Source organism: Salinibacterium sp. NYA9b (assembly GCF_976973725.1).
Genome location: NZ_OZ333476.1, coordinates 1,143,371 through 1,257,480, shown reverse-complemented (window position 1 = coordinate 1,257,480; position 114,110 = coordinate 1,143,371). Strand labels below are relative to the sequence as shown.

The window sequence follows — 114,110 nt, the reverse complement described above, 5'->3', positions numbered from 1 at the left end:
AGAACCGTCGAGTTGAAAACGCTCGCGGTCTACGTTCCACACGTGGCCAGCGAACACCGTTTCGGCGCTCAGCAGCTCCGGTGTGACGCGGTCGTCGCTGAGTTCGTTATGCATCATCCTGCTCAGTCACCTCAAAGAGGCGGCTGGACTTTTGGCGCTCGATTGCAGCGGCGACCAGTCCACGGAACAGCGGGTGGGCACGGTTGGGGCGCGAGAGCAGCTCGGGGTGAGCCTGCGTTCCCACGTAGTAGGGGTGCACCTCGCGCGGCAACTCGACGAATTCGACGAGGGTGCGGTCGGGCGAAATTCCCGAGAACTTCAGTCCGGCATCCGCAATCTGCTGGCGGTATTCGTTGTTGACTTCGTAGCGGTGACGGTGACGCTCGGCGGCCGTCGGCGCTCCGTAGATTTCTTCAACGATGGAGCCGGGCTCAAGGTTGGCGTTGTAGAGACCGAGACGCATCGTGCCGCCCATGTCTCCACCCGCGATGATGTCGACTTGCTCGGCCATCGTCGCGATCACCGGGTACTTGCTGTCGGCATCGAATTCCGTTGAGGATGCGCCTTCGAGGCCCGCCATATCGCGAGCGTATTCGATAACCATGCACTGCAGGCCAAGGCAGATTCCGAGGGCGGGGATGCCGTTCTCACGAACGAACTTCAGGGCGCCCAGCTTGCCTTCGATGCCGCGCACGCCGAAGCCACCGGGAACGATAATTCCGTCGAGATCGGAAAGCTGTTTGGCCGCGCCTTCGGGAGTTTCGCACTCGTCAGAGGGAACCCAACGGATGTTGACCTTGGCGCTGTTGGCGAACCCACCGGCGCGCAGTGCTTCGGTGACCGAGAGGTACGCATCGGGCAGGTCGATGTACTTGCCCACGAGACCAATGGAGACCTCGTTCTTGGGGTTGTGCACGGCTTCGAGCAGTTCGCTCCAGCCATCCCAGTTCACTGACTTTGCTTCGAGCCCGAGCTGGTTGATGATGTAGGCGTCGAGGCCCTGGCTGTGCAGCATTTCAGGGATGTCGTAGATGCTGGAAGCGTCGGTCGCGTTGACCACGGCGTCTTCTTCAACGTCACACATGAGCGCGATCTTGCGCTTGTTGGACTCGGAGACGGGGCGGTCGCTGCGCAGCACGAGAGCATCAGGCTGGATGCCGATCGAGCGCAATGCAGCAACGGAGTGCTGGGTTGGCTTTGTCTTCTGCTCACCAGAGGCTGCCATGAAGGGCACGAGCGAGACGTGCACGAAGAACACGTTCTTGCGTCCTAGCTCGTGGCGAACCTGGCGAGCCGATTCGATGAACGGCAGGCTTTCGATGTCGCCGACGGTTCCACCGATTTCGGTGATGATCACGTCGGGCTGCGGGTCTTCATCGCTGAAGGGGCCGGCAGCTTGCAGGCGCATACGGCGCTTGATCTCGTCGGTGATGTGCGGGATGACCTGCACGGTGTCACCGAGGTACTCGCCGCGACGCTCTTTGGCGATCACTTCGGAGTAGATCTGGCCCGTCGTGACGTTGGCTGCCTGGTTGAGCTTGATGTCGAGGAAGCGCTCGTAGTGACCAATGTCAAGGTCAGTTTCGGCGCCATCATCGGTGACAAAAACTTCACCGTGCTGGAAGGGGTTCATAGTGCCGGGATCCACGTTCAGATAGGGATCCAGCTTCTGCATGACGACGCGGAGCCCGCGTGCTGTCAGCAGGTTTCCGAGACTCGCCGCCGTGAGGCCTTTACCGAGAGAAGAGACGACTCCTCCGGTGACGAAGATGTGCTTTGTTACGACCGCGTTTGTATTGTCCACCACGGGGTTCCATCCTATGCCTCGTTGAGCTGTTTTGTCGCCGCGCAGGGGTGTTTCGTTATCGGCTTAACAGCTAAGGCCGTCGGCGAGGCCGGAAATGTGGCTGAAAGTGTGCGCGAAAGTGAGTCCAAAACTGTGCACGAAACTGTGTCCGAACGTCAGCGACCGAGAGCAGCGTTTTCGAGGTCGTGCGCGGTCTGAATAAGCTCGCGGGCGTGGGCAAGGCCAGACTCCGAGTCGGGCAATCCCGAGAGCAGTCGCGCCATTTCTGCGATGCGCGCCTCCCCCTCAAGCTTGTGAACACTGGAGGCCGTGACCGATCCGTCGTCGCCCTTGATGACGCTGAGGTGGTTGTCGGCAAACGCGGCCACTTGGGCCAGGTGCGTGACAACAATCACTTGGGCGGTGCGGCTCAGCAGAGCAAGCCGTTTGCCGATTTCGATCGCTGCGGCACCGCCGACACCCGCATCCACTTCATCGAAAATAAAGGTCGGAACCGGATCGTTGCCCGCAATGACGACCTCGATCGCGAGCATGACCCGTGAGAGCTCTCCCCCTGAAGCACCCTTGCCAAGCGGACGCGGCGGTGCTCCCGGGTGCGGCTGCAACAGGATCGCCACTTCATCTTTGCCGCTCAGCGAATAGTCGCTGCGGTCTTCGACCGTGACCACGATCTCGGCGTTGGCCATCGCAAGGTGGGTGAGTTCGTCGGTGACCGCGGCAGCAAGCCGTGCAGCGCTACGAGATCGCACGTCGCTCACCTTGGCTGCGAGCTCGATCAGTTCTGACTGACCTGCTTCGACCTGAGCCCGCAGCTCGTCGATGCGGGTGGAGTCATTATCGAGTTCCAGCAAGCGTTGGCTGCCGGTGTCGAGCACATCGACGACATCGTCGAGGGTCACGCCATGCTTGCGCACGAGAGCGGCAAGTTGGCCGCGACGATCTTCGACCTGTTCCAGTTCGCGGCTACCATCGGAATCCAGCCCGGCGAGGTAGCCAGAAAGATCTGTCGAGATTTCTCCCAGTGTGATGGATGCTGCCGCTAAGGCCTCAGCGATGGCGGCAAGTTGCGCGTCGTGCTCGGCGACCCGCTCAAGCCCTCGTTGGGCGCTGGCAAGCAGGGCCACTACATCGGAGCCTTCCTCCGCGTCATCCGCCGACAGCACCGCGTGGGCGCCTTCAGCGGCCAGCCTCAGACCTTCGAGGTTCGCCAGACGATCGGCTCGTTCCGTCAGCTCGACGTCTTCGCCGCGACGCACGTCGGCGGCTTCAATCTCATCGATCGCGACGCGGAGTTCGTCAGCCTCGCGACTGCGAAGATCGCTTTCCGCAACGAGTACATCGAGTTCGCCCTGGGCCGCCTGCCAACGACGGAACACTGTTTGATACTGCCCGAGCACGGTCGCGAGTTCGGCTCCCGCATAACGGTCGAGCGCATTTCGCTGAGCCGTCGACGACTTGAGGCGGATCTGCTCAGACTGGCCGTGAACGACCACGAGCTGGTCGCCCAGCTCGGTGAGCACACCGACCGGAGCACTACGACCGCCAACCACAGCACGGCTGCGACCCTCACGCGCAACGGTGCGCACAAGAAGAAGCTCTCCGTCGTCGAGGTCACCGCCGGCGTCGCGCACGCGCTCAGCGACCGCAGACGTGGGGTCAATGACCCATCGTCCCTCCACGGATGCTTGATCGCTATCGGCCCGGATGGCGGCAGCATCGGCCCGCTCGCCGAGCAGGAGGCCCAGGGCGGTCACGACCATCGTCTTTCCCGCGCCCGTCTCGCCCGTGAGCGCGGTAAACCCGGGGCTCAGCGGAAGTCGTGCTGAAGCGATAACACCGAGGTCGCGAATGGAGATCTCTTCGATCACGAGTCGGTTCCCTCCTCCGATGCTGGCCCACGCCATCCGTTGACCGGCAAATTGAATTTCTTGACAAGACGATCGGTGAATGGTCCTTGCGACAGTCTGGCTAGTCTCACCGGCACCGGTGAACGTCGCACGATCACACGAGCACCACGCGGAAGATCGAAAGCGCGTCGGCCATCGCACCACAACACGCCAATGCCCATATTGCGATCGAGAACCTCGACGGCGAGGGCCGAGTCTGGCCCCACGACAATGGGGCGCGCAAATAGCGCGTGAGCGCTTAGAGGAACAAGCAAGAGAGCATCAAGGCTCGGCCACACCACCGGGCCACCAGCGGAGAACGCGTAAGCGGTAGAGCCGGTCGGTGTGGACATGACGACGCCGTCGCAGCCGAATGAGGAAAGCGGTCGGCCATCGACCTCAATGACCACTTCGAGCATGCGCTCGCGACTCGCTTTTTCGACGGTCGCTTCGTTCAGCGCCCAGGTTTCGTAGACAACCTCAGAATCGACCTTCACGCGCACCGACAGCGTCATGCGCTCTTCAACGAGGTAATCGCGAGCCAGCGCGCGCTCCACAGTGGACGTGAGTTCTTCGCGTTCGCTCTCGGCCAAGAAACCGACGTGACCCAGGTTCACGCCGAGAAGCGGTGCACTGCAGCCCCGCGTCAGTTCGGCTGCGCGAAGAATTGTGCCATCGCCGCCAAGCACGATCACGAGCTCGAGCTCTCCGGTTTCGACTTCGTTGCCGAGGCGTCGCACCGGCGAGAGGTCGGGTTCCGCCTGCAGAATCGTTTCGTAGCTATCCGGCGCAAGCACCGGCACGATGCCTGCGCTGATGAGTTGATGGCACACCGAGATGGCGGCCGTCAGCGACTCCGCACGACCGGTGTGAGCGATGACCAGAATGTGACGATCAGAAGCATGAGAGTTCTCGGACTGCACCGTGCACCTCTCATTCGTAGTGATTGTTCGATTTGCCGCCACCGGCTGGTGGGTCGCGGCGATAGCAGAAACCTGCGTTAACCATTCTGTCGGATTCCCACAGCCACGTGCGCCCTGCACACGATTTTGGGGATATTGCTCCTGTGCACACGGGCGAATCCCAGCGTGGAGCCGAATCAGTTCACGCCCAGCCGCCTGTATACCTCCGGGGGTATCGTGTGCTGTGCGGCACAATCCGATGCGAAAGGAACCAAATCTAATGATGTGGAACTACGGAAACATGGGATGGGCTTGGGGATACGGCGTGCTGGCAGTTGTCGGCGTCGCCCTGCTGGTCTATGTCATTGTTCGTTTGGCGTCGAGCACGTCAAAGAGCAACGAAAAACCAGCGGACCCGAGGCACGATGAAGCCTCCGGCGCCAAACGAATCCTCCAAGAACGCTTCGCTCGCGGGGAGCTCACTGAGGAACAATACCGAGAGCATCTTCGGGTACTCGACGAGTCCCCGTAATGCGCGACATCAGCCGGCGTAACGCTCTGATCCTCGGCGGAGTCGGAGTAGCCAGTGTCGCTGTAGGCGGCACCGGTTTCTTCATCAATCAGCGTCACCCCTCGTCATCGTCGTCGGGAACCGTATCCGGCAACGCCTTCACGGAGCCTGTAGAGCTGCGCAGCAGAGACGGCGTGCTCACGGTCGACCTCGAATCATCGCCCCAACGGGTAAGCATCGCTGGCCGGGACGTAAACGCACTGAGCTACAACGGTGGCCTGCCGGGCCCCACTCTGCGCGTTCGTGCGGGAGACACCCTCAACGTGAACCTCAACAATGGGTTGGCAGATCCCAGCAACTTGCACGTTCACGGGCTCCACGTCTCCCCTAACGACAACAGCGACAACATGTTCGTCACGGTCGCGGCAGGAGAGTCCTTCGACTACCAATACACAGTGCCGGCCGATCATCCACCTGGCGTGTACTGGTATCACCCGCACCTCCACGGTTTTGTCGCCGAACAGGTCTTTGGCGGGCTTTACGGAGCCATCATCGTCGAAGACGCAGAAGTGATCCCCGCTGACCGGGAGCGCCTCCTCGTCATCTCCGATATCACCATCACCTCAGGCGGAAACATCCCATCGGCGTCGCCAATGGACGAAATGTCCGGGCGTGAGGGAGACCTCGTGCTTGTCAACGGGCAGCTCACGCCACATCTGACCGCGCAACCTGGTGAACGCGAGCGATGGCGCATCGTCAACGCCAGCGTTTCCCGCTACTTGCGACTGCGTCTTGATGGACAGCAAATGACCCTGCTTGGAATCGACTCCGGGCGGTTTGAAGCCCCACAGGAAGTCGACGAAATCCTGCTCGCGCCCGGCAACCGGGCAGACCTTCTGGTCACCGGTAGTGCCGGAACAGCCACACTGCGCACCCTCCCCAATGACCGCGGCTCGGCTGACGGGATGATGATGGGCGGCGACACCTCTCGAAGCATCGAAGAAATCACACTGGCCACGTTTACCGTGGTCGGCGAGAACGTCGACGCGCGACCAACGATCCCGCGCCAACCTGCCCAACGCGACCTCCGCACAGAAACTGTGAACGCGAGACGCGAATTGGTCTTCGCCATGGGCATGGGCGGCGGCATGGGTGCAGGCATGATGACCCCCACGATCAACGACCGCCCATTCGATGCCAGCCGCATCGACACCACCGTGCAGTTCGACAGCGTCGAGGAGTGGCTGCTGACAAACACCAGCACCCTCGATCATCCGCTGCACCTGCACGTCTGGCCAATGCAAATCATTGAACAGGATGGGCAGCCCGTCGACACCCTCCTGTGGCAAGACGTCGTAAACATTCCCGCACGCAGCACCACCCGTGTGCGGATCGCGTTCGAGGACTTCAGCGGAAAAACCGTCTACCACTGTCACATTCTCGACCACGAAGACAACGGGATGATGGGAATCATCTCCGCCAACTAGCACCAAGGAGACAACAATGAACTACGCACTCACCGTCACAGTCCCGCTCCCTTACGAGGAAGCGATTTCCGTGACGAAGCACGAACTAGCGAACCAGGGTTTCGGCGTTCTCACCGAAATTGACATCCGAGCGACCTTCACCACAAAACTCGGCGCCGAAAGCGCGGATGCGGTCGGCGACTACCTGATTCTGGGCGCATGCAACCCGGCCCTCGCGGAGCAAGCACTCGCCGCCGATCCTGACATGGGTCTGCTACTCCCGTGCAACGTCGTCATCCGTCGAAGCCAGTCGGCAGAGTCGACTACGGTTCAGACGATCAATCCCCAGACCATGGTTCAACTGAGCGAAGTCGCAGCAGTTCAGGCTGTTGCCGATCAAGCGGATGAACGACTTCGCGCCGCGCTAGCAGCTATCGAGGGCGCCAGCGGCAAGTAGTCCGACCTCAAGGCCTTCATCGCTCAGGCGATGGTAGCAACCTGCGATATCCACTCCGTCGGGTTGCTGCCGGCTGGGGCACTCAGCCACACAAGATACTCACGGTTTCCCGCGTTTCCCGCGATCGGTGACGAGATGACGCCTGCCGTGCCGAGACCAAGATCCCACGCCGCCCAGAGCACACCCATGATCGCTTCGTCACGAAGTGCGGCCCCGTGCACGATGCCCTCTCGAATGTTGGTTCGCCCAACTTCGAACTGCGGCTTCACAAGCAAAACAAAGTCTGCGGTTTCGCCCACCGAAGCGTGAAGCGCCGGGAGCACGGTGCGAAGCGAGATGAAGGACAGATCAGAGACCACAAGCGTGGGGATTTCGGATGTCCCGCTCAACTCCGCCAGAGATTCAGCGGTGAGATAGCGGGCATTCTCTCGCTCGATAACGCGCACTCGGGCATCCGACCGGATCAGGTCGACGAGTTGCCCGTGGCCGACGTCGAGCGCGATAACTTCGCGAGCACCTCGTTCGAGCAAAACTTGAGTGAAGCCGCCGGTCGACGCGCCAACATCGAGCGCGAGCTTGTCAGTCGCGTCGATACCGAAGGCGTCGAGACCCGCCACAAGTTTGTGGGCGGCCCGGCTTACGTAATGATCGGTCTCAGCGACCTCGATGACGTGGTCGTCGCTCACCGGAGTGGACGCTTTCGGAATCGCGATTCCTGACACCGTGACGAGACCGTCGGCAATCAGTTTGGCGGCGTGCGTGCGAGAACGCGCAAGACCGCGAGCAGCGAGAGCTGCGTCGAGCCGCACGCTAACCATTGCGCGAGAACGCGTCCTTGCCCTCGAGCTGCTGCTGCAGTTCGTCGTGAACCTGAGTGAAGGCGGCAGCTCGAGTTTCGAGCGGTTGGTCTTCGATCAGGCTCAGTCGTGACATCAGTCCATCGACCGGTGATTCATCGCTCATGCTCATGAATATAGCTCCGCTGGCACTTCAAGGGCGTAGATGGCGCTCCCCGAGTTCCAAATTGCTGCTGCGCCGGCACGCAATCGGTCGATGGATGTTCCGGCCGACGTCACGGTCAACCGTTGCCCTTCAAGGCGCACCGTCGCCGTTCCCACCGTCGTCATCACTGCGGCGCCGCCCTGCGTGACGATCGTTTCTGGATAGGGCTCATGCAGCCCACGCAGATCATCAACGATCATCGTCGGTCGCTCATCCGGGATACACGCCAGCACTTGCTTTGCTTGGTCAATGCCGGTCAGAACGAGAAGCGACGGGATGCCGGCCCTGTTAGCCCCGAGAATGTCGGTGTCGAGGCGGTCGCCAATCATCAACGCTTCGCGTGACTCGTAACGAGCAAAGGCCTCCTCGAAGATGGCCACTTCTGGCTTGCCAGCGACGATCGGCAAACGCCCAACGGCGGAATGCACTGCTGACACGAGGGTGCCGTTGCCGGGCGCTGTTCCGCGAGCCTGGGGAATCGTCCAGTCGGTGTTGGTGGCAATCCAGGGGATGCCGGCGTCGCCACCCTTGAGGGCGAACGATGCTTCTGCGAGATCTTTCCACCCCACATGCGGAGCGAAGCCTTGCACGACGGCCGCCGGCGAATCATCAGCCGACCGGGTGACCACGAAGCCTGACTTTTCAAGCTCGTTCGTCAGGCCGTCGCCGCCAACAACCATGATGGTCGAACCGGCAGGAACGATAGCGCGCAGCAGGCCCATGGCCGCTTGAGGCGAGGTCACCACGTCCCGCGGTTCCACGGTCAGTCCGAGTTCGCTCAAGTGCTCAGCAACGGATGCGTCGGTGCGCGACGCATTGTTCGTAATGTAGGCAACTTGCGGGCCATCGATCGCGTTCATGCTCTCGACGGCATACGGAATCGCATCCGGACCGCGATAGATAACTCCATCAAGGTCCGCGAGTACGAGCGCGACGCCCGTGAGAGGTGTCCTAGCTGACACGCTCGTCGTTTCCGTCGTCGTTCCCGTCAGTTTCATTAGTGACTTCCAGAGGCCCATTTGCATCCTCAACTTCTACTGCGGTGTCGCCGGATGCCTCGAATTCGAGCTCTTCTTCAATGACTTCGATTGTGGCGTCTTCGTCGTCGCCGAGCGCCGCTTCTGCGACATCCGCGCGAGCAAACCAGATGGCCGCTTCATCGTCACGGCCGAGCTCTTCGAGCACGGTGCCATAGGCGCCGAACAAGGCAGGGCTGTAGGTGAAGGCCTTATCGGGGTCGAGCTGCGGAATCTGCAACTCAACGAGCGCTTCTTCTGCATGGCCGAGGTCGAGGCGTGCTCCCGACATGGCAATAGCAAGCTCAGCTTGGACGGCCGAAGACAGCGTGCTGCGCTTCACCGAGCGACCAAGCTCGAGGGCCCGTTCCGGGCGCTCGAGTCCGCGCTCGCTATCGACCATCATCGGCAACTGGTCGTCACGACCAGTAATGCGACGGTACGTACGCAATTCGCGTAACGCCAAAGCGTAGTCGCCAGTCGCATAGGCGGTGATGGCGAGAGTCTCGCGAACAACTCCGATGCGGCCTGCACGGCGCGCAGCAGAAATAGCGTGCTGATGAGCAAGTTCAGGGTCTTCTTCGATGAGGCGCGACACCATTACCAGGTGAAGGGCGACACCCTCGGCGTTCTCTTTACTGAGGGTCTTGAGTTCGTTCGAAGCAACCCGGTCAAGCATTTTGGGCGTAACGCCCTCGGGAATCTCGGGAGCCTGGTGGTAGGCCCGAACCGAGCGGATGCCGAAGGGATCGCGATCCTCTTCAGGCTCACGTTCGCTTGCATCGCGGTCTCCGCGTGCGGGCGCTCCGCCCTTGGTCCAGAGTCGTTTCTCGTCGGGGCCACCACGGCGATCGGATCCGCGGTCGGGACGTCCGCCGCGCTCTGGGCGCCCTGAGCCATCGGAACGGAACGGGCGTGCCGGCCGGTCTCCCCTATCGGGACGATCGCCGGAACGCTGCGGACGGCTATCGCGGTCCCCGGAACGTGGTGGACGCGAGTCGCGGTCACGGTCACCGGAACGTGGTGGACGCGAGTCGCTATCGCCGGAGCGCTGCGGGCGACCATCGCGGTCACCGGCGGCATCGCGGCGTGGACGGCGGTCGTCACCCTCAGGCTTGTTGCGCCAAGGGCGGTCGGAGCCGGATGCTGGCTTTCCGCGTGCGGGTCCACCAGCGGCGTTGTCGCGGCGTGGTCTTCCATCGCTTGGTCGTCCCTCACCCGGACGTCCACCTGTGGGGCGTCCTCCAGATCGGGGCGCGCCAGAGCGGTTCCCGTGGGGTCGGCTGTCTTGCCGGCCGTCATTTTCTGAGGAATCGGTCATTCGTTGCTCCTGATTTTAGGGTGGGGACTTAACGCAAAATAGCCACCAGCTGTGTCTATGAAACACAGTGGTGGCTATTTTACAATTGAAGTCCGGCGGTGTCCTACTCTCCCACAAGGTCCCCCTTGCAGTACCATCGGCGCAGAGAGTCTTAGCTTCCGGGTTCGGAATGTAACCGGGCGTTTCCCTCTCGCTATGGCCGCCGAAACACTATTGATTTATGTATCAGTCTGGGCCAGTTCACATTGAAGAGCATTCCACCGAGGTGGGTGCTCAGCAGTGTGTGCTGGGCGCAGTTCCCGACCGTAAATCGGGAACCACAAAGTGGACGCGAGAATTCTTCTCAGTCACCATTCGACAACCCTAAGGTCGCCCAGTGAGGTGGGGTGTTATCAATTTATCGACTTATTAGTACTGGTCAGCTCCACAGGTCGTTAGTCCCTGCTTCCACATCCAGCCTATCAACGCAGTAGTCTAGCTGCGAGTCTCTCGGCCTAAGCCATGGAAATCTCATCTCGAAGCTGGCTTCCCGCTTAGATGCTTTCAGCGGTTATCCATTCCGAACGTAGCTAATCAGCGGTGCTCCTGGCGGAACAACTGACACACCAGAGGTTCGTCCATCCCGGTCCTCTCGTACTAGGGATAGATCTTCTCAAATTTCCTGCGCGCGCAGAGGATAGGGACCGAACTGTCTCACGACGTTCTAAACCCAGCTCGCGTACCGCTTTAATGGGCGAACAGCCCAACCCTTGGGACCTACTCCAGCCCCAGGATGCGACGAGCCGACATCGAGGTGCCAAACCATGCCGTCGATATGGACTCTTGGGCAAGATCAGCCTGTTATCCCCGAGGTACCTTTTATCCGTTGAGCGACAGCGCTTCCACAAGCCACTGCCGGATCACTAGTCCCGACTTTCGTCCCTGCTCGACTTGTCAGTCTCACAGTCAAGCTCCCTTGTGCACTTACACTCGACACCTGATTACCAACCAGGTTGAGGGAACCTTTGGGCGCCTCCGTTACTTTTTGGGAGGCAACCGCCCCAGTTAAACTACCCACCATGCACTGTCCCTGAACCGGATTACGGTTCGAAGTTAGATATCCAATATGACCAGAGTGGTATTTCAACAATGACTCCACCTGAACTAGCGTCCAAGCTTCACAGTCTCCCACCTATCCTACACAGGCCACACCGAACACCAATACAAAGCTATAGTAAAGGTCACGGGGTCTTTCCGTCCTTCTGCGCGTAACGAGCATCTTTACTCGTAGTGCAATTTCGCCGAGTTCGCGGTTGAGACAGCTGGGAAGTCGTTACGCCATTCGTGCAGGTCGGAACTTACCCGACAAGGAATTTCGCTACCTTAGGATGGTTATAGTTACCACCGCCGTTTACTGGGGCTTAAATTCACAGCTTCGCCTTACGGCTAACCGTTCCTCTTAACCTTCCAGCACCGGGCAGGCGTCAGTCCGTATACATCGTCTTGCGACTTAGCACGGACCTGTGTTTTTAGTAAACAGTCGCTTCCCACTGGTCTCTGCGGCCCTGCAGCGCTCCCGGAGCAAGTCCGTTCACGCCTTAGGCCCCCCTTATCCCGAAGTTACGGGGGCATTTTGCCGAGTTCCTTAACCACGATTCTCTCGATCTCCTTAGTATTCTCTACCTGATCACCTGAGTCGGTTTGGGGTACGGGTAACTTGAACCTCGCGTCGATGCTTTTCTTGGCAGCATAGGATCACTGATTTCGTCCGTGAGGACTACCCATCGAGTCTCAGCCGTAATGAGAGACGGATTTGCCTATCTCTCGGCCTACATTCTTAGACCGGGACAACCATCGCCCGGCTCAGCTACCTTCCTGCGTCACACCTGTTAATACGCTAACCGCACCAGAATAGGGTCGTACGCTAGGCCCCACGCCTCACCCCGAAGGGATTGGTCTAGGGGATTCAGATACTTAGCATTACTGGATTGGTTTGGGCGGTTCTTCGTCAGTACGGGAATATCAACCCGTTGTCCATCGACTACGCCTGTCGGCCTCGCCTTAGGTCCCGACTTACCCAGGGCGGATTAGCCTGGCCCTGGAACCCTTGATCATTCGGAGGACGGGTTTCTCGCCCGTCTTTCGCTACTCATGCCTGCATTCTCACTCGTGTAGCGTCCACGGCTGGTTTACACCGCCGCTTCACTCGCCACACGACGCTCTCCTACCACTCCGTACGGCTGAACCACGAAGGCTTACCTAAAATACGAAATCTACAACTTCGGTGGTGTGCTTGAGCCCCGTTACATTGTCGGCGCGGAATCACTTGACCAGTGAGCTATTACGCACTCTTTCAAGGGTGGCTGCTTCTAAGCCAACCTCCTGGTTGTCTATGCAACTCCACATCCTTTCCCACTTAGCACACGCTTGGGGACCTTAGTTGGTAGTCTGGGCTGTTACCCTCTCGACGATGAAGCTTATCCCCCACCGTCTCACTGCTGCGCTCTCACTTACCGGCATTCGGAGTTTGGCTAACGTCAGTAACCTTTTAGGGCCCATCAGCTATCCAGTAGCTCTACCTCCGGCAAGAAACACGCAACGCTGCACCTAAATGCATTTCGGAGAGAACCAGCTATCACGAAGTTTGATTGGCCTTTCACCCCTATCCACAGCTCATCCCCTCAGTTTTCAACCTAAGTGGGTTCGGTCCTCCACGTGCTCTTACACACGCTTCAACCTGGCCATGGATAGATCACTTCGCTTCGGGTCTAGAACCAGCGACTAAAACGCCCTATTAAGACTCGCTTTCGCTACGGCTGCCCCACACGGGTTAACCTCGCCACTGATCACTAACTCGCAGGCTCATTCTTCAAAAGGCACGCTGTCACAGCTACTAAGGCTGCTCCAACGGTTTGTAAGCAAACGGTTTCAGGTACTATTTCACTCCCCTCCCGGGGTACTTTTCACCTTTCCCTCACGGTACTTGTCCGCTATCGGTCATCTGGAAGTATTTAGGCTTATCAGGTGGTCCTGACAGATTCACACGGGATTTCTCGGGCCCCGTGCTACTTGGGATACTCTTCGGACCATTGCAACATTTCGACTACCGGGCTGGCACCGTCTATGGCTGGGCTTTCAATCCCATTCGTCTATATCACTTTGTAATCCTTGCTGTACGGCAGTAACAGCTGAAAAGTCCCACTACCCCGACCATGCAACGCCTGCCGGCTATCACACATGATCGGTTTGGCCTCTTCCGGTTTCGCTCGCCACTACTAACGGAATCACGGTTGTTTTCTCTTCCTGTGGGTACTGAGATGTTTCACTTCCCCACGTTCCCTCTACCCGCCCTATATATTCAGGCGGGAGTCACTGAGTCGTCTTGCAACGCCCAGCGGGGTTTCCCCATTCGGAAATCCTCGGATCAAAGCTCTATTATCAGCTCCCCGAGGCTTATCGCAGATTTATACGTCCTTCTTCGGCTCCAGATGCCAAGGCATCCACCGTTTGCTCTTAGAAAATTGATATCACATGAGTATAAGAATCGATCGCGACACCTAAGTGCCGAGATTGACCAATGAATTATTCCCCACAACCAAAGCTGTGAGGGTCATCGTTTATTTCTTGTGATCCGACCTTTCGGTCAGATCTAAGATGCTCGCGTCCACTGTGTAGTTCTCAAAATACGGGCGGTATCCTCCACCACAACCCCAAAGGGAAGCAGTACCAGGATCCGTTAGACCCAAACACCCTTGACAGGTGTTCACGGCCCTAAGGTACGAACACGAACCATCACAGTCCGTGGCCGGTCCCTCAGGACCCAACAACGTGCAAAGACCAGCACCCCTGAAACCCCTCGTTCCAACCGGCAAGCCGGCGTACTAAAGAAATAACAGTTCCTCTGATCACAATGTCAATGTTCCACCCATGAGCGCCGTCCAACCCGAACAGGCTGGTACGACTCGGCAACATAAATTCGTTCCCCACTAACTCTGTGTATACCGCAGAGACGAGAAAACGAGTTGCACGTGCTCCTTAGAAAGGAGGTGATCCAGCCGCACCTTCCGGTACGGCTACCTTGTTACGACTTAGTCCTAATTACCAATCCCACCTTCGACAGCTCCTCCCCTTGCGGGTTAGGCCACTGGCTTCGGGTGTTACCGACTTTCATGACTTGACGGGCGGTGTGTACAAGGCCCGGGAACGTATTCACCGCAGCGTTGCTGATCTGCGATTACTAGCGACTCCGACTTCATGAGGTCGAGTTGCAGACCTCAATCCGAACTGAGACCGACTTTTTGGGATTCGCTCCACCTCGCGGTATTGCAGCCCTTTGTATCGGCCATTGTAGCATGCGTGAAGCCCAAGACATAAGGGGCATGATGATTTGACGTCATCCCCACCTTCCTCCGAGTTGACCCCGGCAGTCTCCTTTGAGTTCCCACCATTACGTGCTGGCAACAAAGAACGAGGGTTGCGCTCGTTGCGGGACTTAACCCAACATCTCACGACACGAGCTGACGACAACCATGCACCACCTGTTTACGAGTGTCCAAAGAGTGAACTATTTCTAGCCCGTTCTCGTATATGTCAAGTCTTGGTAAGGTTCTTCGCGTTGCATCGAATTAATCCGCATGCTCCGCCGCTTGTGCGGGCCCCCGTCAATTCCTTTGAGTTTTAGCCTTGCGGCCGTACTCCCCAGGCGGGGAACTTAATGCGTTAGCTGCGACACAGAAACCGTGGAATGGCCCCTACATCTAGTTCCCAACGTTTACGGCATGGACTACCAGGGTATCTAATCCTGTTCGCTCCCCATGCTTTCGCTCCTCAGCGTCAGTAACGGCCCAGAGATCTGCCTTCGCCATTGGTGTTCCTCCTGATATCTGCGCATTCCACCGCTACACCAGGAATTCCAATCTCCCCTACCGCACTCTAGTCTGCCCGTACCCACTGCAGGCTGGGGGTTGAGCCCCCAGTTTTCACAGCAGACGCGACAAACCGCCTACGAGCTCTTTACGCCCAATAATTCCGGATAACGCTTGCACCCTACGTATTACCGCGGCTGCTGGCACGTAGTTAGCCGGTGCTTTTTCTGCAGGTACCGTCACTTTCGCTTCTTCCCTACTAAAAGAGGTTTACAACCCGAAGGCCGTCGTCCCTCACGCGGCGTTGCTGCATCAGGCTTGCGCCCATTGTGCAATATTCCCCACTGCTGCCTCCCGTAGGAGTCTGGACCGTGTCTCAGTTCCAGTGTGGCCGGTCACCCTCTCAGGCCGGCTACCCGTCGTAGGCTTGGTGAGCTATTACCTCACCAACTACCTGATAGGCCGCGAGTCCATCCTTGACCGAAATTCTTTCCAGCTCCTAGCCATGCGGCTGAAGCTCGTATCCGGTATTAGACGTCGTTTCCAACGCTTATTCCAGAGTCAAGGGCAGGTTACTCACGTGTTACTCACCCGTTCGCCACTAATCCACCAGAGCAAGCTCCGGCTTCATCGTTCGACTTGCATGTGTTAAGCACGCCGCCAGCGTTCATCCTGAGCCAGGATCAAACTCTCCATAAATGTTTGATTGCACCAACAAGCCGAAGCCCATCAATGCACATCTTGCGTCACCCGCACCCGGAATAGGGTGTCGAGGCAACAAGTTTGAAACTGACAGAACAAATCAATACTGACTTGCTTTGTTGTTTATATCTTTTTCCAAAGGAATCCGCTGCATAAACGAAACCGTTCTGATTAGAACAATTCCAATAAACACAGTCGGGTTTTTGGCATTTGACATTGTGCACGCTGTTGAGTTCTCAAGGATCGGACGCTCCTGACCTCCACCGCAAAACGGCTTCACCCCAGGGCTTTCAAAACCTGTGTTGGCAACCTCCGCTGAAAGCGAAAGGCAACCTGTCTAACTTACCAGCTTCAGCGTTGCTGTCAAATCCAATGAAGCGAACCAGAACGGCACACAAACAACAGACCAACACACGCGTGAAGCGGGAAGACATCCAACGATCCGATGACGGAACCTACATGAGGAACTCCGCTACCTGACCGGACTAAAACTATAACAGATTTAGAGGATGGTGGCCCCCACTTGAGGCCGGAAACCTAGCAGCAGAACTGCCCGGGACTTCCGAACCTTTGGGGTGACAAGAGGAAACATTACGTGCATTCTCGACGCCCCACCAACACCGACTGCATCCCGGGCGTGTCACGAAGATGAGGGCCCGCAAACACTGCACTGTGGTCAGACCTTGCGGTGAAGGGTGATGGTTTTCGACGACCTTCGTCTGGGCACCAGAGTGAACTACTCCCGCGGCCGGACTTCGTAAACCAGGTGAGCGAACTGACCGACAGCAGCAGCTGACGTCAACCGCAGACGATCAGAACCCAGCATCCGAGGGAAAAGCGGCGCCCCACCGATGACCGTCGCGGGAGCGAACGAGATCGAGATCTCATCGAGAGCGCCGGCATCGAAGAACTGGGCGGCGAGCTCTCCCCCACCCACGATCCAGATGTCGCCATCACCAGCCGCTTCGCGAATGGCGGGCAGGGCATCCGCAACACTGCCGTGGACGAAACGCACGTCTGCACCTTCCGGCACAGGCAGATCACGCGTAGTGAACACGAAGGTCGGCTTGTTGCCGAAATACTCTGCCCACTTGTGTGGCTGCGCAATCAGGTCTTCTTGCTTGAGCACCCACTCGTAGGTGGTCGACCCCTCGACCTGGACTGTCGCGGTAGGCGCAACCGCCGGCGCCTCGTCACTAGGCACCGCTAACAGCCAGTCGAGAGAATCAGCCTCATCGGCAAGGTAGCCGTTGAGGGTGGACGCGGTTTCGAAAAGAATGCGTGACATGCGATCAGGGTACGGCCATCGGACGACACCGGCGGGCTGGGAACACTCAGCCGCGCCAGCCCTGGGTCTAGGAAGTGACGAAGATTCCCGCGAGAGTCTTCTTGCCGCGACGGAGAACCGCCACGTTTCCGGCGAGAAGATCGCCGCCAACCGTCGCTTGGTCATCCGCTACCGCAACGTTGTTGAGGTAAACGCCGCCCTGCGAAATTGCGCGACGTGCTTCACTCGCACTCGACACCAGCTTCGTGTCGATGAGCAACTGCACGATCGTCGCATCCGCTGCCGTCTCGACGTGGGCAAGTTCTCGCAATGCTGCGGCAAGAGTGTCGGCATCCAACGAGGCCAATTCGCCCTGGCCGAACAGAGCAGCAGAAGCAGCAATCGCCGCGTCCGTTGCCGCGCGACCGTGCACGAGAGACGTGACTTCGTACGCGAGAGTCTTCTGTGCTTCACGCCTAAACGGCGCCTCAGCGACAGCGGTCTTGAGGGCCGTAATCTGATCGCGCGACAAGAACGTGAAGATCTTCACGCGCTCAATGACATCCGCATCGTCGGTATTGAGCCAGAACTGGTAGAACGCGTACGGACTCGTCATATTCGAGTCGAGCCAAATGGCGTTGCCTTCGCTCTTGCCGAACTTGGTGCCATCTGAGTTGGTGATGAGCGGGGTACCGATGGCGTGAACGCTCGCGCCCTCAGCCTTGTGGATGAGGTCGCTACCGCTTGTGAGGTTGCCCCACTGGTCGCTGCCCCCGGTCTGCAATACGCAGTCGTAGTTGCGGTAGAGCTCCAAGAAGTCCATGCCCTGCATGACTTGGTAGCTGAACTCCGTGTAGCTGATACCGGCGTCGCTGTTGAGGCGCGCGCTGACGGCATCCTTCTTGATCATCGTGCCGACTCGGAAGTACTTGCCGACATCGCGCAGAAAATCGATCGCGCTCATCGGCGCCGTCCAGTCGAGGTTGTTGACCATCCGCACCGCGTTGTCGCCCTCGGTGCTCAAGAACTTGGAGACCTGGGCTTGCAAGTAACTGACCCACTCGGCGACCGTTTCGTTGTCGTTGAGGGTGCGCTCGGCCGTGGGGCGTGGGTCGCCGATAAGACCGGTCGCTCCCCCGACGAGCCCGAGGGGCTTGTGGCCGGCCAGCTGAAGGCGGCGCAGCAGAAGCAGTTGCACGAGATTGCCCAGGTGAAGACTGGGTGCCGTGGGATCGAATCCGCAGTAGTACGTGATGGGGTCGCCATCGAGAAGCTTCTCAAGGGCATCCGCGTCGGTGGAGACATGCACGAGGCCACGCCACGTGAGTTCTTGCCACAGACTCTCGAAGGAGCTGTCGTTGTTCTGAGTACTGAGGGATTCTGATGCTGTCGCTGACACGTCATTAACCGTAGTGCCTAATACCGCAGTGGTGAGAGCAGCGAAAATGGCGGCATCCACAATGCTGAGGCACTGATTGTGGGGAATCAGGCTTGTGGACCTGATGTTGAGAAATCAATGCTGTAGCCTTTAGTTATGTTCGTGATTACAGCAGACCAACGAAACAGCCGCAGGAGCGCGGATGCCGTGGCTCATACCCTGCAGCGCATCAATATCGAGCGCGCGGATGACCTCGCCCTGCCCGCCGAACGCACCGCCGGAGACGAAGCCCAGATGCTGCTGACCTCGGCACAGGCCGCCCTCGACATCACGCTCGAACTCACCCGCACGGAACAGTGGAGCGTGGGAATCGGAATCGGAGCAGTGCCGCTGCCCTACGGAACCACTGTGCGCGCGACCAGCGGACGCGCTTTTCTCGCCGCCCGCGAAGCCATCGACCGCGCCAAAAAGAGTCCAGCCAAATGCGCCGTCGAATCCGACCCCTCGAGCGAGTTGGCTCACGACATCGAACCGCTCCTCGAACTGTTGATTTTGCTGCGCAACCGGCGCACCGCCAACGGTTGGGAACTCTACGACCTGCTCAGCACCGGCATCACTCAAGCCGATGCTGCTGAACGACTCGGCATCTCGCCACAGTCAGCCAGCCAGCGCGCGCTTGTCGCCGGACTACGCACCGAAGAAGATGCCGTTCGAGCTCTTGCGAACCTGCTCGACAAAGCACACAGTGGAGTAGTAACCGACAACGCGCTCAGCGCAGAGGAAGGCACGTCATGATCGGCTGGTGGATCGCGGTACTCGTTCTCACAATCGGAGCGATTGGTGCATCCATGATTGCGGCCCGCACCGACAAGTATTGGCTCGCCACCGTCTCACTGCTGCCCGTCGGAATTGCCCTCATTCTGGGATCGACCGGAAACCCTTTACCGGGTGATGCCTCTGGACTCGTCATCTTGCTCAGCGCAGCCCTCGTCGCCCTCGCGACCATTGCGGGTAGCCCCCTCGTGGCACTCGTGCTCTCGCTTGCCTCGTATCCGGCGCCCCGTGGTGAGCACGGCGGCATTCTCGTGATCGACGCCGACTCGCCCCTGCCCGAACGCGAAATCTTGCGCGGCGGAACCACGATCGGTTACCTCGAACGCTTCGCCTTCATCGCCTCGTTCATGGTGTGGCAGCCCGGCGCGATCGCCGTCATTGTCGCCATCAAAGGACTCGGTCGTTTCGCCGAACTGGAAAATGCGGCCGCGCGCGAACGATTCATCATCGGCACCCTCGTGAGCCTGGTGTGGGCCGGCTTGTGCACCGCGGCGCTGCTCGTCGGACGCTAAACCCGCTCGAGGGTCTTCTGCCTACGGTTGCTGCTGAGCGATTTCGCTGAGCGACTCGGGAGGCCGCGGCTTCTCGACCCATGTCACGAGCACCACCGAGACGATCATCAACAGGAGCCACGAACCAAGCTTCGCGATCGATACGAGTTCCCAACCGTCCGACTGATTCGGGTACACCCACGCATTCGACCAGGTTGCCACGTTCTCCGCGATCCAGATGAAGATCGAGACCAACACGAAGGCGACCAGCACGGGCATCCGGAACCGCGCCCGCGACACCCTGACGTGCATGACGGTGCGCCACCAGACCACCACGATGGCCGCGAAAAGGAACCACCGAACGTCGACGATGAAATGGTGGCTGAAGAAGTTGATGTAGATCAACGTGGCCACGATCGCGGTGATCCAGCGCCGCGGATAGCGATCGAAGCGAAGCTCGAAGAGGCGGAACACACGCACCATATACGAGCCGACCGCCGCATACATGAAGCCGCTATAGAGCGGGACGCCGAAGATGTGCAGCACACCATCGCCCTCGTACGTCCAGGATCCAGCATCCGTCTTGAAAATTTCCATCACGGTGCCCACGATGTGGAACAGGATGATCACGCGCAGTTCGCGCAGCGTCTCCAGCTTGAACACAACCATGAGAACTTGGATGGTGAGAGCCGCGAGCACTAAAAAGTCGTTGCGGGCGAGGGACGCCGACTCGGGGTACCAGAGGCGCGTGAGCACGAGAACGGCGAGTAGTGCTCCCCCGAACACGCAGGCCCAGGCTTGCTTGAGCACGAACACCGTGAACTCGATAGCCCACGTGCGGAGGCGCTGTGGTTGGACCCGACCGCTACCGTGCGGATGCTGCGGACCGCCATCGCGAACGCGGTCAAGACGCCGGTGCGCCCACTCATCAATCCGCTGCTCTAGCGGTGTGAAGCGGGCCACTAGCTGCGCTTGCGCTTCACTGCGGGGCGATACGGGGAAACGCTCGGCTCCCCCGGAATCCAGAAGCGCCACGGATACTCGTCGGCGCCGCCAGCACCCGCAACGCCCGTGCGCGGACCAACGCTGAACGGAGACTGCGACCGAGGCAGTTCTAGGCGGACACGACCCGACTCCAGGTTGGTTCCCGCGTCATCCAGCCGAATGCCCAGAGCCACCGCGAGTCGCGCCGGCCCCATAGCGAGGTCAGCCGGTTTCTTGGATGTTGCGCGACGTTCGGCCGCGACATCCATCCCCTCGATCACTTCGCCAGCACGTAAAAGGATTCCTGAGGCGACGCCCTCAGGCATGCACACCACATTCGCGCACGTGTGCATCCCGTAGGTGAAGTAGGTGTAGAGATGGCCGGGCGGGCCGTACATGACGGCATTGCGCTTGCCCGGCCCTCGAAAAGCGTGAGAACCAGGATCGACTTCGCCCATGTACGCCTCGACCTCGGTGAGCCGCACCGCGACCTCACCGACGCGCACGACAGCACCCAGCAAGAGCGGAGCAACCTCAGTCGCCGGCCTGCTGAGCAGTTCGAACACGTCTAGCGGATGACCTGCGGATCGAGAGCAGACGCGAGCACGCGAACACGCTCGGTGAGCTCGGCACGCTGCTCCGCAACGCGCACGGGAGCAGTTCCGCCAACACCGGCACGGCTCGACACCGAGCCTTCGACCGTAAGAACCGCGCGCACATCACCCGTGAGGTGAGGTGAAATGGCGGCGTAGTCGTCATCGGTCGGTTCGTGGAGTTCGAGCGAGTTGTCTTCACAGAAACGCACGAGGGAACCGCTGATTTCGTGAGCCTCGCGGAACGGAACATGCTGGCGAACCAGCCAGTCAGCAACATCCGTCGCCAAGGAGAACCCCTGAGGCGCAAGCTCGGCCATGCGCTCAGTGTTGAAGCGCAGCGTTGCCACCATGCCAGTGAACGCCGGCAAGAGCACTTCGAGAGTCTCGACGGAGTCGAACACGGGCTCTTTGTCTTCCTGAAGATCGCGGTTATACGCGAGCGGCAACGCCTTGAGCGTGGCAAGCAGGCCCGTGAGGTTACCGATAAGACGACCAGACTTGCCCCGAGCAAGCTCAGCGATGTCAGGGTTCTTCTTCTGGGGCATGATCGACGACCCCGTGGAATACGCATCATCGAGCTGCACGAAATCGAACTCGCGCGTGTTCCAGAGAATGATCTCTTCACTGAGTCGCGAAATGTCAATGCCGAGCTGCGCGGTGATGAACGCGAACTCTGCCACGACATCCCGGCTCGCGGTGGCATCGATCGAGTTTTCGGTGGGGCGAGCAAGCCCCAGTTCCCGAGCAACCAACGCGGGATCGAGCCCCAACGTGCTGCCCGCAAGCGCACCAGAACCATACGGCGATGTGGATGCGCGAACCTTCCAGTCCCGTAAGCGCTCGAGCGTGCGCACCAGAGGCCACGCGTGCGCGAGCAAATGATGCGCGAGCAGCACTGGCTGAGCATGCTGGAGGTGCGTGCGACCCGGCATGATGGCCGCATCGTGCTTCTCAGCCTGCGCCACAATGGCGTCAATCAGGTCGACAACCATCGCGGCAATTGCGCCCGCATGGTCGAGCAGGTACATGCGCACCAGAGTGGCGATTTGGTCGTTGCGGCTGCGTCCGGCACGGAGCTTGCCTCCGACCTCAGCCCCCGCACGCTCGATGAGCCCACGCTCGAGCGCGGCGTGAACGTCTTCCTCGGATTCGAGGGCGGTAAAACTGCCATCGGCAACCGCTGCACTCAACGATGTCAGGGCATCCGTCATCGTTTCGAGCTCAACATCGTCGAGGTACCCCGCGGCCGCGAGCGCAACAGCGTGCGCTCGCGAACCGGCGAGGTCATACTGCGCAAGCTGCCAGTCGAAGTGAGTTGATTTGCTCAACCGGGCAAGCTCAGGTGAAGGGCCACTTGCGAAGCGGGCTCCCCAGAGTTGTCCCTCACCAGTTTCGGCAGATTGCGCCATGATTAGCCCTGCTTTGCGTCGCGACGAGCCGAGATCTTGCTCGGCAGTGACCAGAGTTCGATGAAGCCCTTAGCGAGCGACTGGTCAAACGTGTCACCGGTGTCGTAGGTGGCGAGGCTGAAGTCGTAGAGGCTCTGCTCTGACTTGCGGCCAGTCGGTACCGCACGGCCAGCGTGGAGTGTCATACGGATTTCTCCGCTGACATAGCGCTGGGTGTCGTCGATGAACGCGTCAAGTGAACGCTTGAGACCTGAATACCAGAGTCCGTCGTACACGAGGTTCGACCATTCGGCCTCAACTCCACGCTTGTAACGGGAAAGGTCACGCTCGATCGTGAGTGACTCAAGCTCTTCGTGGGCGGCGATAAGAGCCATCGCGCCGGGAGCTTCGTAAACCTCACGGCTCTTGATACCGATGAGGCGGTCTTCGACCACGTCGATGCGGCCGATGCCGTGCTTGCCCGCGAGCGCATTCATGTGCTCAACGATGGCGAGAGCCGACATCGCGACGCCGTCGATGGCGACAGGAATTCCGGCTTCGAAAGTGATGGTCACTTCGTCGGCGGGCAGACCAGCGGCAGGATCAGCGGTGTACTCGTAAAGCTCTTCAATCGGAGCGTTCCACGGGTCCTCAAGGAATCCAGTCTCGACAGCGCGACCCCAGACGTTCTTGTCGATCGAGTAGGGGCTCGCGGCGGACTGGCGAATCGGAAGGTTGTGCTTTTCGGCGTAGATGATCGCCTTGTCACGGGTGAGCGCGAGGTCGCGGACCGGCGCGATGCTCGTGAGGTCGGGGGCGAGAGCCGCAACAGCTGCCTCGAAGCGAACCTGGTCGTTGCCCTTACCGGTGCAACCGTGAGCGACGCTGTCAGCGCCGAGAGCCTTGGCGGTGAGTGCAAGGTGACGCGAGATCACCGGACGGCTAAGAGCCGAAACCAGTGGGTAACGCTTCTGGTACAACGCGTTTGCCTTGAGTGCTGGCATCAGGAAGTCATCAGCGAACTCATCTTTGGCATCGATAACGATCGACTCAACAGCACCACAGTCAAGTGCGCGCTGACGGATGTCATCCATGTTTTCGCCGCCCTGGCCGACGTCAATCGCGAGCGCGACGACCTCTTTGCCTGTGGCGTCCTTGAGCCAGCCGATACCTACTGAAGTGTCGAGTCCGCCCGAGTAGGCGAGAACTACGCGTTCTGACATATGTTTTTCTCCTTGACGTCGTGAATCAGTTTAGGGAACTACAACGGCGGCTTCATGCCGCCAAAAACTAGGCAGCCTGTTCGAGCAACCAAATCATCAGTGCCTTCTGGGCGTGCAGGCGGTTCTCTGCCTCATCCCAGATCACACTTTGCGGACCGTCGATCACGTCGGCCTCAACCTCATACCCGCGGTCAGCAGGCAAGCAGTGCAAGAAGATCGCGTCTGGCTTAGCGAGCGCCATCAGCGCAGTGTCGACCTTGTATGCACCAAGAGAAGCCACGCGAGCGGCCTTCTCATCTTCTTTACCCATCGACACCCACGTGTCGGTGACAACAACATCCGCACCCGTCACGGCTTCAGCCGCGTCGGTGAGAATTGAAATCGAACCACCCGTGGATGCCGCGATCTTCTCCGCGTCAGCGACGACATCCGCCAACGGTAGGTAATCTTCGGGGCACGCGATGCGCACGTGCATTCCCGCGGTGGCGCCAGCGAGCAGGTAGGAGTGCACCATGTTGTCCGCACCATCACCGAGGAACGTGACGGTCAAGCCCTTGAGCTCACCCTTGTGTTCCCGGATCGTGAGCAAGTCAGCGAGCAACTGGCACGGGTGGAACTCGTCGCTGAGAGCGTTGATCACGGGAACCTGGGTTCCGTGCGCCATCTCAATGAGTCCCTCTTGGCCATAGGTGCGCCAGACAATAGCGGCGACCTGACGCTCAAGAACACGAGCCGTGTCTGAGGCTGTCTCCTTACCGCCGAGCTGACTGTTGGCAGTCGAAATGATGAGCGGCGAACCACCGAGGTCGGCAATACCGACGGCGAACGACACTCGCGTGCGGGTCGACGACTTGTCGAAGATCACAGCAACGGTCTGCGGACCCGCTAGCGGCTTTCGCCCCCAACGGTCGGCTTTTACTTTTTCGGCGAGATCGAGAATTTCGAGTTGCTCAGCCGGGCTGAGGTCATCGTCACGAAGAAAATGCCTGGTCATGATGCCTCCGTAGATGCTGTGTTGGTTACTTCGTTCAGCACCGTGCTGAACGTGTCAATGAATTCGGCGATTTCGGCATCGCCAACAATGAGGGGCGGAGCGAGTCGGACTGTCGACTCGTTGGGGGCGTTGACGATCAGCCCGTGATCGAGTGCCACTGCCACTACTCGCTGAGCGACGGGCTGCGAAAGCCCAATACCGATCAGGAGACCGCGACCGCGCAACTCACTCACCAGCGGTGAGCCGATCGCGTCGATAGCCGAGCGCAGCTCGACGCCTCGCGCGGCAGCGTTGGCGACGAGATCAGCATTCTCGATGTGCTCAAGCACGGCGTTGCTCACGGCACACACGAGCGGGTTTCCGCCAAAAGTGGTGCCATGCTGACCCGGCTGCAGGAGCGCGGATGCCGCCCCGAAGGTCACGAGAGCACCAATAGGCACTCCCCCGCCAATCCCCTTCGCGAGAGTGATCGCGTCAGGAACAATGCCGCTCGCTTGGAAGCCAAACCAGTCTCCCGTGCGTCCGGCGCCGGTCTGAATCTCGTCGACGATGAGCAGCACACCGTGTTGGGTGGTGAGTTCTCGCGCTGCTTGGAGGTAGTCCTCGGGCAACGGTTGCACGCCGGCTTCACCCTTGATGGGCTCCACGAAGAGTGCTGCGACATCCGGCCCGATCGCTGCGGCGAGTGCCTCAATGGTGGTGTCGATGAAATCAACGTTAGGCATCAGTGGTTCGAAGGGTTCGCGAAGCGCAGTCTTGCCCGTGATCGACAGCGCGCCGATCGAGCGACCGTGGAACGAGTCGTTCAACGAGAGGATGCGGGGGCGACCAGTGCGCCGCGCCAATTTAACGGCCGCTTCGTTGGCTTCGGTGCCCGAGTTAGCGAAGAAGACGCGCCCTTCGTCGCCCGCCCCAGAAATGCGAAGGAGACGTTCGGCGAGTGCCAATTGCGGTTCGGTCGCGAAGAAGTTCGAGACGTGAAGTAGGTTGGCTTGGTTCGTGAGCGCACCCACGACGGCAGGGTGATTGTGGCCGAGGGAGTTCACCGCGATACCGCCGAGAAAGTCGAGGTAGCGCTTGCCATCGGAATCGAAGACGGTGCAGCCTTCACCGCGCACGAGCTCCACCTTCGGCACACCGAACGTGTTCATCATGCGATGGGCGTAGTCATCTTTCCAAGTCATGCGGGTACCACCTCGGTGCCAATTCCATCTTGCGTGAATACTTCGAGCAGGATCGAGTGCGGGGCACGACCATCGATGATGGCGGCCTTCGGAACTCCGGCATCCACCGCTTCGAGGCAGGCGGTCATCTTCGGGATCATGCCCGATTCGAGGCTCGGCAGCAGCTCACGCAGCTCGTCAGTGTTGATGATCGAGACGAGCGACTCGCGGTTGGGCCAATCGCTGTACAAGCCAGCAACATCCGTGAGGATGACGAGCTTGGCAGCGTCGAGCGCAATCGCCAACGCCGCCGCTGCAGAGTCAGCGTTCACATTGAGCAAACCCGAAGCATCATCGGCGATCTCGCCGGCTTCTTGAGCCAGCGTGGAGACAACAGGGATGTTGTCACTCGCCAACACGTCGAGCACGCGCTGAGGATCAACCTCAGTGACGTTACCGACGAGTCCGAGATCGACGCGCTTGCCTTCGATTTCCTTGATCATGCGCTCACCGATGAACAGAGAGTGCTCATGACCGGCAATACCGTTGGCAAGATCTCCGTGCTCGTTGATGAGATCAACGAGTTCTGCACCCACCTGGTCGGTGAGAACATCCCGCACCACGTCAATGGACTCTTCTGTCGTCACGCGGTAACCAGCACGGAACTCCGATTCGATACCGCGAATCTTGAGTTCCTTGGTGATCTGGGGGCCGCCGCCGTGAACAATCACGGGGCGAACACCAGCAAGACGCAAATAAACCATGTCTTGCACAAAGGCACGCTTGAGTTCGTCGTTGATCATGGCGTTGCCGCCAAACTTCACCACAATGATGCGGTTGCGAAAACGCTTCAACCACGGAAGTGCCTCAATAAGCACTCCCGCCTTGGTCATGGCCTGCTCATGTTCAGCGCCGTGGGTAAAAGCCGGCATCAGCTGGAGTACGCGCTGTTCTCATGCACGTAATCGTGCGTGAGGTCGTTGGTCAGGATGGTCGCTTCGGCGTCGCCCGTCGCGAGATCGATCAGCACGTGCACAGCACGGCCCGTGAGATCTACCTCGTCACGTGAACGATCGGGGGCGCCCGCGTGGCAGACCCGCACACCGTTCATCGACACATCGACCGCGTAGGGGTCGAAGGCAGCATCCGTGGTTCCGATTGCAGCCAGCACCCGGCCCCAGTTGGGATCGTTGCCGAAGATCGCGGCCTTGAAGAGATTATTGCGAGCAACCGAACGGCCGACCACAACAGCGTCGTCTTCACTGAGCGCGCCCACAACTTCGATGCGGATGTCGTGGCTTGCGCCCTCAGCATCGCCCTGCAGTTGTTCGGCCAGATCGCTGCAGACGCTCGTGACAAGTGCGGCAAACTCTGCAGCATCCGGAGTCACGCCCGAGGCACCGGACGCCATCAGTGTTACTTGGTCGTTGGTCGACATGCAGCCGTCGGAGTCGAGACGGTCGAAACTCACGCGAGTGGCTTCCCGCAGGGCCGCGTCAAGGTCTGCTGCGGCGACAACGGCGTCAGTGGTGATGACTACGAGCATTGTCGCGAGGCCTGGCGCGAGCATCCCTGCCCCTTTGGCCATGCCGCCGACGGTGTAGCCGGTGCCGGTCGCGACAGTAGTTTTGGGCTTGCTGTCTGTGGTCATGATCGCGAGCGAAGCGTCGGTGCCGCCGTCAGCACTGAGCGCACTGACCGCTGCCGACATTCCGGCGAGCACTTTGTCTTGCGGAAGCGGTTCGCCGATAAGACCGGTCGAACAGACGAGGATGTCGCCCGCCGATGACCCGAGCGCTTCAGCAACGTGCTCTGCCGTAGCGTGCGTTACCTGAAAACCCTGCGGGCCCGTGAAGCAGTTGGCTCCGCCCGAGTTGAGGGCGATCGCCGTGGCGATGCCATCGTCGATGACCTGCTTGGACCAGATGATGGGATGAGCCTGCGCACGATTGCTCGTGAACACGGCGGCTGCATCGAAGCGTGGACCACGGTTGACGACGAGGGCGACGTCGAGCCCACCGCTCGCCTTGAGACCCGCTTCGACTCCGGCTGCTTCGAATCCTGCGGCTGATGTGACACTCATGGTGCTACTCCGTCCAGCGCCAGACCGAGGGTTTCCTCAAGGCCCAACGCAATATTTGTCGATTGAATGGCGGCGCCTGCGGTGCCCTTAACAAGATTGTCGATTGCACTGACCACGACTACACGGCGAGCGGCTTCATCAACCGCAAGCCCGATCAGGGCCGTGTTCGCGCCCAACGTATCAGCGGTGCGCGGGAACTGGCCTTCGGGGAGGACATGGATGAACGGCTCGTCGGCATACGCGGTTTCCCACGCTTCCCGAATCTGAGCTGCGGTGACCCCGTCGGCGAGCTTCGCGGTGGAGGTCGCCAAGATGCCGCGTGACATGGGCACGAGAACGGGAGTGAACGAGACCGTCACCGTCTCCGCGCCGGCGACCTTCAAGTTCTGCGCGATCTCCGGAGTGTGGCGATGAGTGCCACCAACGGCATACGCCGAAGCAGAGCCCATCATCTCGCTCGCCAAGAGGTTCACTTTCAGGCTCTTGCCCGCTCCCGAAGGCCCAACCGCAAGAACGGCCACAATATCTTCTGGCTCGATCAACGCGGAACGGATGCCGGGAGCTAATCCCAGCGTGATGGCCGTCACGTTGCAGCCGGGCACCGCAATACGCTTCGAACCGGCGAGGACTTGACGTTGCGTTCCCCCGGCGGCGTGCAGCAGTTCGGGCATCCCGTAGTCCCAGGCACCGTAGAACTCGCCGCCGTAGAACGCAGCCCAGTCGTCTTCACTGGTGAGGCGGTGATCGGCCCCACAGTCAACGACGAGAGTGTCGGGGCTGAGCTCAGCCGTCAACGCTCCCGACTTGCCGTGTGGCAGAGCAAAGAAAACAACATCGTGGCCGGCGAGCACTTCGGGCTCCGTCGGCTGGAAAACAAGGTGTGCGAGAGACCGCAAGTGCGGTTGCACATCGATGAGACGCTGACCGGCGTTACTAAACGCGGTCACTGTCGTGACATCGAACTCAGGATGGGTGGACAGCAGGCGAAGAAGCTCGCCACCGGCATAACCGCTGGCACCGGCCACAGCGACCGAAATTGACATGGAATTACCTTCAGTGGGTTCGGAATCGAGAACACTTGCGGCGGCGAATCACACACGACCTCGTGGGTTGTGGCGAAACTCCGCCTATCGTCGCTCGTCAGCCCCGCGGAGAACCGGCGAAGACGGCACCACAAAGCTCAGCGAGAATCGCTGGCTGCAAGTGCGGGAGTCGGTCACATTTATAGAGTAGTGCCCAGAGCGCACGGCAGGCTAATCGACAAACACAGAAAGCCGGTTGCTACTCAGCGAGTGGCAACCGGCTTTCGCCGTAACTGGCGGTTACTCGCGCAGCTCAGCGGCTACGCGTTCGCCGGCGAGAGCAACCGCGGCGTTCTTTGCATCGGTCGCTTCTGCCTGAGTGAGAGTGCGGTCGCTGGCACGGAAACGCAGCGCAAAAGTCAGCGACTTGTGTGACTCCGGGATGCCGGTGCCACGGTAGTCATCGACAAGCCGCACGTTCTCCAAAAGTTCGCCTGCACCCTCGCGAATGATGGCCAACAACTCGCCAGCCTGAACAGCCACCGGCACCACGAGAGACAGATCTTGCGTAGCGGCCGGGTAGGAGATGATCGGCGTCGCAGCGATATCTTCAGCAGCACTCGTGATCAGCACGGTGAGGTCGAGTTCAAGAACCGCAACAACGCGCGGCAAATCGAGTTCAAGAGCCAAAGCAGGAAGCAATTCGCCGGCATAGCCGACCGTGTGGTCGCCCACGCGAAGCTCGGCGGTGCGACCGGGGTGCATCGCCTGATGGCTCCCCGTCACGACGTCGATGTCGACCGAGAGAGTTGCCGCCAGCTGCTGAACCGTGGCGAGAGCATCCGCAAGCCCGCGAGAGAGTGGCTGCTGGCCCGGCTGGCGCGTAACAGCATCACCGAGGAACAGCGCGGCAACGTGCCAGGGCTGTTCGGGGATGCTCGCGCGCAGTTCGGCGAGAGCGGCGTCGCTGGGCAGCTCATAGCCGAGCGGCAACGAGGTACTTCCGTAACGGTGGCCCGCTTCGGGCAGGAACACTGTTCCGACTTCAAAGAGAGCAAGGTCCGTGAGCCCGCGAGAGACATTGCGGTGCGCGATTGCTGCGAGGCCCGGTAGCAACGAACGACGCAGGGTTGCGGCATCCGGGTCCAAGGCGTTCGCGAGTTTGATCGTGGTCGCTCCCCCAGCTTCCGGCGAACCAAAGAGATCGTTTGAGTGCTGAGAGATGAACGGGTAGGCCAAGACCTCGGTGAGGCCGGATGCCGCGAGGCTGTTAGAGACGGTGCGTCGCAAGCGCTGGGCGCGCGTGAGCCCGCGGCCCGGAGGGGCTACCGGCAGGACAGCCGGAATACGGTCGTAGCCCACGATGCGGGCAACTTCTTCGACGAGCGTGGTCTTATCACCGAGGTCGGGACGCCAACTCGGAGGGGTCACGCTCCAGCCAGTGTCGGTAACCGTGACTTCAGCGCCAATTGCCTGAAGCGAATCGGTGATCTCATCAGCGGAGTAGTTCACACCGATGAGGCCCTGAGCGTAGCCCTCGGGCAGGTCAACGACATCTGCAGCATGGTCGGCGAGCAGGTCGCTGCCGAGCTCGTCGACAGTTCCGCCACCCAACTCGACCAGCAGCTCGACGACGCGCGCTGCGGCCGCGGGAGCGACCAACGGGTCAACACCGCGCTCGAAACGACGCGATGCTTCACTGCCGAGCTTGTGACGACGAGCCGTGCGCGCGATCGAGATCGGTTCGAAGTTCGCTGCCTCAATCAGAACGTTGGTGGAGGCATCCGTAATTTCAGTGCTTGCCCCGCCCATGACGCCGGCCAAGCCGATGGGGCCGGACTCATCGGTGATGAGCAGGTCTTCGGGATTGAGCGTGCGCGACTTGTCGTCGAGGGTCGTGAGGGTCTCCCCCGCCTGAGCACGGCGAACCGTGAGGCCACCGGCTACGCGGTCGAGGTCGTACGCGTGAATCGGCTGCCCGAGCTCGAGCATCACATAGTTCGTGATGTCGACAGTGAGCGAGATCGAGCGGATGCCGGCAAGCGTCAACCGCGTAATCATCCACGACGGTGTTGGCTTGGTGACATCCACGTTCCGTACGACACGGGTAACGAAGGCTCGTACGCCGTCGCGCCCTCGAATGGGAGCGTTATCAGCGATGACCACGGGGAAACCGCTCGCCGCGGTAATCGTGGGAGCGTCAGCAGGGTCAGTGAAGGTCGCCCCAGTCGAGAGAGCGTATTCGCGAGCGACGCCGCGCAGCGACATCGCATAACCGCGGTCGGGCGTGACGTTGATCTCTACCGCGAAGTCGTCAAGGCCGAGCAGTTCAATCGCGCTCGTGCCGACCTCAGGGTCGAGACCTAGCGTGGACAGAACGAGGATGCCGTCGTGCTCGTCTCCGAGACCAAGCTCGCGCGTGGAGGCGATCATGCCGTCCGAGACGTGGCCGTAGGTCTTGCGCGCAGCGATCGGGAACGGGCCGGGAAGCACGGAGCCGGGCAGAGTAACTACGACCTTGTCGCCGACGACGAAGTTGTGCGCTCCACAGACGATGCCGCGAGGTTCGGCTTCGCCCACGTCGACCTGGCACCAGTTGATGGTCTTGCCATTGGACTGGGGTTCACCGACGAACTCGAGAACTTGGCCAACGACGACGGGACCAGAGATATCGAAGCCGTGAACGTCTTCTTCTTCGAAACCAACTTTAACGAGGGCAGCGTGAACCTGCTCGTGGGTAATGTCTGCGGGGATCTCAACGAATTCCCGCAACCAACTCATGGGAATTTTCATTAGACCACCATTCCGAACTGCTGGGAGAAGCGAATATCGCCCTCGACCATGTCTCGCATGTCATTCATTTCATTGCGGAACTGCAGCGTGCGCTCAATTCCCATACCGAAAGCAAAGCCTTGGTACTCGTCGGGGTCGATGCCAGCCGCACGCAGCACGTTGGGGTTGACCATGCCGCAGCCACCCCACTCCACCCAGCGGGCGCCACCCTTAGCGTTGGGCTGCCAGACGTCCATTTCGGCGCTGGGCTCCGTGAAGGGGAAGTAGTTGGGGCGCAGTCGAATCTGGGCGCCGTCGCCGAACATCGCGCGAGCGAGGTGCTCGAGCGTGCCCCGCAGGTTGGCCATGGTGAGGCCCTTATCGATCGCGATGCCCTCCAACTGGTGGAAGACGGGAGTGTGGGTAGCATCGAGTTCGTCGGTGCGGAACACGCGTCCGGGCGCGACAACGTAAACCGGGAGAGGACGCTCAAGCAGGGAGCGGATCTGAACCGGGCTCGTGTGCGTGCGCAACAGCAAGTGCGAGTCGACGGGGTCGATGAAGAACGTGTCTTGCATGGCCCGCGCAGGGTGGTCTTCGTCGAAGTTGAGCGCGTCGAAGTTGAACCACTCGTTTTCGAGCTCAGGGCCTTCCGCGACCTCCCAGCCCATGCCGACGAAGATGTCGCTCATGTGTTCCATGAGCAGGCTGAGCGGATGCCGGGCACCCTTCACATAGCGAGTGGCTACGGCCGTGACATCCACGGCTTCAGCCGCGAGCTTGGCTTGCTCTTCCGCAACCGCCAACTCGGCCTCGCGGGCGCTAAACGCGCCGTTGACGCGGCCGCGTGCTGCTCCGATGAGCTTGCCGGAGGTAGCGCGATCGGCGGGGGCGACGTTCTTCATCTGAGCGTTGAGCGCCGCAAGTGGCGAGCCCTCTGCAAGATGGGCGCCGCGCACCGTTTTGAGGTCGGCCATTGTCGCGGCGGATTCGATGGCAGCAAGAGCTGCTTCGACCGCTGCGGTTACCGCTGGTTCTGTGATCGGGGTGGGTTCAGACACAAGAACCGAGTTTAGCCGACACCGCTGTCGCAGGCCGCCCTCATTGCAGAGCTAGTACCCGCCGCCGCCAGTGCTGCCATTGTCGACGCCGTAGCTGGCGTGACCACGCGGCGGCATCGTGATGGCACGGGTGCCATCGACTCCCGGTTGCTTGGGTGCATTCGGGGTGGTCTCGCCATCCTTCGGCCCGCTCTTCTTCGCAACGTAGCGAGCAATGTAGGACAGGGTGAGGTTCATGACGAGGTAGATAACCAAACCAATAGCGAACAGCGTGAAGACGTACCGGCTGCCGTAGAAGTTTTGAAGCTCCTTGATCGTGCGCGAAAGCTCCGGGTACGCGACCACATACGCCAGCGACGTGTCCTTGAGCAGAACGACGAGCTGCGCCAAAATGATCGGCAGCATCTGTCGGAACGCCTGCGGAAACTCGATGATGAAGCGGGTCTGCAGCGAAGTGAGCCCGACGGAAAGCCCACCCTCACGTTGCCCCTTAGGCAACGAGCTAATGCCTGCTCGTAGCGCTTCACCGATAATGGCACCGTTGTAAATCGCGAGTCCAAGCACCCCGGCCCAGTACCCACCGGTGGAGAACATCAGGAAGACGAAGAAGATCAGCAGCAGCAGTGGCATACCGCGGAAGATCTCGAGGGCGATCGATGTGGGAATACGGACCCACTTGGATGCCGCGGTGCGGCCAAAGGAGAACAGAATTCCGATGATGATCGCGAGCACTGCCGCGACTCCCGCCATGCGCAGAGTATTGAGCACTCCGCGGCCAAAAGCGCCCCAGATTTCAGGGTCGGAGAGGATGTCGGTTCGCGACGGATCGAAAAGACCAGGCTGCTCGGCACCGTTAGCACTGACGCGGGGTGCCGCGAGGATGAAGTAGACCCAGACAATGAGGCCGATGATCAGTAGGGCACCGACAACAGATGCGATGGCCGAATTGCGCCGGGTCTTAGGACCGGGGGCGTCGTACAGTACGCTCGCGCTCATCGCAGCACCATAACCTTCTTCTCAATCGCTCCGGCTATCAGCCCGAGCGGAATAGTGATTGCTAAGTAAAGCGCAGCGGCGTAAATCAGGGTGAGCAGTACCAAGTCACCGTGGTCACGAGACGCAGCGCCGGTTGCTTTGAAGAGCTCGTTGACGAAGAAGGCTCCCGCCACCGAAGTGTTTTTGGTCAACGCGATGAACACGTTGATGAGCGGCGGGACGACCATGCGGCTTGCCTGCGGAAGAATCACGAGGCCAACTGTCTGAGTGAATCCCATGCCGACGCTGCGGGCAGCTTCGGCTTGACCGACGGGAACACCGTTGAACCCGGAACGGACAGCTTCAGCAACGAAGGGAGAGGTGTAGAGCGTCAGGCCGAGGGCAGCCAAGAGGAAGTAGTCGAGGTCAACACCGAGAATGGGAAGCACAAAAGCGCAGAAGAACAAGACGAGAAGCAACGGGATGTTGCGAAGTAGCTCGGTGTAGACCGTTGCGAAAACACGCAAAGAAGGAACCGGCGAAATACGCATCGCTGCGATGAGAACCCCGAGGATAAACGCGCCGACGCCGGCAATGCCCAACAGGGCCAACGTCAGAAGAAAGCCCTGCATGTAGAGCGGCGTTATATCGACAAGGGCGTCGATCGCGTTAGTGATGACGTCCATCCGGGCCTCCTGGAAAGTAAATGAATATGGCGTGGAAGGTGCCCGCCCGCGTTAGCCGCGGACGGGCACCGAGCACACTAGTTGCTGTAGCGGTCTACAGCGGGCGGGGTCGGGAGCTTCAGGACCTGGCCTGCAGTTGCTTCCCAAGCCGCATCCCACGAACCGTCGGAGTACGAGGTCTCGAGAACGTCGTTGATGTAGTCGCGGAAGGCGTCATCATCGTAACCAAGACCGATGCCGTAAGGCTCTTCGGTGAACGGGTTGCTGAGAACTTCGAACTCGCCAGCGTTCTGGTCGGCAAGGCCGGCCAAGATCACGTTGTCAGTGGTAACAGCGACAACCTTGCCGCTGCGAAGCGGCTCGAGGCAAGCGGAGTAAGCGTCAGTGGTGATGAGCTTGACGTCGTACTCAGCAATGTTCTTCTCTGAGGTCGAACCGGCAACGCTGCAGACGTCCATGCCTGCGAGGTCCTCGGGGCCAGTGATGCCCTCGGGGTTGTCTGCAAGAACGAGGATGTCCTGGCCTGCGTTGTAGTAAGGACCAGCGAAGGAGATAACTTCCTTGCGAGTGTCGTTGATCGTGTAAGTAGCGATCACGATGTCGACAGTGCCGTTCTCGATGAACGACTCGCGGTTAGCGGAAACAGTCTCTTTCCACTCAATGTTGTCTTCACTAATACCCAGCGAAGCAGCAATGATCTTGCCGATTTCGACGTCGAAACCAACGGGGTCGCCCGACGGTCCCTTGAGACCGAACAGCGGCTGGTCGAACTTGGTGCCGATGGTGATCTTGCCGGCGTCGGCGAGGTCAGCCATCGTGGTGCCTGCTTCGAACTCCGGAACGACGACGTCAGGATCAGTTGTTCCTGAGTCTGCTGCACATGCGCTGAGGCCAAGAAGACCTACGACGGCGATGGCAGAAATCATCAGACCTTTTTTGAGTCTCATGTGTTTCTCCTTGCTGCTGTGGGGATTACCCGCTGAGTTAGTGGGTAAGGATTTTCGAGAGGAAATCTTGCGCTCTCGGAGACTGGGGGTTGGTGAAGAACTGCTCGGGCTCGGCCTCTTCAACGATCTCGCCATCCGCCATGAAGATGACGCGGTCGGCAGCCTTGCGCGCGAAGCCCATTTCGTGGGTAACCACAAGCATGGTCATTCCGTCTTTGGCGAGCTGCACCATGACATCCAGAACCTCATTGATCATTTCGGGGTCGAGAGCCGACGTGGGCTCATCGAGCAAGATGATCTTCGGGTCCATCGCGAGCGAACGGGCAATAGCAACACGCTGCTGCTGTCCGCCGGAGAGCTGGGCAGGCATCTTGGATGCCTGGTTGCCGATACCAACGCGGTCGAGCAACTCCATCGCGTGCTTGTCAGCCTCGGCCTTGGAGAGCTTGCGAACCCGACGCGGGCCAAGCGTGACGTTCTCAAGAATCGTCTTGTGCGCGAAGAGGTTGAAGGACTGGAACACCATGCCGACGTCTGCGCGCAGCTTGGCGAGGCCAGCACCCTCTTCGGGAAGCAACTTGCCATCAATAGTGATGGTGCCGTCGTCAATGGTCTCGAGCCGGTTAATCGCACGACAGAGCGTGGACTTTCCCGAACCACTCGGCCCAATAACGACAACTACCTCGCCACGTTTAATTGTGGTGGAGATGTCTTTGAGCACGTGAAGCTCACCGTAATGTTTGTTGACATGGTCGATTACGACCAGAGGTTCACCGCTCTGTGCTGCCATAGGGCAAGACAACCACATGCCCGCGACGAGGGTCAATCGACGCGCCTAGATGTAACACGGTCGTGACACTAAATCACGAGCAATCGTGTCGATCAGTTGCTGCGTTGCGCGAAAGCACTCTCATAGAGACAAACGGATGCTGCAGTCGCCAGGTTCATTGACTCAGCGTGGCCATAAATCGGCACCGATATCACCCAGTCGGCCAAGGCGTAGTGCTCGTCGGTCAGGCCACGAGCCTCGTTGCCAAACAACCACGCCGAAGGCTCATTAAGAACGCCCTCGTTGCGGGCAGCCAGCAGATCGCCACCCTTGATGTCGGCGGCAAGTACGCGCAAGCCCTCGCCCTTAACGCGTTCGAGCACAGTTTCGAGCTCAGCGCCCACGGCAACGGGAAGGTGGAACAGTGACCCCGTCGTCGCGCGAACAACCTTGGGGTTGTAGAGATCAACGCTGCGACCGGTAAGGATCACGCCGTCGGCACCAGCAGCATCCGCGGCTCGGATGATCGTGCCGGCGTTGCCAGGGTCACGAACCTCTTCAAGAATGGCGATCAACTTAGGCCCGCCAGACAGAAGATCCTTCATCGACGTCGGGAACTGTCGGCAAACGGCAAGAATGCCTTGAGGGGTGACGGTGTCAGCCATTGTCTCGAGCACCTGCTCAGAAACAAACTCGATCTCGATCTCCGCTGCTTCAGCGGCACGAGCGAGATCGCTGTGGCGTTCGAGAGCGGTAGGAGTGGCGTAGAGCTCGACCAAAAGATCCGGGCGAAACTCGAGAGCTTCAGCTACGGATTGGGGGCCTTCCAAGAGAAAAAGCCCGGTCTCTGACCGGGCGCTCTTCTTTGCAAGTTTGGCCACTGCTCGTACACGTGGCGAGCGCGGGTTATCAATCACGCTCCTAACCCTAAGCTCGCGCCCCGCACATACGAGAATCGGCACGCTGTAGGGGCCAAATTGGTCGCTACAGCGTGCCGATTGCACGAATAGTTGTGCGGCTAGTTACGCAGCCGAACGGGGTGCCGACGTGTCAGCAGGAAGTGCAGCCTTAGCGGTTGCAACCAGCGACGCGAACGTGGCGGGCTCGGTGACAGCGAGGTCAGCGAGGATACGACGGTCAACCTGCACACCAGCAAGGTTCAGACCCTGGATGAGACGGTTGTAGGTGAGGCCGTTGGCACGCGATGCAGCATTGATGCGCTGGATCCACAGGCGACGGAATTCACCCTTGCGGGCGCGACGGTCGCGGTATGCGTATACGAGCGAGTGCGTGACTTGCTCTTTTGCCTTGCGGTACAGACGCGAACGCTGGCCGCGGTATCCCTTTGCGCGTTCGAGGATTACCCGACGCTTCTTGTGAGCGTTTACCGCCCTTTTAACTCTTGCCATGATGTATTCCTAAACCCTTTACTTACCGAGAAGCTTCTTGATTGTCTTGGCGTCCTGCGGCGCAATGACCTGATCCTGGTTGAGTGCGCGCTTACGCTTGCTGCTCTTAACCTCGAGGTTGTGTCGCATACCCGCCTGCTGCTTCATGACCTTGCCGCTACCGGTGACCTTGAAACGCTTCTTGGTGCCTGAGTGCGTCTTCTGCTTAGGCATCTTTCTCCTCTTTCTCTGGAACTTCTGCCTCACGAGGCTTCTTGTTAGCTACCTTGCGGGCCTCGGCTTCAGCCTTCGCCGTTGCCTTGGTCTTGTGTGGGCCAATAATCATGACCATGTTGCGACCGTCGATAGTCGGTGTCGATTCGATTGAACCGAACTCCGACACATCTTCGGCAAACTTCTGAAGCAAACGCACACCCTGATCGGGGCGAGACTGCTCACGGCCACGGAACAAGATCATTGCTTTGACCTTGTCGCCGCCTGCGAGGAATCCCTCGGCGCGCTTGCGCTTAGTTTCGTAGTCGTGCGTGTCGATCTTGAGACGGAAACGAACCTCTTTGAGAATCGTGTTCGTCTGATTACGACGAGCTTCTTTCGCCTTCTGCGCCTCTTCGTACTTGAACTTGCCGTAATCCATGATCTTGGCAACGGGAGGCTTAGAGCTGGGAGCAACCTCGACCAAATCAAGATCTGCCTCTTGGGCGAGTTTGAGGGCGACGTCAATGGAGACGACACCGACTTGTTCGCCGCCGGGTCCGACAAGACGGACCTCAGGGACTCGGATTCGGTCGTTGGTACGGGGATCGCTGATGCGTGTTCTCCTAACATTTCGTGGTGCGCGGCTAAACGGTAGTCGTCTAGTCAACGCAGTTCGGCGGATGCCGTGGCACGAAAGAGGATCGTCACGCAGCGAATGCTGCATCACCCTTTAAAGCTGCCCAGTCGACATCCGGAACAATGCGCAGATTCGAACACGAATTATGCGTACTGCACCGCCAGCGAACTGTGCGGGGTGTAACTACCCGGTAACCTTATATGCGGTTGACAGGTGGGAGAATCTCCACTTTCGTATCCGGGGCGAGCCCCGGGCCTGCATAAGAATAGCAGAGCGAACCCCAATAAGCGAAGGACATCATGAGCGAGCCCACCCACGACGAAACAAATGAAGCACGCGACATCTCAGAAGTGCCCGCAGTCGAGGTAATAAACACCGTCGCCGTGCACATGCTCAGCGCTGCCGCCGTGAAACTCGGCCTCTCTGATGGACCGGATGCGGAGTCCGAAAAGGACCTCGACGAAGCCCGCAAACTGATTACCGCTCTCGCCGGCCTTGTCACTGCCGCGGCTCCCGAAATCGGCGACCACCACGCTCGGCCCCTGCGCGACGGACTCCGCTCGGTTCAGCTCGCGTTCCGCGAAGAATCACGGTTCCCCGACGCCCCCGGCAAGGGACCAGGCGAAAAATACACCGGCCCCGTCAACTAAGCCGGCGCCCGCTAGTTACCGTCAGCTAGTGGGCAAGTCAGCGGCTGGTGCGCGAACGACCTGGACTGCGAGCGAATCGACCGACTGGGCGATGAGTTCAGAAGCACTCCAGCGTTCGCGCATCCTATCCATGACTGCATCTAGCGTTTCGCGGTCGAGCCCCTCGCGCATCGCAATCTGAACGACCAGCTCTGGGCCGTGCAGCCGAGCGCCGGGGTCACCGGCAAGAAGCTGGATATCAACGACGAACTCTTCACCCTGTGCGGATGCCGCGAACTCATCACGCACATCGGCACGCAAGAAGCTCGGCGTCCACGCAACAGACTGGGCGATCGCCCATACTGCCGGGCGCCGAAGGATGAACTCGCTGTCGCTCAGCGGATCGATGATCACGAGGTCAGTGTTTTCACTCGCGGCCGCCAGCGCAACACGAGTGCCTGCCGCCGGCACCGGCCGAGCATCCGGATTCCACGCCTTCATGGCGTCAACGGAACTGAAGACGGGCAAGACGGCGCGACCATCCGGACCAGTAACGGTGACGATGGAGAGCTCTTGGGTCTTGTCGACCGTGAGACCCTCGAGAGTGGTGCCGGTCTCCCCCGCTTTGGCAAGCAAGGGGATCAACAGTCGAGACACACGAACCTGATCTACGACCTCTGCCTCGGTGGCATCGCCAGCATGAAAGCGCGTGATGGTCGCCATCAAAGCCTCGGGCGCACTGCCGTCATCATCCGGCGACGAATTGGGCTCGAACGAACGGCCCTCCCACGGGACACCTGCAGAATCCGTTGAGTTCGTTTCAGCGCCCATGTCAGCTCCCGTGTCAGTGCCTAGGTCAGTACCGGTGTGAGTTACCGCGAGACGATCCGCTTAGTGCGACGAGACGTCGAGCGCTTCAGCGAGCGTGAATGCCTTGGCATAGAGAGCCTTGCCGACGATGGCGCCCTCGAGGCCCTGAGGAACAAGCTCGCGCAATTCGATGAGGTCATCCAAGCTGGAGACTCCCCCTGAGGCGATGACCGGGCGATGCGTGCGCTCCATTACCTGACGAAGCAATTCAATGTTGGGGCCCTGCAGCGTGCCGTCTTTCGTGACGTCAGTGACCACGTAGCGGCAGCATCCGGCAGATTCCAGGCGGTCGAGCACCGTCCAGATGTCGCCACCCTCTTGAGTCCAACCACGAGCAGCCAACGTCGTGCCACGAACGTCGAGGCCGACAGCAATTGCCTCTCCGTACTCGGCGATGACGTGAGCAGCCCACTCGGGGTTCTCCAACGCTGCGGTGCCCAGGTTGATGCGCTTTGCGCCAGTGGCAAGAGCTGCTTCCAGCGACTCGTCGTCGCGGATGCCGCCCGAAAGTTCGATATTGACGCGCTTGGGCGTCGACTTGATGACCTTCTTGATCATCGCGTGGTTGTTGCCACGACCGAAGGCAGCGTCGAGATCCACAAGGTGGATCCATTCGGCACCCTGATCGACCCAATCGTGAGCCGCAGCGCACGGGTCGCCGTAGCTCTTCTCAGTGCCTGCCTCGCCCTGTGTAAGGCGCACGGCCTTGCCGTCGGCTACATCCACTGCCGGAAGCAGGGTAAGACCGGGGGTTTTGTTGAACTCGCTCATAGATACGCTCTCTAAAGACCTGACCGCGGAACGCCGCGCACAAGCATCCGATACTAGTGCACGCAGAACACGCGCAAAATCAGAGGGTCTTCAACCAGTTGCCTAGCAGTCGGATTCCAGCTTCGCCCGACTTCTCCGGGTGAAATTGAGTGGCAGTCAAAGGTCCGTTTTCGACCGCGGCCAAGAAGCGCCCGCCGTGGTCTGCCCAGGTGAGCTTTGGCTGCGGAAAAGGCGGTTGAACGTCAAGCGTCCACTGCTGTGCGGCATAGGAGTGCACGAAATAGAAACGCTCATCCCGCACCGAATCGAACAGCGTCGTATCTTCGGGAGTTTCGACGGTATTCCACCCCATGTGAGGCAAAACCGGAGCGGGTAACTTTTCTACAACACCCGGCCACTCATTAAGGCCATCGGTCTGAATTCCGTGTTCGTCGCCCGAAGCGAAGAGCACCTGCATCCCGACACAGATGCCCATAACCGGCCGACTGCCCGTGAGGCGCTTCTCAATGATCGCGCCACCGCGCACGGACTCGAGCGCCGACATCACCGCTGCGAAAGCGCCAACGCCCGGCACGAGGAGCCCGTCGGCGGCTTCAGCGACAGAGCGATCCGCACTCAAGCGCACGTTCGCGCCAGCAGCCTCGAGAGCCTTCGCCGCCGAATGAATGTTGCCGGAACCGTAATCAAGGATGACAACCGAAGGAGCAACCACTCTAGAGCGCACCCTTCGTCGACGGAATGCCCGTTACCCGCGCATCCGGCTCCACCGCTGCACGCATAGCGCGAGCGAAGGCCTTGAACTCTGCCTCAGCAATGTGGTGCGGGTCGCGCCCGCCCAGAACTGTTACGTGCACGGTGATACCCGCGTTGTAGCTGATTGCCTCAAACACGTGACGCACCATAGAGCCCGTGAAGTGACCACCGATGAGGTGCATCTCAAAACCCGCAGGCTCTCCCGTGTGAACAAGGTAGGGACGACCGGAGACATCGACAACGGCGCGCACGAGTGCTTCATCGAGCGGGACGAGAGCGTCGCCGTAGCGCGAAATGCCAGCCTTGGTGCCAAGTGCTTGCTTGATAGCCATACCGAGCGCAATGCCGATGTCTTCAACCGTGTGGTGCACGTCAATGTGGGTGTCACCAGTGGCTTTGACGGTGAGGTCGATCAGCGAGTGCTTCGAGAACGCCGTAAGCATGTGGTCGTAAAAGGGCACGCTCGTGTCAATGGATGAGGTGCCAGTGCCGTCGAGATTGATCGAAAGCTCGATGCTCGACTCGCTGGTTTCACGCGTAATCGTCGCGGTGCGCTGTGAGGTCATTGTTCAACTCTACCGAGCGTCTGGAGGTCGGCCATCGCATCCAAGAATGCAGTGGTTTCCTCTTCGGTGCCGGCGGTGACTCGCAAGTGATGCGGAATGCCGACATCGCGGATCAGGATGTCCTGGATGAGGAGCTTATGGAACAGCTCCTGAGGGTCAGCAACATTGCCAAACAATACGAAGTTGGACTCACTGGGAACTGGGGTGAATCCCAATGCTTCAAGTCCAGCGCTCATACGGTCACGCTGCGCCTTGATCTCATCGACCATGGCGAGCATTTCCGGCGCGTGGGCCAGCGCTGCTACGGCTGCCGCCTGCGTGAGCGCCGACAGGTGGTACGGAAGTCGCACCAAACGCAGGGCATCCGCAATCGCGGGGTCAGCGGCGAGGTAACCGACTCGCGCGCCGGCGAAGGCGAATGCCTTGCTCATCGTGCGGGACACGAGAAGGCGCGGGCGGCCCTCAAGGAGCGACAGAGCCGATTCGCGATCAGAGAACTCGGCATACGCTTCGTCGACGAGCACGATGCCATCAGTAGCGTCGTAGGCGGCCACGATCGTGTCGTTGCTGACGGGGGTGCCGGTGGGGTTGTTAGGGGAACAGAGAAAAACAACATCGGGCGTGTGCTCAGCGATTGCAGCGACGACGCTCTCTGGCGTGATGTCATAGGCGGGATCGCGCGGTGCCGTGACCCATTCCGTGCCGGTGCCCGAAGCAATGATGGAGTGCATCGAATAGGTGGGCGGGAAGCCAAGCACGCGGCGACCTGGCCCGCCGAACGCCTGCAGCGTCTGCTGAAGTACTTCGTTGGAACCATTGGCCGCCCACATATTGTCGGCAGTAAGGCCGTGACCGAGGTAGGCCGCAAGTGATTCGCGGAGTTCAGTGAATTCGCGGTCGGGGTAGCGGTTGGCATTCATAACAGCGCCGGCGAGAGCCATGACAATGTCAGTGGCAACCGCCTCCGGAATCGGATGCGTGTTCTCGTTGACGTTCAGCTGGATGCGAACCGGATCGGTTGGTGCACCGTAGGGAGTGAGACCCCGGAGGTCATCACGAATGGGGAGATCTGATAGCGAAGTCACTTCACCAATGGTAGAGGAACAGGCTGTGGCCGGATGCCGTGGCCGTGGTGATGACGGCGGAGTTGGGAAGGCTAGTTGGAGAAGCTAGCGGGGATCGCGAGCTCTTGACCCGCGAAGATGTCTGCTGACGACATCTGATTCACTTCGATCAACTGGGCAACAACCTCGCGCGGGTCGTGACCCGGGGCGTGCTGCTCGGCGATGTTCCACAGGGACTGGCCCGCCGCGACATCGACATAGACGAAGGCGTTCTCGTTGGACTCGAGAGTCGCAGCAGCGCCGCCGCTGTTGAGCGAGATGAGAAGGGCCGCGATAACCAACGGCGTGGCCGCGAGAGTCATAAGGACGACGCGACCACGCGTGGTGAGGCGAAGACGCGGTGCGGACTGCCGTGCACGGACAGCCGCGTTAGGTGCAATCACAGCAGTAGACATCATTCGCTCCTCGTGGGGGTGGTATCGCATCCGGCTCTCGGCCGGGAGAACCGGATGCGAAGTTGTGTTCCGAACATACATTCGAATAGTTCGAATATCAAGTACATATTCGAAGAAGCCACTGACATTTACTCTCGACACTCGAACAAATGTTTGTTTTTGGCCCCTTCTGCGGATACAGTTTCGAATGAGCCACTGACATTGGAATCGTCGGTGGCAGAAACAGAGGACTCCGTGACTGACGCAACAGCACCCCGTGACGACGTTTCCGAGCGCGGAACACGGCGGCGCACCAGCCTGAGCGCTAAGCAGCAGGCGATCCTCGAGATGATTCAGCGAGCAGTCGCTACCCAGGGGTACCCGCCGAGCATGCGCGAGATCGGCGATGCCGTCGGTCTCTCCTCACTGTCGAGCGTTACCCACCAGCTCAACCAGCTGGAACTCAGTGGCTACGTGCGCCGCGACCCCAATCGCCCCCGCGCCATCGAAGTTCTTATTGACGTTCCCAACGCCGTCGACGAATCCAGCACGATCAGCCCGTCAATGGGCGACGCAGCAATGGTCCCGCTCGTCGGTCGCATCGCCGCCGGAATCCCCATCACCGCCGAGCAGCACGTTGAAGAAGTGTTCCCGCTCCCCCGTCAGCTCGTGGGCAAGGGCGAACTTTTCATGCTGAAGGTCGTGGGAGATTCCATGATCGATGCCGCTATCTGCGATGGCGACTGGGTGGTCGTGCGTCAACAGCAAACTGCCGAGAACGGCGATATTGTCGCCGCGATGCTTGACGAAGAAGCAACCGTGAAGGTCTTTCGTCAACGAGACGGCCACACGTGGCTACTGCCGCGTAACTCAAACTTCGAGCCGATCCTCGGCGACTACGCCCAAGTGCTTGGCAAGGTCGTCACCGTACTTCGCGCCATCAAGTAAGCGCCTTCCGGGTGAGGCCTGCCCTATGAGGTGGCGCCGACGTTGCCGACTAGGCTGTCGATGACCGCACGCACTTCGCCTTCGAGCGAAGTCGGCCACGGCGCTTCGACTTTATGCAGGCGAAGCGAAACGATGCCATGCAACGACGCCCAGAGGCGAAACGCTATGACGTTCGCAGTCGTGAGATCGGTGCCGGTCACATCCACAAGAAGGATGGCGGCGCTTTCAAGCAAACCCCAGTCTGCCTCGTGCGCTGAGTTGCCATGACGGTCGGCGCTTTCGAATAACAGTTGGTAGGCACCGGGATGCTCGATCCCCCACGTCGCGTAGGCGACCCCGAAGGCATAAGCCCGAGCGATCGGCGACGACGTGCCCTCTACAGCAGCACCAATGGCATGACCGAGCGCTTGCATCTGCGCCTGGATGACGGCGTCGATGAGGGCGTGTTGAGATTCAAAGTGAAGATAGACCGCAGCGGGCGAGACTGAGCACGCGCGTGCAACAGCGCGCAGCGAAGGCGGGGCGATGGACTGCGGGGTGAGAAGCATTTCGCTCGCGGCCGCGACAAGCTGATCTCGCAGCTGGTCTCCACTCCCGCGAGCGTTGCGTTGCCTGTCTCTCATAATTTCTCCGCTGGACATCGGGACTGTACACGTGTAAACATACATTACTGAACACCTGTACACCTAGAAAGGGCCGCCATGGCGATCTCCTACACCGGAACCACTGTCCTCGTCACCGGAGCAAGCTCGGGGCTTGGCGAAGAATTCGCCAGACAGCTCGCCGCCCGTGGCGCCGACCTCGTACTCGTTGCGCGTCGCATCGATCGACTAGAACAACTAGCAACCGAACTGCGTGCGAGCCACGGCGTGAACGTCACCCCGATCGAACGCGACCTGTCGACCCCGGATGCGGCATCCACTCTTGCCGCAGAACTCACCGAGCGCGGCATCCCGGTTCACAGCCTCGTGAACAACGCGGGGTTTGCGACCCGGAACAGGTTTGAGGATGAGGAACCCGCGCGAATTGATCAGGAAATCGCACTCAACGTTGGCGCCCTTGTAGCTCTGACCCGTCAGTTCTATCCTCAGTTGCGCAGCCACGACGCGGGAGTGCTTATCAACGTCGCTAGCACCGCTGGTTACCAGCCCGTGCCGTTCATGGCCGTCTACGGAGCAACCAAAGCGTTCGTCCTGAGCTTCACTGAGGCTCTCTGGTCTGAGGCGCAAGGCACCGGGCTCACAGTTCTCGCCCTTTCGCCCGGCGCTACCCGTACCGAGTTCTTTGACGTCGCTGGCGCCGGCGCTCAGGTCGGAAACTTCCGCACCTCCGTCGGCGTCGTTGCGCTGGCGCTTGCCACGGTAGACCGGCGCAACCCGCCGCCCAGCGTTATCGACGGCGGGATGAACCGTGCCACCACCATCATGACCAGGCTCGCCAGCCGCCGCCTTGTAGCCGCCATGACGAGACGTGTCACTGGTCGCGGCCTCAGCTAAGCGCGCAACCCAGAACTACGGCTGCGCGCTCGGCACGCTGCAGGCGAGAACGATTCTCGCTCCCGCCTAGGCCCGCTTCGAAACGAACTCTTCGATCTCTGGAACTCGCGCCGGGTGAACCAACGCGGTAACCAGCGTGCCCTCTTCGCGGTAATCGGTCGAGATCACTCGACCCTGCACGTGGAGACGCGAAATGACCTCGCCACGGTCATACGGCACGAGCAGAGTCACCTCGATCTCGGGAGAAGGCAGAAGTTCCGCGATGCGCGCATTGAGTTCGTCGATGCCCTCACCGGAGCGCGCCGAGACAAAGATGCCCGTCGGCTCCAGGCCACGAATCAGCAGACGCTGATCGTCATCCGCAAGATCGCTCTTGTTGAAAACAACGATCTCGGGAATGTCACGCGCACCGAGTTCGCCAATAACATCGCGCACCGTGGCGAGCTGAGCGCCAGGATCAGGATGCGACGCGTCGACAACGTGCACGATGACATCGGACTGACCGATCTCTTCGAGCGTCGAACGGAAAGCTTCCACCAGCTGATGCGGCAAGTTGCGCACGAAACCAACCGTGTCACTCAACGTGTACAGCCGACCATCGGCAGTTGCCGACTTGCGTACGGTGGCGTCGAGAGTCGCGAACAGCGCATTCTCGACGAGCACACCCGCGCGCGTCAGCCGGTTCAACAGGCTCGACTTGCCCGCGTTCGTATAGCCCGCGATTGCCACACTCGGAACCTCAAAGCGATCACGGTTTGCCCGCTTCGCTTCACGCGCCGGCGCAAAGCCCTTGATTTGCTTGCGCAGGCGTGCCATCCGCGTGTGGATACGGCGACGATCGAGCTCAATCTTGGTCTCACCGGGGCCACGGCTACCCATGCCGGCACCCGCACCACCGACCTGGCCACCAGCCTGGCGGGACATCGATTCACCCCAACCACGCAGACGGGGAAGCAAGTACTCCATTTGAGCGAGCTCCACCTGGGCCTTGCCCTCGCGGCTCGTCGCGTGCTGGCTGAAGATGTCAAGAATTACCGCAGTGCGGTCGATGACCTTGACACCCACAACGTCTTCAAGAGCGCGCCGCTGGCTGGGAGCAAGCTCGGTATCGGCGATCACGGTATCGGCGCCGGTCGCGGCCACCACGTCCTTCAGCTCACGCGCCTTGCCCTTGCCCAGGTACGTGCTCGGGTCGGGGTGGCTACGGCGCTGCAGGAGGCCGTCGAGCACGACGGCGCCCGCAGTCTCGGCTAGCGCAGAAAGCTCGCGAAGCGAGTTCTCGGCCTCGCGCAGGTTTCCCTGCCCGTAAATACCGATGAGTACTACGTTCTCGATGCGCAGCTGGCGGTATTCGACCTCGGTGACGTCATCAAGTTCGGTCGATAGACCTGCCACCCGCTTCAGGGCGTGGCGATCCTCGCGATCGAACTGGTCACCATCGCGATCGGACTCATAGTGAGCATCCGATTGCAGCGCCTGAGCGCCAGATTTGCCTGCTCCTTCGGAACCGAAGCGCGTCACTGCGGCATGGTCGGAGCTTTCTGCGGCCAGAACACGGTCGACGGAACGCTCGGCGTCGTCGCCGTTGGAGGCCTCGATACTGGTTTCTGTCGTGTTTCGCGTCATTGGGTTAACCCTACTTCTCTAGTTTTCGGTAAGTTCTGTGCATGGCTAACGAGCATTACTTCTCGTCATCACCCGAGAGTGATCTCAATTTGCGGACGATTCACGCGACCATTGCTGGTCTCGAACGCGAACTTGTCACGTCAAATGGGATCTTCAGTCCGGAACGGATCGACGCTGGAACCAAGGTTCTACTGGCGAACGTGCCCGCTCCTCCCCCGGGAGGAAACCTGCTTGACCTCGGTTGCGGCTGGGGACCGATGGCGCTCACCCTTGCCCTCGAGTCACCTCATGCAACGGTGTGGGCGGTGGACGTCAACGAGCGCGCACTGGATCTTGTACGCGCAAACGCCGAAAAATTGTCCATACCCAACATTAACGCGGTTTTGCCCGCAGATGTTCCCGAAGACATAACGTTTATGTCTATTTGGTCGAACCCGCCCATCCGCGTCGGCAAGAACGAGCTGCACAACATTCTCCAGACCTGGCTACCCCGTCTCGAAGAAGACGCCGACGCCTGGCTGGTAGTACAAAAGAACCTCGGATCGGATTCCCTCCACCGGTGGATGGAAGCAACCTTCCCCGACGACTTCAGTTTCACTCGCGCCGCAACGAACAAGGGCTACCGGCTACTGCGGGCGCGACACCACGCTGCCACGCTCGACGACGCTGACGCCTAGGCGGCAGCAAAGGGCCGTGAGCGGCCTTCAGGGGCTCGCTAAGCGAGTTCGAGGCTGCCGGTGTAAACGAGCTCGGCCGGACCGCTCAGCGACACGTGTTCGCCATCCTCGGTCGGGAACATGCGAACAACAACGGTTCCGCCGGGAACGGTGACCCGCCACTGGTGGGGAGCGCTCGCTCCGGCGTAATGACGAATAGCGAGAGCCGCGGCGACAGCACCCGTGCCACACGACAACGTTTCGCCACTGCCACGCTCATGCACGCGCATCCGGATCGAACCAACACCGTCTTTGACGAGTGGCTCGGCCGGCACCACGAATTCAACATTTGCGCCGTTTTCGGGCACAGGATCAATCACGGGAGTGTAGTTGAGGTCAGCCCCATCAAGCTCGGATTCTTCAGCGAGAGCCACAACCACGTGCGGGTTACCCACGTTGATGCCGAGCCCCGGACGGGCAACATCAAGCTCCTTGGCCCGCACAAGCGGTTCTCCGCCGTCAAGAGCCCAACGGCCCATATCGACCTGATAGCCGGCCATGTTGCGCTGAACATCGCGAACCCCGCTGCGCGTACCGATCGGCAAAGTGTCACCGGGCTCGAAATCAACAAAACCCTCATTAGCGAGGTACTCCGCGTAGACACGGATGCCGTTGCCACACATCTCGGAGATGCTGCCGTCGGCGTTGCGGTAGTCCATGAACCACTCGGCGTCGGCATCTTCGGCAAGAGCCGCAGCGCCCGCGTCGAGATTGCGGGACCGGACGGCGCGGATGATTCCATCGGCGCCCACACCAAAGTGACGATCGCAAATGGCCGCAACCTGCTTCGGGGTGAGATCAATCTCACCGTCCGGATCAGAAAACAGCACGAAGTCGTTGCCAGTTCCCTGACCTTTAGTGAAGTTAAGCGTTGCCATGCGTTCCATTCTCCCCCATCACGATCGACAGAGCGCGCTCTGCCCGCTCGGGATCGTCATACTGCAGCCAATGACAGTGGTCGTAGCGCTTGAACCAGCCCACCTGACGACGCGCATAGCGGCGCGTGAGGGCGGCCGTCTGCTCGATCGCGTCCGCCTCAGTGAGCGTGCCATCCAGCTGCTCGATCGCCTGGGCATACCCGATAGCGCGAGCGGCGGTGACGCCCAGCCCGCGCGGACGAAGCTCACGAACTTCATCGAGCAACCCGGAATCCCACATCTGCTGCACCCGGGCGTTGAGCCTCGGAACAAGTTCATCTCGCGGCGCGGCGACACCAATGATATGCGCGGGAGTCCATAACTTCTTTTCTTCGGGAAGCCCCGCCCCGAAAGGCTCACCCGTGATCTCAATCACCTCGAGCGCACGCACGATGCGTCGCCCGTTGCTCGCGCCAATCGAGTGCGCGGCCGCAGCATCACGCTGTTGAAGGCGCTGGAAAAGTAGCCCAACACCCAGCTCATCGAGTTCGGCTTCAAGACGCGCCCGAACCTCCGGGTCTCGGGCGGGAAATTGGAAGTCGTGGATCACGCTCGAAACGTAGAGTCCAGAGCCGCCAACCATGATCGGCACGCGCCCGGCGCTCTGGATTTGCCCGATGATTCGCCGCGCATCCGTTTGGTACTGAGCAACGCTGGCATCGTCGGTGGGGTCAAGCACATCGAGCAGGTGGTGTGGGATGCCTCGGCGCTGGTCGAGTGGCAGCTTCGCTGTGCCGATATCCATGCCCCGATACAGCTGCATGGCGTCGGCGTTGATGATCTCGGATGAGATGCCCTGACGCGCAAGACCGTCCGCGACGTTCAAGGAGAGTTCAGACTTACCGGTACCCGTCGCGCCGACGACCACGACGAGCGGGAACGCCACGGCGCTGTCGCTGTCGCTGTCGCTGTCAAGTGTCGGGTCGAGCGCGGAGCCGGGGTGGTCAGAGCGGGCAGAGAGTTCCAACGACGTGGTCAGTTCAGACTGCTCGCGCTTGGCATGCGGTGCTTGTGCCATTTCTTGCTTAGCGAAGGGAATCGCTGGGGTCGTAGATCGGTGTCGTGGCGACACGGATCGTGGGCAGACCGAGCGATACACGCGGACTCGCGTCTGCTGCGCCGGTGCCTGTGCTTGTGCTTGTGGGGACTCCACACGACGCTGCCTCGGCACGGTCCCAGGCATCTCCCGCACGAGTACGACGAATGTTGAGCACTCCCCCGGGTTCGGTGTCGGCAACGAGGTGGAACGCCGCAGCTTCGGTGATCGTGAGTGTCACGACGTCACCGGGGCGCGGCGTAGCGCTGCCCTCCGGAATGTTGAAGTGCACGAGTCGAGAGTCTTCAGCGCGGCCAGAGAGTCGCGCAGTTTCTGACTGCTTGCGGCCTTCCATCGCGGTCGCCATCACCTCGACGGTGCGGCCGATCTGCTTGTCATTTTCTTCGCGAGAGATCCTGTCCTGAAGGGCAGCGAGGCGCTCAAAGCGCTCTTGCACAACCTCTTTAGGAATCTGGTCTTCCATGGTGGCCGCGGGAGTTCCGGGACGAATGGAGTATTGGAAGGTGTACGCCGAGGCGAAACGTGATTCTTCAACCACACGCAGGGTGTCTTGGAAGTCTTCCTCGGTCTCACCGGGGAATCCCACAATGATGTCGGTCGTGATCGCGGCGTGAGGCATTTGCGCCCGCACTCGCTCAAGGATGCCGAGGAACTTGGTCGAACGGTAACTGCGGCGCATCGCTTTGAGGATGCGGTCGGAGCCTGATTGGAGCGGCATGTGAAGCTGCGGCATCACATTCGGAGTTTCCGCCATCGCGTCGATAACATCGTCGGTGAATGCTGCGGGGTGCGGGCTGGTGAACCTGACGCGTTCAAGGCCTTCGATGGAGCCCGTGGCGCGCAGCAGTTTGCTGAACGCTTGGCGGTCGCCAAACTCGACACCGTAGGAGTTCACGTTTTGGCCGAGGAGCGTGATTTCGGTAGCGCCGTCATCGACCACCGCTTGCACTTCGGCGAGAATTTCGCCTGGGCGACGGTCTTTCTCTTTGCCGCGGAGCGTGGGAACGATGCAGAATGTGCAGGTGTTGTTGCAGCCGACAGAGATCGACACCCACGCGCTGTGGGTTGATTCACGTCGGGTGGGCAAAGTCGAGGGAAAAACGTCGAGCGATTCGAGGATCTCGAGTTGGGCTTCTTCGTTATGGCGGGCCCGTTCGAGCAGTGTGGGCAGTGAGCCCATGTTGTGGGTGCCGAAGACGACGTCAACCCACGGAGCTTTCTCGAGGATGACGCCCTGATCCTTTTGAGCAAGACAGCCGCCGACAGCAATTTGCATGCCCTCGTGCTCTTTCTTAACGCTCGCCAACATGCCGAGGTTGCCGTACAGCTTGTTGTCGGCATTCTCGCGAACGGCACACGTGTTGATGACAACGACGTCCGCTTGGCTTTCAGTCGCTCGCACGTAGCCAGCGGCTTCGAGCGAGCCGCTCAGTCGTTCTGAATCGTGCACGTTCATCTGGCACCCGTAGGTGCGCACTTCGTAGCTGCGCGGGGTCGCCAGTTTTTCGTCAATCATGTGTTCCACCTTAAGCCTCAGCGTTGAGGAGGGTTGACAGGCGCGAAGCTCGCCGAACTTCTAGCGAAAGCGGGGACCGTTCGATGATCCGCCGGCACCGGGTGCCAGCGCGGTGTTGACTGCCGATGACACCACAGAGCCGGAGTAGCCTCTGCGAAGCAGGAATCCGCTGAGGCGGCGCTTGGCCGTTTCGTTGTCGAGTGAGCGGAGTTGTGGTGCGCGTTTGAGCGCGACTTCATTTGCGCGTTCTTGTTCTTCATCACGCTCAAAGTCGACGACGGCGTCAATATGCTCTTGGTCGATCTTTCGACGACGAAGTTCCGCAATGATTCCGCCGGAGCCGAGGCCTTTACGTTCGCGCAATGTGCGGGTGAGCGTTTCGGCGAGGGCCGCATCGTCGAGGAGCGCGGATCCTTCAAGACGCTCGATCTCTGCCTCGACCTCGTCGGACTCGAATTCACGCGTTCCGAGAAACTGGGTCATCTCGTGCGAGGACATCCCGCGGCGAGCAAGCGCCCGCATGCTGACTCGGCTGATCTCGGAGAAGCCGTCGCGGGCTTGCTTTCGTGCCTTGCGCGACGAACCATCTTCCGGCTCCACCGTTGCTGATCCGTTAGCGGGATGATCGGCCGAAACCGTTGCTTCTGAAGCAACCGGTTCAGGGACGAATCGTGGCTCGCGACGTGTTGCTGGCTGCGGTTCTTCTTCTTTTTCGCTGGCCGGACTGAAGTCACGCATTGTGGGCAGTGCGCGAAGCACAGCCTGCGGTTCTTCAACGGCCTCAGCTGCCCATTGTTCTTCTGCGGAGGATTCCTCCGGCGACGACTCCACCACATCAGCGCGCGCAGCGCTAGACCTGTCAGCAAAGAGGTTGATGACGGGGGCGATGTAATCGTCGTCGGAGGAATTCACCAGTACTACCTACTGCCCAGAAGCCTTCTTGAGGGGCGCGGCAGCAGTCTTAGCCGCCACCGGCAATGTGGGGCCGTCAGCTTTGGCCTCAGCCTTAGCACTGGCCTTAGCGGCTTTCTCCGCAACAGCGGCAGCATCAGCAAGCGCTTTTGCTTCGCTTGCATTGGCAGCCTTAGCTTCGGCGCCGACACCGAGCTTGCGCATGATCTTTTGCTCAATCTCTAGCGCGATGGCCGGATTTTGGAGCAGGAAAGCACGAGACTTCTCTTTGCCCTGGCCGAGCTGGTCGCCATCGTAGGTGTACCACGCGCCCGACTTGCGGACGATTTCGTGGTCGACACCGAAGTCGATGAGGCTACCTTCGCGGGAGATACCAATGCCGTAGAGGATGTCGAACTCCGCCTGCTTGAACGGCGGAGCCATCTTGTTCTTCACGACCTTGACTCGCGTGCGGTTACCCACCGCATCCGTGCCGTCTTTAAGCGTTTCGATACGACGGATGTCGAGGCGCACTGACGCGTAGAACTTGAGCGCCTTACCGCCGGCGGTGGTTTCGGGGCTACCGAAGAAGACACCGATCTTTTCGCGCAGCTGGTTAATGAAAATCATGGTGGTGTTGGTCTGGCTCAGGCCACCGGTGAGCTTGCGCAGCGCCTGCGACATGAGTCGAGCTTGAAGACCAACGTGCGTGTCGCCCATCTCACCTTCGATTTCTGCGCGCGGAACCAACGCAGCAACCGAGTCGATAACGATCAGGTCGATAGAGCCACTTCGCACCAGCATGTCGGCGATTTCAAGCGCCTGCTCACCGGTGTCGGGCTGGGAAACGAGAAGGGCATCGATGTCGACGCCAAGCTTCGCTGCGTATTCCGGGTCGAGCGCGTGCTCGGCGTCGATGAAAGCTGCGATTCCGCCATTGCGCTGGGCGTTGGCGATGGCGTGCAGGGTGAGCGTGGTCTTACCCGAAGATTCCGGGCCGTAGATCTCGACGATACGGCCGCGGGGAAGCCCACCTATGCCGAGTGCGACATCCAAAGCGATGGAGCCGGTGGGAATAACCTCGACCGGAGCACGCTCATCGCTGCCGAGGCGCATGACTGAGCCCTTGCCGAACTGACGGTCAATTTGAGCGAGTGCGGTCTCAAGGGACTTCTCGCGGTCTGCTACTGATGGCATTACTTCTTCTCCAGTGGTCGTAGGTTGCTGCCCATAGGCTGTCGTGATTGGCGTGGACCGATGATGCAAGGCCCGCAACCTCCCGACAAAGGCTGTGTTGCTAATGCCACGCTACGGGCATGCTCTGACATTCCAGAGAAGCGACGTGCGTAACTCATCCAAACTCAATATTCGAAAGGATGTTAGGGAGAAGACTACCAATATCGAACAGATGTTCGAACCTGCCACGCAGAAGCGAAAAGATTACTTCTTGGGCTCGCGCTGGCCAACGCCATAGCGGCGATCCGCGGGGACGTCCATAGCGTCACACAGGGCGGCCCACACCTGTTTCGCGGGAACACCACGCGAAAGCGCTTGAGCCGCGGTCACGCCGCCGACTGGACCAAGCACCTGATCGTTGACGAGAACGCGGCCGTAGGGCTCGCCGAACTCATCGGAGACAGCCAACCAGAACTCACTCAATCGCATTACTCCACCCTAAACGCGACAACAGCACGCCGAACGCACGAATGCCCCGCTCCACACCGGAACGGGGCACTGACGCGATGACAGCGACGTGATGACACTGACGTGATGGGGTTAGCGCGAAACCAGGTTCGAATCGAACTCTGCGACGAGTTCGTCGGGCAGAGTATCGGGAATCGTGGTTGCGCCTTCGATGACCGCTAGACGGTCGCCGACCTCGCGCATAATCACGGAGATGGGCGTATCGAGAGCTTCAGCTACCGAGGCAAGAATTTCAGAACTCGCCTCCTTCTGACCACGTTCAACCTCACTGAGGTATCCGAGAGCAACGCTCGCCTTACTTGCGACCTGTCGAAGGGTGCGTCCCTTTTGCAAGCGGAAGTCGCGGAGAACGTCACCGATTTCTTGACGAACTAGAACCATTGGACACTCCCTTTCTGACTGAATCGTGCGACCAGACTATTCTGGATAGCTAAGACTACAGCCACTTTATGTTCTGAACTCTAACCGCTCCACACTGGAGAAGCCTTGTGAGTTCGCTTACTGTAACCGAGCCGAAACATGGATTATTCCCGGCCTCTGCCACGACCTGTCACCAGTTCTGGGGACAACCAAACCACCTGCGAGAACTAGTCTTCCGACGTGAGGTAGTCATACAAACACTGCAGCGCCTCGTGCACGGCCTGCACACGAATCTCGTGTCGATCCCCCGCAAAGTGGAAATCTCTCGTCTCGACGAAGCCAGTGGCCGCGAAACCGATGAACACGGTTCCAGGCGGCTTGCCCTCGTGAGAGTCGGGCCCCGCGACACCCGTCGTTGCCAAGCCGAAGTAGGCCTGTTGCTCGCCGACCCCGAGAATGTCGCGCGCTCCCGTGGCCATGTGTGCTGCGACATCCGGATGCACCGTGCCGTGGATGGCGAGCAGACTTGCATCAACTCCGAGAACCTGATGTTTGATGGCGGTGTTGTAGGCCACCACTGCCCCATTGAGCACCGCGGAAGCACCGGGCACTGCCACGAGCGACGCGCACAACAGCCCTCCCGTCAAAGACTCGGCTAGAGCAAGGGTTTGTCGTTGTTCGGTGAGAATCGCCACGATCTTCGTGGCGAGTTCTTCAGTAGTCACTGGTGAAGGGTCACGCTCCTGAGTTGGATTTGCGGGTGTGGCGCCATGCCTGCCACAGGTATTCGATGCCGGTGTACATCGTCAAGATGAAAGCGATAGCCATCACGAACCAGTTCACCCAGAGGACCCACGGGCCGAGCACGGTGAACAACGGGACCAAGAAGAGAGAAATGGCGACGGCCTGCAGAACGGTCTTCAGCTTGCCTCCGCGGGAGGCCGGAACAACGACCTTCGACAGCACCGCAAAACGGTAGATCGTGATGCCGAACTCGCGGACCAAGATAAGGATCGTGATCCACCACGGCAGTTCACCCAGAATCGACAGGGCAACGAGAGCGCCACCGGTCAGAATCTTGTCGGCAATGGGATCGAGGATGATCCCGACGTTCGTGATGAGGTTTCTTCCGCGAGCCAGATGGCCATCGACGGTGTCAGTGACGATCGCGAAGATGAAGAGGGCTGCCGCCATATAGCGGATGAGCCCCATTTCGCCGTCATCGAGCAGCAGCATCCAAATGAAGAGCGGTGCTAGAAAGATCCGCACCACGGTGACGATGTTGGCGATGTTGGCATTCGACGCCGGAGAATCACCCTTGCGAACCATCCGACCACGAAATGAGCTGGTGCGGTGGGGCGGAGCGGATTCAGAAACTGGTTGGTCGCCCACGCGATCACTCCCGATCGGTCAAATTCCAGGCGTCCTCGTCTGAGGCGCTTTCTACTTCATCGTATCCGCTGAGAGACTCTTCTACCGCGTCAACCGGACCCGGCTCGTCTTCTCCCCGCAGTCGCGCGAGCACCGCTGGCAGCTGCTCAACCGACACGAGCACGTCACGCGCCTTCGAACCTTCTGATGGGCCGACGATCTCGCGCGATTCGAGCAAGTCCATAAGACGACCGGCCTTGGCGAACCCGACGCGCAGTTTGCGCTGCAGCATCGAGGTGGAGCCAAACTGCGTGCTGACAATGAGCTCGGTCGCCGCCAGCAGCACATCGAGGTCGTCCCCGATGTCAGCATCAATCTGCTTCTTCTCGGCGACAACAGCGACATCGTTGCGATACTCCGGTTGTGCCTGCGCGATCACGTGCTTCACGATTTCAGCTACTTCGCTCTCGGGAACCCACGCTCCTTGAACACGAATCGCCTTGGAAGCGCCCATCGGCAGGAAGAGTGCGTCTCCCTGACCGATGAGCTTGTCTGCGCCCGGCTGATCGAGGATCACGCGAGAGTCCGTCATGCTCGAGACCGCGAAAGCGAGTCGTGATGGCACGTTGGCCTTAATGAGTCCCGTGACGACGTCGACGCTGGGGCGCTGGGTGGCAAGCACGAGGTGGATTCCGGATGCTCGCGCCAACTGCGTGATTCGCACAATCGAGTCTTCGACGTCGCGCGGTGCGACCATCATGAGGTCGGCGAGCTCGTCGACAACGATCAGCAGGTACGGGTAGGGCTTGAGCTTGCGTTGGCTGCCTTCGGGAAGCTTGATCTCATCGGCGATGACCGCACGGTTGAAGTCGTCGATGTGACGGAAACCGAAACTGGCGAGATCGTCGTAGCGCATGTCCATCTCTTTCACGACCCACGCGAGGGCTTCAGCAGCCTTCTTCGGGTTCGTGATGATGGGCGTGATGAGGTGAGGAACCCCGGCATAGATCGAGAGCTCGACGCGCTTCGGGTCAATGAGAACCATGCGCACTTCGGCCGGCTTTGCCCGCATGAGCACCGAGGTGATCATGGAGTTCACAAAGCTCGACTTACCCGAGCCGGTCGAACCGGCAACCAACAGGTGGGGCATTTTCGCAAGGTTCGCTACGACAAAGCCACCCTCGACGTCCTTGCCAAGACCGATCGTCATGGGGTGTTCGCTCTTCGTGCTCGCGCTGGAACGCAGCACATCACCGAGCGACACGATCTCGCGGTCCTTGTTGGGAATCTCAACACCGATAGCGCTCTTGCCCGGGATGGGCGACAGGATGTTGACCTCGTTGCTTGCGACCGCGTAGCTGATGTTGCGGGCGAGCGCGGTGACGCGCTCCACCTTCACGCCAGGGCCGAGCTCAAGTTCATACCGCGTCACCGAGGGTCCGCGGCTGAAACCGGTGACCGTAGCATCCACGCTGAACTGCTTGAGCACTTCAGTGATCGCTGCAACGACTTCGTCATTCGCTGCCGAGCGCGACTTGGGCGGGGTTCCCGCCGAGAGCATCGCTGCCTGCGGGAGCCGATAGACCGAGGTCGACTGAGGAGTGGTCTCGTGCGGGCCGTCGAACTCGCCCGCATTGCCCTTTTCGCTCGCTTTGGTGGTGAAACCAGGCAGGATGCCGGGGCCGTCGTCACGCACGCCGGTGGCGGAAGCATCCACTTCTCCGGTCGCATACTTCTTGACCGCGTCTTCAGCCTTGAGGAGATCTTCGAGCAGCTCGACGCCGAACTCATCTTCTTTCTTGGTGAGATCTTTTGCTGCAGGCGGCTGAACCGGAGCGGCTGACGGCGAAGCGGTCGGGGCCACGATCTCAGTCGATTGGTCACGAGAAATTACGGGGCTATCAAAAGCCTTGTCTTGCGTCGGTTGCGACTTGTTGCGGCGCCACCAAGGCAGCGATCCCGTGTCGTTGGCATCCCCGAGCCCGATGTCGGTCAGAGACCCGAACTGAACGGAGTCGTTCGAGGTGGCACCAGCCTGAGCCTTGGCCGCGGCCCGTTCTTCATCCGTCTGCAGCTGTGCACCGAAAAGGTAAGCGTAAAGTTCGCGCAGTCGCGACGGCAGCCGATTGGGCGGGGTCTTCGTGACGATGAAGATCGAGAGCACCAGCAGAAGCACGATCAGGGGCACTGCAAGCCACACGCCACCAAGCCACAGCAGCGGATTAGCAAGCAGCCAGCCGAAGACGCCACCGGCGCGAGCAATAACTTCGGCGCCCTCTGAGGGATGCGGCTGCCCGGTGTACACGTGGCAGAGCGCTGCAACCGTCACGATAAGAATGCTGAGCCCGATGCCAATGCGGCCGTTGTCGTGAACGCTCGACGGATGCCGGAACATCCAGACCGCTAAGAGAAGCAGAATTACCGGCAATGCGAAGGCCACGCGCCCGACGAGACCACCGAAGGTGTATGCGTCGAGCGCGATCGCTACCGAGTCGGTGGGATTGAACCACTCGACGACGGCGCCAACGATCGCCAGCAGGAAGAAGAGGAAAGGAACACCGTCGCGACGCTCGTCTTTCGTGAGCTCTTCACGACCGAAAACGCGGAACGCTCCACCGACCATGTGTGCAAGCGCGAGCCACAGCTTGGTGAGGGGCCCTTCCGGCTCGACCGGAGGCTTCTTGCCTCGCGGCATCCGTTTAGTCGCTTGGGTCTTATTCGTGGTGTTTCTGGCGCGCGGTTTCGACGCACCCGAGCGCGAGGTCGACGATGTACGCGTAGCCATAATTCAACGCTACCGGTGGCCTCTGTCAGAGCGATGCAGCGACACTCATCGCGCCCGCTCTGCCGCACCAGCCCTAGTAGCGAATGGCATCGATAACTTTCACCCTGACCGCTACGAGTGCCGGCGTCAATCCCGCTAGCGCCCCTACTGCCGCGGATGCCGCGAGCGCGATCAACGCTGCCTCCAGCGGGAACGGTGGGAGATCTTGCACCCCGGGCGCAATGAGTTCTTGGACGGAGGGATTTTGAACGATGACGATCGCCAGCGCCACACCGATAACCCCCGCGGCGACCGATGCGACGACGCTCTCCATCATCACCGCGAAGAAGACTCGGCCAGCGGTGGCCCCAAAGGCTCGCCGTACTCCGATCTCTCGCACGCGGTACTTGACGGTCACGAGGGAGATGTTGACGAGGCCAAGAGCGCCGAGGAGAAGGATCAGGCCCGCGATGCCCCCGATCACCCATTGCAGAGGCTCGAGAGGACTAGGCCCGCCCCAGGCGAGATAGTCATTTCGGGTGACGATTGCTTGCCAGTCTGCGCCGAAGTCACCGACGATATCGCGAGTGATGATGTCTTGCAGCTGCGCGGATTGCTCTTCAGGAACCCACAGTTCGTAACTGATGTCGGATTGTTCCCCGGCGGAGGATCCGAGTAGGGCCCGGAATGGGTCGGCCAGCATCGACAGGGTGAGTCCCGTCGAGAAGGGTTGCGGGAGAAAGACTCCCACCACAACGGCGGTGGTGGTGGTCTCCCCTTCCAACACAATCGTCGGGTGGGTGCGCAGATCTGGGCGACCGAGCTGTTCGTAAAACTCGTCATTGATCACGACGGCGGGAGCAAGCCGGTTCGCATCCTCGTCGGTGAGCCAACGTCCCTCCCCGAGCTCAACGCGGTGCATGACACCATAGGCAGCGCTGACTCCCTGCACGGCCGTGTACTGCGAGCCGTTCACAAGGTTCGCCGTGACGCTTCCCCGCAATAGTGGAGTCGCATGGCTGATCTGGTAGCGCTCAATGATGTTTTCCATGCTGGCCATGAACGTGGTCGCGTCAGGATTCTGGGTTCCGCTTTCTTGGTACGGCGGATAGACGGCAAGCGTTGCGGGGCGACCGCTGCCCCGCTCAAACTGTTCCGTCTGGGCTTGGCCGAACACCGTCCCCGCTCCCACGACAGTGGCGAGTGCGCACACCGCGACACCGATACCGATCAGGCTCAACAAGACACGGGTGCGATTGATGCGCACCTCATCCCACGCTTCGACTACAGCCCCCACCGCACCGCTGAAGACCGCACCCCGCGGCTCGCGGCGAAGCTGCGCGAGAGCAGAGCCGGGGCGCGCGACCAATTCGGTGGATGCGGTCGGCTCAGCATCCACGCGTGTTGCGTCCGGTGGTGTCGTCTCCGTTACGTCGGCTCCCGTGAGAGCGATGGCGTCGTTCGGCTCGGTCGAAACGTGCTCAGTCTTTCTCTTTCGCCACCAGTTCATAGCGCAGCCTCAGGAAGGCTGGCCGCAAGCATCTTGTGCACGTCGATCGGCTCAAGAACCCCGCCGTCAAGACGGAAGTGCCGACGGGCGAGAGCTGCGACGTTCGGATCGTGCGTGATGGTGATGAGAGCAGCGCCTGACTGCTCAGCAACGTCATCCAACAGAGCCATCACCGTCTTGCCGGTCTCGACATCCAGAGCACCGGTCGGTTCGTCGGCGAGGATCAGGCGGGGGCTGCGAACAAGGGCGCGCGCGATAGCAACACGTTGTTGTTCACCGCCCGAGAGCTTCTCAGGCATCGAGGCCATCCGATCACCAAGCCCGACACGGTCGAGCATCTCTGCGGCGATAGCTTTACGTCGCCAAAATTGGCGCCCTGAGGCATAGAGCAAGGGGGTCATGACATTCTCGAGAGCCGTGCGGCCCGCAAGAAGATTGAACTGCTGAAAAATGAAGCCAACATCTCGTCCGCGCTTGCGATCGCGTTTGCTGCCCGCGAGTTTCTCGAGCGGCTCGCCGTCGAACACAATCCGACCTGAAGTGGGGTTGTCGATGAGCCCGAGGAGATTGAGCAGAGTTGATTTTCCTGACCCCGAGCGCCCCACAATGCTGATGTGGTCGCCAACCTCGACATCGAGAGTGATCCCTTTGAGGATCTCGAGTGTCGAGAAATCGGGCAACTCGACCGAGCGTGTGACTCCATCAAGCGAGAGCAACGGCATTAGTAACACACCACTTCGTCGCCGTCTTCGTAGCAGTTATCGGGAAGCGCCTCCTCGTCGACGGCTTCTGCGCCAGGCACGAACTGCAAGATAGTGTCACCCACTTCGAGGCCTGACACGACTTCGACGTTCACGCCGTCGTTGAGCCCCAAAACTACTTCTCTCAATTCGGTTGTGCCATCCGGCAGAACGAAATGAACGTTTCCGGAGCCGGCAGCACCCTCGACCGCAGTGATGGGCACAATCATGACGTCCTCGGCAATCCCGCCAGCAATTGTGATGTCGGCGGTGAGACCGGGAAAGACCACGACATCACTCGGCACGGTGCAGGACACTGTGGGCCCGGATGTCGCTTCCGCCCCCGCACCCGCCTCACTCGCCGACGCGAACGCGATGCTGAGCCCCGTGCAGGTAAAGGGCGCCGGACCGCCGTTGATGGCAACGCTCGCCTCTTTCGGACGATCCACGAGGCGATAAAGCTGTTCTGACGGTACGGTTCCGCTCACGATGTACGAGGGCGGAGCGACGCTGCCTACCGGAGACCCCACCTGAAACGACGACCCAATGAGCGCCGTGAAGTCCGTCAGCTTGCCCGTCGCCGGCGCCTCAACAATTTTCCACTGCGTTCCCGAGGTGCCATCGGGGTTGACCACTTCGGCCCGCAGCTTCAGGATCTCCTGACCCTTCTTTACCGATTGCCCGGCCGATACCGCCACTTCGCGCACCTCACCCGAGAGCGTCGCCGGGATCGGAACTGCTGCGGTAGCGGTGATGCTCCCCGTCAGCTCGACATCGTTGGTGATGGTTCCTGTCGCTACTTCGTAGTGCTGTTCTTCAATGGCGACCGTCGGGTACTCGAGACTGTCCTCGCTGAGAGCGTCACCAAAGAACGCGAATTTCACGAGCGCTGCCGCGATTATGGCAAAAATGATCATCCAGATGATGGGGAAGACCCACCTGCGCGCAACGCCCAATTGAAACCCCGAATCTGAAGGAAGCCCGTCGACACAGCCGAGCAATCTTCACATCACACCACCTCGGGGACCGAAAAACAAGCCCAACGTTCAACCGCGCGCAGACGTCAGCAATCCCCGGCGACGGCGCACGTGGAGAAAGGTTCCGGGTACACAAATGGCGCGGAAGCCGAAGCCGCCGCGCCATCCATAACACCTACGCTTCGATAATGACCGGAACGATCATCGGACGGCGACGGTGCTGAGTGTTCACCCAACGACCCACCGTGCGACGAACCACCTGAGCGAACGCGTGAGTATCGCGCGTGCCATTCTCGGCGGCATCCGTCAGCGCCTTGACCACCTGCGGAAGCACAGCGTCGAACACGCCTTCGTCTTCTGCGAAGCCTCGAGACTGGATCTCGGGCCCCACAATGACCTTGCCGGTTTGAGGATCCACCGCAACGAAGATGGAGATGAAACCCTCTTCGGCGAGGATACGGCGATCCTTGAGGTCGGCCTCCGTGATCTCGCCGACGCTCGAGCCATCGACGTACACGAAACCGACATCAAGCTGACCCACAACAGCCGCGTGGCCGTCCTTGAGGTCAATGACAGTGCCGTCTTCAGCAATGATCGTGTTTTCAGCGGGCACGCCCGACTGAATGGCGAGGTTCGCGTTTGCGACCAAGTGGCGGTACTCACCGTGAACGGGGAGAACATTCTTGGGGCGCAAGATGTTGTAGCAGTAGAGCAATTCGCCCGCAGCCGCGTGACCTGAGACGTGCACCTTGGCGTTCGCCTTGTGCACGACGTTGGCACCCAACTTGGTGAGGCCATTGATGACCCGGTACACCGCGTTCTCGTTGCCGGGGATGAGGCTCGAAGCGAGGATGACCGTGTCACCCTGACCGACCTCAATCTGGTGCTCCATGTTGGCCATGCGTGCCAGAACAGCCATCGGCTCGCCCTGGCTGCCGGTGGACATGTACACGAGCTGGTTGTCGGGGTAGTTGACGGCCTTCTTGGCGTCTAACAGAACCCCGTCGGGCACCTTGAGGAATCCGAGGTCTGACGCGATGCCCATGTTGCGCACCATGGAGCGCCCCATCAGAACAACCTTGCGGTTGTTGGCGATCGCGGCATCCAGAACCTGCTGAACACGATGGACGTGGCTCGAGAAGCTCGCGACGATAACGCGTCGCGGAGCCTTAGCGATAACCGCTTCGAGTACTGGGCCAATGTCGCGCTCGTTGGGCGTGAAGCCGGGAACGTCGGCGTTGGTGGAGTCGGAGAGGAACAGGTCGATTCCCGCTTCGCCCAGACGCGCAAACGCACGCAGGTCGGTGATGCGGTTATCGAGGGGCAACTGGTCCATCTTGAAGTCACCCGTGTGCAGGACGGTGCCCGCGTCAGTGGTGATGGCGACAGCAAGAGCATCCGGAATCGAGTGGTTGACGGCAACGAACTCAAGATCGAAGGGGCCGATCTTCTCTTTCTGGCCCTCGGTGACGTTGAGGGTGTACGGCTTGATGCGGTGCTCCTTGAGCTTCGCCTCAATCAACGCGAGCGTGAGAGTCGAACCGATCAGCGGGATGTCTTGGCGCAAACGCAAGAGATAGGGAACAGCACCGATGTGGTCCTCGTGGCCGTGCGTGAGCACAATGCCGAGGATGTCATCGAGACGATCACGAATCGAGCTGAAGTCGGGCAGGATCAGGTCGACACCGGGCTGGTGTTCCTCAGGGAACAACACGCCACAGTCAACGATGAGAATCTTGCCGTCAATTTCGAACGTGGTCATGTTGCGACCGATTTCGCCAAGACCACCAATCGGGGTGACACGAAGCGTGCCCGATTCGAGGGCGGGCGGATCAAAAATAGAAACTGGCATTCAGTACCTTGCAGCTAGTTGTGTGGGGCCGTCAGCCCCCGTGCGAAAAATGTGGGCCATGCCCGTGGCAGAGCCTACCCCGCGTGGGTGAACCTAGCGGGTTGCCCCGGCAATCTTGGGCAGGGCTCCCCCGGCCGCGGCATTGCGGTCAGGGCGAAAATTGGACAGATCGAGCCCCTTAATACCCGAGACGAGAGCCAACTCGTCTTCGATGAGGGCCGCCTCAGCGTCTTCGGGGCCTACGAGCGGCAAGCGCACGCGCGGACTCGAAATACGGCCGAGACCGTGAAGGATGTACTTGGCTGCAACCGTGCCGGGTACGTGAGTCATCGCAGCGCGCACGAGTGGCTCGAGAGCTTGGTGGGCGGCCGTTGCGGTTGCAAGGTCGCCAGCATTGACGGCATCCACGATCACGCGGTACGGCGCTGGCGCGATGTTGGCCGTCACGCCGATAAGGCCAGAGGCACCGATCGACAAGTGCGGCAAGACGTTGGAGTCGTCACCGGAGAAGTACATGAGGTCAGTCTGGTTGAGCACGCGGCTCACCTCGCTGAAGTCACCCTTGGCGTCTTTGACGGCGAGAATGTTGGGGTGCTTGGCGGCACGAAGAATGGTTTCGTACGTGATCGGGATTCCCGTGCGTCCGGGAATGTCATACAAGATCACCGGCAAATCAGTCGCGTCCGCAATCATGCGGAAGTGCGTGAGCACACCGGACTGAGTGGGCTTGTTGTAGTACGGCGTGACGATCATGACGCCGTCAGCGCCCGCCTTCTCGCTCGCTTTGTAGAGCTCGATGGCGTGTGCGGTCTCGTTGGAGCCACCGCCCGTGATGATCTTGGCGCGCCCACCAGAGACTGACTTGGCCACCTCTACGAGCTTGATCTTCTCGGGATCAGTGAGCGTGCTCGTCTCCCCCGTGGTGCCCGTGACGACGATGCCGTCGGCCCCAGAGGTGATCACGCTATCGATGTGCTTCTCTACATCGGCCCAATCGACTTCACCCTCAGAGGTGAAGGGCGTAATGAGCGCAACAAGGACTTGGCCGAAGGGATTCTCTTTAGTCACCCCTCTAGGCTACCGCTGCTGAGGCTCTTGGTTCTCGTAACGCAAAAATCGGTACCGGAGATCGGTGGATGACGTGTGCCAGCCGTCGACCGGATCGGTGGCGGCGAGCATCCACTCGTCATCGAGCGCGGGTGCCACTGTGTCGCCATCGAACGTGGCGGCGATCTCGGTAATCTCCACACGATCGGCATGATCAAGGACTGAGGAGAAGATTTCCGCTCCCCCGATGACCCACACGGTGTCCAGTGCGCCGGTGGCGTCAGCGTCAGCAGAAACGGCGGCCCCGGAATCAGCGGATGCCGCAGCCAGCTCAATCGCCGCGTCAACGCTGTGCGCGACTTCGGCTCCGCTCGCGGCCCACGTTTCTTGGCGAGTGACAACAATATTGCGTCGCCCTGGCAGTGGGCGAAACCGTGGATTCAGGGAATCCCACGTCTTGCGCCCCATGATGACGGGGCTGCCGAGGGTGAGTTCTTTGAAGTGTTTGAGGTCTTCGGGCAAGTGCCACGGCATCGAGCCGTCGTGACCGATGATTCCACCGGCGGACTGTGCCCAGATCAGGGCGACAGAGAAAGCGCGGCCGTTGCCGCTCACACTGCGACCGGGGCTTTGATGGCCGGGTGGTGCTCGTAGCCGACAACCTCAAAGTCTTCGAAGGTGTAGTCGAAGATGCTCGCTGGCTTCGTAGTGATCGCCAGCTGCGGTGCCGCAAACGGCTCGCGAGACAGCTGTTCTGTCACTTGCTCAACGTGGTTGTCGTAGATGTGGCAGTCGCCGCCCGTCCAGACGAAGTCACCGACCTCGAGACCGGTCTGCTCAGCGACAAGGTGAGTGAGCAGCGCGTAGCTCGCAATATTGAAGGGCACACCCAAGAACAGGTCGGCACTGCGCTGGTAGAGCTGGCAAGACAGCTTGCCGTCTGCAACATAGAACTGGAAGAACGCGTGACACGGCGCAAGAGCCATCTTGGGGATATCGGCGGGGTTCCACGCCGTCACAATCAACCGACGGGAATCGGGATTGTCTTTGATTTGCTCGATGACCTCGGAGATCTGGTCGATCTGCTCACCAGACGGTGTCGGCCAGGAGCGCCACTGAACCCCATAGACGGGGCCAAGCTCGCCGTCGGCATCCGCCCATTCATTCCAAATGCTGACGCCGTTGTCGCGCAACCATGACACGTTGCTTTCGCCGCGCAAGAACCACAACAGCTCGTAGGCGATCGATTTGAAATGCACCCGTTTAGTCGTGATGAGAGGAAACCCCTCGGCGAGGTTGAATCGCAGCTGACGCCCGAACACACTGCGTGTGCCCGTGCCGGTGCGGTCGCCCTTAGCTACGCCGTTCGCGAGAGTGTCGCGCAGCAGGTCTTCATATGGGGTTGCGATCGTGGATGCCATCGAACCAATAGTACTGAGTGCACCGTGCGTGGCGCCACGGTCCGGCAGCGCGGCGACCGGCACCGGTTTCACACGGCTTTCTCATGCGCGCTGCATAGCCAACGCATAGTGTTGAGATCGACGAAAGGACAGCAATGCCTGTTACGAGCGAAGCAACAACTCTCTGGTTCGGCGACCTCTTCAGCGGCAAAGGAACCACGTCGTTGGATTCCTCTGACGCCGCAGAATTCCCCGTTACCTGGGCCGCACGATCCGAAGGTCAAGAAGCAACAACGAACCCCGAAGAGCTTTTGGGTGCTGCCCATTCTGCGTGCTTTGCAATGGCGTTCTCTAACGGTCTCGCCGAGAACGGCACCCCGGCAGAAAGTCTTCAAGTCACTGCCGCTGTGACGTTCGATCCCGCCGAGGGCATCACCGGGAGCCACCTGCTGGTGAGCGCCAAAGTGGCGGACCTCAGCGAAGACGACTTTCAGCGATTGGCAACCGAAGCCAAAGAAGGTTGCCCCGTCTCACGGGCGCTGACCGGCATCCCCATCACCCTCGAAGCGAGCTTGGCCTAGCCATGAACGAGCCAGCTCCCCGTCCCCCGATTTCACGAGTCCTTGTTGCCGGCGCGTCTGGCTACATCGGAACAGAGCTGGTAGCCCAACTCACCGCGGCGGGATTCGAAGTGATGCAGCTTGTGCGTCGCGAACCGACTGCCGAGGGCGAATACGAGTGGGATCCACGAGCGGGCACGGCGGATGAACGGGCCATCGAGCGCGCAGACGCCGTCATCAACCTCGCTGGTGCGTCCACGGGCAAGCTCCCGTGGACGCCCAGCTATAAGCGCGAGATCCTGCGGTCGCGCGTTGACGGCACGCGAGCACTGGCCGAAGCTATTCGCCGCGCCTCGAATCCGCCCGTGGTGTTTCTCAGCGGGTCGGCCGTTGGCTACTTCGGCAGCCGCCCCGGTGAAGTGCTCACCGATGAGTCGAGCAAGGGAACAGGATTTCTCAGCGACGTCGTCTACGCCTGGGAGCAAGCAGCGCGGCTAACGCCGAGCACCACGCGGCTCGTCATGTTCCGCACCGGGATTGTGGTCGGCCAGGGCGGAGCATTCACACCGCTGAATTTCTTGACACGGTTCGGAGTTGGAAGCCGCCTCGGCAGTGGCACCCAGTATTGGCCGTGGATCAGCCTGCACGATGAAGCCGCGGCTATCGTCCATCTACTACGCAGCGACTTTGCCGGCGCCGTTTCGCTCGTCGGCCCTACCCCGGCGACAGCCGAAACCGTCACCACAACACTGGCGCGAAAAATGAAACGGCCACACTGGTTCGTCGTACCCAGCTTTGCGTTCCGGATGCTTGGCGACGCCGGTGAAGACCTCATCTTGGTCGATGAGAACGTTCAATCGCCCACACTTGCCAGCACGGGGTTCACGTTCCGCCACACGACTATCGAGCAGGCCATCGACGCATTCGTCGAGTAGAGGCGCCCTCGCCGACCAGCGAAGCTAGCTAGGCGGTGGGCGTCGGCTTCGCGCGCGAAAGCGCTATCGCCCGTCGCGTAGCCCAGCGGGCACGCTTGCGGTCGCCACTGGCGTCATACGCGAGCCCCAAGCGCAGCCAGGCGCGCCATGATTCTGGTGCAGCCTCAGCCTCGGAGCGATAGCGGTCGAAAGCGCGATCTGCCGTCGCCGGATCGGGGCGGCCGCTCGGTAAGAGCTCAACCGCCTCATCCGGCAGTGTGCCCTCATTCTCGAGGGTCGTGAGCAGCCGCTCGGCCCGGAAAATGAAAAACAATTCTGCGGCGAGCGCCCAAAAGCCGATCAGCGGCAGCACGAGCAAAGCCCAGCCCATGACGTTGGCAATGGGTTGATCGATGCGGATGAGCACGATCGAATAGTTGATCACGAAGATCATGTAGAGCGCGAGAAGCGCCACCATGCCCAGTGCGGCTATGCGTGTTTTCATGCGGAGGGTGTGCCCGATGCTGGTGAGAGGTCAATGAGTTGGTCGAGGCCCACTGTCACGCCGGTAGCGCTGACCACGGCACGGAGCCCTAACAGGATGCCGGCCTCGTAGGAATCCTGCGACATCGTACGGTGGTCGATGGTGAGCACTTCGCCTGGACCACCGAAAACGACCTGCTGGTGAGCGATCACTCCCGTCATCCGCAGGCTGTGCACCGGAATGCCGGCGACCTGCTCGCCACGGGCGCGCTGATCGACGTGCGGGGCCAACGCCGGGCCACGCTCCGAGCGAGCATCCGCCATGAGCTCGGCGGTGCGCACTGCGGTGCCCGACGGAGAATCGACCTTGGCGGCGTGGTGGCTCTCGATGATTTCGATCGAGTCGAAATAGCGAGCGGCGGCGGTCGCGAAGGAGGTCGCGAGGGCCGAGCCGAGAGAAAAGTTGGGGATGATGACTACGCCAGTCTCGGGAGTCTCCGTCAACGTTGAGCGCAAGCCCTGAACGCGGTCCTCGCTCCAGCCCGACGTACCGACGAGTACGCTCTTGCCGTTGCTGATCGCGAAATCGACAACCGAGGGTGAAACACTCGGCTCCGTGACATCCACCACAATGTCTGCCGCGAGCATCTCGCTGAGTTCAGACCGTGAGTTGAGGGCGGCGACGAGCGAGAAATCAGCAGCAGCCTCTACGACGCCACTGATGTATTTGCCCATGCGACCGGTTGCGCCGACTACCGCTACTTTCGTTGTCATTGTTCAAATCTACCAATCCTGAGCGGGCTCACCGACTACTCCCCCGCTGCGCCGCGAGTACTCTGGTGCTGTGCCACAGTTTCGCTCTCTTCCCGTGACGGATGCCCTCGCCCACGAACTTCTGACGGAATACTTCAGCTACCGCGCTGAGACCTTCCCGACGCCCTCCGGCTATGTCACGACGTTCCCCACGCCGGAACAGTTCTCTGAGCCGCGCGGGGTGTTCCTCGTCATCGAGACGGACCCCGAGCCTGCTGCCGGCCCCGAACGTGATGCGAAGCCCACCGTTGCACCGGGAGCATCCGCTCTTGATGCTCAGTCGCAGGCGACCGCACTCGGCTGTGGTGGCATCCGCCAGCTTGAGCCCGGTCGGTTCGAGGTGAAGCACCTGTGGGTGCGCCCCGAGGGTCGCGGTGCGGGTCTTGGCCGCCAGCTTCTCAGCGAACTCGAACGACGAGCACGCGCCTGGGGCGCTACGGAACTCGTACTCGACACCAACGAAAGCCTCGCCGCGGCAGGCGGGCTCTATCGTTCAAGCGGCTTCGAACCGTGCGAGCCCTACAACGACAATTCGAACGCCACTACCTGGTATCTCAAGACCCTGCGCTAATCGCTGTGTCTCAGTCCACTGCCACTGCCGCTCCAGCCTTGCGGAGCAGAGCTGTCTAGTAGGGCTGTCTAGTAGGGCTGTTCCGTGGGCAATCCGGTGCGAAGCTCAGCCGGCAAGTGGCCGAGGTCATTGTGCGTGACGAGCACGGGCGGCTTAGCACTGCGCACACGGATGATCGTCAGTCCGCAATTGGCTTGATTGAGGCCGAGCCAGCGCCACTGATCCCCGCCGAGCACTTCGCGCACGAACCACGAAATCACAAAGTTGTGGGTAATCAGAAGGTCATGACGGTCTTCGCGCGCCGGAGTCAAAAACTCGTTGACGGCGTCTTCCATCTGCGCCTGACCAGCGTCGATCTCTTCAGCCGTCACGGAACCGAAGAAGGGCTCAAAGGCTGCGGGCATATCGTGAGTGGGGCCACTGGGGATGCAGTCCATGAGCAGCGTCGTCGGCTGAGACTCGAGGGCGGGCATCCGCTCGGTCATAATCGCTGCCGTCTCCTCGGCACGCTGCAGCGGCGAATGGAACGCGCGCGTAAAGGGAACCCCGCTCAGTCGTTCGGAGATCGCTTGGGCCTGCCGGACACCTTTGCCCGACAACGGTCCGTCTGGCAACCCGTGCTCTGCGTCCTGCTGCTCTCCGTGCCGTACGAGATACAGGTAATGCGCCATCATCATTCCTTTGCTGATCTAGCTCTGGGCAACGCTGCCGAGAGCAAGCCCTGAGAACATCTCTTCGTTGACGGCCCCAACCGCTGCAATAGAGAGGGGGCGCGACGAGAGTTCGTGAGCAAGTTCTTGGATGTCGTCGGCAGTGACTGCCGAGATGCGGGCAATGGAGGCGTCGAGGTCGACGAACTCACCGAGAGTGAGCTCGCTGCGGCCGAGGCGTGACATGCGGGAATCGGAGTCTTCGAGCGCGAGCGCTGACCCTCCTCGCAGCTGGCCAATCGCGCGGCTGATCTCTTCGTCGGTGACGTGGGCGGTGCCGAGCTTATGAAACTCTTCGAGCATCAGGTCAGTGACCTGGGTTACTTTCTCGGGCGAGCATCCGGCGTAGATGCCAAAAACGCCTGCGTCGGAGTAGCTGGGCGAGAAGGAGTAGACGGAGTAGGCAAGCCCGCGCTTTTCGCGCACCTCTTGGAAGAGTCGCGATGACATGCCGCTGCCCAGGATGGAGTTCAACACCGTGAGCGTTGCGCGACGACTATCGGTCGCCGAGAGGCCTTCGACACCGGCGATGATGTTGGCCTGCTCGATCGGACGATGCGTGACGTGCAGTCGCTGGCCAGGGGTCAGCACCGGGGACAGGGCGCTACCGGAAAGGTCGCGACGGGCCACCGGGGCCGCTTCTGTCGAGAGGTCCCAGCCTGCCGCCACGAGGCACGACGTAATAGCGGCGACAAGTTCATCGTGGTCAACAGCCCCCGCGACCGTAATAACGAGGTCTTGCGGGCGGTAGTTGGCTTGGTAGTGATCCCAGACGGCATCGCGCGAGATCGCATTGATCGTCTCAGGGCTTCCCCCAATAGGACGGCCGAGCGGATGCGCGCCGAAGACGGCCTCAAAGTAGCGCTCGCTGGCAACATCCGTGGGATCGTCGTCGGCCATCGCCAGTTCCTCAAGGATGACGCCGCGCTCATTAGCGAACTCGGTGGGATCGATGAGGCTTGAGGTGAGCATGTCGCCAATGACGTCGATAGCCATCGGAAGGTCGATGTCTTGCACCTTGGCGTAGTAGCAGGTGTATTCCTTGGCCGTCATCGCGTTGTGCTCGCCGCCGACAGCGTCGAAGCTCACGGCAATGTCGAGCGCCGAGCGAGAGGCTGTGCCTTTGAACAAGAGGTGTTCAAGGAAGTGGGTGGCGCCGAACGTCTCAGGATGCTCGTCACGGGAGCCCGCAGCGACCCAGTAGCCCACGGTGGCGCTGCGCGCTCCGGGTACTTGCTCGCTCAGAATGCGCACACCGCTCGGCAAAACAGTTCTACGAACGAGACTGTCACCTGTTGCGGTGAACGACAGTTCGGGAAGGTCAAGAGGAAGAATTACAGCGTCGCTCATCACCACTGAGCCTACGTCATTTGTGTCTCTCCTGAGTCAGCGGCTCAAATGTGGTCGGATTCCGTCCCCCAAATTGGGGTGTAAAAAAGGGGACAGACAGACTTGTCTGTATGTCCTCATATGCTAATGTTCTTTGTAGGCACCCGAAGCCGACAACCCATCATCCGGACCCGAACCGGTTGATGTAAACCACATAACCCAGACCCGAATCCGGGTTATGAAACAAACCGCATCGCTTGGACCCGAATCTAGCGATGCACATAGTGGGGACAGTTCCTGATCCGAACCTCCACGGAAGGAGTGCGCTGCGATGGTATTTGAGACACCAGAGACCGCGCAGCGCGCTCCGGCCAAAGGCCGCATCTTAGAGACGGCCAACACCCTCTTCTACCAAGACGGCATTCTGAACGTCGGTGTAGACCGCATCATCGCCCAGTCGAGCGTGACCAAGGCAACCTTCTATAAGCACTACCGCTCAAAAGACAACCTCATCCTTGAGTACGTCAAGAGCCGCCGTGCCGCCGTTGAGGCCGAAGTTCAGTCGATCATCGACAATGCCGCCTCACCGCACGACGCCGTTCTTGGCCTCCTGGAGTCAGTCGCCGCCGAACTCACTAAGCCCGACTTCCGCGGATGCCCGTTCCTCAACGTTGTCGCGGAATTCCCCGACCCCACCCACCCGGTTCGCCTGCTGATCGCTGATCACCGCGACTGGTACAACGAGTCGCTGTACGAACTTATGCGCGCCGCAGAACATCCCTTTGCCGGAGACGCTGCTGACGAGCTCATGCTCGCCAAGGATGGCGCCCTCGCCGGCGGCTACGCCGGCGACACTATTGCCGCCGGCGCCGCTATGGCCCGCGTCGTCAAGCGCGTGCTCTCTGACGCCGTCAAGGTCTAGCCAGTCAGTCCCGCACCAACAGAGGCGCACTGGTCTCCTGAGCTCGCTAGTTACGCGAAGGCGCCCGTCGCATAAAGGCGTCAGCCGTATGAAGGCGTCAGCCGTATGAAGGCGTCAGCCGTATGAAGGCGTCTGGGGCAGAACGTGCTCGTCACCGTCGCGCGCTTGTTCCTGACACGCGTTAGTAGTGAGAAACGCGGTCAAGCTCCGCTGACTGATGCCGCGTCAATTGCACCCGCGCCGCTGCAATCAGCTCGGGAACCTGTTCGGCACGGCTAGCGCTGACCACCGGCGCTACAACGCCAGGCTTGTTCAAGAGCCAGGCCAGAGCGATCGTCGCGACACTCTCATCTTGCTCTTCGGCGACTCCGTCGAGAGCATTCAGAATTTTGATGCCACGGCGACGCAAGTACTGTGCCGCGTCGTGGCCGCGCGAGTTGAGCGCAAGATCGGCACGCTGCCGATACTTGCCGCTTAAGAATCCACTGGCGAGCGCGAATCGGGGCATTACGCCAAGCCCCTGAATCGCTGCCACATGCGCGAGCCCCGTTTCGTACTCGTGACGGTGAAGAAGATTGTAGTGCGCCTGTACCGCGACCATGGGCGCAACCCCCATCTGGCCGCAGGCAATGCGCGCCTGAATGAGTCGGTTGCCCGTGTGATCGGAACCACCGAAGTAGCGAACCTTGCCCTCACCAATCAGTTCGTCAACGGCGAGCAGCGTCTCATCGAAGTCGACACTCTCGTCGTCGACGTGCAAGTACAAAAGATCAATGTGGGATGTTCCCAATCGCGCAAGCGAAGCATCCACTGAGCGCTTGATGGCGTCAGCTTCCATGCCTGGGTTGTCGCGACTCTTCCCGACCTTGGTTGCGACCACAATCTGATCGCGGTTGCGGCGGACGCGCATCCACTTTCCGATCATGAGTTCGCTGCGACCGGACGCGTAGGAGTCTGCCGTGTCGATGAAGTTGCCTCCGCCGTCGGCAAAAGCATTGAGAATCGAGGCGGTTGCGGCATCATCTGCGGTCCAGCCGAAGATGTTTCCACTGAGCGCAAGAGGGAAGACACGGAGGTCAGACGACCCGATGACCCGAGTAGAGAAATGCTGCCCGGTTACTGGACGCGCGCGAGTGGAACCCGTCAGTGATTGCGTCGGGTGCACTTGCGTCATAACGGCCTCCCACAAGGCTTTTGGTAAGAATATGTCGCCATGGGAGTGAATGGCGGGAGGACAGACAGATCGTTATTAGTCCGTGTCGAAAACCGTCATTTTCGCGTCACACACCCCTCGAAAGTGTCGTCTGCGCATCATTCTCGCCATACTGGCCACAGCGCCGTTTTTGCTATCGAGAGGACCGTCACCGTGAATGACCCCAATTGGAAACTGCCCGAAGTACCCACCTTTGAACTCGAGAGTCCCGATTTCGAAGAGGGTGGCACACTCCCCCAGTGGGCCCGTTCAGGGATTGCGAACGCCGGCGGCGAAGATCGCTCCCCCACACTGCATTGGCACGGTTTCCCCTCCGGCACCAAGAGCTTCGCACTGACGGTCTTCGACCCCGACGCCCCCACCGGCAGCGGCTGGTGGCACTGGGCCGTCTACAACATCCCGGCCTCCGTTGAGTCGTTGCCCCAAGACGCCGGCAATCCGGATGCCCAGCTCATGCCCCATGGCGCGATCACCCTTCCCAACGAACTGCGGCTCACCTCGTTTCAGGGAGCGGCCCCTCCGTCCGACCATGGGCCGCACCGCTACGTCTTTACCGTGAGCGCCCTCAACGTCGAACGTCTCGACGTGCCAGAAGGAAGCACCCCGGCCATGCTCGGCTTCGCGCTGCGCGACTTCATCGTCGCGCGCGCGCAACTGATTGGCGTCTCGAGTACCTAGAGGATAGCTAGCGCCTGAAGCGCGCAGCAGCCAGTGCAGGCACGACAAACATCCCGTATCGGAAATACGGGCAATCGGGAGAACGCGAAAGTCTCTGAGTTAGGTGTTGCGGCGGTAGTAATGCGGAACGCGTTCGTAGCCTCGGCTGCGCATCTTCGCAACAACCACGCAAACGACCACGACGAAAACAACAATGCCGAGGGCCACCCACAAATACCATGCGGTCTCTAGCCAAATGAACATGTCGCTCATGAAGGCATCAAGAGGTGTAGTGATTCGGGTCACTCCCACACAATAGCGTGATCGACCCCCCGAAGCGGCACCCCAACGAAGGGCAGACAAGGGTGACTACCCCTGTCTTGCCTGCATTCCGATCAGACAATTTTTCGGAGGTGCACGATCGCGGCGGCGAGACTCACCGTTAACGACACAGCGCCCCTTCTCGTCGAGAAGGGGCGCTGTGTGATGTACGTCTAGCGGGACTTAGCTTTCGTCAGCGGGAGCCGCTGCTTCTGCTTCAGTCTCTTCCAAGACGGGAGCGAGCGAGAGCTTGCCACGGTCATCAATCTTCGTGATCTCAACCTGAATCTTCTGGCCGACTCCGAGAACGTCTTCGACGTTCTCAACACGCTTGCCACCGGCAAGCTTGCGAACCTCAGAGATGTGCAGCAGTCCGTCCTTGCCCGGGGTGAGCGATACGAATGCACCGAAGGTAGCGATCTTGACGACCGTACCCAAGAAGCGTTCGCCAACCTCAGGGTTGAGCGGGTTCGCGATGGCGTTGACCGCCGCGCGTGCAGCCTCGGCAGAAGGACCATCGACAGCGCCGATGTAGACGGTTCCGTCATCCTCAATCGAGATGTCGGCTCCGGTGTCATCCTGGATCTGGTTGATGTTCTTGCCCTTAGGGCCAATCAGCTCACCGATCTTGTCGATCGGAATCTGAACCGAGATCACGCGAGGCGCCGTGGGGGCCATCTCGTCGGGAGCGTCGATTGCAGCGTTGATCACCGAAAGAATCGCGGTACGCGCTTCCTTAGCCTGCTTGAGCGCTCCGTCGAGAACCGACGAAGGCAAACCAGCGAGCTTGGTGTCGAGCTGGATAGCGGTGATGAATTCGCTCGTACCGGCAACCTTGAAGTCCATGTCACCGAGTGCGTCTTCAGCACCGAGGATGTCGGTGAGAGCTGCGTAGCGCGTAACGCCATCAACTTCATCCGAGATCAGGCCCATGGCGATACCGGCGACGGGTGCGCGCAGCGGCACACCAGCGTTCAGCAGCGACAGAGTCGAAGCACAAACAGAACCCATCGACGTCGAACCGTTGGAGCCGAGAGCCTCGGATACCTGGCGGATCGCGTAAGGGAAGTCTTCACGAGCAGGAAGCACCGGTGCGATAGCGCGCTCGGCAAGGAAGCCGTGCCCGATCTCGCGACGCTTCGGGCTACCAACGCGACCGGTCTCACCAGTCGAGTAGGGCGGGAAGTTGTAGTGGTGCATGTAGCGCTTCTTGGTCACTGGTGCCAGTGAATCAATCTGCTGCTCCATCTTGAGCATGTTCAGCGTGGTGACACCCAAGATCTGAGTCTCGCCGCGCTGGAAGATTGCCGAACCGTGAACGCGAGGAATGACCTCGACCTCAGCATCGAGCGCACGAATGTCGCTCAAGCCACGGCCGTCGATACGGATGCCCTCGGTGAGTACGCGGGTACGCATAACCTTCTTGCTGACGGCCTTGTACGCTCCGCCAACCATGCCGAGTACGTCTTCGCTGAGTTCTTCAACGTCAACCTTGGACTGAACCTCAGCCTTGACGCGAGCCTTGAGCTCGTCGTCAGCGGTCTGGCGCTCGATCTTGTCAGCGATCTTGTACACGTCGCGAAGCTCAGCTTCAGCGATTTCGCTGACCGCGTTGTACGCCTGGTCGGAGTACGGCGGGAAGAGCTGGAACTCGGCAACAGGCTTGGCAGCCTTGTTGGCAACCTCGAGCTGAGCCTTGACGAGCTGCTTGAGGAACGGCTTGGATGCTTCGAGGCCCTGAGCAACAACAGCCTCGTCGGGCTTCGTGGCGCCAGCCTTGATGAGCTCCCAGCTGTTCTCGGTAGCTTCTGCCTCAACCATCATGATGGCGATGTCTTCTTCACCCTGGTCGTTGGTGACCATGCGGCCAGCAACGGTGAGGTCGAAGACAGCGTCAGCAAGCTGGCTGTGCTTCGGGAAGGCAACCCACTGGTCGTTGATCAGAGCCATGCGGATGCCGGCAACCGGACCATAGAACGGAAGTCCTGAGATCTGGGTGCTGAGCGATGCGGCGTTGATCGAGAGCGCGTCGTAGAACTCGTCCGGAGCGATGCTCAGAACGGTGATGACGATCTGAACTTCGTTGCGGAGGCCCTCAACGAAGGTCGGACGCATCGGACGGTCAATGAGACGGCAGACGAGGATCGCTTCCGTGGAGGGACGACCCTCGCGACGGAAGAAGCTGCCGGGGATCTTGCCCGCTGCGTAGGAACGCTCTTCAACATCCACAGTGAGTGGGAAGAAGTCGAAGCCTTCGCGCGGGTGCTTGCCAGCGCTGGTCGCGCTCAAGATCATTGTTTCTTCGTCGAGGTACGCAGCGACGGCACCCTGTGCCTGCTGAGCGAGTCGACCGGTTTCAAAGCGCACGGTGCGCTTGCCGAACTTGCCGTTATCGAGAACGGCTTCGGCGAATGTGATTTCTGGACCCTCCATGCGGGGGTTTCTCCTTTGTTTTACGTCGCGCACCCGTGTGGTGTGCGACTCGTCAAGGAGCAGGAGCGGGCAGAAGGACGCGATGGTTCATGCGCATGCCTAGAGTGGCGGCGCATGTCTGGCCAACAGTAGAAAGCCTCCGAACGACTCGGAAAATTACCACCGGTGACCAGCTTCTTGCCAGCCTGCTCCGTGCGTTGCCCTCTAACTAGCAGGACAACTCCCATAATCGTAGCACCGGGGGCCTGTGAAGCCCCAGAGATTGGTGCGCGACACGGACCAGGCACAGATTGTCATGCAGGTGGCCTACGCTGACGAGTATGGAACCCACAGAAGAAACACCCTCTGCGAGCGAAGAAAACAAGCGCAGGTTCCGCGAGGCGCTTGATCGCAAGCAGGGCAAGCAGACCGACCGGCCGGGACACCTGGATGCTGAATCAGCTATCCAAGGCACCCACGACCGGGCCGACCACAAACGCGATTTCCGCCGCAAGACCGGGTAACTGCACCGCGACGGATTAACGCAGACACGTTGTTATTGCGCTCCGAAGCTGCCGACAGGGCTAAAGCCCTCCGGCAGCGCAAAGGGGTCAATCACGCGGTCTGAACGATCGGAGACCGCGGCGAGCGCCGCAAGTTCTCCCGCCGCACGAGTGATTCGTGCCGGAAGAGTGCTCGAGGCACTACCGGCACCACTACCCCAGTCGGCAGATGCCGCATACACGCCGGTTGGTACAGCCACGGCGTGCAGGTAGCTGAATAGCGGTCGCATCGCATAGTCGATCGCGAGTGAGTGCCGATCGGTACCGCCGGTCGCGCCCAGTAGTACCGGCAGGTCCGTGAGTGATTGCGGGTCGAGCACGTCGATGAATGACTTGAACAGCCCGCTGTAGCTCGTGGTGAAGATGGGCGTGACGGCGATGAGCCCGTCAGCGCCGGTAACTGCGGCGATTGCTTCGTCGAGCTTCGTGCTCGGAAAGCCCGTGAGCAGATTGTTTGTCACGTCGTGTGCGAGGTCGCGCAACTCGATGACGGTCACCTCGGCATCGACACCACGTTCGCGCAGGTTGTTGACGGTTGCTTCGGTGAGACGGTCGGCGAGTAGTCGGGTTGACGAGGGCTGGCTGAGGCCAGCGGCGATGACGGCAATCTTCTTGACGTCGGACATGATGAGCTTCTTTCTGTGGATCTGACGGTGTGGATGCGCGGCGGGCCGCGAAACTAGACCGTCGCGGGGGCGTCGGCTGCGGAGGCGGCGAGAGCCGCATCACGCTTGGCGACGAGAGATGCGTGGGTTGGGGCATCCGGAACCTCGGCCGGACGGTTGGTGGCAAACTCCTTGCGAAGGACGGGAACGACCTCTTCACCGAGAATGTCGAGCTGCTCGAGAACTGTCTTGAGCGGCAGGCCAGCGTGATCCATGAGGAACAGCTGACGCTGGTAATCGCCGAAGTGTTCGCGCATCCCGGCATACTTATCGATGACCTCTTGCGGGCTGCCAACGGCAAGCGGTGTCTGGTCGGTGAAGTCTTCCATTGACGGCCCGTGGCCATACACGGGAGCGTTGTCGAAGTAGGGACGGAACTCTGCCTTGGCCGCCTGCGAGTTGCTGCGCATGAAGGCCTGACCACCGAGACCAACGATGGCCTGGGCCGCGGTGCCGTGGCCGTAGTGCTCAAAACGCTGACGGTAGTAGCTCACGAGGCGCATGTAGTGCTCTTTGGGCCAGAAGATGTTGTTGGCGAAGAAGCCGTCGCCGTAGAACGCGGCTTGCTCAGCGATCTCGGGACTGCGGATCGACCCGTGCCAGACGAAGGGAGGCACGCCATCCAGCGGCCGTGGCGTCGACTGGAAGCCCTGCAGCGGTGTGCGGTACTTGCCCTCCCAGTTGACGAATTCTTCGCGCCACAGCTTGTGCAGCAGCGAATAGTTTTCGATGGCCAGCGGGATGCCCTCGCGAATGTCTTTGCCAAACCACGGGTACACCGGCCCCGTGTTGCCGCGCCCCATCATGAGGTCAGCGCGACCGTCGGAGAGGTGCTGAAGCATCGCGTAGTCTTCCGCGATCTTCACGGGGTCGTTGGTCGTGATGAGCGTCGTGCTCGTCGACAGGATGAGTTTCTCGGTCTGAGCCGCGATGTACGCCAGCGTCGTGGTGGGGCTTGAGGAGACGAACGGAGGGTTGTGGTGCTCCCCCAGCGCGAAAACATCGAGCCCGACTTCTTCCGCCTTCCTGGCGATCGTCACGATGGCCTTGATGCGCTCGCCCTCACTGGGCGTTGTGCCGTTTGTCGGGTCAGTTGTGACGTCGCTCACGGTGAAAATTCCGAACTGCATGGTGTGCTCCGGTCTCCCAAAATCTGTCTGGATGAATCAGTTATCCGGTTCAACCACGCCGTTTCCCGATAATTCCGGCCCGGTACCGCCACATGGCGGTTAAGGGACTCTGAACGTGGAATGGCTGGCGGTACTGACGCGGAGCCGCCACGCTCTAGCGTGGAGATAGGCCGTCACACTGGCGTGACGCAGACCAATGGAGGTCTCATGACTACGAACAATGTTCATTCCGCTCCCCCGTTCGATGCCGAACTGGCTGCAGTGCTGTTGATCGTGAACGAGCAGCTACCGCCCACGCTCACTCCCGCGATGATCGAGCCTTTTCGGGCCGGGCTGGCTACGCCCGTCGCCGATTTGCTCGAAGGGCGGGCGATCACTCACCGCGAAGAGACCTTCGCTGGTCCCGGTGGGGACCTGCTGGTCTCCATTTTCCACCGCAACGATCACACAGTTGCCGGGCCAGGCATCGTTCACACGCACGGCGGTGGGATGATCATTGGCGACCGCTTCAGCGGCATGGAGACAATGCTCGCCTGGGTCGAAGAATTGGATGCCGTGGTGGTGTCGGTCGAGTACCGGTTGGCTCCCGAGCATCCTGACCCTGCTCCGGTCGAGGACTGCTACGCAACTCTCGTGTGGACGGCGGAGAACGCAGCACGGCTCGGAATCGACGCGACGAAGCTCGTTATTGCTGGTGGTAGCGCTGGAGGCGGCCTTGCTGCGGGCACGACGCTCTTGGCGCGCGACCGCAAGGGACCCGCGCTTGCCGCTCAAATGCTGATCTACCCGATGCTCGATGACCGCAACGAGACGGTGTCGAGCTATCAGATCGACGGCACAGGAGTCTGGGATCGTGGTAGCAATGACACCGGCTGGGATGCCCTGCTCGGAGACCGCCGCAAGACCGATGACGTCTCGATCTATGCGGCACCCGCGCGCGCGACGGACCTCAGCAACTTGCCGCCCGCCTTTATTGACGTGGGCACCTCGGAAGTATTCCGCGACGAAGATGTCGCCTACGCCTCAACCATCTGGGCATCGGGCGGCCACTGCGAACTGCACGTCTGGCCCGGTGGCTTCCACGGTTACGACGCCATGGCTCCTTTCGCCGCCCTCTCTATCGCCACTCAAGACGCTCGCCTCAACTGGTTGCGCCGCACGCTCGGCGTGTAACGAGCCAGCAGGGTCCAGCGCCACCAGTGCCCCTGCGGTTCGAGCGCTGACTGCGACTGTTCGTTCTGGGCAGGCCGCAATAGAGTAGGGCTCGAACCACAGAGGGCGGAACGAGAATGCAAGAACTAGCCGGGCGCTTGAAAGCACTCGATCCCGAAGCCAGCGAAACCCTGCGGGTGATCTCGTACTTCGACGCGCTCACCGCAGGCCACGCGAGCGCTGAAGTTCTCTTGCGCGGCGCCAGCATGCTTGCCGGATGCCCCGCCGGGTTCACCTCGCCAGCTCTCACCCTTCGCGTTGATGAGCGCGGACGTCGCAGCCCAGAAGCGGGCACACCGGCGTTCTGGCCAACACGGGCAGTCACCGGCGGCGGCACCGTATGGATCGAACGCGACGGAAACGCCCACGTGAACGACGACATGATTCTCGAACGAGTTGCGCTCGCCCTCGGCATCCTGTTCGAACGCACTGGGCCTGCTGAGTCCGTTCACAACCCGGTCGAAACACTGCTCGATTCGACAGAGAGCGCCGAGAGCCGACAGGCCGCAGCCCACGCTCTCCATTTGGTGGCCACGACCCGCTATCGCGTGATCACTCAGCCGGCGAGCACCACGAACGCCGCGGCCGGGCCGTCTGCCGTGATCACTACCGTCGCGGGTGCTGTGCGCGCCGAGATCATACTGAGCACGGATGCCGTGGCCGCTCCGCGCGCCGGCATCGGCATCGCTGCCTCCCCTTCCGATCTCATACGTTCCTGGTTATCGGCACTCACGGCGCTGCGCCTCACTTCCGATCATGAGCCCGTGCTTTATGGCGACGATCTTGGTTCGCTGTTGTTGCTCGCCGAAATCAGTCCCGCCGGAGCTCCGGAAAATTGCGATCTGCAATCGCTCGGCGTCGTTATCCGCGAGACTCCGCGCATCCTGCCGATGCTCGACACTCTCGCTGCGAGTGAAAGTTTGCGGGCCGCCGCCGCGACGCTCGGCTTTCACCACTCGACGGTGCAGTCCCGCGCGGAGGAACTCAGCGCGAAGCTCGGCTTCGATGTGCGAACCTCGCGCGGTCGCACACGCCTCTCTGTCGCTCTTGCCCTTCACCGCTTGGAGACAGCTCGGTTCGACTGAGCTGAGCCCGAACTAAGCCGAACAGAACCGGACCAACGCTTCAGCGGCGCTCGCTACGCGTCGCTGGAGAGCTGACCTCGCACGATGGAGTCGCCGGAGTGAGCCGGGTTTCCGTCGAACTGTTCCTCCGAGATGTCCACGAGGTCATAACTCGAGATATCGAGACCGTCGGGCACCGTGAACTGACCTGACGTTCCTTCGACGATTCCGAGGCTGACGAGAGCCGTGGCATCCGTCGTGATCAACCACACTTCGCGGTAACCGCCGTCGGTCGCGGGAGCATCAAAATTGACGTCAATGACCCGCGTGCCGTCGGGCAGTTGCTCGAGCTTTGCTTCGCCGGCGGAATCTGGCCAGTCGGGAAATGCAGCGAGCGTTGCGCTCGCGAGAATGGTGGGCTGTTCAGCCGGGCGGAACGTTGACCACAGTGCGGTTCCCGCGCTCGCGACCAGGGCGACGGCGGCCGCTGCAGCAACGATGCCGATCCACGGACGGCGACGGCGCGCAGCAAGCGAGTGCACGGTGCCACTCTCCGCAGTAATCGTTGCAGCTGACTCGTCCACCGCGACGTCGTCTCGTTCGACGCGTTTTTGGGCCAGCTCATCGCTGGGCACCCTGTCGTCAGCATCGCCAATAGCGGGGGCGGATGTCGCACTAGCGTCTTCTGCTGTCAGCGCCAGTTCGTCGCTGATGCGCTCCCACACGCGCGAGGGCGGCTGAAGCAACTCACCGGCGTCGAAGGTTGAGCGACCAACCATCGCGGCGCGGGACAAAACCTCGATTTCGCGGCGGCACTGGTCGCACTCGCTGACGTGCACACTGTCTTCAGGAAGGGCAACTTGCTCACCGAGGGCGAGCAGCGCCAGGATCTCTGGATCAACGTGTCGCATAAGTCGCCTCCAATCGTGTTCGCATCCGTTGCAGACTGCGCCGGATATGGCTCTTGACCGTTCCGAGAGGTAGTTCGAGACGGTCGGCTATTTGGTTGTGGGTGAGATCGTCGAAAAATGCCAATCTCATGATCGCTTGAGCATCTGGTTCGAGACGAGAGATTTCGTCGGCGACCATGAGCGTGTCCGCTAGGTCGAAGTCTTCCACGACTGCGTCTCCCCGAGATGTTGTGGCGGCCAACTCTTCTTGGAGCCGACGAATTCGAGCCCGCGCCTCATGCGTGTCCGCAATTTTATTCTTCGTGATTCCGACAAGCCACGCGGAGAGGCTCGAACGTTCGGGCTTGAAACTTGAGCGCCCGGTCCAGGCCGAGACGAAAACCTTTTGAGTCACATCCTCCGCGTCGCCACGGTCGCCGAGCGAGCGAACAGCAAGGGTGAAGACGAGCGACGACCAACGTTTATAGACCTCGGCGAGTGCGGCTTCGTCACCAGCGATGAACGCCTGCGTCATGCGGGCTTCGTCTGCGGCTTCGTTGTCCGTCATTGCTCTCCGGTTGAGGATGTCGTTCATAGCGGGTTAGCGATCGCTACAACGTTGTCAGAATATTGCCGCACATTTTCGTCGAACTGTCCACCACAGGTGAGAAGGACGATGCGTGGCGCTCCGTCTCGATCGAACACTTGGTCGAGTGGGACCTGGGCCTTCTGAATGTTCTGAACCGATTCGAGTTGATAGCGGTGATCGACGCCATCGTCGGTTGTCACAATGATTTCCGCTTGAGCTGGCATCGATGCCAGTCGCGAAAACGGTCCAAGACCTTGAATGAAGTCGTCGACATGGGCCGTGATGACAGTAGACCCTGTGTCGCTGCTCGGAGACGAGCCGTATTGGTACCAACCCGCAACGGTGATGTTTTCGGGGATCTCCATAAAGCCGTCGGGCTGGATACCGACCGGAGCAATCGAGATGTCCACGCCCACGGAGGGAATCTGAATGCGAACCGGGGCAGCAAGCTGCTCTACCGGCGCAAGTTCGCTGGACTGGCGGGGCACATCGATCTCTGCCGTGGGCAGTGGTGCCGGCACCGGGGCGATGGATTCTGCGGGGGCTGCAGCACAGCCAGCAAGGAGAAGCGCCATGACCGCGAGGGCTAGGATTCTCGGGGCCATGACGTTCTCCTTGCTGGGGTATGTGAGTGCTGGTGTTACTGGATCGTGCTGTGGAGGTTGTGCTGGTGACTACTTCGCTGCGCGTGCGGCGGAGAGTCGAGTTGCGGCGAATCCTGCGAGAGCAAGGAGTGCTGCGAGGCCACCGAGACCGGCGACGAGGATGCCGTTGTTGTTGTCAGCGGCGAGTCCTGCGGTTCCGGCGTCTACTCCACCGGGGTTCGAGTGGAGACCGTCGATGGTCTGCACGGCGAGGGTGAGGTTGTCGTCTGCGGCGCTGCCCCAGGCGTACACGATCGTGTTGACACCTTCGGCGATTTCGACGTCGGCCGGGCCAATGACGGGGTCAGTGGTTCCGGTGAGCGCGACAGCGGCGGAGATGGTTCCGACCGCGAGGTCAGCCTTCACTTCGTCGGGGTTGCTGAGGTTGTCGAAGGCGACTGCATCGTTGGCGAGCACGTCGACAGCAGGGGCTGCCGCAGTGTGGCGAACGGTCAAGCGGCCTTCACCCGCAGCAACAGTGCTGAGGTCGTTGGTAAAGAGGCTCGCCGTGGGATCGCCAGACTCGTCGAGGTGAGCAACAGCGGTGTAGCTCGTGTTGGCTTCGAGCGTGAGGTCGATGGGGCCGATAGCGGGCTCCGAGTCGTCGGCAGCATCAGAAGCGGTGATGGCGACCGTGTACGTGTCGGCGGGGAGGTCGAGGGGGCCTGCGAGGTCACCGGGCTCGAAGTCGTCGAGGGTGAGTTCACCGTTGACGTAGACGTCTACGGTGAGTCCCGGCACAGCGTGCAGAACATACAGGTCAGCAGTGGTGTCCGAGATGGCATTGGCGGGGATAGCGACTCCTACGGCGGCAATCGCTCCGGCGGCTACACCGGCAAAAATTTTGTTTCGCACTGTTCTTGTCCTCTCATGGTCGGGCGTAAATCGCCTTACATGGAGTACTTCCGGCTGAACCCCTGTTTTGGATGCAGCAATCTCAAAAAACTTTAACGTTTCTTTTCTGGGGCGGCCCGCTCGGCGCCCTCCGGAGTTGATTCTGGGCCAGCGGGCGTGGCTGCCGGAGCAGCTTTTCGGCGCCAACCGAGCCACGCCATGATGACCGCTCCTACGATGAGCGCCCAGAACGCGGAGCCGATTCCGATCACGGTGATGCCCGACGCGGCGACGAGAAAGGTCGCTATGGCCGCGATACGGTGCTCGGGAGCATCCAGAGCCGTGCGCACCGATGTGATGAGAGCACCGATTACCGCTAGCCCCGCAATGGCAACAACGACGATCGGAGGCGCTACCGAGACGAGCGCTGTGGCGAAGCCAGCGGCCAGCCCGATCACGACGTAGGTTGCCCCTGCGGACACCGATGCGATCCACCGCCGCTTCGGGTCATCGTGCGCCTCCTCGCTTGCCGTGAGCGCTGCCGTGATGGCAGCCAAATTGAGAGCGTGGCCTCCAAAGAACGCACTCGCCGCCGATGCTGCGCCCGTGACGGTGAGCGCGGGACCCGCGGGCACCGCGTAGCCGTAGGTGCGCATCACCGTGAAGCCAGGCACATTCTGACCCGCCATCGTCACGATAAACAGTGGAATGCCGAGGCTCACGATCAGAATCGGATCAAAAATCGGAACGACGGGAGTGAGCTGCGGCACGACGGCGGCATCCCCCAATAAACTGCCCTCGGTCGTGAGCGCAATCGCGACAATCGCCGCCACGAGCGCGCCGGGCACAGCCCAGCGCGGCGCCACCCTCAACAGGATCAGCCACACCACGACCATCGGCAGCCCCAGCAACGGGTAGTCAACCGAAGCCGTGATCGGAGCAAGACAAATGGGAAACAGGATACCCGCGAGCATCGCACTCGCGATCGGCTGCGGAATGCGAGTGATGAGGCGGCCCAGTGCCGGCACGAGGCCACACACCATGATGAGCACCCCACACACAATGAACGCGCCAACAGCCGCCTGAAACTCGACATCGCCCTGCGCCGCGACGATCAGCAACGCTGCTCCCGGAGTCGACCACGCCACGGTGATCGGCATCCGGTACCGCCAGGCCATACCGATCGTGACGAGCCCCATCATCACGGTCAGAATCAGCAGACCGGATGCCGCTTGCGCGTCACTAGCACCGACCGCCTGGAGCCCAGCAACAACGAGGGTGAACGACGACGCGAAACCGGCGATGCCCGCAATGATGCCGGTGGTGAGGAGCTGGAAAATAGTGGTTGTCGCTCTCTGCGCAGGGACGGGGCTAGGCCAGGTGGTGCGCTAGAGCGCGAGAACGATCTTTCCGCGGGAGTGACCCTCGAGGAGCTTCGTGTAGGCCTCAGAAACCTGCTCAAACGGGAAGATTGAATCAATCGGCACCTGCACGGAGCCGTCAGCAACCAGCGCGGCGAGCGCCGCGAGGTCGTCGGGGGTCGCACCGGCGGCACCGATACCCGATGTGCCGTATTCGGAAATGGCGGCGTAGTCGGCGATCGTGTTAATGCGGTGAGCTGGTGCGCCAAGCGCAAGCGCAGCATCCACAGTTTCGCGGCCGTTGTTGTCGAGAGCCGCGGTGATGCCCTCGGGACTAATCTCCAGAATCCGTTCGACCATGCCCTCGCCGTAACGAACCGGATGGATGCCGAGGGAACGCAAGAACTCGTGGTTCGATTCGCTGGCGGAGCCAATGACTTTCGCACCCTTGAGCATGGCAAGCTGAGCGGCAATAACGCCGACACCGCCCGCTGCTGCGCTCACCAAGACGGTATCGGCGGGTGTCAGATCGATTGCTTCGACACTCGCCCACGCGGTGCGCCCGACAATGTCGAGGCCACCGGCCTGTTCCCAACTGAGATCGCTGGGCTTTCGGACGAGCTTGTCGGCGGGAACGACAACGAAATCAGCTTGACCGCTGAAGCCCTTGCCACCGAGAACGTCATCCCCGACGGCCCATCGATCAACTCCAGCGCCAATCTCGTCAACGATACCGGCAAAATCGTTGCCGTTGCCACTCGGAAACTGCACATCTTGAGGAGCAGCCGTTGCTGCACCCCTGAAAACCTTCGAGTCAAAGGGATTGATGCCGGCGAACTTCACCCGCACTCGCACCTCACCTTCGCCCGCATGAGGTTCAGAGACTTCGGAAATCGTGAGCACTTCAGGCCCACCGAGCTGAGAATAAGTAACACGACGCGACATGGTTCGAGCCTAATGGGTGCGTCGCAGTTGCACACCGGGGCAATCGAACTGGGAGAATGAGAGAGTAAGGCACCACTTGACAACTCTGGATAAGGACCCTCATGAGCTCGTCTGACAGCACGACACCGCCAACCACTTCGGTGAATGATCTTCTTCCCGGCTTGCTGCGCGTGCACCGTGGTCAACTCATGGCGGTCGCCGTCATCGGACTCGTCCTGGGAGTGATCGGCCTGCTGTTCCCCGGCGCCACGTTGCTCACCATCGCGGTGCTCTTCGGTATCTACCTCATTGCCTCCGGCATGTACCGCGTCACCGCAGCCTTCGTTGCCAACAACCTCGACTCCCCGATGCGCTGGACGACCGGCCTCCTGGGACTCCTCGTCGTCATTGCTGGCATCCTGTGCCTTGCCAACCCCTTCCAGTCACTCATCGCACTCGCGCTCGTCATCGGAATCGGTTGGATTCTCGAAGGGATCGTTGACCTCGTCGGCGGCGTTCGCGGCACCATCCACCCCCGCTGGTTTGGCTGGGTTAGTGGAATCGTCTCGATGGCCGCTGGTGTTGCCATGTTCGTGCTTCCCGCTGCGGGCGTTTTCTCGCTCGTCGCGATCGGCGCGATCCTCATGATCGCCGTGAGCCTCACCACCCTGCTGACGCTGCCGCGCAAGCCCAAGACCGACGCAGAAAGCGCCACAGCCACCACCGTCTAGGGAGCACTCTCGACCGAATGGGGTCGGGCTAACCGCACGGTTCGCCCGACCCCATTCCGTTTAAACGGTGCAGCTCATTACTGGCGAAACTCGCACGGGGTCCAGCCGCTACGCAGTGCAGCTCATTCGTCGGACCGCACTGCCTCTGCAGGAAACAACAAAGGCCGCCATCGCATTGCGATGACGGCCTTTGGCAAGTGTGACGAATCGACTAGCGACGCAGTCCCAGCTTCTCGATCAGCGTACGGTAACGCGTGATGTCAACGTTCTGCAGGTAACCCAGCAGACGGCGACGCTGACCAACAAGAAGAAGCAGTCCACGACGTGAGTGGTGGTCGTGCTTGTGCATCTTGAGGTGCTCCGTGAGGTCGAGGATGCGACGAGTCATCATCGCGATCTGGACCTCGGGGGATCCCGTGTCACCTGGGTGGGTTGCGTATTCTTCGATGATCGCCTTCTTGATACTTGCTTCAAGTGCCATTAGGTAATCCCCTCTCTAGTCGTTGCGCGGTGCTCATAGCTGAATGCGCGAGCTCTCTTTATCCGCGGCCGTTAGACGGCAACCTTGAAAGCTTAGCAGAATGGATGCTCCGGCAGAACTATCCCGAGAAGAGCGCAAAGACAGCGGGAATCGCGAACGCCAGCATTGTGACGGTAGCCGCGAGGGCAACCGCTGCCCCGAAGACGATCCACAGCCGCGAGCGCCGGCGGGCGGCATCCACTTCTGTTCGCAATCGTTCGAATCGTGCCGTGAGTCGAACGCTCGCACCCGTGACGGCAGGGCGAACCTGCCAGCCCGCGAGGCGGCCAGCCACCGGCACGAGAGCCGCGACTTGAGCACGCGAATACACCGCTTCATGGCGGATCAACCAGCCAGCCAGCTCGCCGAGAGCAAGCACGGGTACCGGTGCTTTCGACCGGCCACGGATGAGATCGGATGCGCCGGTGAGCGCCACGATCGGCCGCACAGCGACATCGGCCGCGCCCCGTTGCACAAACTCTTCCGACAATTGCACCGCACGAGTTGTTGCATCGCGCACGTAGGCGGCACGGTGACCATTCACCAAAATCATGCGTCCCGCAGTGACAATTCTGTCCCCCGGATGCCGTCGGCTGCACACGATAAAGGCACCGGCCGGGCCTAACACTAGGTGGTCGGCGCCCACGCTCTGATCGTGATCGTCATCGGAGTGCGCGACCATCCAATCGGATCCCAGCGCGGCAAGCGCCACTGCCGACTCCAGCTCGCCGACTCCGTGCTGGTACAGATCCTTCGCTTCCGGAGACAACGGGCTCGTTCCGCGAAGGGCCCGAAACCAGGTGCGTGGTTCATGATCAGCTTGCGCTCGGAGACATGCAGCCATCGCAGCGCCAAAGCCGCGATCGAGCGTTGGGGTCGCCGGAGCCTGGTCTTCGTGTGCTGACTCGCTCACCGGATCCCCCAACATCGTTCTGTCAGAGAATATCTGGCGTCTCGCTTTCGCCCAACTCGACACGTCACGCGCCGACGCAGTTTAGGCTGAGTCCATGAACGTGGCGCCCTTGCTCGATCTACTCCTCGTAGTAGTTCTGCTGGGGTATGTCATCTACGGCCTTGTCATCGGACTCACTCGCGGCATCTTTGTGATCGCAGGCGTTGGTGTCGGCATCTTTTTTGCCACGATGCTCGCCCCGGCAGCATCCCAGCTCGTCGCTCTCCCCCAGCTGCGGGCGATAGTTGCGATCTCTGTTGCCATCGGGCTTGTTGCCCTTGGCCACGCTGTGGGAGTTGCTGCGGGCAAAGCAATCCACGTAGAAATCCAGACCAGCGCCTTGCGTGGAGCCAACCGCGCGGTTGGTGGCCTGGTGATCGGCGTCGTTGCGGCCCTCGTGATCTCGACAGTGAGCTTCAGCGCTGCCCAACTTGGCCTGCCGGTTCTCTCGCGCACCATTGCCTCCTCTGCGGTCATCCGAACGATTCAGGACATCACCCCCGATGTCGTCGAAGCGAGCATCGCCCGCTGGCGAACCGTGCTCACCGAACAAGCTCTGCCCCTGCTCGGCTCCCCTCTCGGCGACCCCAATGCTCTGATCCCGACGATCGACTCCGACAGTCCAGCACTGGCGGCCGCTGCACAATCGGTCGTACGGATTACCGGAAACGCATACGCCTGCGGTCAGGGTCAAACCGGCAGCGGGTTTGTCATCGCCCCTGAGCGTGTGATGACAAACGCGCACGTGATCTCGGGCACTACAGACCCCGTCGTGGAGGCGCTGAACGGTCAAGTGTTGCCTAGCACCATCGTGTACTTCGACTCCGTCAACGACCTCGCTGTACTCGCCGTTCCCGGATTGAGCCTCGATCCATTGCGCCTCGGCGTCACCGCTCGCCCCGGAACGAGCACGGCGATCCAGGGCTACCCCTACGGCGGTCCGTTCAGCACCCATGCCGCTCTCGTGCAGCACATCAGCACGTTTGAAAGTCCCGACATCTATGGGGATGGAGCTGCGCCGCGGGAGGTTTACACCCTCGCCGGTCAGGTAAATCCTGGCAATTCAGGCGGCCCGCTTCTCACTCTCGATGGAGAGTTCGTCGGAACCATTTTCGGCAGCAGCACCGAACAAAATAACGTCGGCTACGCTCTCACGCTGGATGCCGTTCAACCGGTAGTAGACAACGCTGCAGACCTGACGAGCACCGTTTCTAGCGGGGCGTGCATCGCGCGTTAGCCGGTGCCATCACGCCGCAGGAACTCGGCGACGGGTTAGAGAGCAACTCTCCGCCCACTCGTTACCGATTCATAGCTCTGCGAGGAGCACGGGCCGCTAGCGACCGAAAATTAGGTACTCCGGTGCATCCGGTGTTCCCGGGCACGTATCAATTGTCGATTCGCCGGCCGCGCTAAACGCAAACCATGACCAGTCGTCGCCGAGTTTTTTGCCGATCGAGCGCGGAATAAGGAAGCGAACAGTGGAGCCATCAACTTCGGCATCATCAGTGTCAAGGCTGTCGCTGTCGTCGCGGTAGAGCTCATAGGCCGAGACCTCGTCGATTTCGCCATCATCCAACTCCACTAAGAATTGGTAGGCACGCTCACCGTCAGCAGTCTCCGCATAGATCCCGAGCTGGGATGAATTCTGATCGACCGGTGCTGTGAGAGAAAACTCGATCGCGACTTCCTCCCGGTCCGATTGCGCCACCAGAACCGACTCGATATCGAGCGACGCAACCTCGCGCGTGAAATCGACACACTCGTTGCCACTCGATTCACTGGCAGGCGCAACCACGGTCGACTCAGGCTCCGGAGCGCGTGGTGCGAGCGATGGTGCGGACGAGGATGACGCGGCAACCGGAATCGCCGGCTCCTCGTTAGTCGATGCCGCCGCCAAGGTAACGACGACGGTCAAGACAACGGCAAAGACCACTAACAGAGCGACCCCGACGACCACAGGGACGACGGCGACGCGTCGGTTCACAGAAGGCTCGGAGGGCTCGGGAGTCACCCGGATACGCTAGCAGTGTTCCGCGAGCCTCTTCGTGCCGCAACAAAGCCAACCGCGATCAGAAGCTGACCGCCGGTGTAGAGCGTCATGATGAGAGCATCTGACTGCCACCACACCGCTGCTGGCGCAAAAAGTGCCCAGGCAAGCGCGGTGTCAGACGCCAAAAATAACACTGCTCCGGTTGCGATGAGCCGAGTGGTCGCGAACGCTGAGGCAGTGGATGCCGCCAACACGGCCCCGTAGGCCGCGAGTGGCACAAAAAATGACCCAAGGTCAGCCCGCAGCACGACGAGCAATCCCACCCACCACACGAGGAGGACGGCGGTAGCCCACGGAACTCGGCGGGAACGCACGGCCCTCAGGAACAGCACGAGGTACACCGCGTGGGCGGCGAGAAATGCGGCAAGCCCAATGATGAAGCTTGAGCTTGCGGCATCCGCTACAAAAATATCGCCGACCCAGGCCAGAGTGAGTGCACCGATAAAGGCGTAGTCAGGCCACCGAAACCCGCGCGCGGTCGCGAGAATGACCCCCACGCCGAGCGTCGGCATGAGGAGAAATTTGCTGGGGTTCGCCACTGCGTCCCAGCCCGCGAGAAGGCTCACGACGTGCACAATCGCCACCGCGACGTAGATCCCACACCATCGGAAGTTGACCACGCTCATAGCGTAGGGCGAATCACCGCTTTTGTGAATAATTATCGTAATTGGTCCGGCGTTGATGACGCCGGCGAGCGCGCTCGCGAGCCGCCGCCACGCTCAACGTCACCACGACGCCGATCGTGGCCCCCAGCGAATTCGACACAATGTCGCGCACGTCAGATACCCGAGAAGGAATGAACTGCTGCACCCATTCGATTCCCGCCGTAAGAATGACGGCCAGACCGAGAGCGAGCCACCAGCGACGCTTACCCACCAACAGCACGAAGAACAACCCGAGCGGCACAAACAGCGCGATATTCGCGACGAACTCAAGATCGTTGAACGTCAGCCACTGCGTCGCCGGGAAACGATCAAGGAAGACAGCAAACTGCCACAGCGGACCATCGCGTTGGTCAGGGGCCTGCGGGCTCAACGTCAACCACGCCACTACGGCGAGATAACTGAACGTGGCAGCGCTCAGATAAGGGTGACGCCGAAACATCCACCAATCGTGCCCTATGAATGCTCAGAAAGTGCTCGACGCGCTAGGAACTCATGACAAGACGGGCCAATACCGACACGAGAACCCACACCGACAAGAAGGTGACGATGAGGGCCACAACGATCCACAAGAAACTTCGGAGGCTTGCAGCGCGAACATCATGATGGATGCGCACGAAAGCGCGCGTCAGATTCCGCGACTTCTGCGCCGCCTGTTGGGGATGCGGCCAGGTTGTTCCCGCTTCAGCCGCGGTCGAGATTGTGGCAACTTCATCCCCGGTGAACACTTCGGGCGCGCTGGCGAGCCATTGCTCTAGCTGCGTGGAGGTGAGGACATGGACGTCAGCGGGGGCGGCCAGTAGTGAAACTTTTACCGGCTCGACCATGACGAGCACAGGAATAACCTCGACCTCGTGACCGAGCGCTGCCGTCAACGCCCTAGCGACCGCACGAGCAGCGGTGCGCGACGCAACGATAGCGGTGCTGACCGCTCGGGCAACGACGAGTTCGTCACCGTTGACCGCGACATCGTCACCCTGACAGTTCACGACGGTCACCGCGAAGATGCCGGCACGGCCAACAGCAAAGTGATCGAGAGAAGTTTCTCCAAGCGGAACCCCATGGAGCACGTCCCAACTGTGCCCGAGCCGATCAAGGATTGAGCCGACGAGGAGCTCGCCGACCGCACCGCGATACTGTGCGCGGCTTTCTTTGGTCAACGGAGAGACACCACACAAGCGCGCCACAAAACCTCGCGGCGCACGGCGCGATTGTGCCTCAACGACGGCAGCCATGGCTGACTGTCCGGCGATCCGGCCGCGAAGATCGATATTCTGCGGCACGCAGACCTCCAGCTCTCACATGCGTCTGAATGCATGCAGAAATACGTTGGGCCGGAGGCTCCCCCGCCTCCGGCCCGACTCGTGGCGAAGAATCGCTCCCGAGTGAAGGTTCCTCCCCCGAGGAATAACTTCTAGGTACATACTGCCGAACCTGTGAATCCGCCGAAACCCCCACTATTGGGCATACCCGAGTGGGGGTCAACTACTCAGACCACCCCTTATGACGGTTGCGGAATACCTTCAGGAAGGCCCTCAGCAGCCACGATGGCGAGCCGCTGAGTAGGTCGCGTCATGGCGACATACAGCGCCGCGGCACCCCGGGAAATCTCCTCCACGATCCGCTGTGGCTCCACCACAATGACCGAGTCGAACTCGAGTCCCTTCGACTCTTGTGGCGTCAGCACCGCGATGGGCCGATTGAGCCCCGCGGCACCCTCCCCGACCTCTCCTGCGAACGACTGCTGCAGGGCATCCACGATGGTTGCAGTCAAAGAATCGCTCACAATCACCGCAATGGTGCCGTCGTGGGAAATAGCACGGTCGGCTGTCACTACGGCGGAGACACTGGCAGCCAGCTGTTCGGGGGTCGAGACAGTGACCGCAACGGGCCACTCACTGTGACGAACGGCGCGCGATGGAGTGATCGAGACGTTGTGGGCCACCGCCACTGCCTCGGCAACCGCAACAATCTGCGACGGCGTGCGGTAGTTGACCGTGAGTTCCTCAAGACGCCAGTGGTCACCGATGTCGGCCGAGAGCGCCGCACCCCAGCTGGAGGTAGCTGCAGCAGCACTCGCCTGAGCGACGTCTCCGACAATCGTGAAGGACTTCAACGGATTGCGACGGGCCAGCAGTTTCCACTGCATGGGCGACAGCTCTTGAGCTTCATCAACGACGATGTGGCCGTATGTCCACGACCGGTCAGCGGATGCCAGCTCCGCCGTCGTTGACCGTTCGACACTCGCCTCGAAACCCTCAGCCAGCGTTTCCGCATCGATCATGCCGTCGACACCCATGTTGCGAATGGCCGCCGTAGCGTTCTCCACATCGCGTTTACGCTGCTGTTTGCGTTCGTGTTCCGCCGCGGTCTGGGCAACATCGACTTCACCGAGCAACTCGGCAGCTTCGTCGAGCAGGGCAACATCACTGATTGTGAACGGAACGTCCCGCTCGCGACGCAACAGTTCGCGCTGCTCTGGCGTCCAGTGCGGCGTAAGGCTCTGCAACCAACCAGGTCGGGCATAGAGGTCGTCGACGAGTTTTTGGGGCGTCAGCGGCATCCACGCCGTGTTGAGCGCCACCTTCACGTCGTGGGCGGTGCGAATGTCTTCCCTCAACCACTTCTGGTCGGCGTCATCGATCGTGTTGCCGTGGGCGCGCAACTGATTTGCGAGCAGACGGCTGATCCCCGCGATCGCTGCCTTGTTGAAAATCACCCGCGCAAGGTTGTGTGGTTTGTGAGAGTCCCACGCTTTTTGCATGGCGGAGCGCAGGAGTTCGGCAGGGACATCCAGGATCTCGCCGTTGATTTCTAGGCGCTGCGTCTCAGTCGGAACGACACGGCGCGAACGGACGGCACGCTTGATCAGAGCCGCCATTTCGAGCGAGCCCTTGAGCTGCGCCACCGCAGCGACATCATCGTGCCGCGCATCTTCGCCAGGGAACAGTTGCCCGAGGCTCGCCAACACAACGCCCGTTTCGCCGAGAGACGGCAGCACAGCTTCGATGTAACGCAAGAATGCGCGGGACGGTCCCACAATGAGCACACCGGATGCGGAGAGCCGTTCTCGATGCGAGTACAGCAAGAATGCAGCGCGATGCAGCGCGACCGCAGTTTTTCCGGTGCCGGGCCCACCCTGCACGACGAGCGCGCCGCGAAGTTCGGAGCGGATGATCGCATCCTGCTCAGCCTGAATCGTCGCGACAATGTCGCCCATGCGACCGGTGCGCTCCGCGGTGAGACTCGCCATGAGGGCGGCTTCGCCCTGAAGTGATGCTGCATCGGTCTCGAGGAGTTCAGCGTCAAAAATCTCATCGTCAATGCGCACGATGTCTCGGCCCTTGCTCTGCAGGTGCCGGCGGGCGCGGGCTCCTAGTGGCGTCGCGGCTGTGGCCTGATAAAACGCTCGGGCCTGAGGAACGCGCCAGTCGAGCAACAGCGAGCGCTGATCTTCGTCACGCAATCCGATGCGACCGATGTACCGCACCGGGCGTTCAACGGCGCTCTCGCTCTCGGCGTCAGTTTCAGTGCCGGCCTCGGTGTCAGTCTCGACTTCAAGTTCAAGGCGCCCGAAGGCGAGCCGCTCATCGATTTCGCGCAACTGACCGATCCGGTCTTCGTAGATGCGGGCGAATGCGTCCCGCTCTGAGCGGTTTTGGTGGGTGCCACCTGGCGCACTCCGGCGCACTGATTCGAGCTGCTCTTGAGCCGCATCTCTCAGGGCGTCGAGCCGCCGGTAGAGGCCGTGGACATAGTCCCGCTCGCGTTCAAGCTCACTCGATGACATCAGCTGTCCTCTCCAAATTGCGACCTCCAATCGTACGCGCTTTTTGACTATGATTTCGCCGCTTAACCCTTGCGCTCAGCGAAACTCAGTGGCAATCTAAAAGCAGTTAAACTCATCGCCCTCCAGGTCGCAGGCAGTGCCGCACCGGCGGGCGATGAGTCTGTTAAAGGACAAAGACTGAGCAGATCACCCCCAAAGGGAGGCTGCAGCAGACAGCATCCCAGCCTCTACGATGGGCTGATGCTTCGCTCTATCGACTATTCCGGGTTGATCTATCCCGTGAACCCGCACGATGTCGCAGAGTTCAAGCGCAACCGCCGGGATCTCTTCGGGTATTCGCAAGTGCAGCTCATGGGCAAAGTTGTGCTCGTCGGCGTTGCCGTAGTGGTGTTCATATTCGTCGCCGGCGGGCCACTCATTGCCATTGCGACCCATAACTTTCGCACTGTAGCGGCCACAGGCAACATTGGCCCGTCCGTTCCTGCGCTGATCATCGGTGCTCTTGTCGTGTCGATTGCGGGAGGCGCGCTCTATTCGCTCGTGCGGGCGTGGCGTAAAAATGGCGGACCATGGCAACGTTTTTATCGGATGAACACATTTGCCGAAGACAACGAACTGGTCTTTTCGCCCCGTGATCGAGTGATCGACTATCCGGGGCTGATTTTCGATGAAGGCGGAAACCGTTCCATGCGCAACCGCTTTCGAAGCGTGAGCGGTCGAACCCTCGATTACGGAAACTACCGCTACACCACCGGTTCGGGAAAGAACAAGCGAACCCATGACTGGGGATTCTTGGCGTTCGAACTCGACCGCGCTCTGCCCCACATGGTCCTCGATGCCACCGGCAATAACCAGCTTTTCGGCGTAAGCAATCTCCCGCAATCGTTCGCGAAAAACCAGATCCTGAAGCTCGAGGGTGACTTCAATTCGCACTTCACCCTCTATTGCCCGCGCGAGTACGAACGCGACGCCCTGTACATTTTCACGCCCGACCTGATGGCGCTGCTGATCGACAACGCGGGAGCGTACGACGTGGAAGTCGTCGACAAGTGGCTACTGGTGTACTCCCCGAAACCGTTTGACCTTGTTGACCCGGCGCAGCACCGCCGCCTCCTCGGCATCGCCGACACCGTCGGCACAAAAACGGTGCGGCAATCCCGTCGCTATGCCGATGAAAAAATCGGCGATTACAGCGTCAACCTAGTGGCTCCCCGCGGTCAACGCCTCAGGGCCGGTATCCCCGCAACCACGCTCGTAATGGTCGCGCTCTTCGCGGCAGTGTGGGGCATCCCTTTCGTACTGGGGATGTTCACCTAACGCTGCAGAGATCGTGTTCGGCCGGTGCGATCAGAGCGCTACGGTCGCCGCTCACCCGTGAGCGCGTGGCGTGCTTCGACGATTGCGCCGAGCAATACTGCCTCGTCGGCAATTGCGCCGATCCTGTCGCGGCCCGTAATGATGCGCTGACGCGCAAAAGCAAGCCGAGTGGCCTCTTGAATGTAAACCTTCATCGTGGCGCGCTTGTTGTGCTGCGCAGCCCAAGCAAGGGCCCGCCGACGGCCCTGGGAAGTCGCGAGCACCGGAACCTCATCCTGATTGAACCAGCCAGCGTTCGCGTACTCTGCGAGCCTTTCAAACGTCATCCGTTCTTCTTGGCGACGCAGGTAGACGACGATGATGATCGCGATCACGAAGAGCGGAACTTGCACGATGGCGTAGTAGCCAAAGAAGTCGTTGACGAAGAAGAGGGCGCCGTTCCACAGTGCGTGCAGCGCAATCGCGAGCCCAAGCCCAGCAGCGAAGACTCCGACACTGCGGGCGTTGCTTCGTGACCGCACGGCGAAGCCCAAAGCGATGCCAGTGCAGGCCGTAAACATGACGTGCGCGAACGGCGACATGAGGCCGCGAATGAGGAACAACTGCAGGATGCCCGTGCTGTTGTCTCCCACATTGAGGAGCTCGGAACCGAAGTACAGAATGTTCTCGGTAAAGGCGAAACCACCAGCGATCCACGCTCCATAGACGAGCCCATCAACCGGGCCATCGAAGTGGCGTCGTGCCACCCAGAAAATCACGAGGATGCCGAGGGCTTTGCCTGCTTCTTCCACGATGGGCGCCTGAATTGCCGCCGAGAAGAACGCGTAGCCGGGCCCTGGACCACCGAGCGAGTTGATCACGTTATCGATCTCGGCTCCCACAATGAGCGCAAGCAACACGGCAACGCCAGCGCCCCAGAGGAACGCAAAGACTACCGCGAGCCGCGGCTCAGGCTCCCAACGGTCGATCCACCGCACGGCAAAAAATACGACAGCAAGCGGGACTACGGCCAACACCCCGCCGATCGCAAAGGCGTCTGTTCCGATGCCCGAAATCACGTAGACAACAACAAAGAGGAGCACAAACGAGAGCGCGATGACTCCGAGAATTCCCAGAATCAGCAACCCCGGGCCCCGGGGCTGAGGCACATGGGGCGGCAACTGGTGCCTCCGCGCCTCGTCGGCGATCTCGGCAGATGCCGCAGTGGGGTGAGGGGCTGATCGCCCCGACGATGCCGTGAAATCGGGAGTCGCAGAAGAAGAATGGCTCTCGGTCATGTCAACGAGACTAACGTGCAGGCTGGACCCCGCTGCGTCACTGCTACTCGGTTTCTTGCTGCTCGCGCAGAATGCTGAGCGCGCGAGTGACTCGATCGCCGAGCCCCGCAACACGCTTCTTGGACGAGCGCTCCGCATCCACAATCAGGCTCATTAGTTCACCGCGGTAGACGTCTTGCGTCGACCGCACCGATGCTCCCAACGCGAGAGATGCCTGCGCAGCGCTGACGCCAATGATGAAGCTTGCCACCAGGGCGATCACGGCGATGACGACGGCTGGGCCCTGCGACGAACCCTGCGACGTTTCAATGACGGCAGCGATCACGAGGCCGAGGGCAAGGACGGGGGCGATGAGTCGATACGGGGTGCGCACGCTCAGTTGCAGTGCCGCGCTGACCGTGCCGGCGCCCGTGTTCACGCGACCACGGGATGCGCCGTCAATTGCCGAGACGCGTGCACGAAACTCGTCGACCTGGTCTTGATGGATGCGCAGCCCGGCAGACTCGATGAGTTCGTCGCGCACGAGACGGTAGCTATCCGCGGGCGGCCGAACGACCACGACGGCAATGATCGCCACAATCGTGACCGCAACAACCACCGTGCTGAGCGCGATAAGAATTGCGGCCGGTGCTTGTGCCGGTTCAGCAAAGAAAAGGCGCGTGCTCCAGTCGGCGGCAATGGTGAGCGCCACAATCCCCAGCCCAGCTGTCGGCACGATCCACGCCACCGGGTGCAAGCGCAACCGGGTTCGAACTCCACGCGCGAGGCGAAGGTCATCAAAGCGGGCTGTGGCGTAGTCAGCGAGTTGCGCCGAAAACGCAATGAGCCAGAGAGCTGCCAGAACGGTAAGGGCTGTCCACGAAGATTCCACGGTGCGACTGTAGCCGTTCACCGTCCCCTTCTGCACCGTCGTCGTGGAGCGTTGGGGAGAAACCCTGCCACAGTAATGTCTGATTTCCGCTGGTCATGCACCACAGGCAGTGACAGAGTTAAGCCATGGTCTCCCCCACGCTCAGCTTCGACGAGCAATACCGCGCCCTCTGCTCGCGGGATGCCCGCTTTGATGGCCAGTTCATTGCTGGCGTGCACTCCACGGGAATCTACTGTCGCCCCAGTTGCCCAGCCGTTGCGCCTCAACCACGCAACGTGCGTTTCTACCGCACCGCCGCCGCCGCGCACGAAGCGGGCCTTCGCGCCTGCAAACGCTGCCAACCGGATGCGGTTCCTGGCTCCCCCGAATGGAACCTCAACGACGATCTCGCCTCGCGCGCCATGCGGCTCATCGCCGATGGCGTTGTCGAACGCGACGGCGTCGAGGGCCTCTCAACTCGCCTCGGCTACACCAGCCGCCACCTCACCCGCGTGCTCTCTGCCGAGCTCGGAGCTGGCCCGCTTGCTCTGGCCCGCGCACACCGCGCGCAGGCCGCCCGCACCCTGCTCGCCGCGACAGAGCTCAGTATTTCTGACGTTGCCTTTGCTGCTGGCTTCTCCAGCATCCGTCAGTTCAACGACACCATTCAGGCTGTGTACGAAACCACGCCGAGCCAACTACGCGCCCTCGCCAGACGCGGAGCAGCAGCGCACCCGCACGCTGCCCACGAACGCCCTTCTTCTCTCACGCTGCGCTTGCCCACCCGCGCGCCGTTCGACGGTGCAGGGCTCATGACGTTCTTCGCGAATCACGCAGTAGCCGGCATCGAGACCGCCACCGACACCAGCCTTGAGCGCGCCATCCGGCTCCCCGGCGGCATAGCTCGGGTTCGTCTAGAGCTCGCAGACCAGGGCATCATCTGCACGGCCCAATTAGCCACAATTTCGGATGTCGCCCCGCTCGTCGCTCGAGTGCGTCGCCTCTTCGACCTCGACGCCGACTCGCTCGCGATCGATCACGCGCTGGGCAGCGATCCGACGCTGGCTGGGTCCGTGGCGCACGTTCCCGGAATGCGGCTCCCCGGCAGCGTCGACACCGAAGAGACTCTCTTCCGAACGCTCATCGGCCAGCAGATTTCCGTTGCTGCCGCCCGCACGGTGCACGCCCGCGTCGTGGACCAACTGGGCAGCGACGGTCTGTTCCCCTCCGCAGCAGTGCTGGCCGCATCCGGAGCCGAGGTTGTGCGGGGCCCGGCCACCCGCATACGAAGCATCCTCGGGGTCGCCGAAGCCATCGCCTCGGGTGATCTCGATCTTGATGTCTCGACCCCTGTCGACGAATTCACAGCAAAACTTGTCGCGATGCCCGGAATTGGTCCGTGGACGGCCGGCTACATGGCCATGCGTGTACTCGGAAACTCCGACATCATGCTCAGCAGCGACCTCGTGATTCGCCAAGGTGCTGGGGAGTTGGGGCTTCCTGACACAGCGAAAGCTCTCACCGAGTACTCCAGCCGGTGGGCACCGTGGCGAAGCTACGCCAGCATGCATCTGTGGCGATCACGGCCAGCACAGGTGGAGCGAAAGGCTACGTCACCGTAGGCTGGAGTCATGAACGCCAGACTCTTCATCCTCGGTTTCGGTATCGCTGTCGGATACGTTGTTGGCGCCCGCGCTGGCCGCGAACGTTACGACCAAATGAAGGGCAAAGCCACCCAGGTGTGGGAGAGCCCGCGAGTGTCGAGCGCGCGCACTTCGGTCGAAGAATATGCCCGCACTCAGGCTCCGATCGTGCGCGATAAAGCAACCGCCGTGGCCAAAGCGACCCCCGGCTTCGTGAGCGAGAAGGCGAAAGATGTCGCCGAGAACACTCGGGAGTTTGCCGAGCACACACGCGACACCGCCAAAGACCTCGCAGAGAATGCGAAGAAGTCGGCCAAAGAGCTGGCGGAGAACGCGAAAGAGTCGGCCAAAGAGCTCGCCGAAAACGCGAAAGAATCCGCCAAGAGCCTCGCCGATCGCGCTTCCAGCACCGCGCGCGGTGCCGTCGGTCGCGTCACGGAAACGGCCGACGACGTTCGCGAGAACGCCAATAAAGAATTAGCAGAGCTTCGCGAACGCGGCGAAGAAGCCATCGACCGCGCTTTCATCACCGCGGGTAAGGCTCGAGATGAAGCACTCGCGCCCCTCGATGACGAAGACGACGAGGATTACGACGAAACGGCCGCCCAGAAGTAGCGCCACCTGCACCACGCTTCGTTATCGCCAACGGGCGACCTGAGCATACAAAGACGCCCCATCTTCTCTCGAGAAGCTGGGGCGTCTTTCTGCTGTACCGGGTGGCTATTTTTCTTCCAACCAGGGCAGCGAGATCGCTGCTGTCATCGGCGAAGTTCCGCTGAGACGCTCAGGCGTGAGGACGCGCTTGACGTCTTCTTCCTTCATGAGCCCCGACGAGACGACAAGCTGCGCGATCGACGCGTTTGTCGTGAGCGCAGTGTGGGCAAGATTCGCTGCCGCCGCGTAGCCGATGTACGGGGTCAACGCCGTCACGACACCGACACTCGTCTCGACCTGAGCGGCAAGTCGTTCTTCATTGGCTGTGATGCCATCAATGCAGTTTTCTCGCAGCGTGCGGCAGGCGTTGGTCATCCACATCACTGACTGGAGGATCGAGTGAGCAATCACGGGCTCGAAGGCGTTGAGCTGCAATTGGCCAGCCTCCGCGGCCGCCGTGACCGTGGCATCCGCCCCGATAACGCTGAAGGCAACCTGGTTGACGACTTCGGGGATGACCGGGTTGACCTTGCCGGGCATGATCGACGACCCGGCTTGCTTGGCGGGCAAGTTGATCTCGCCGAAGCCAGCCTGCGGTCCGCTCGAGAGCAAGCGAAGGTCGTTACAGATCTTGGAAAGTTTGACAGCAGAGCGCTTGAGAACGCTGCTGAGGGTCATGAAGATTCCGACGTCGCTCGTGGCCTCGATGAGGTCGAACGCGGTCTTCATCTCGATGCCCGTCGCCTCGGTGAGGTGACGACGAACGGCCTCGGCGTAGCGGGAATCGGCCGTGATACCGGTGCCGATCGCGGTAGCGCCCATGTTGATCTCGCTCATGAACGGCAGCACCTCAGTGAGACGCGCGTAGTCCTCTTCGAGGGTGTGCGAGAAGCCCGTGAACTCTTGCCCAAGAGTCATCGGCACAGCGTCTTGCATTTGCGTGCGACCGATTTTGAGGATGTTGACGAACTCACGCCCCTTGGCGCCGAACGATTCCGAGAGCAACTCGTGCTCCACGAGCAGTCGGCGCACACCGAAGACCATCGCGAGCTTGATCGCCGTGGGGTACACGTCGTTCGTGCTCTGGCTGCGGTTGACGTCATCGATGGGATGCAGGAACGAGTATTCGCCCTTGCCGTGTCCCAAAATTTCCAGAGCCCGGTTCGCGATCACTTCGTTCGCGTTCATGTTGGTCGACGTGCCGGCGCCGCCCTGGATTACTCCGACGCAGAATTCTGCGTGCAGTGCGCCATCAAGGATCTCTTGGCAGGCCTGATCGATAGCGTGCGCCTTGCGTGATTCGAGAACGCCGAGTTCGGCGTTAGCGCGCGCTGCTGCCTGCTTGATGTGGGCGAGCGCGCGGACAAGATCGGGGTAAACGGAGATAGCGCGACGCGTGATCGGAAAGTTCTGCATCGCGCGTAGCGTGTGCACTCCCCAATACGCATCAACAGGGACCTCAAGCGAGCCGAGTGAATCGGATTCGATACGGGTTGCGGTGTTCTGCACAGAGGTGTTGCTCAACTCTTTTTCTCATCTCCATTGATTTTTGGCGCGACGCACAAGCGTTGTGATCACGCCTCAAGTGTACGCTCGCGCAGAGTCGTGCCGGAGGAAAGAGCGGTGGCCAGAAAGCCATTTCTTAACGCGGTGCTAGTCCTTGATAGCGTCGCGCAAGAGTGCCGAAAGAGCCTGCAATTGAATGTTCGCTTCGGCGACAACAGCCTCATCAGAACCGTCGAGTGCGCGGGCGGCAAGACCGGCCTTGCTGTCGATCAGTTCGGCGATGCGAGCATCGATCGTGTGGGCAGCGATGATGCGCCAGGCCGTGACAGGAAGCTCCTGACCGATGCGGTGCACGCGGTCGATTGCCTGCGTCTGCTCGGCGTTGGTCCAGCTCAGTTCGGCAAGCACGACGTTGGATGCTGCCTGCAGGTTGAGGCCGACGCCAGCCGCGGTGAGCGATGCAACCACAATCGCGACATCCGGATCATTGGCAAAGGAGTCAATGGCATTCTGACGTGCCTTGGCGCTCTGATCGCCACGGATGGAAACAGCCTTGAGGCCGACCTTCGCAAAGTGAGCCTCGGCGGTATCCATGACGTCAATGTGCTTGGCGAAGAAAACAACCTTGCCCACCGAGCGAGCGAGCTGGGCCGTGTAGTCGGCGGCCAGTGTTGCCTTGGCCTGACCGATGCGGCGCACCATCGTGAAGACGTTCTCGCCGGTGGTTGCACTCTTCGACTCTTCGAGTTCGGCGTGGGCAACAACGCGGATGAGGTCTTCAATGGCGACGTCTGGCTTGAGCTTGCGTACTCGCGTAAACCGGTCGACAAGACGAGCGGTGAGGGCTTGCTCGGCAGCACGAATCGAGCGACCGAGGTCGTTGTCGAGTTCGACGGGGATGTCAGCGATACGGCGAGCAGGGATGTCCGCGGCAACGTCGACCTTCTTGCGACGCACGATACCCATATCGATAACGGCGCGGCGCGCTTCGGAAAAGAAGCCAGGGTCGGCCGGGGTGAGATCGGTGTCTTCGAGCTTCGACATGAGCGGCGCGAGCGGCTTGGCGCCGTCGATCCAGCCGAGGAACTGCCAGATGGCTCGGAAGTCTTCAATCGAGTTGATCAGCGGGGTTCCCGTGAGCGCCATGAGCAACGCCTTCGGGTACGTCGCACGAATATTCTGCGACAGGTTCAAAACGTGCTTGGAGCGTTCAGATTTGAGGTTCTTAATGAAATGGGCTTCGTCGACGACCATGCCCTTGAAGCCAAAACGACCGAGCCAACCGACGTGGCGGTCAAGAACTTCGTAGTTGACGATGACAACGTCGCTGAAGGCATCAACCGTGTCGCCATCACCGTGAACGACTGTCGCACTGCGACCAGGAGTCCAGAGTTCCACTTCGCGTTCCCAGTTGGTTTTCACCACGTTGGGCACGACGACAAGCAAGGGGTAGGAGTTGGAAGCTTCCGCTGCCATGAGCGCCTGCGCGGTCTTGCCAAGTCCTGGTTCATCGGCGAGCAAGAAGGTGCGATGCCCCTGCTTGACGACCTCGACGAAACGCGCTTGGTGACGCATAAGTTCAAGACTTCCGCGCGTGCGCAGAGACTCGGCTTCTGGAAGCTCCATCGAGGCAGCTCCACCACCGGAGCCGTGCTCGAAAGCACGGAAGAGTGGATCGATGAGTTCCCAGTTGGCGAGCCGGTTGTTGTGTTCCTGCTGGGGAGCAATCGCGCTGAAATCGGGAGCTAAGAATGGATTCGCCATCTGCATTTGACGAACGGATGCCGGCACGACCTGCTTCTCGATCTGCTTGTCGACGGGCTTCGGCTCTTCGGTGATGATCAGTTCATCGGGGCTCAACTCGACACCAGCGTCGAGGAGGAGGTCACGGCGCAACGCCTTCGCTGCGGGAGTGATCGGCGCCGACTCCCCCAACATCGACAGCAGGCTTGTGTCTCGAGCGGCAGTCTTCGCGAGAATGCCCGCGAGGCCATCGAGCCGCTTTTGTTCGTTCGCGCGCTCAGAGTCCGTGAGGGTGGCATCTGTCTTCACCCGAGCACGCTCTTCGCGCAGCAGCAGTGCCGCCACTTGGAAGCGAGCCCGGTTGGCGGGCTTGAGCGGCCCCTTCTGCACGGCGGTTTCGACCTCACGGGCGGCACGGGCCAACACGGGGATCACGCCGGTGTCGTCACCGGGACGAGCACGACGACGCTGGGCACCGCCCGCTTGACGCTGACCCGAATTTTTGGGTCGTTTGTTGCGCTGTGCGGAATCGGACTTTGACGAGGTGGTCAATTATTCTCCTGGCGCTAGGCGAGCGGCTCAGTCGCGGGTACGAGGACTCATAGCCGTTGAACGAATAGACGTTGCCACGATAGGGACTTCAATTGAGTGACAACATCCACTCAAGTGAGCCAGACCCAACTGCGATGCGATTGGTGGTCTCAAGGGATGCGTGAATCAGTCTACGCAGAAAATCGCCAGAGTGCGCTATCCGCGCGAATTAACCTCGACTTGTGGAGTCGGTGACGCGTGCCCCAACGCCGACAGCGATGAACACGAGCGCTGCGGTGTAGTGCAGTCCTTGGAAGAGTTGGATGTCGGCAATCTCGATCGGGAAGATCGGATTCCACAGAATGGCAATCGGAATGAGGCCGATGGCCCACCACCACTGGCGCACCTGCCAGACGAGGACGACGCTGATGAGAGCGAGGATGCTCACCACGTAGCGCACGACCGTGAAGATCTCGGTTCCGACCACGCCGGCGCCAACCAACAACACGAGCACAGCAAGGATTGCGGCGGGTAGTGCCACGCGTCGGGGGCGATTCGGATACGTTGCACTCACTCGTTCGAATATACCCGTCTGAGGGTGGCCAGCTGCGCAGCGCGGCGCGCTAAACCCCGCCGCCGCCACCGCCACCGCCACCGCCGCCGGACGAACCGCCGCCGCCTGACCCTCCGCTTGAGCTACTCGAGGAACTGCCGGAGTACGAGCTGGCTACAGCGGTAGAAAAGCTCGAGATGCTCGACGCAAAGATGACAGCGTTGAAGCCACCGCTGCCGCGGTACCAGTCAGGCGAGCTATCGGCGTAGTAGCGGCTGAGCTCGGTCGACCATTCCTTCTCAAGCCCAAACAGAACCGCGTACGGCAGGAGCTTCTCGTACACCTTGAGGACGTCGGTGTTGCCTGTTGCTTCATTTCGCTCGCGCAAAGCGCCCTCGGGGCTTTGCAACATCCGCAAACGGTCGGCCTCTGCCAGGCGGATATAGAGCTTGAGCCCCTCCAGATGATCGCGCAGCTCGGCCCCGTGAGGGGTGAGCGGTGAACGCGCAAGAAGCGCCAGCGTGATCACGGCAGCAATGATGGCTGTCACAATGACCACGAAAGGCACCGCGGCGCCGTAGGAGCCCGAGATCAAGCTAATGCCGAAGAAGATGGCCAGAATGACCGCGACAACAGCGACGAGTAACGGCAGAAAATTGCGGCCGTGAACCTTGCGACGGTAGCCAGCATCCGCGAGACCCGAACGTTCCGCCATAATCAGCTTGTAGAGCTTCTGGCTGAGCTTGGCATCCGTTTTCTTCATATCCCGGATGGCGCCGTGTTGAAGCGACTGACCGAACAGGGCGCGCAAGATGTCGAGCTGGTGCCCCGTCACCCCTGTGGGGTCGGTCAGTTCGAGGCGGTACGTGGTGCGAGATGAAAAGAATCCGCTCGATTCTTCTTCGAGGATGCGCAGCTTGCCCCGCACCGCAAAGTCCAGAATCTGCGCGGCAATTGCCTTGTCGCTTTTCTTGATCACGAGGGCAGCGGTCACGACAGGGATGTCGCGGGGCGGTGCATACTCGGCGATGATCGTGGGGCGCCCAACAGCATCCGCGAGAGTGGTGCGACGAAGTCGGATAGCCCAGATAAGCGCTCCGATCGCCCCGATGAGTCCGAGCGGCTGAACGAATCCTGCCGCCGAACCAAAGTACGAGCTATCGCGCGCTACGAAAGTGTCGGGAACGAATCCGAACGCCACAGTCACGTTCTGGCCGGGCCCTATGAGGTCTCGAGTGGCGACGAAGGTGTCGGCGTCGAGCGTGGCGATTTCGCACTTCTCGGTGGAGCCGTCCGCACCCCAATAGCAATCGGGTTCGACGCTCAACGCCTCACTGAGCCCTTCGCCCATATGAATAGTGGCCGTGACCGAGCCGAACGGTTGATTCCAGCCGGTTCCGTTGGTGTCCCAGTAGAACTCGTCGGCGTTGGTGTCGGCGGCAAACCGCGTTACGTTCGAGCGGGTGTACGTGAAGACATACGTTTGCGGCCCCTCTACGAACGATCCGGAAGCACTCGTTACCAGCGTGAAGTCGCCGTCGTCTTCCACGTCGAAATCACGCGGCTCTCCCGCTTCATCCGTCACAGCAATGTTCTGAATATCGACAGGGTCACCCTTATAGAAATTGGGGATCGCCCGACGCATTCCGCGGTTTTGATCGGGCGGAAAGTTGGCGACGAAGGTCTCCACCGTGAGCAGCGTCGAGTGGCCTTCTGCGTCGCGATCAAGAAAGAAATCTGCGTCGTAGCTGTCGAACACGAAATCATCGAGGCCCGAGTGAACAACGCTGGTGACAGAGCTGCCGGCGTTACTGATGGCGACCGGATGCTCGGCTGCCGTCGCCGCGAGAGGTGCTGTTCCGAGCGCCAGCACGACCGCTAGCGCCCCCACGAGCCGCGCGCCGAGTCGCACGCTCAACCGTGCTCGAGTGCGTCGCTGCGCTCTGGTCGTCATGGCGTCTCCGTTTCCATCACCCTCGCGGGAAAACACGCACCGCCCAGCGCTCGCTAGAGTCGAGGTATGAAGAGTGCTTTGGCTGTCGAACATCTGCAGGAACTTGTTCGAATTCCCACCATTTCGCGGGAGGATGCCTCCACTACTGAATGGCAAGAGTTCGATCGTTTCGTCCAGACGCTGCGCAAACTGTATCCACTGTGCCACAGCCGGCTCGAGCGTGAAACGGTGCTGGACCATTCCCTGATTTTCCGTTGGCGTGGTCGCGCATCAACTGAGCCCGCCGTGCTCATGGGGCATTACGACGTCGTGGCAGCGACCGACGAGGGCTGGAAACGGCCGCCGTTCGCTGCCGAACTCAGCGGTAAAGACGATGAACAGCTGATCTGGGGTCGAGGCACGCTCGATGACAAAGGTTCTGTAGTCGCCATCCTTGAGGCAGTCGAGGCGCAGCTCGAGGCTGGTCTTGTTCCTGCCCAAGACATCTACTTGTGCTTCGGCCATGATGAAGAGACTCACGGCACCGGGGCGTCAGCGATTGTTGATCTCTTGGAAAGCCGTGGCGTCAGCCCCACCTTCGTGCTCGACGAGGGCGGTGCCATTGTCGATGATGTTTTTGAGCAGGTTGACTCCCCCATGGCGGTCGTTGGTGTTGCTGAGAAAGGCACGGCCGCTCTTCGCCTGACGGTCGACCAGTCGGGCGGTCACGCTTCCACCCCACCCCAGTTTCCCGCCGCGGTTCGTCTCGCTCAGGCCATCGTGCGCTTGAACTCTCGGCCATTCCCGTCTCGACTGACTCCCACGGGCGCCGACCTCCTGCGTCTGCTCGGCGAACACGCTGGCGGAGTAACCGGCTACTTGCTGCGCAACGTGTCGTGGACCAAAACCCTGCTGCTGCCGATTCTCGTGCGCAAAAGCGATGAACTCGCCGCCATGATGCGCACAACGCAAGCGGTCACGATTCTGGAGGGCGGTCACGCCGTCAACGCCATGCCGGAACGGGTCAGCGCGATAATCAATGTGCGCATTGCTGTGAACTCGAGCCTCGAAGAAACGGTCAAGCATGTCACGCGCGCGATCAACGACAAGCGCGTTCGAGTGACGGTCGACTCCCCCGGCGAACCATCGCCGGTTTCAGCCACCACCGGCCTGGCGTGGGAACTGCTGCGCTCAACGATCGAGAAGAGCTTCCCAGGAACCCTCGTAACGCCCTACGTACAAAACGGTGCAACCGACAGCCGCCACTTCACCCGCATCAGCACCGGCGTCTATCGCTTCACCCCGTTCGCGATGGCACGCGAGGTGCGCGACACTCTGCACGCCCGCAATGAGCGGATGCTCGTGAGCAGCTATCTCGACGGCATTGCGTTTTATCGAGCCCTCATCGCTTCGCTCTAGACGAGGCGGTCACGGCTGGGTTATCCCGCAGCGGCACGACGAGGCGCTAGCGGGAGGGTATTTGCGTCCGAGACTTCTTTCGCGATCCACGTGCCGAGCTCTGCCGGACGATCGGTGACGATTCCGTCAACGCCGAGGGCGACGGCATCCGACCACGTATCTGAATCGTTGAGGGTGTAGATCAAGATGCCGAGACCCGCATCATGCACGACTTGCACGAGATTCGGGTCGCGAGTGATGGCTTTCTTGCTCGTGACGAGTGCCACGGCGCCCGACGCGGCCGCGAGTTCAGCCGGATCGCCCACGATGTCACGAACGATAAGCATCCCGGGCAATTCGGGGCTCACCCGCTGCACGGCCTGCAGCGTCATGATGTCGAAGCTCCCGATGATCACGTGGTTGTTCACGCCATTGCGGGCAATCAGATCGGCGACGAGCGCGACCTGATCGTCGGTCCACGAGCCTTTGAGTTCCAGAATCGCGTTCTTTGTTGACCAGCGGAGCACTCCCAGAAACTGCTCAAGCGTGGGCACGGTGGCTCCGGCGAATTCCTCGCCGAACCACGAGCCAGCATCGAGGGCAGAAAGCTCCTCGTAGGTGTATTGCCACACCGGCCCAGTGCCGTCTGTTGTGCGATCAACGGTCCAGTCGTGCATGAGCACGGGAACGCCATCGGCCGTCAGCTGCACATCAGTTTCGACATAGTCGGCCGCGCTATCAAGCGCGAGACTCAAGGCCTCGATCGTGTTCTCGGGAGCAACCGTCTTGTCGCCGCGATGACCGGCGATGAACGCGGCCTCCCCCGGCGCCTTGAGCGAGGTGAAAACTCCCGCCGCATGCACGCGGGCGACGTTAGCGTTCAATACGAGAGCGAGCGTGATTGCCGTGACAATCGTGGCCGCTAGCGCAGCTCTCCGCGCTCGAAGATGGTGTTTCGGGTGTGCCAGGTGATGCGATGTCGCCATTGACTCGCCGTCCTTGTGTCGGGTTGCCGCACGTTCACGGTGACCCCACTATAGCGAGCCTGTTACCAATCCGTTACCTTTTGGGCGGATTAGTTAAGGCGTGTCTCAATCGCTGCCCGGTGCGGAATCGACGGCACAGCACCGTGGTTCTCCACCGAAATGGATGCCGCAGCCCCGGCAAAGCGCAACGCATCATCCATCATCATTCCCTCGACAACGCCCGCGGCGAAAGCACCACAGAACGTGTCGCCAGCGCCGGTAGCGTCTACGGCCGTGACACGGTGAGCGGGAACGACGACCGGCTCCGAGCCGACGCGGTGAAGAGCGGCACCCTTCGAACCCAAAGTGACGATGACAGTGGAGACGAGGCTCAAGAGGCGTTCGCCCACTCCCTCAAGGTCAGCGGACAGGCCGTTATCGCGCGCGAGCTCAGCAGCCTCGTGCTCGTTGACGATCAGGATGTCGAGGTTGTCGAGGAGTTCTTTGGGCAATGGCTGAATCGGCGCCGCGTTCAGAATCACCTGTGTGCCAACGGCGCGCGCAATACGCGCTGACTCGATCACCGTAGCCAGCGGGATCTCCAGCTGCATCATGAGAGCCGATGCTGTGCTGATCGCGGCGGAGTCTTCGCTCGTCAGGTTAGCGACGTCGTTATTGGCGCCGGCCTCAACGATGATCGTGTTCTCACCCGTGGGATCGACGGCGATGAGCGCGGTTCCGGTTGGCTTGTCTGTGGTCTTCAGGTGCGACACATCGATGGAGTCAGCCGCGAGACCGTCACGCACCATTTCTCCGAAACCATCGTTTCCGACGGCACCGATAAACGTGGTGGCTACTCCCGCGCGCGCTGCCGCAACCGCTTGGTTTTGGCCCTTGCCGCCCAGAGCAGTGTTCAGCCCCTGAGACATGACGGTCTCCCCCGGAGAGGGAATCCGTTCCACTCGAAAGACCTGATCAATATTTGCGCTACCGACGACGACGATTCCTGACATTAGTCAAAAGTAGCGCATTCCCGGCGCGAACGGCGCACTTTATTCGGCAGCGTCAGCTTCGGCGGCTGCCACAATCCGATTCACCATGCCACTAAAGATCACGCCATGGAACGGCAGAATTGCGGCCCAATAGAGCCGGCCGCCCAAACCACTCGGAAAGAACACGGCACGCTGGCGATACACGGCACCGTCAGCGCCGCGATCCTCCACCGTCAGTTCAAGCCACGCTCGCCCAGGGAGCTTCATCTCGGCACGCAAGCGCAAACTGTGCCCGCGGTCAATGCTTTCCACTCGCCAAAAGTCGAGGGCATCGCCTGTATTTAACGTGCTCGGATGGCGACGACCACGTCGTAGTCCGACCCCGCCAACGAGCTTGTCGAGCCAGCCGCGCAGAGCCCAGGCCAGCGGGAAGGAATACCACCCGTTCTCGCCACCGATTCCCTCGACGACGCCCCACAGGGCCTCCGCCGAAGCCGGAGTTTCACGTTCCCGAAGATCGGTAAAGACCGTGTGCCCCGTCCACTCCGGGTCGCTAGGAATCGGATCGCTCGGCGCACCAACAACGGTGGCGTCCTGCCAGCTCGTTTCAACCTCGCCGTCGCCCATCTTCACGAGAGCTAAGCGCACCGAAGCGCGGTATCCCGTGAGGCCGCCCTCGGGTTCCGGGATGAAATCTGACACCGACGTGTCGCGCACGACACAGTCGAACTGCAGCGATTCGATAATCGGAACGGCGAGCAAGCGCGGGATGGGCGTCACCAAGTTGACCCACTGCGAAGCCAACCACGGGGTCAGCACCGGTAATGACGCGATGGGGCGCTGGTGAAGGCCAGCCTCAAGGGCGTAGCCATTCATCATCTGGCCGTAACGCAACACATCCGGGCCACCGATGTCGAAACTGCGATTGAGATCTGCCGGCAATTCGAGGGCCGAAACGAGGTAGTAGAGCACGTCGCGCACCGCGATCGGCTGAATGAAGTTGCGCACCCACTTGGGTGCCGGCATGTAGGGCAGCACCTCGGTGAGGTGACGGATCATCTCGAAGGATGCCGACCCGGAACCGATGACGACTCCCGCATTGAACGCAATCGTGGGCACACCAGATTCCAGCAGGATGTTGCCGACCTCGGCACGACTGCGCAAATGGCGGCTCAGCTCAGCGATATCCCCCGCGGGGTGCAACCCACCGAGGTACACAATGCGTGAGACGCCGGCCTTCTTGGCTGCCTTCGCCACATTGTTTGCGGAGAGCTTCTCGGTCTTTTCGAAGTCGCCGGCAGCGCCCATGGCGTGCACCAAGTAATAGAGCGCATCGATATCGACCATGGCGTCCGTGAGTGAACTCGCGTCGGTGAGATCACCAACGACGACGTCAACATCTCCACGCCAGGGAACGTCGTGCAGCTTGCGGGGGTTGCGCACCAGAACGCGCACCGTGTGGCCTGCTTCGATCAGCCGAGGTACGAGTCGGCCACCCAAATATCCTGTTGCTCCAGTTACAAGAACGCGCATGCGGCAACCCTAGGCAGCGCGACTGGGAAGCAGCGCACAAACGCCTAGATACTCGCCGTAGGTTCTTCTATTGGCGGGCGCGACGCGCTACAGGCCGTCGCGACTTCAGACGACGCCACACCACAAACCAGAAGCCTCCGCCGACCGCAAGCAGGGTGAAGAAGATGGTCCACGAAATCCACGTGTAGTCCGGTTGAGTGCCATAGACGCTGGCCTGCAATTCGGCTTGAGTCAACGTGGGGGCTGCGTCGGCATCAATTTCGCCGATCGTGCCGTCAGCTGACGACCCCGACGACGAGTTCGACCCCGCCCCAGAATCCCCGGCGTCGGTTGCTGTCGGCGTGGGTGTGGGTGACGCGGAAGACGTCGCCGTTTCGCTCGACTCCTCAGAAGGCTCGGGAGCCGGTGCGGGAGCTGCGGAGGCGGCATCCGGTCCAGTGTGGCCGGGATAGGTCGCGAAAACCTGCACTCCCCACGTTGTGCCACCGCTCGTATAGAACGCGATACCGATGTCAGTGAACGCGCCCAAGATGTTCTCGCGGTGGCCCTGCGACGACATCCAGCCGTCATGCATGGCCTGCGCGGTGCGATACCCCTGCGCCACGTTCTCGCCGGCGGAACGCCAACCAGTCGGGATCTGATCCGAATAGTTGGGGTTGTGCGACATGTTGTTGCTCGCCGCCATCTTCTTGGCCCACGCCAACGCAACCGCGTCCATCTCTGCATTGCGGATGAGGCCGAGCTGACCGTCATCCCAGCGAGCTTGGTTCACAAGTCCGTGAATAGTGTCTGCCTCGGCGGCCGAGGCAGAACTTGCGGCACCGAGGGGAACAAGGAACATCGCCAAGAGAAGCGCAAAAAATGCGCTGGCGATACGAGACGGAGTGTGGCGTGAAAAAATCATTACTCAGCAAGTATCCGTAGATACGCGCGCCGGGCAACCCCCACGCCACACTTCTCGG

General features: G+C 60.7%; 109 protein-coding genes and 3 rRNA genes (1 of these 112 cut by a window edge). 23 read left to right on the top strand and 89 right to left on the bottom strand.

What is annotated here, in order from left to right; translation table 11 throughout:
• The 4 genes from ACWFSR_RS05950 to ACWFSR_RS05935 form a co-directional block, all read right to left on the bottom strand.
• Window positions 1-117, bottom strand: partial view of an NUDIX domain-containing protein gene (locus tag ACWFSR_RS05950; protein WP_231599716.1) — the 5' portion only. It extends 516 nt beyond the left edge of the window; the window shows 117 of its 633 coding nt (coding positions 1-117); it begins with the start codon at window positions 115-117; its stop codon lies off the left edge, out of view.
• Window positions 107-1,807, bottom strand: a complete 1,701-nt coding sequence (locus tag ACWFSR_RS05945; protein WP_447523313.1) for a CTP synthase — start codon at window positions 1,805-1,807, stop codon at window positions 107-109. Before ACWFSR_RS05945 ends, ACWFSR_RS05950 begins: the two co-directional genes overlap by 11 nt.
• 155 nt (window positions 1,808-1,962) lie before the next feature.
• Window positions 1,963-3,675 carry a DNA repair protein RecN gene (gene recN / locus ACWFSR_RS05940; protein ID WP_447523312.1) on the bottom strand — a complete coding sequence of 571 codons (1,713 nt, stop codon included), beginning with the start codon at window positions 3,673-3,675 and terminating at the stop codon, window positions 1,963-1,965.
• Entirely contained in the window at window positions 3,672-4,616 is a 945-nt protein-coding gene (locus tag ACWFSR_RS05935) for an NAD kinase (RefSeq protein WP_197110088.1), read from the bottom strand. Before ACWFSR_RS05935 ends, recN begins: the two co-directional genes overlap by 4 nt.
• A gap of 259 nt (window positions 4,617-4,875) precedes the next feature.
• Between ACWFSR_RS05935 and ACWFSR_RS05930 the strand changes: the two genes are divergently transcribed.
• From ACWFSR_RS05930 to ACWFSR_RS05920, 3 genes are read left to right on the top strand one after another with little or no spacing between them, the layout of a single operon-like run.
• A complete protein-coding gene (locus ACWFSR_RS05930) occupies window positions 4,876-5,127 on the top strand; it encodes an SHOCT domain-containing protein (protein ID WP_197110089.1) in 252 nt (83 codons plus the stop codon).
• A complete protein-coding gene (locus tag ACWFSR_RS05925; RefSeq protein WP_447523311.1) occupies window positions 5,127-6,593 on the top strand; it encodes a multicopper oxidase family protein in 1,467 nt (488 codons plus the stop codon). The genes ACWFSR_RS05930 and ACWFSR_RS05925 overlap by 1 nt, the downstream gene beginning before the upstream one ends.
• A gap of 16 nt (window positions 6,594-6,609) precedes the next feature.
• Window positions 6,610-7,029: a DUF302 domain-containing protein gene (locus tag ACWFSR_RS05920; RefSeq protein ID WP_197110091.1), complete on the top strand. Its 420-nt coding sequence runs from the start codon at window positions 6,610-6,612 to the stop codon at window positions 7,027-7,029.
• Between the two features lie 23 nt (window positions 7,030-7,052).
• Here the strand turns inward: ACWFSR_RS05920 and ACWFSR_RS05915 are convergent, their stop codons facing one another.
• The 9 genes from ACWFSR_RS05915 to tyrS all read right to left on the bottom strand — a co-directional run bounded on the left by ACWFSR_RS05915 (window position 7,053) and on the right by tyrS (window position 18,580).
• Window positions 7,053-7,847 carry a TlyA family RNA methyltransferase gene (locus ACWFSR_RS05915; protein ID WP_447523310.1) on the bottom strand — a complete coding sequence of 265 codons (795 nt, stop codon included), beginning with the start codon at window positions 7,845-7,847 and terminating at the stop codon, window positions 7,053-7,055.
• Window positions 7,840-7,992: a hypothetical protein gene (locus ACWFSR_RS05910; RefSeq protein WP_197110193.1), complete on the bottom strand. Its 153-nt coding sequence runs from the start codon at window positions 7,990-7,992 to the stop codon at window positions 7,840-7,842. The genes ACWFSR_RS05915 and ACWFSR_RS05910 overlap by 8 nt, the downstream gene beginning before the upstream one ends.
• A gap of 2 nt (window positions 7,993-7,994) precedes the next feature.
• On the bottom strand, window positions 7,995-9,029 hold the full coding sequence (locus tag ACWFSR_RS05905; protein ID WP_447523309.1) for an HAD-IIA family hydrolase: 1,035 nt from the start codon (window positions 9,027-9,029) through the stop codon (window positions 7,995-7,997).
• On the bottom strand, window positions 8,983-10,368 hold the full coding sequence (locus tag ACWFSR_RS05900) for a hypothetical protein (protein ID WP_447523308.1): 1,386 nt from the start codon (window positions 10,366-10,368) through the stop codon (window positions 8,983-8,985). The genes ACWFSR_RS05905 and ACWFSR_RS05900 overlap by 47 nt, the downstream gene beginning before the upstream one ends.
• Before the next feature lie 90 nt (window positions 10,369-10,458).
• Window positions 10,459-10,575, bottom strand: a 5S ribosomal RNA gene (gene rrf / locus ACWFSR_RS05895).
• Between the two features lie 181 nt (window positions 10,576-10,756).
• Window positions 10,757-13,874: ribosomal RNA gene (locus tag ACWFSR_RS05890) — 23S ribosomal RNA — on the bottom strand.
• A gap of 512 nt (window positions 13,875-14,386) precedes the next feature.
• Window positions 14,387-15,911: ribosomal RNA gene (locus ACWFSR_RS05885) — 16S ribosomal RNA — on the bottom strand.
• Together the 16S, 23S and 5S rRNA genes form the textbook arrangement of a ribosomal RNA operon.
• Before the next feature lie 739 nt (window positions 15,912-16,650).
• Window positions 16,651-17,202, bottom strand: coding sequence for a dihydrofolate reductase family protein (locus tag ACWFSR_RS05880; protein ID WP_447523307.1), 552 nt, complete (start codon window positions 17,200-17,202; stop codon window positions 16,651-16,653).
• Window positions 17,203-17,269: 67 nt separating this feature from the next.
• Window positions 17,270-18,580: a tyrosine--tRNA ligase gene (gene tyrS, locus ACWFSR_RS05875; protein WP_447523306.1), complete on the bottom strand. Its 1,311-nt coding sequence runs from the start codon at window positions 18,578-18,580 to the stop codon at window positions 17,270-17,272.
• A 186-nt stretch (window positions 18,581-18,766) separates the two neighbouring features.
• On the opposite strand from tyrS, the gene ACWFSR_RS05870 reads away from it, so the two are divergent.
• Together ACWFSR_RS05870 and ACWFSR_RS05865 are read left to right on the top strand one after the other, a co-directional pair.
• Window positions 18,767-19,354, top strand: a complete 588-nt coding sequence (locus ACWFSR_RS05870) for a DNA-binding protein (RefSeq protein WP_307783994.1) — start codon at window positions 18,767-18,769, stop codon at window positions 19,352-19,354.
• On the top strand, window positions 19,351-19,905 hold the full coding sequence (locus ACWFSR_RS05865; protein ID WP_447523305.1) for a hypothetical protein: 555 nt from the start codon (window positions 19,351-19,353) through the stop codon (window positions 19,903-19,905). Before ACWFSR_RS05870 ends, ACWFSR_RS05865 begins: the two co-directional genes overlap by 4 nt.
• A gap of 21 nt (window positions 19,906-19,926) precedes the next feature.
• Here ACWFSR_RS05865 and ACWFSR_RS05860 read toward each other — a convergent pair whose 3' ends face one another.
• From ACWFSR_RS05860 to infC, 19 genes are all read right to left on the bottom strand, one after another.
• Complete coding sequence (locus ACWFSR_RS05860; protein ID WP_447523304.1) at window positions 19,927-20,847, bottom strand: DUF817 domain-containing protein; 921 nt, start codon at window positions 20,845-20,847, stop codon at window positions 19,927-19,929.
• A complete protein-coding gene (locus ACWFSR_RS05855; protein ID WP_447523303.1) occupies window positions 20,847-21,434 on the bottom strand; it encodes a DNA-3-methyladenine glycosylase in 588 nt (195 codons plus the stop codon). Before ACWFSR_RS05855 ends, ACWFSR_RS05860 begins: the two co-directional genes overlap by 1 nt.
• 2 nt (window positions 21,435-21,436) lie before the next feature.
• Window positions 21,437-22,873 carry an argininosuccinate lyase gene (gene argH, locus ACWFSR_RS05850; protein ID WP_197108625.1) on the bottom strand — a complete coding sequence of 479 codons (1,437 nt, stop codon included), beginning with the start codon at window positions 22,871-22,873 and terminating at the stop codon, window positions 21,437-21,439.
• A 2-nt stretch (window positions 22,874-22,875) separates the two neighbouring features.
• A complete protein-coding gene (locus ACWFSR_RS05845) occupies window positions 22,876-24,075 on the bottom strand; it encodes an argininosuccinate synthase (RefSeq protein WP_010205232.1) in 1,200 nt (399 codons plus the stop codon).
• A 67-nt stretch (window positions 24,076-24,142) separates the two neighbouring features.
• Complete coding sequence (argF, locus tag ACWFSR_RS05840; protein ID WP_197126615.1) at window positions 24,143-25,069, bottom strand: ornithine carbamoyltransferase; 927 nt, start codon at window positions 25,067-25,069, stop codon at window positions 24,143-24,145.
• On the bottom strand, window positions 25,066-26,253 hold the full coding sequence (locus tag ACWFSR_RS05835; protein ID WP_447523302.1) for an acetylornithine transaminase: 1,188 nt from the start codon (window positions 26,251-26,253) through the stop codon (window positions 25,066-25,068). The genes argF and ACWFSR_RS05835 overlap by 4 nt, the downstream gene beginning before the upstream one ends.
• Window positions 26,250-27,164 (bottom strand): acetylglutamate kinase, encoded by a 915-nt coding sequence (gene argB / locus ACWFSR_RS05830; protein WP_100390107.1) that lies wholly within the window; start codon window positions 27,162-27,164, stop codon window positions 26,250-26,252. The genes ACWFSR_RS05835 and argB overlap by 4 nt, the downstream gene beginning before the upstream one ends.
• Window positions 27,164-28,315: a bifunctional glutamate N-acetyltransferase/amino-acid acetyltransferase ArgJ gene (argJ, locus tag ACWFSR_RS05825; protein WP_197108639.1), complete on the bottom strand. Its 1,152-nt coding sequence runs from the start codon at window positions 28,313-28,315 to the stop codon at window positions 27,164-27,166. Before argJ ends, argB begins: the two co-directional genes overlap by 1 nt.
• Window positions 28,312-29,358 carry an N-acetyl-gamma-glutamyl-phosphate reductase gene (gene argC / locus ACWFSR_RS05820; protein ID WP_197110591.1) on the bottom strand — a complete coding sequence of 349 codons (1,047 nt, stop codon included), beginning with the start codon at window positions 29,356-29,358 and terminating at the stop codon, window positions 28,312-28,314. Before argC ends, argJ begins: the two co-directional genes overlap by 4 nt.
• A 279-nt stretch (window positions 29,359-29,637) precedes the next feature.
• Entirely contained in the window at window positions 29,638-32,130 is a 2,493-nt protein-coding gene (gene pheT / locus ACWFSR_RS05815) for a phenylalanine--tRNA ligase subunit beta (protein ID WP_447523301.1), read from the bottom strand.
• The gene (gene pheS / locus ACWFSR_RS05810; protein WP_197108645.1) at window positions 32,130-33,170 is read right to left on the bottom strand and encodes a phenylalanine--tRNA ligase subunit alpha; all 1,041 of its coding nucleotides are present in this window, start codon (window positions 33,168-33,170) and stop codon (window positions 32,130-32,132) included. The genes pheT and pheS overlap by 1 nt, the downstream gene beginning before the upstream one ends.
• Before the next feature lie 51 nt (window positions 33,171-33,221).
• Complete coding sequence (locus ACWFSR_RS05805) at window positions 33,222-34,166, bottom strand: amino acid ABC transporter permease (RefSeq protein ID WP_197108647.1); 945 nt, start codon at window positions 34,164-34,166, stop codon at window positions 33,222-33,224.
• A complete protein-coding gene (locus tag ACWFSR_RS05800) occupies window positions 34,163-34,831 on the bottom strand; it encodes an amino acid ABC transporter permease (RefSeq protein WP_447523300.1) in 669 nt (222 codons plus the stop codon). The genes ACWFSR_RS05805 and ACWFSR_RS05800 overlap by 4 nt, the downstream gene beginning before the upstream one ends.
• 77 nt (window positions 34,832-34,908) lie before the next feature.
• Complete coding sequence (locus ACWFSR_RS05795; protein WP_197108651.1) at window positions 34,909-35,778, bottom strand: glutamate ABC transporter substrate-binding protein; 870 nt, start codon at window positions 35,776-35,778, stop codon at window positions 34,909-34,911.
• A gap of 37 nt (window positions 35,779-35,815) precedes the next feature.
• Window positions 35,816-36,568 carry an amino acid ABC transporter ATP-binding protein gene (locus ACWFSR_RS05790; protein WP_197108653.1) on the bottom strand — a complete coding sequence of 251 codons (753 nt, stop codon included), beginning with the start codon at window positions 36,566-36,568 and terminating at the stop codon, window positions 35,816-35,818.
• A gap of 92 nt (window positions 36,569-36,660) precedes the next feature.
• Entirely contained in the window at window positions 36,661-37,464 is an 804-nt protein-coding gene (locus ACWFSR_RS05785) for a TrmH family RNA methyltransferase (protein WP_197108655.1), read from the bottom strand.
• Between the two features lie 105 nt (window positions 37,465-37,569).
• On the bottom strand, window positions 37,570-37,956 hold the full coding sequence (gene rplT, locus ACWFSR_RS05780) for a 50S ribosomal protein L20 (RefSeq protein ID WP_009771944.1): 387 nt from the start codon (window positions 37,954-37,956) through the stop codon (window positions 37,570-37,572).
• Window positions 37,957-37,974: 18 nt separating this feature from the next.
• Window positions 37,975-38,169: a 50S ribosomal protein L35 gene (rpmI, locus tag ACWFSR_RS05775; RefSeq protein ID WP_197108656.1), complete on the bottom strand. Its 195-nt coding sequence runs from the start codon at window positions 38,167-38,169 to the stop codon at window positions 37,975-37,977.
• Entirely contained in the window at window positions 38,162-38,818 is a 657-nt protein-coding gene (infC, locus tag ACWFSR_RS05770) for a translation initiation factor IF-3 (protein WP_447523299.1), read from the bottom strand. The genes rpmI and infC overlap by 8 nt, the downstream gene beginning before the upstream one ends.
• Window positions 38,819-39,087: 269 nt before the next feature.
• Here infC and ACWFSR_RS05765 point away from each other — a divergent pair, with 269 nt between their 5' ends.
• Entirely contained in the window at window positions 39,088-39,438 is a 351-nt protein-coding gene (locus tag ACWFSR_RS05765; RefSeq protein ID WP_197108658.1) for a DUF1844 domain-containing protein, read from the top strand.
• A 21-nt stretch (window positions 39,439-39,459) separates the two neighbouring features.
• Here the strand turns inward: ACWFSR_RS05765 and ACWFSR_RS05760 are convergent, their stop codons facing one another.
• The 6 genes from ACWFSR_RS05760 to ACWFSR_RS05735 all read right to left on the bottom strand — a co-directional run bounded on the left by ACWFSR_RS05760 (window position 39,460) and on the right by ACWFSR_RS05735 (window position 43,896).
• Entirely contained in the window at window positions 39,460-40,248 is a 789-nt protein-coding gene (locus tag ACWFSR_RS05760; RefSeq protein ID WP_447523298.1) for an SseB family protein, read from the bottom strand.
• A 60-nt stretch (window positions 40,249-40,308) separates the two neighbouring features.
• A complete protein-coding gene (priA, locus tag ACWFSR_RS05755) occupies window positions 40,309-41,058 on the bottom strand; it encodes a bifunctional 1-(5-phosphoribosyl)-5-((5-phosphoribosylamino)methylideneamino)imidazole-4-carboxamide isomerase/phosphoribosylanthranilate isomerase PriA (RefSeq protein ID WP_197108662.1) in 750 nt (249 codons plus the stop codon).
• Between the two features lie 79 nt (window positions 41,059-41,137).
• Window positions 41,138-41,770: an imidazole glycerol phosphate synthase subunit HisH gene (hisH, locus tag ACWFSR_RS05750; protein ID WP_197108664.1), complete on the bottom strand. Its 633-nt coding sequence runs from the start codon at window positions 41,768-41,770 to the stop codon at window positions 41,138-41,140.
• Window position 41,771: 1 nt separating this feature from the next.
• Window positions 41,772-42,377 (bottom strand): imidazoleglycerol-phosphate dehydratase HisB, encoded by a 606-nt coding sequence (gene hisB / locus ACWFSR_RS05745; protein ID WP_197110599.1) that lies wholly within the window; start codon window positions 42,375-42,377, stop codon window positions 41,772-41,774.
• Window positions 42,374-43,462, bottom strand: coding sequence for a histidinol-phosphate transaminase (locus ACWFSR_RS05740; protein WP_197108668.1), 1,089 nt, complete (start codon window positions 43,460-43,462; stop codon window positions 42,374-42,376). Before ACWFSR_RS05740 ends, hisB begins: the two co-directional genes overlap by 4 nt.
• Window positions 43,463-43,533: 71 nt before the next feature.
• Window positions 43,534-43,896 carry a LysM peptidoglycan-binding domain-containing protein gene (locus ACWFSR_RS05735; RefSeq protein ID WP_197108678.1) on the bottom strand — a complete coding sequence of 121 codons (363 nt, stop codon included), beginning with the start codon at window positions 43,894-43,896 and terminating at the stop codon, window positions 43,534-43,536.
• Between the two features lie 234 nt (window positions 43,897-44,130).
• Here ACWFSR_RS05735 and lexA point away from each other — a divergent pair, with 234 nt between their 5' ends.
• A complete protein-coding gene (gene lexA, locus ACWFSR_RS05730; protein WP_197108680.1) occupies window positions 44,131-44,823 on the top strand; it encodes a transcriptional repressor LexA in 693 nt (230 codons plus the stop codon).
• Window positions 44,824-44,846: 23 nt separating this feature from the next.
• Here the strand turns inward: lexA and ACWFSR_RS05725 are convergent, their stop codons facing one another.
• Complete coding sequence (locus ACWFSR_RS05725) at window positions 44,847-45,446, bottom strand: TetR/AcrR family transcriptional regulator (RefSeq protein WP_447523297.1); 600 nt, start codon at window positions 45,444-45,446, stop codon at window positions 44,847-44,849.
• 78 nt (window positions 45,447-45,524) lie between these two features.
• Here ACWFSR_RS05725 and ACWFSR_RS05720 point away from each other — a divergent pair, with 78 nt between their 5' ends.
• The gene (locus ACWFSR_RS05720) at window positions 45,525-46,319 is read left to right on the top strand and encodes an SDR family NAD(P)-dependent oxidoreductase (RefSeq protein ID WP_197108684.1); all 795 of its coding nucleotides are present in this window, start codon (window positions 45,525-45,527) and stop codon (window positions 46,317-46,319) included.
• A 66-nt stretch (window positions 46,320-46,385) separates the two neighbouring features.
• On the opposite strand, the gene hflX is transcribed toward ACWFSR_RS05720, so the two are convergent.
• A complete protein-coding gene (gene hflX, locus ACWFSR_RS05715) occupies window positions 46,386-47,945 on the bottom strand; it encodes a GTPase HflX (protein ID WP_197108693.1) in 1,560 nt (519 codons plus the stop codon).
• A gap of 41 nt (window positions 47,946-47,986) precedes the next feature.
• On the opposite strand from hflX, the gene ACWFSR_RS05710 reads away from it, so the two are divergent.
• Complete coding sequence (locus tag ACWFSR_RS05710; protein WP_447523296.1) at window positions 47,987-48,622, top strand: class I SAM-dependent methyltransferase; 636 nt, start codon at window positions 47,987-47,989, stop codon at window positions 48,620-48,622.
• Window positions 48,623-48,660: 38 nt separating this feature from the next.
• Here ACWFSR_RS05710 and dapF read toward each other — a convergent pair whose 3' ends face one another.
• From dapF to ACWFSR_RS05625, 17 genes are all read right to left on the bottom strand, one after another.
• Window positions 48,661-49,539, bottom strand: a complete 879-nt coding sequence (gene dapF / locus ACWFSR_RS05705; protein ID WP_197108697.1) for a diaminopimelate epimerase — start codon at window positions 49,537-49,539, stop codon at window positions 48,661-48,663.
• Window positions 49,526-50,596, bottom strand: a complete 1,071-nt coding sequence (miaA, locus tag ACWFSR_RS05700) for a tRNA (adenosine(37)-N6)-dimethylallyltransferase MiaA (protein WP_447523295.1) — start codon at window positions 50,594-50,596, stop codon at window positions 49,526-49,528. The genes dapF and miaA overlap by 14 nt, the downstream gene beginning before the upstream one ends.
• Window positions 50,597-50,603: 7 nt before the next feature.
• Window positions 50,604-52,151 carry a tRNA (N6-isopentenyl adenosine(37)-C2)-methylthiotransferase MiaB gene (miaB, locus tag ACWFSR_RS05695; RefSeq protein ID WP_447523294.1) on the bottom strand — a complete coding sequence of 516 codons (1,548 nt, stop codon included), beginning with the start codon at window positions 52,149-52,151 and terminating at the stop codon, window positions 50,604-50,606.
• Window positions 52,152-52,211: 60 nt separating this feature from the next.
• Window positions 52,212-53,063, bottom strand: coding sequence for a regulatory protein RecX (locus ACWFSR_RS05690; protein ID WP_447523293.1), 852 nt, complete (start codon window positions 53,061-53,063; stop codon window positions 52,212-52,214).
• Window positions 53,064-53,072: 9 nt separating this feature from the next.
• Window positions 53,073-54,239 carry a recombinase RecA gene (recA, locus tag ACWFSR_RS05685; RefSeq protein WP_197108703.1) on the bottom strand — a complete coding sequence of 389 codons (1,167 nt, stop codon included), beginning with the start codon at window positions 54,237-54,239 and terminating at the stop codon, window positions 53,073-53,075.
• A gap of 243 nt (window positions 54,240-54,482) precedes the next feature.
• A complete protein-coding gene (locus ACWFSR_RS05680) occupies window positions 54,483-54,707 on the bottom strand; it encodes a DUF3046 domain-containing protein (protein ID WP_197108705.1) in 225 nt (74 codons plus the stop codon).
• Window positions 54,708-54,818: 111 nt separating this feature from the next.
• Window positions 54,819-55,127: a helix-turn-helix domain-containing protein gene (locus ACWFSR_RS05675; protein ID WP_197108707.1), complete on the bottom strand. Its 309-nt coding sequence runs from the start codon at window positions 55,125-55,127 to the stop codon at window positions 54,819-54,821.
• Window positions 55,128-55,333: 206 nt separating this feature from the next.
• Entirely contained in the window at window positions 55,334-55,831 is a 498-nt protein-coding gene (locus ACWFSR_RS05670) for a CinA family protein (protein ID WP_197108710.1), read from the bottom strand.
• Window positions 55,832-55,841: 10 nt separating this feature from the next.
• On the bottom strand, window positions 55,842-56,435 hold the full coding sequence (pgsA, locus tag ACWFSR_RS05665) for a CDP-diacylglycerol--glycerol-3-phosphate 3-phosphatidyltransferase (protein WP_197110607.1): 594 nt from the start codon (window positions 56,433-56,435) through the stop codon (window positions 55,842-55,844).
• Window positions 56,436-56,502: 67 nt separating this feature from the next.
• Complete coding sequence (locus tag ACWFSR_RS05660; protein WP_231600163.1) at window positions 56,503-59,262, bottom strand: FtsK/SpoIIIE family DNA translocase; 2,760 nt, start codon at window positions 59,260-59,262, stop codon at window positions 56,503-56,505.
• 73 nt (window positions 59,263-59,335) lie between these two features.
• On the bottom strand, window positions 59,336-60,751 hold the full coding sequence (locus ACWFSR_RS05655) for an ABC transporter permease (protein ID WP_447523292.1): 1,416 nt from the start codon (window positions 60,749-60,751) through the stop codon (window positions 59,336-59,338).
• Window positions 60,748-61,473, bottom strand: a complete 726-nt coding sequence (locus ACWFSR_RS05650; protein ID WP_447523291.1) for an ABC transporter ATP-binding protein — start codon at window positions 61,471-61,473, stop codon at window positions 60,748-60,750. Before ACWFSR_RS05650 ends, ACWFSR_RS05655 begins: the two co-directional genes overlap by 4 nt.
• Window positions 61,473-62,447: an efflux RND transporter periplasmic adaptor subunit gene (locus ACWFSR_RS05645; protein ID WP_447523290.1), complete on the bottom strand. Its 975-nt coding sequence runs from the start codon at window positions 62,445-62,447 to the stop codon at window positions 61,473-61,475. The genes ACWFSR_RS05650 and ACWFSR_RS05645 overlap by 1 nt, the downstream gene beginning before the upstream one ends.
• 196 nt (window positions 62,448-62,643) lie before the next feature.
• Complete coding sequence (locus ACWFSR_RS05640; protein ID WP_197108719.1) at window positions 62,644-64,320, bottom strand: ribonuclease J; 1,677 nt, start codon at window positions 64,318-64,320, stop codon at window positions 62,644-62,646.
• Between the two features lie 93 nt (window positions 64,321-64,413).
• Entirely contained in the window at window positions 64,414-65,388 is a 975-nt protein-coding gene (gene dapA / locus ACWFSR_RS05635) for a 4-hydroxy-tetrahydrodipicolinate synthase (RefSeq protein WP_197108723.1), read from the bottom strand.
• Window positions 65,389-65,397: 9 nt separating this feature from the next.
• Complete coding sequence (locus tag ACWFSR_RS05630; RefSeq protein ID WP_447523289.1) at window positions 65,398-65,982, bottom strand: dihydrofolate reductase; 585 nt, start codon at window positions 65,980-65,982, stop codon at window positions 65,398-65,400.
• Entirely contained in the window at window positions 65,979-66,788 is an 810-nt protein-coding gene (locus tag ACWFSR_RS05625) for a thymidylate synthase (RefSeq protein ID WP_197108725.1), read from the bottom strand. Before ACWFSR_RS05625 ends, ACWFSR_RS05630 begins: the two co-directional genes overlap by 4 nt.
• A gap of 134 nt (window positions 66,789-66,922) precedes the next feature.
• Here ACWFSR_RS05625 and ACWFSR_RS05620 point away from each other — a divergent pair, with 134 nt between their 5' ends.
• Window positions 66,923-67,348, top strand: coding sequence for an OsmC family peroxiredoxin (locus ACWFSR_RS05620; RefSeq protein WP_197108727.1), 426 nt, complete (start codon window positions 66,923-66,925; stop codon window positions 67,346-67,348).
• 2 nt (window positions 67,349-67,350) lie between these two features.
• Window positions 67,351-68,262 carry a TIGR01777 family oxidoreductase gene (locus ACWFSR_RS05615; protein WP_447523288.1) on the top strand — a complete coding sequence of 304 codons (912 nt, stop codon included), beginning with the start codon at window positions 67,351-67,353 and terminating at the stop codon, window positions 68,260-68,262.
• Window positions 68,263-68,290: 28 nt separating this feature from the next.
• On the opposite strand, the gene ACWFSR_RS05610 is transcribed toward ACWFSR_RS05615, so the two are convergent.
• Window positions 68,291-68,746, bottom strand: a complete 456-nt coding sequence (locus tag ACWFSR_RS05610; protein WP_197110611.1) for a hypothetical protein — start codon at window positions 68,744-68,746, stop codon at window positions 68,291-68,293.
• A complete protein-coding gene (gene dapB, locus ACWFSR_RS05605; protein ID WP_447523287.1) occupies window positions 68,743-69,498 on the bottom strand; it encodes a 4-hydroxy-tetrahydrodipicolinate reductase in 756 nt (251 codons plus the stop codon). The genes ACWFSR_RS05610 and dapB overlap by 4 nt, the downstream gene beginning before the upstream one ends.
• Before the next feature lie 70 nt (window positions 69,499-69,568).
• On the opposite strand from dapB, the gene ACWFSR_RS05600 reads away from it, so the two are divergent.
• Entirely contained in the window at window positions 69,569-70,108 is a 540-nt protein-coding gene (locus tag ACWFSR_RS05600) for a GNAT family N-acetyltransferase (RefSeq protein ID WP_447523286.1), read from the top strand.
• A 68-nt stretch (window positions 70,109-70,176) separates the two neighbouring features.
• Here the strand turns inward: ACWFSR_RS05600 and ACWFSR_RS05595 are convergent, their stop codons facing one another.
• Window positions 70,177-70,779, bottom strand: a complete 603-nt coding sequence (locus ACWFSR_RS05595; protein WP_197108911.1) for a histidine phosphatase family protein — start codon at window positions 70,777-70,779, stop codon at window positions 70,177-70,179.
• Window positions 70,780-70,797: 18 nt separating this feature from the next.
• A complete protein-coding gene (locus ACWFSR_RS05590; protein WP_447523285.1) occupies window positions 70,798-72,168 on the bottom strand; it encodes a M16 family metallopeptidase in 1,371 nt (456 codons plus the stop codon).
• 310 nt (window positions 72,169-72,478) lie between these two features.
• On the opposite strand from ACWFSR_RS05590, the gene ACWFSR_RS05585 reads away from it, so the two are divergent.
• The gene (locus tag ACWFSR_RS05585) at window positions 72,479-73,069 is read left to right on the top strand and encodes a TetR/AcrR family transcriptional regulator (RefSeq protein WP_447523284.1); all 591 of its coding nucleotides are present in this window, start codon (window positions 72,479-72,481) and stop codon (window positions 73,067-73,069) included.
• A 181-nt stretch (window positions 73,070-73,250) separates the two neighbouring features.
• Here the strand turns inward: ACWFSR_RS05585 and ACWFSR_RS05580 are convergent, their stop codons facing one another.
• Complete coding sequence (locus tag ACWFSR_RS05580; RefSeq protein ID WP_197108749.1) at window positions 73,251-74,243, bottom strand: aldo/keto reductase; 993 nt, start codon at window positions 74,241-74,243, stop codon at window positions 73,251-73,253.
• Window positions 74,244-74,435: 192 nt separating this feature from the next.
• Here ACWFSR_RS05580 and ACWFSR_RS05575 point away from each other — a divergent pair, with 192 nt between their 5' ends.
• Window positions 74,436-74,960: a YbhB/YbcL family Raf kinase inhibitor-like protein gene (locus ACWFSR_RS05575; RefSeq protein WP_447523283.1), complete on the top strand. Its 525-nt coding sequence runs from the start codon at window positions 74,436-74,438 to the stop codon at window positions 74,958-74,960.
• Between the two features lie 99 nt (window positions 74,961-75,059).
• Here ACWFSR_RS05575 and ACWFSR_RS05570 read toward each other — a convergent pair whose 3' ends face one another.
• Window positions 75,060-75,245 carry a hypothetical protein gene (locus ACWFSR_RS05570; protein WP_197108761.1) on the bottom strand — a complete coding sequence of 62 codons (186 nt, stop codon included), beginning with the start codon at window positions 75,243-75,245 and terminating at the stop codon, window positions 75,060-75,062.
• A gap of 198 nt (window positions 75,246-75,443) precedes the next feature.
• Complete coding sequence (locus tag ACWFSR_RS05565; protein ID WP_447523282.1) at window positions 75,444-77,693, bottom strand: polyribonucleotide nucleotidyltransferase; 2,250 nt, start codon at window positions 77,691-77,693, stop codon at window positions 75,444-75,446.
• Window positions 77,694-78,013: 320 nt separating this feature from the next.
• Here ACWFSR_RS05565 and ACWFSR_RS05560 point away from each other — a divergent pair, with 320 nt between their 5' ends.
• Window positions 78,014-78,196: a DUF5302 domain-containing protein gene (locus tag ACWFSR_RS05560; protein ID WP_197108771.1), complete on the top strand. Its 183-nt coding sequence runs from the start codon at window positions 78,014-78,016 to the stop codon at window positions 78,194-78,196.
• Window positions 78,197-78,228: 32 nt separating this feature from the next.
• Here the strand turns inward: ACWFSR_RS05560 and ACWFSR_RS05555 are convergent, their stop codons facing one another.
• Both ACWFSR_RS05555 and ACWFSR_RS05550 read right to left on the bottom strand, forming a co-directional pair.
• Window positions 78,229-78,861, bottom strand: a complete 633-nt coding sequence (locus tag ACWFSR_RS05555) for an FMN reductase (protein ID WP_197108773.1) — start codon at window positions 78,859-78,861, stop codon at window positions 78,229-78,231.
• Between the two features lie 53 nt (window positions 78,862-78,914).
• On the bottom strand, window positions 78,915-80,030 hold the full coding sequence (locus tag ACWFSR_RS05550; RefSeq protein WP_197110617.1) for an LLM class flavin-dependent oxidoreductase: 1,116 nt from the start codon (window positions 80,028-80,030) through the stop codon (window positions 78,915-78,917).
• Window positions 80,031-80,237: 207 nt separating this feature from the next.
• On the opposite strand from ACWFSR_RS05550, the gene ACWFSR_RS05545 reads away from it, so the two are divergent.
• Together ACWFSR_RS05545 and ACWFSR_RS05540 are read left to right on the top strand one after the other, a co-directional pair.
• Window positions 80,238-81,203 carry an alpha/beta hydrolase gene (locus ACWFSR_RS05545; RefSeq protein WP_197108776.1) on the top strand — a complete coding sequence of 322 codons (966 nt, stop codon included), beginning with the start codon at window positions 80,238-80,240 and terminating at the stop codon, window positions 81,201-81,203.
• 116 nt (window positions 81,204-81,319) lie between these two features.
• On the top strand, window positions 81,320-82,327 hold the full coding sequence (locus ACWFSR_RS05540; RefSeq protein WP_197108778.1) for a helix-turn-helix domain-containing protein: 1,008 nt from the start codon (window positions 81,320-81,322) through the stop codon (window positions 82,325-82,327).
• Window positions 82,328-82,380: 53 nt separating this feature from the next.
• Here the strand turns inward: ACWFSR_RS05540 and ACWFSR_RS05535 are convergent, their stop codons facing one another.
• The 6 genes from ACWFSR_RS05535 to ACWFSR_RS05510 form a co-directional block, all read right to left on the bottom strand.
• The gene (locus ACWFSR_RS05535) at window positions 82,381-83,217 is read right to left on the bottom strand and encodes an anti-sigma factor (protein WP_447523281.1); all 837 of its coding nucleotides are present in this window, start codon (window positions 83,215-83,217) and stop codon (window positions 82,381-82,383) included.
• Window positions 83,204-83,764 (bottom strand): RNA polymerase sigma factor, encoded by a 561-nt coding sequence (locus ACWFSR_RS05530; RefSeq protein ID WP_197108782.1) that lies wholly within the window; start codon window positions 83,762-83,764, stop codon window positions 83,204-83,206. The genes ACWFSR_RS05535 and ACWFSR_RS05530 overlap by 14 nt, the downstream gene beginning before the upstream one ends.
• A gap of 23 nt (window positions 83,765-83,787) precedes the next feature.
• Window positions 83,788-84,390 carry a class F sortase gene (locus ACWFSR_RS05525; protein WP_197108783.1) on the bottom strand — a complete coding sequence of 201 codons (603 nt, stop codon included), beginning with the start codon at window positions 84,388-84,390 and terminating at the stop codon, window positions 83,788-83,790.
• Between the two features lie 69 nt (window positions 84,391-84,459).
• Window positions 84,460-85,284, bottom strand: a complete 825-nt coding sequence (locus ACWFSR_RS05520; protein WP_197108785.1) for a DUF4397 domain-containing protein — start codon at window positions 85,282-85,284, stop codon at window positions 84,460-84,462.
• Between the two features lie 92 nt (window positions 85,285-85,376).
• Window positions 85,377-86,603 carry a benzoate/H(+) symporter BenE family transporter gene (locus ACWFSR_RS05515; RefSeq protein WP_447523435.1) on the bottom strand — a complete coding sequence of 409 codons (1,227 nt, stop codon included), beginning with the start codon at window positions 86,601-86,603 and terminating at the stop codon, window positions 85,377-85,379.
• A 48-nt stretch (window positions 86,604-86,651) separates the two neighbouring features.
• Window positions 86,652-87,569: an NADP-dependent oxidoreductase gene (locus ACWFSR_RS05510; protein WP_447523280.1), complete on the bottom strand. Its 918-nt coding sequence runs from the start codon at window positions 87,567-87,569 to the stop codon at window positions 86,652-86,654.
• 101 nt (window positions 87,570-87,670) lie between these two features.
• On the opposite strand from ACWFSR_RS05510, the gene ACWFSR_RS05505 reads away from it, so the two are divergent.
• Window positions 87,671-88,279 carry an HdeD family acid-resistance protein gene (locus ACWFSR_RS05505; RefSeq protein WP_197108789.1) on the top strand — a complete coding sequence of 203 codons (609 nt, stop codon included), beginning with the start codon at window positions 87,671-87,673 and terminating at the stop codon, window positions 88,277-88,279.
• 211 nt (window positions 88,280-88,490) lie between these two features.
• On the opposite strand, the gene rpsO is transcribed toward ACWFSR_RS05505, so the two are convergent.
• Both rpsO and ACWFSR_RS05495 read right to left on the bottom strand, forming a co-directional pair.
• Window positions 88,491-88,760, bottom strand: a complete 270-nt coding sequence (gene rpsO, locus ACWFSR_RS05500) for a 30S ribosomal protein S15 (RefSeq protein WP_009771894.1) — start codon at window positions 88,758-88,760, stop codon at window positions 88,491-88,493.
• Between the two features lie 118 nt (window positions 88,761-88,878).
• Entirely contained in the window at window positions 88,879-89,712 is an 834-nt protein-coding gene (locus ACWFSR_RS05495) for a hypothetical protein (protein ID WP_197108791.1), read from the bottom strand.
• A 94-nt stretch (window positions 89,713-89,806) separates the two neighbouring features.
• Between ACWFSR_RS05495 and ACWFSR_RS05490 the strand changes: the two genes are divergently transcribed.
• Window positions 89,807-90,988 carry a MarP family serine protease gene (locus ACWFSR_RS05490; protein WP_197108799.1) on the top strand — a complete coding sequence of 394 codons (1,182 nt, stop codon included), beginning with the start codon at window positions 89,807-89,809 and terminating at the stop codon, window positions 90,986-90,988.
• A 96-nt stretch (window positions 90,989-91,084) separates the two neighbouring features.
• Here ACWFSR_RS05490 and ACWFSR_RS05485 read toward each other — a convergent pair whose 3' ends face one another.
• From ACWFSR_RS05485 to ACWFSR_RS05465, 5 genes are all read right to left on the bottom strand, one after another.
• Window positions 91,085-91,762: a hypothetical protein gene (locus ACWFSR_RS05485; protein ID WP_447523279.1), complete on the bottom strand. Its 678-nt coding sequence runs from the start codon at window positions 91,760-91,762 to the stop codon at window positions 91,085-91,087.
• Entirely contained in the window at window positions 91,759-92,421 is a 663-nt protein-coding gene (locus tag ACWFSR_RS05480; protein WP_197108803.1) for a lysoplasmalogenase family protein, read from the bottom strand. Before ACWFSR_RS05480 ends, ACWFSR_RS05485 begins: the two co-directional genes overlap by 4 nt.
• Window positions 92,422-92,440: 19 nt before the next feature.
• The gene (locus ACWFSR_RS05475) at window positions 92,441-92,905 is read right to left on the bottom strand and encodes a VanZ family protein (protein ID WP_447523278.1); all 465 of its coding nucleotides are present in this window, start codon (window positions 92,903-92,905) and stop codon (window positions 92,441-92,443) included.
• Window positions 92,906-92,948: 43 nt separating this feature from the next.
• Window positions 92,949-93,746, bottom strand: a complete 798-nt coding sequence (locus tag ACWFSR_RS05470) for a nuclease-related domain-containing protein (protein ID WP_307784004.1) — start codon at window positions 93,744-93,746, stop codon at window positions 92,949-92,951.
• A gap of 218 nt (window positions 93,747-93,964) precedes the next feature.
• Window positions 93,965-96,253 carry a HelD family protein gene (locus tag ACWFSR_RS05465; protein ID WP_197108807.1) on the bottom strand — a complete coding sequence of 763 codons (2,289 nt, stop codon included), beginning with the start codon at window positions 96,251-96,253 and terminating at the stop codon, window positions 93,965-93,967.
• Between the two features lie 240 nt (window positions 96,254-96,493).
• Here ACWFSR_RS05465 and ACWFSR_RS05460 point away from each other — a divergent pair, with 240 nt between their 5' ends.
• The gene (locus ACWFSR_RS05460) at window positions 96,494-97,570 is read left to right on the top strand and encodes a hypothetical protein (RefSeq protein WP_447523277.1); all 1,077 of its coding nucleotides are present in this window, start codon (window positions 96,494-96,496) and stop codon (window positions 97,568-97,570) included.
• Between the two features lie 38 nt (window positions 97,571-97,608).
• On the opposite strand, the gene ACWFSR_RS05455 is transcribed toward ACWFSR_RS05460, so the two are convergent.
• On the bottom strand, window positions 97,609-98,847 hold the full coding sequence (locus ACWFSR_RS05455; protein ID WP_197110625.1) for a PrsW family intramembrane metalloprotease: 1,239 nt from the start codon (window positions 98,845-98,847) through the stop codon (window positions 97,609-97,611).
• A 43-nt stretch (window positions 98,848-98,890) separates the two neighbouring features.
• A complete protein-coding gene (locus ACWFSR_RS05450) occupies window positions 98,891-99,718 on the bottom strand; it encodes a hypothetical protein (RefSeq protein WP_197110626.1) in 828 nt (275 codons plus the stop codon).
• A gap of 125 nt (window positions 99,719-99,843) precedes the next feature.
• Here ACWFSR_RS05450 and ACWFSR_RS05445 point away from each other — a divergent pair, with 125 nt between their 5' ends.
• Together ACWFSR_RS05445 and ACWFSR_RS05440 are read left to right on the top strand one after the other, a co-directional pair.
• Window positions 99,844-101,319 (top strand): DNA-3-methyladenine glycosylase 2 family protein, encoded by a 1,476-nt coding sequence (locus ACWFSR_RS05445; protein WP_447523276.1) that lies wholly within the window; start codon window positions 99,844-99,846, stop codon window positions 101,317-101,319.
• A gap of 9 nt (window positions 101,320-101,328) precedes the next feature.
• Entirely contained in the window at window positions 101,329-101,955 is a 627-nt protein-coding gene (locus ACWFSR_RS05440; protein WP_197110628.1) for a protoporphyrinogen oxidase, read from the top strand.
• A 105-nt stretch (window positions 101,956-102,060) separates the two neighbouring features.
• On the opposite strand, the gene ACWFSR_RS05435 is transcribed toward ACWFSR_RS05440, so the two are convergent.
• The 4 genes from ACWFSR_RS05435 to ACWFSR_RS05420 all read right to left on the bottom strand — a co-directional run bounded on the left by ACWFSR_RS05435 (window position 102,061) and on the right by ACWFSR_RS05420 (window position 108,281).
• Complete coding sequence (locus ACWFSR_RS05435; RefSeq protein WP_197108818.1) at window positions 102,061-103,518, bottom strand: aspartate ammonia-lyase; 1,458 nt, start codon at window positions 103,516-103,518, stop codon at window positions 102,061-102,063.
• Between the two features lie 129 nt (window positions 103,519-103,647).
• On the bottom strand, window positions 103,648-105,795 hold the full coding sequence (locus ACWFSR_RS05430; RefSeq protein WP_447523275.1) for a DEAD/DEAH box helicase: 2,148 nt from the start codon (window positions 105,793-105,795) through the stop codon (window positions 103,648-103,650).
• A 208-nt stretch (window positions 105,796-106,003) separates the two neighbouring features.
• The gene (locus tag ACWFSR_RS05425) at window positions 106,004-106,348 is read right to left on the bottom strand and encodes a DUF6804 family protein (RefSeq protein ID WP_307784173.1); all 345 of its coding nucleotides are present in this window, start codon (window positions 106,346-106,348) and stop codon (window positions 106,004-106,006) included.
• 49 nt (window positions 106,349-106,397) lie between these two features.
• The gene (locus tag ACWFSR_RS05420) at window positions 106,398-108,281 is read right to left on the bottom strand and encodes a DUF2207 domain-containing protein (protein WP_447523274.1); all 1,884 of its coding nucleotides are present in this window, start codon (window positions 108,279-108,281) and stop codon (window positions 106,398-106,400) included.
• 66 nt (window positions 108,282-108,347) lie between these two features.
• Here ACWFSR_RS05420 and ACWFSR_RS05415 point away from each other — a divergent pair, with 66 nt between their 5' ends.
• Window positions 108,348-109,679 (top strand): M20/M25/M40 family metallo-hydrolase, encoded by a 1,332-nt coding sequence (locus ACWFSR_RS05415; RefSeq protein WP_197108824.1) that lies wholly within the window; start codon window positions 108,348-108,350, stop codon window positions 109,677-109,679.
• 20 nt (window positions 109,680-109,699) lie between these two features.
• Here the strand turns inward: ACWFSR_RS05415 and ACWFSR_RS05410 are convergent, their stop codons facing one another.
• From ACWFSR_RS05410 to ACWFSR_RS05395, 4 genes are all read right to left on the bottom strand, one after another.
• Complete coding sequence (locus ACWFSR_RS05410; protein WP_197110631.1) at window positions 109,700-110,644, bottom strand: glycerophosphodiester phosphodiesterase; 945 nt, start codon at window positions 110,642-110,644, stop codon at window positions 109,700-109,702.
• An 89-nt stretch (window positions 110,645-110,733) separates the two neighbouring features.
• Window positions 110,734-111,636: a ribokinase gene (locus ACWFSR_RS05405; protein ID WP_447523273.1), complete on the bottom strand. Its 903-nt coding sequence runs from the start codon at window positions 111,634-111,636 to the stop codon at window positions 110,734-110,736.
• A 39-nt stretch (window positions 111,637-111,675) separates the two neighbouring features.
• On the bottom strand, window positions 111,676-113,148 hold the full coding sequence (locus ACWFSR_RS05400; protein ID WP_447523272.1) for an SDR family oxidoreductase: 1,473 nt from the start codon (window positions 113,146-113,148) through the stop codon (window positions 111,676-111,678).
• 67 nt (window positions 113,149-113,215) lie between these two features.
• Window positions 113,216-114,052, bottom strand: coding sequence for a CAP domain-containing protein (locus ACWFSR_RS05395; protein WP_197108832.1), 837 nt, complete (start codon window positions 114,050-114,052; stop codon window positions 113,216-113,218).
• Window positions 114,053-114,110: the final 58 nt, after the last annotated feature.

What these genes read in the sequence shown, in the direction of transcription:
- ACWFSR_RS05930 (WP_197110089.1), top strand. Translation starts at nt 4,876, where the DNA reads ATGATGTGGAACTACGGAAACATGGGATGGGCTTGGGGATACGGCGTG.
- ACWFSR_RS05925 (WP_447523311.1), top strand. Translation starts at nt 5,127, where the DNA reads ATGCGCGACATCAGCCGGCGTAACGCTCTGATCCTCGGCGGAGTCGGA.
- ACWFSR_RS05920 (WP_197110091.1), top strand. Translation starts at nt 6,610, where the DNA reads ATGAACTACGCACTCACCGTCACAGTCCCGCTCCCTTACGAGGAAGCG.
- ACWFSR_RS05915 (WP_447523310.1), bottom strand. Translation starts at nt 7,847, where the DNA reads ATGGTTAGCGTGCGGCTCGACGCAGCTCTCGCTGCTCGCGGTCTTGCG.
- ACWFSR_RS05910 (WP_197110193.1), bottom strand. Translation starts at nt 7,992, where the DNA reads ATGAGCGATGAATCACCGGTCGATGGACTGATGTCACGACTGAGCCTG.
- ACWFSR_RS05905 (WP_447523309.1), bottom strand. Translation starts at nt 9,029, where the DNA reads ATGAAACTGACGGGAACGACGACGGAAACGACGAGCGTGTCAGCTAGG.
- ACWFSR_RS05900 (WP_447523308.1), bottom strand. Translation starts at nt 10,368, where the DNA reads ATGACCGATTCCTCAGAAAATGACGGCCGGCAAGACAGCCGACCCCAC.
- ACWFSR_RS05880 (WP_447523307.1), bottom strand. Translation starts at nt 17,202, where the DNA reads ATGTCACGCATTCTTTTCGAAACCGCGTCCACCCTCAACGGCTACCTT.
- ACWFSR_RS05865 (WP_447523305.1), top strand. Translation starts at nt 19,351, where the DNA reads ATGATCGGCTGGTGGATCGCGGTACTCGTTCTCACAATCGGAGCGATT.
- argH (WP_197108625.1), bottom strand. Translation starts at nt 22,873, where the DNA reads ATGGCGCAATCTGCCGAAACTGGTGAGGGACAACTCTGGGGAGCCCGC.
- ACWFSR_RS05845 (WP_010205232.1), bottom strand. Translation starts at nt 24,075, where the DNA reads ATGTCAGAACGCGTAGTTCTCGCCTACTCGGGCGGACTCGACACTTCA.
- argF (WP_197126615.1), bottom strand. Translation starts at nt 25,069, where the DNA reads ATGACCAGGCATTTTCTTCGTGACGATGACCTCAGCCCGGCTGAGCAA.
- ACWFSR_RS05835 (WP_447523302.1), bottom strand. Translation starts at nt 26,253, where the DNA reads ATGACTTGGAAAGATGACTACGCCCATCGCATGATGAACACGTTCGGT.
- argB (WP_100390107.1), bottom strand. Translation starts at nt 27,164, where the DNA reads ATGCCGGCTTTTACCCACGGCGCTGAACATGAGCAGGCCATGACCAAG.
- argJ (WP_197108639.1), bottom strand. Translation starts at nt 28,315, where the DNA reads ATGAGTGTCACATCAGCCGCAGGATTCGAAGCAGCCGGAGTCGAAGCG.
- argC (WP_197110591.1), bottom strand. Translation starts at nt 29,358, where the DNA reads ATGTCAATTTCGGTCGCTGTGGCCGGTGCCAGCGGTTATGCCGGTGGC.
- pheT (WP_447523301.1), bottom strand. Translation starts at nt 32,130, where the DNA reads ATGAAAATTCCCATGAGTTGGTTGCGGGAATTCGTTGAGATCCCCGCA.
- ACWFSR_RS05805 (WP_197108647.1), bottom strand. Translation starts at nt 34,166, where the DNA reads ATGAGCGCGAGCGTACTGTACGACGCCCCCGGTCCTAAGACCCGGCGC.
- ACWFSR_RS05800 (WP_447523300.1), bottom strand. Translation starts at nt 34,831, where the DNA reads ATGGACGTCATCACTAACGCGATCGACGCCCTTGTCGATATAACGCCG.
- ACWFSR_RS05795 (WP_197108651.1), bottom strand. Translation starts at nt 35,778, where the DNA reads ATGAGACTCAAAAAAGGTCTGATGATTTCTGCCATCGCCGTCGTAGGT.
- ACWFSR_RS05790 (WP_197108653.1), bottom strand. Translation starts at nt 36,568, where the DNA reads ATGGCAGCACAGAGCGGTGAACCTCTGGTCGTAATCGACCATGTCAAC.
- rplT (WP_009771944.1), bottom strand. Translation starts at nt 37,956, where the DNA reads ATGGCAAGAGTTAAAAGGGCGGTAAACGCTCACAAGAAGCGTCGGGTA.
- rpmI (WP_197108656.1), bottom strand. Translation starts at nt 38,169, where the DNA reads ATGCCTAAGCAGAAGACGCACTCAGGCACCAAGAAGCGTTTCAAGGTC.
- ACWFSR_RS05765 (WP_197108658.1), top strand. Translation starts at nt 39,088, where the DNA reads ATGAGCGAGCCCACCCACGACGAAACAAATGAAGCACGCGACATCTCA.
- ACWFSR_RS05760 (WP_447523298.1), bottom strand. Translation starts at nt 40,248, where the DNA reads ATGGGCGCTGAAACGAACTCAACGGATTCTGCAGGTGTCCCGTGGGAG.
- priA (WP_197108662.1), bottom strand. Translation starts at nt 41,058, where the DNA reads ATGAGCGAGTTCAACAAAACCCCCGGTCTTACCCTGCTTCCGGCAGTG.
- hisB (WP_197110599.1), bottom strand. Translation starts at nt 42,377, where the DNA reads ATGACCTCACAGCGCACCGCGACGATTACGCGTGAAACCAGCGAGTCG.
- ACWFSR_RS05735 (WP_197108678.1), bottom strand. Translation starts at nt 43,896, where the DNA reads ATGTCTACTGCTGTGATTGCACCTAACGCGGCTGTCCGTGCACGGCAG.
- ACWFSR_RS05725 (WP_447523297.1), bottom strand. Translation starts at nt 45,446, where the DNA reads ATGAGAGACAGGCAACGCAACGCTCGCGGGAGTGGAGACCAGCTGCGA.
- ACWFSR_RS05720 (WP_197108684.1), top strand. Translation starts at nt 45,525, where the DNA reads ATGGCGATCTCCTACACCGGAACCACTGTCCTCGTCACCGGAGCAAGC.
- hflX (WP_197108693.1), bottom strand. Translation starts at nt 47,945, where the DNA reads ATGACGCGAAACACGACAGAAACCAGTATCGAGGCCTCCAACGGCGAC.
- ACWFSR_RS05710 (WP_447523296.1), top strand. Translation starts at nt 47,987, where the DNA reads ATGGCTAACGAGCATTACTTCTCGTCATCACCCGAGAGTGATCTCAAT.
- dapF (WP_197108697.1), bottom strand. Translation starts at nt 49,539, where the DNA reads ATGGCAACGCTTAACTTCACTAAAGGTCAGGGAACTGGCAACGACTTC.
- miaA (WP_447523295.1), bottom strand. Translation starts at nt 50,596, where the DNA reads ATGGCACAAGCACCGCATGCCAAGCGCGAGCAGTCTGAACTGACCACG.
- miaB (WP_447523294.1), bottom strand. Translation starts at nt 52,151, where the DNA reads ATGATTGACGAAAAACTGGCGACCCCGCGCAGCTACGAAGTGCGCACC.
- recA (WP_197108703.1), bottom strand. Translation starts at nt 54,239, where the DNA reads ATGCCATCAGTAGCAGACCGCGAGAAGTCCCTTGAGACCGCACTCGCT.
- ACWFSR_RS05680 (WP_197108705.1), bottom strand. Translation starts at nt 54,707, where the DNA reads ATGCGATTGAGTGAGTTCTGGTTGGCTGTCTCCGATGAGTTCGGCGAG.
- ACWFSR_RS05675 (WP_197108707.1), bottom strand. Translation starts at nt 55,127, where the DNA reads ATGGTTCTAGTTCGTCAAGAAATCGGTGACGTTCTCCGCGACTTCCGC.
- pgsA (WP_197110607.1), bottom strand. Translation starts at nt 56,435, where the DNA reads ATGGTTCGCAAGGGTGATTCTCCGGCGTCGAATGCCAACATCGCCAAC.
- ACWFSR_RS05660 (WP_231600163.1), bottom strand. Translation starts at nt 59,262, where the DNA reads ATGGCTACGCGTACATCGTCGACCTCGCGCTCGGGTGCGTCGAAACCG.
- ACWFSR_RS05655 (WP_447523292.1), bottom strand. Translation starts at nt 60,751, where the DNA reads ATGAACTGGTGGCGAAAGAGAAAGACTGAGCACGTTTCGACCGAGCCG.
- ACWFSR_RS05650 (WP_447523291.1), bottom strand. Translation starts at nt 61,473, where the DNA reads ATGCCGTTGCTCTCGCTTGATGGAGTCACACGCTCGGTCGAGTTGCCC.
- ACWFSR_RS05640 (WP_197108719.1), bottom strand. Translation starts at nt 64,320, where the DNA reads ATGCCAGTTTCTATTTTTGATCCGCCCGCCCTCGAATCGGGCACGCTT.
- ACWFSR_RS05625 (WP_197108725.1), bottom strand. Translation starts at nt 66,788, where the DNA reads ATGGCATCCACGATCGCAACCCCATATGAAGACCTGCTGCGCGACACT.
- ACWFSR_RS05620 (WP_197108727.1), top strand. Translation starts at nt 66,923, where the DNA reads ATGCCTGTTACGAGCGAAGCAACAACTCTCTGGTTCGGCGACCTCTTC.
- ACWFSR_RS05615 (WP_447523288.1), top strand. Translation starts at nt 67,351, where the DNA reads ATGAACGAGCCAGCTCCCCGTCCCCCGATTTCACGAGTCCTTGTTGCC.
- ACWFSR_RS05610 (WP_197110611.1), bottom strand. Translation starts at nt 68,746, where the DNA reads ATGAAAACACGCATAGCCGCACTGGGCATGGTGGCGCTTCTCGCGCTC.
- dapB (WP_447523287.1), bottom strand. Translation starts at nt 69,498, where the DNA reads ATGACAACGAAAGTAGCGGTAGTCGGCGCAACCGGTCGCATGGGCAAA.
- ACWFSR_RS05595 (WP_197108911.1), bottom strand. Translation starts at nt 70,779, where the DNA reads ATGGCGCATTACCTGTATCTCGTACGGCACGGAGAGCAGCAGGACGCA.
- ACWFSR_RS05590 (WP_447523285.1), bottom strand. Translation starts at nt 72,168, where the DNA reads ATGAGCGACGCTGTAATTCTTCCTCTTGACCTTCCCGAACTGTCGTTC.
- ACWFSR_RS05585 (WP_447523284.1), top strand. Translation starts at nt 72,479, where the DNA reads ATGGTATTTGAGACACCAGAGACCGCGCAGCGCGCTCCGGCCAAAGGC.
- ACWFSR_RS05580 (WP_197108749.1), bottom strand. Translation starts at nt 74,243, where the DNA reads ATGACGCAAGTGCACCCGACGCAATCACTGACGGGTTCCACTCGCGCG.
- ACWFSR_RS05565 (WP_447523282.1), bottom strand. Translation starts at nt 77,693, where the DNA reads ATGGAGGGTCCAGAAATCACATTCGCCGAAGCCGTTCTCGATAACGGC.
- ACWFSR_RS05560 (WP_197108771.1), top strand. Translation starts at nt 78,014, where the DNA reads ATGGAACCCACAGAAGAAACACCCTCTGCGAGCGAAGAAAACAAGCGC.
- ACWFSR_RS05555 (WP_197108773.1), bottom strand. Translation starts at nt 78,861, where the DNA reads ATGTCCGACGTCAAGAAGATTGCCGTCATCGCCGCTGGCCTCAGCCAG.
- ACWFSR_RS05550 (WP_197110617.1), bottom strand. Translation starts at nt 80,030, where the DNA reads ATGCAGTTCGGAATTTTCACCGTGAGCGACGTCACAACTGACCCGACA.
- ACWFSR_RS05545 (WP_197108776.1), top strand. Translation starts at nt 80,238, where the DNA reads ATGACTACGAACAATGTTCATTCCGCTCCCCCGTTCGATGCCGAACTG.
- ACWFSR_RS05540 (WP_197108778.1), top strand. Translation starts at nt 81,320, where the DNA reads ATGCAAGAACTAGCCGGGCGCTTGAAAGCACTCGATCCCGAAGCCAGC.
- ACWFSR_RS05535 (WP_447523281.1), bottom strand. Translation starts at nt 83,217, where the DNA reads ATGCGACACGTTGATCCAGAGATCCTGGCGCTGCTCGCCCTCGGTGAG.
- ACWFSR_RS05530 (WP_197108782.1), bottom strand. Translation starts at nt 83,764, where the DNA reads ATGACGGACAACGAAGCCGCAGACGAAGCCCGCATGACGCAGGCGTTC.
- ACWFSR_RS05525 (WP_197108783.1), bottom strand. Translation starts at nt 84,390, where the DNA reads ATGGCCCCGAGAATCCTAGCCCTCGCGGTCATGGCGCTTCTCCTTGCT.
- ACWFSR_RS05510 (WP_447523280.1), bottom strand. Translation starts at nt 87,569, where the DNA reads ATGTCGCGTCGTGTTACTTATTCTCAGCTCGGTGGGCCTGAAGTGCTC.
- ACWFSR_RS05505 (WP_197108789.1), top strand. Translation starts at nt 87,671, where the DNA reads ATGAGCTCGTCTGACAGCACGACACCGCCAACCACTTCGGTGAATGAT.
- rpsO (WP_009771894.1), bottom strand. Translation starts at nt 88,760, where the DNA reads ATGGCACTTGAAGCAAGTATCAAGAAGGCGATCATCGAAGAATACGCA.
- ACWFSR_RS05490 (WP_197108799.1), top strand. Translation starts at nt 89,807, where the DNA reads ATGAACGTGGCGCCCTTGCTCGATCTACTCCTCGTAGTAGTTCTGCTG.
- ACWFSR_RS05475 (WP_447523278.1), bottom strand. Translation starts at nt 92,905, where the DNA reads ATGTTTCGGCGTCACCCTTATCTGAGCGCTGCCACGTTCAGTTATCTC.
- ACWFSR_RS05465 (WP_197108807.1), bottom strand. Translation starts at nt 96,253, where the DNA reads ATGTCATCGAGTGAGCTTGAACGCGAGCGGGACTATGTCCACGGCCTC.
- ACWFSR_RS05460 (WP_447523277.1), top strand. Translation starts at nt 96,494, where the DNA reads ATGCTTCGCTCTATCGACTATTCCGGGTTGATCTATCCCGTGAACCCG.
- ACWFSR_RS05455 (WP_197110625.1), bottom strand. Translation starts at nt 98,847, where the DNA reads ATGACCGAGAGCCATTCTTCTTCTGCGACTCCCGATTTCACGGCATCG.
- ACWFSR_RS05445 (WP_447523276.1), top strand. Translation starts at nt 99,844, where the DNA reads ATGGTCTCCCCCACGCTCAGCTTCGACGAGCAATACCGCGCCCTCTGC.
- ACWFSR_RS05440 (WP_197110628.1), top strand. Translation starts at nt 101,329, where the DNA reads ATGAACGCCAGACTCTTCATCCTCGGTTTCGGTATCGCTGTCGGATAC.
- ACWFSR_RS05420 (WP_447523274.1), bottom strand. Translation starts at nt 108,281, where the DNA reads ATGACGACCAGAGCGCAGCGACGCACTCGAGCACGGTTGAGCGTGCGA.
- ACWFSR_RS05415 (WP_197108824.1), top strand. Translation starts at nt 108,348, where the DNA reads ATGAAGAGTGCTTTGGCTGTCGAACATCTGCAGGAACTTGTTCGAATT.
- ACWFSR_RS05410 (WP_197110631.1), bottom strand. Translation starts at nt 110,644, where the DNA reads ATGGCGACATCGCATCACCTGGCACACCCGAAACACCATCTTCGAGCG.
- ACWFSR_RS05405 (WP_447523273.1), bottom strand. Translation starts at nt 111,636, where the DNA reads ATGTCAGGAATCGTCGTCGTCGGTAGCGCAAATATTGATCAGGTCTTT.
- ACWFSR_RS05400 (WP_447523272.1), bottom strand. Translation starts at nt 113,148, where the DNA reads ATGCGCGTTCTTGTAACTGGAGCAACAGGATATTTGGGTGGCCGACTC.
- ACWFSR_RS05395 (WP_197108832.1), bottom strand. Translation starts at nt 114,052, where the DNA reads ATGATTTTTTCACGCCACACTCCGTCTCGTATCGCCAGCGCATTTTTT.